The sequence below is a fragment of the Lacinutrix algicola genome, from assembly GCF_001418085.1.
Classification (GTDB): domain Bacteria; phylum Bacteroidota; class Bacteroidia; order Flavobacteriales; family Flavobacteriaceae; genus Lacinutrix; species Lacinutrix algicola.
Genome location: NZ_LIQH01000020.1, coordinates 1 through 115343, shown reverse-complemented (window position 1 = coordinate 115343; position 115343 = coordinate 1). Strand labels below are relative to the sequence as shown.

General features: G+C 31.4%; 129 protein-coding genes, 1 tRNA gene and 1 pseudogene (1 of these 131 running past the window's edge). 43 read left to right on the top strand and 88 right to left on the bottom strand.

Translation table 11 applies throughout. From position 1 onward, the window contains the following. Nucleotides 1–362, top strand: partial view of a hypothetical protein gene (locus ASC41_RS01285; RefSeq protein WP_055434831.1) — the 3' end only. Its footprint begins 856 nt before the window's first position; the window shows 362 of its 1218 coding nt (coding positions 857–1218); its start codon lies off the left edge, out of view; it ends in the stop codon at nt 360–362. Then, nucleotides 356–1870, top strand: coding sequence for a glycoside hydrolase family 2 TIM barrel-domain containing protein (locus ASC41_RS01280; protein ID WP_055434830.1), 1515 nt, complete (start codon nt 356–358; stop codon nt 1868–1870). Before ASC41_RS01285 ends, ASC41_RS01280 begins: the two co-directional genes overlap by 7 nt. Nucleotides 1871–2023: 153 nt before the next feature. Here ASC41_RS01280 and ASC41_RS01275 read toward each other — a convergent pair whose 3' ends face one another. From ASC41_RS01275 to ASC41_RS01265, 3 genes are all read right to left on the bottom strand, one after another. Then, nucleotides 2024–3271, bottom strand: coding sequence for a glycosyltransferase (locus ASC41_RS01275; protein ID WP_055434829.1), 1248 nt, complete (start codon nt 3269–3271; stop codon nt 2024–2026). A 231-nt stretch (nt 3272–3502) separates the two neighbouring features. Next, the gene (locus tag ASC41_RS01270) at nt 3503–4747 is read right to left on the bottom strand and encodes an oligosaccharide flippase family protein (protein WP_055434828.1); all 1245 of its coding nucleotides are present in this window, start codon (nt 4745–4747) and stop codon (nt 3503–3505) included. Between the two features lie 27 nt (nt 4748–4774). Continuing rightward, on the bottom strand, nt 4775–5053 hold the full coding sequence (locus ASC41_RS01265; protein ID WP_152971395.1) for an STAS domain-containing protein: 279 nt from the start codon (nt 5051–5053) through the stop codon (nt 4775–4777). 152 nt (nt 5054–5205) lie between these two features. On the opposite strand from ASC41_RS01265, the gene ASC41_RS01260 reads away from it, so the two are divergent. Further along, nucleotides 5206–7266, top strand: a complete 2061-nt coding sequence (locus ASC41_RS01260) for a tetratricopeptide repeat protein (protein ID WP_055434826.1) — start codon at nt 5206–5208, stop codon at nt 7264–7266. Nucleotides 7267–7351: 85 nt separating this feature from the next. Here the strand turns inward: ASC41_RS01260 and ASC41_RS01255 are convergent, their stop codons facing one another. The 20 genes from ASC41_RS01255 to ASC41_RS01165 form a co-directional block, all read right to left on the bottom strand. Next, nucleotides 7352–8119: a thioredoxin family protein gene (locus ASC41_RS01255; protein ID WP_055434825.1), complete on the bottom strand. Its 768-nt coding sequence runs from the start codon at nt 8117–8119 to the stop codon at nt 7352–7354. A gap of 11 nt (nt 8120–8130) precedes the next feature. Continuing rightward, nucleotides 8131–8685: a TlpA family protein disulfide reductase gene (locus ASC41_RS01250; RefSeq protein WP_083477109.1), complete on the bottom strand. Its 555-nt coding sequence runs from the start codon at nt 8683–8685 to the stop codon at nt 8131–8133. Nucleotides 8686–9019: 334 nt separating this feature from the next. Then, on the bottom strand, nt 9020–11626 hold the full coding sequence (locus ASC41_RS01245; protein WP_055434824.1) for a DUF6923 family protein: 2607 nt from the start codon (nt 11624–11626) through the stop codon (nt 9020–9022). Between the two features lie 123 nt (nt 11627–11749). Beyond that, on the bottom strand, nt 11750–12241 hold the full coding sequence (locus ASC41_RS01240) for a CAP domain-containing protein (protein ID WP_055434823.1): 492 nt from the start codon (nt 12239–12241) through the stop codon (nt 11750–11752). Between the two features lie 364 nt (nt 12242–12605). Next, nucleotides 12606–13319, bottom strand: a complete 714-nt coding sequence (locus tag ASC41_RS01235; protein WP_055434822.1) for a LytR/AlgR family response regulator transcription factor — start codon at nt 13317–13319, stop codon at nt 12606–12608. Nucleotides 13320–13328: 9 nt separating this feature from the next. After that, the gene (locus ASC41_RS01230; RefSeq protein WP_055434821.1) at nt 13329–13646 is read right to left on the bottom strand and encodes an Hpt domain-containing protein; all 318 of its coding nucleotides are present in this window, start codon (nt 13644–13646) and stop codon (nt 13329–13331) included. Then, nucleotides 13633–14697, bottom strand: coding sequence for a sensor histidine kinase (locus ASC41_RS01225; protein WP_055434820.1), 1065 nt, complete (start codon nt 14695–14697; stop codon nt 13633–13635). Before ASC41_RS01225 ends, ASC41_RS01230 begins: the two co-directional genes overlap by 14 nt. Next, nucleotides 14697–15830, bottom strand: coding sequence for an FIST signal transduction protein (locus ASC41_RS01220; protein ID WP_055434819.1), 1134 nt, complete (start codon nt 15828–15830; stop codon nt 14697–14699). The genes ASC41_RS01225 and ASC41_RS01220 overlap by 1 nt, the downstream gene beginning before the upstream one ends. 2 nt (nt 15831–15832) lie before the next feature. After that, entirely contained in the window at nt 15833–17788 is a 1956-nt protein-coding gene (locus ASC41_RS01215; RefSeq protein ID WP_055434818.1) for a PAS domain S-box protein, read from the bottom strand. Further along, complete coding sequence (locus ASC41_RS01210; protein WP_055434817.1) at nt 17788–18327, bottom strand: heme NO-binding domain-containing protein; 540 nt, start codon at nt 18325–18327, stop codon at nt 17788–17790. Before ASC41_RS01210 ends, ASC41_RS01215 begins: the two co-directional genes overlap by 1 nt. A gap of 3 nt (nt 18328–18330) precedes the next feature. After that, nucleotides 18331–18744 (bottom strand): response regulator, encoded by a 414-nt coding sequence (locus tag ASC41_RS01205; RefSeq protein WP_055434816.1) that lies wholly within the window; start codon nt 18742–18744, stop codon nt 18331–18333. Nucleotides 18745–18872: 128 nt separating this feature from the next. Next, nucleotides 18873–19160: a hypothetical protein gene (locus tag ASC41_RS01200; RefSeq protein WP_055434815.1), complete on the bottom strand. Its 288-nt coding sequence runs from the start codon at nt 19158–19160 to the stop codon at nt 18873–18875. Nucleotides 19161–19283: 123 nt separating this feature from the next. Further along, on the bottom strand, nt 19284–19646 hold the full coding sequence (locus ASC41_RS01195) for an MmcQ/YjbR family DNA-binding protein (RefSeq protein ID WP_055434814.1): 363 nt from the start codon (nt 19644–19646) through the stop codon (nt 19284–19286). Nucleotides 19647–19670: 24 nt separating this feature from the next. Next, a complete protein-coding gene (locus ASC41_RS17230; RefSeq protein WP_262494948.1) occupies nt 19671–19799 on the bottom strand; it encodes a hypothetical protein in 129 nt (42 codons plus the stop codon). 136 nt (nt 19800–19935) lie between these two features. After that, nucleotides 19936–20547: a DUF4230 domain-containing protein gene (locus ASC41_RS01190; RefSeq protein ID WP_055434813.1), complete on the bottom strand. Its 612-nt coding sequence runs from the start codon at nt 20545–20547 to the stop codon at nt 19936–19938. After that, nucleotides 20547–21293 (bottom strand): cyclase family protein, encoded by a 747-nt coding sequence (locus ASC41_RS01185; protein ID WP_055434812.1) that lies wholly within the window; start codon nt 21291–21293, stop codon nt 20547–20549. The genes ASC41_RS01190 and ASC41_RS01185 overlap by 1 nt, the downstream gene beginning before the upstream one ends. Continuing rightward, nucleotides 21290–22423 carry a radical SAM family heme chaperone HemW gene (gene hemW / locus ASC41_RS01180; protein ID WP_055434811.1) on the bottom strand — a complete coding sequence of 378 codons (1134 nt, stop codon included), beginning with the start codon at nt 22421–22423 and terminating at the stop codon, nt 21290–21292. Before hemW ends, ASC41_RS01185 begins: the two co-directional genes overlap by 4 nt. Before the next feature lies 1 nt (nt 22424). Next, nucleotides 22425–23261: an alpha/beta hydrolase gene (locus ASC41_RS01175; protein ID WP_055434810.1), complete on the bottom strand. Its 837-nt coding sequence runs from the start codon at nt 23259–23261 to the stop codon at nt 22425–22427. Between the two features lie 45 nt (nt 23262–23306). Further along, nucleotides 23307–23861: a crossover junction endodeoxyribonuclease RuvC gene (gene ruvC, locus ASC41_RS01170; RefSeq protein WP_055434809.1), complete on the bottom strand. Its 555-nt coding sequence runs from the start codon at nt 23859–23861 to the stop codon at nt 23307–23309. Further along, the gene (locus ASC41_RS01165; protein WP_055434808.1) at nt 23862–24488 is read right to left on the bottom strand and encodes an outer membrane beta-barrel protein; all 627 of its coding nucleotides are present in this window, start codon (nt 24486–24488) and stop codon (nt 23862–23864) included. A 44-nt stretch (nt 24489–24532) separates the two neighbouring features. On the opposite strand from ASC41_RS01165, the gene ASC41_RS01160 reads away from it, so the two are divergent. From ASC41_RS01160 to ASC41_RS01150, 3 genes are read left to right on the top strand one after another with little or no spacing between them, the layout of a single operon-like run. Beyond that, nucleotides 24533–25507: a lysylphosphatidylglycerol synthase domain-containing protein gene (locus tag ASC41_RS01160; RefSeq protein WP_055434807.1), complete on the top strand. Its 975-nt coding sequence runs from the start codon at nt 24533–24535 to the stop codon at nt 25505–25507. Further along, entirely contained in the window at nt 25504–26649 is a 1146-nt protein-coding gene (locus tag ASC41_RS01155) for a glycosyltransferase (RefSeq protein ID WP_055434806.1), read from the top strand. The genes ASC41_RS01160 and ASC41_RS01155 overlap by 4 nt, the downstream gene beginning before the upstream one ends. A 55-nt stretch (nt 26650–26704) precedes the next feature. Further along, a complete protein-coding gene (locus tag ASC41_RS01150; RefSeq protein WP_055434805.1) occupies nt 26705–27580 on the top strand; it encodes a hypothetical protein in 876 nt (291 codons plus the stop codon). A gap of 67 nt (nt 27581–27647) precedes the next feature. Here ASC41_RS01150 and ASC41_RS01145 read toward each other — a convergent pair whose 3' ends face one another. The 5 genes from ASC41_RS01145 to ASC41_RS01125 form a co-directional block, all read right to left on the bottom strand. Then, a complete protein-coding gene (locus ASC41_RS01145; protein ID WP_055434879.1) occupies nt 27648–28124 on the bottom strand; it encodes an energy transducer TonB in 477 nt (158 codons plus the stop codon). 170 nt (nt 28125–28294) lie between these two features. After that, nucleotides 28295–28816: a tetratricopeptide repeat protein gene (locus ASC41_RS01140; RefSeq protein WP_152971394.1), complete on the bottom strand. Its 522-nt coding sequence runs from the start codon at nt 28814–28816 to the stop codon at nt 28295–28297. Between the two features lie 332 nt (nt 28817–29148). Next, entirely contained in the window at nt 29149–29445 is a 297-nt protein-coding gene (locus ASC41_RS01135; RefSeq protein ID WP_055434803.1) for a tetratricopeptide repeat protein, read from the bottom strand. After that, a complete protein-coding gene (locus ASC41_RS01130; protein WP_083477108.1) occupies nt 29442–31007 on the bottom strand; it encodes a M56 family metallopeptidase in 1566 nt (521 codons plus the stop codon). Before ASC41_RS01130 ends, ASC41_RS01135 begins: the two co-directional genes overlap by 4 nt. A 4-nt stretch (nt 31008–31011) precedes the next feature. Next, nucleotides 31012–31380, bottom strand: coding sequence for a BlaI/MecI/CopY family transcriptional regulator (locus tag ASC41_RS01125; protein ID WP_055434801.1), 369 nt, complete (start codon nt 31378–31380; stop codon nt 31012–31014). Nucleotides 31381–31525: 145 nt separating this feature from the next. Here ASC41_RS01125 and ASC41_RS01120 point away from each other — a divergent pair, with 145 nt between their 5' ends. Further along, nucleotides 31526–32023, top strand: coding sequence for a DUF456 domain-containing protein (locus tag ASC41_RS01120; RefSeq protein WP_055434800.1), 498 nt, complete (start codon nt 31526–31528; stop codon nt 32021–32023). 268 nt (nt 32024–32291) lie between these two features. Here ASC41_RS01120 and ASC41_RS01115 read toward each other — a convergent pair whose 3' ends face one another. The 16 genes from ASC41_RS01115 to ASC41_RS01040 form a co-directional block, all read right to left on the bottom strand. After that, the gene (locus ASC41_RS01115; RefSeq protein WP_055434799.1) at nt 32292–32972 is read right to left on the bottom strand and encodes a response regulator transcription factor; all 681 of its coding nucleotides are present in this window, start codon (nt 32970–32972) and stop codon (nt 32292–32294) included. A gap of 17 nt (nt 32973–32989) precedes the next feature. Continuing rightward, the gene (locus ASC41_RS01110) at nt 32990–35005 is read right to left on the bottom strand and encodes a tetratricopeptide repeat-containing sensor histidine kinase (protein WP_055434798.1); all 2016 of its coding nucleotides are present in this window, start codon (nt 35003–35005) and stop codon (nt 32990–32992) included. Nucleotides 35006–35096: 91 nt separating this feature from the next. Then, nucleotides 35097–35279 (bottom strand): hypothetical protein, encoded by a 183-nt coding sequence (locus ASC41_RS01105; protein WP_055434794.1) that lies wholly within the window; start codon nt 35277–35279, stop codon nt 35097–35099. A 57-nt stretch (nt 35280–35336) separates the two neighbouring features. Then, nucleotides 35337–35519, bottom strand: coding sequence for a hypothetical protein (locus tag ASC41_RS01100; protein ID WP_055434797.1), 183 nt, complete (start codon nt 35517–35519; stop codon nt 35337–35339). A 57-nt stretch (nt 35520–35576) separates the two neighbouring features. Continuing rightward, nucleotides 35577–35759 (bottom strand): hypothetical protein, encoded by a 183-nt coding sequence (locus ASC41_RS01095; RefSeq protein WP_055434796.1) that lies wholly within the window; start codon nt 35757–35759, stop codon nt 35577–35579. A gap of 56 nt (nt 35760–35815) precedes the next feature. Next, nucleotides 35816–35998, bottom strand: coding sequence for a hypothetical protein (locus tag ASC41_RS01090; protein WP_055434794.1), 183 nt, complete (start codon nt 35996–35998; stop codon nt 35816–35818). 59 nt (nt 35999–36057) lie between these two features. Continuing rightward, nucleotides 36058–36240 carry a hypothetical protein gene (locus ASC41_RS01085; RefSeq protein WP_055434795.1) on the bottom strand — a complete coding sequence of 61 codons (183 nt, stop codon included), beginning with the start codon at nt 36238–36240 and terminating at the stop codon, nt 36058–36060. Between the two features lie 76 nt (nt 36241–36316). Continuing rightward, complete coding sequence (locus ASC41_RS01080; protein ID WP_055434794.1) at nt 36317–36499, bottom strand: hypothetical protein; 183 nt, start codon at nt 36497–36499, stop codon at nt 36317–36319. Between the two features lie 56 nt (nt 36500–36555). Continuing rightward, complete coding sequence (locus ASC41_RS01075; protein WP_055434793.1) at nt 36556–36738, bottom strand: hypothetical protein; 183 nt, start codon at nt 36736–36738, stop codon at nt 36556–36558. Nucleotides 36739–37216: 478 nt separating this feature from the next. Next, nucleotides 37217–37290 (bottom strand) — tRNA-Asp (locus ASC41_RS01070). A gap of 77 nt (nt 37291–37367) precedes the next feature. Then, nucleotides 37368–38297, bottom strand: coding sequence for a DUF58 domain-containing protein (locus tag ASC41_RS01065; protein ID WP_055434792.1), 930 nt, complete (start codon nt 38295–38297; stop codon nt 37368–37370). Between the two features lie 121 nt (nt 38298–38418). Then, nucleotides 38419–38964 carry a ClpP family protease gene (locus ASC41_RS01060; protein ID WP_193786886.1) on the bottom strand — a complete coding sequence of 182 codons (546 nt, stop codon included), beginning with the start codon at nt 38962–38964 and terminating at the stop codon, nt 38419–38421. A 79-nt stretch (nt 38965–39043) separates the two neighbouring features. Continuing rightward, nucleotides 39044–39361, bottom strand: a complete 318-nt coding sequence (gene trxA / locus ASC41_RS01055) for a thioredoxin (RefSeq protein WP_055434790.1) — start codon at nt 39359–39361, stop codon at nt 39044–39046. A gap of 239 nt (nt 39362–39600) precedes the next feature. Next, on the bottom strand, nt 39601–43992 hold the full coding sequence (gene dnaE, locus ASC41_RS01050; RefSeq protein WP_055434789.1) for a DNA polymerase III subunit alpha: 4392 nt from the start codon (nt 43990–43992) through the stop codon (nt 39601–39603). A 337-nt stretch (nt 43993–44329) separates the two neighbouring features. After that, nucleotides 44330–44602, bottom strand: a complete 273-nt coding sequence (locus tag ASC41_RS17270; protein ID WP_338034451.1) for a ferritin-like domain-containing protein — start codon at nt 44600–44602, stop codon at nt 44330–44332. Nucleotides 44603–44807: 205 nt separating this feature from the next. Next, a complete protein-coding gene (locus ASC41_RS01040; RefSeq protein WP_055434788.1) occupies nt 44808–45491 on the bottom strand; it encodes a DUF6252 domain-containing protein in 684 nt (227 codons plus the stop codon). Between the two features lie 143 nt (nt 45492–45634). On the opposite strand from ASC41_RS01040, the gene ASC41_RS01035 reads away from it, so the two are divergent. From ASC41_RS01035 to ASC41_RS01010, 6 genes are all read left to right on the top strand, one after another. Next, a complete protein-coding gene (locus tag ASC41_RS01035; protein WP_055434787.1) occupies nt 45635–46132 on the top strand; it encodes a 30S ribosomal protein S16 in 498 nt (165 codons plus the stop codon). A gap of 173 nt (nt 46133–46305) precedes the next feature. Beyond that, nucleotides 46306–46836 carry a ribosome maturation factor RimM gene (rimM, locus tag ASC41_RS01030; protein ID WP_055434786.1) on the top strand — a complete coding sequence of 177 codons (531 nt, stop codon included), beginning with the start codon at nt 46306–46308 and terminating at the stop codon, nt 46834–46836. 85 nt (nt 46837–46921) lie between these two features. Continuing rightward, nucleotides 46922–47635, top strand: coding sequence for a tRNA1(Val) (adenine(37)-N6)-methyltransferase (locus ASC41_RS01025; RefSeq protein ID WP_055434785.1), 714 nt, complete (start codon nt 46922–46924; stop codon nt 47633–47635). A 111-nt stretch (nt 47636–47746) separates the two neighbouring features. Then, nucleotides 47747–48925, top strand: a complete 1179-nt coding sequence (locus ASC41_RS01020) for an acyl-CoA dehydrogenase family protein (RefSeq protein ID WP_055434784.1) — start codon at nt 47747–47749, stop codon at nt 48923–48925. 74 nt (nt 48926–48999) lie between these two features. Next, a complete protein-coding gene (locus tag ASC41_RS01015) occupies nt 49000–49791 on the top strand; it encodes a DUF3050 domain-containing protein (RefSeq protein ID WP_055434783.1) in 792 nt (263 codons plus the stop codon). Between the two features lie 26 nt (nt 49792–49817). Next, nucleotides 49818–50717: a metallophosphoesterase family protein gene (locus ASC41_RS01010; RefSeq protein WP_055434782.1), complete on the top strand. Its 900-nt coding sequence runs from the start codon at nt 49818–49820 to the stop codon at nt 50715–50717. Here ASC41_RS01010 and ASC41_RS01005 read toward each other — a convergent pair. The 8 genes from ASC41_RS01005 to trmB all read right to left on the bottom strand — a co-directional run bounded on the left by ASC41_RS01005 (nt 50714) and on the right by trmB (nt 56085). Beyond that, complete coding sequence (locus ASC41_RS01005) at nt 50714–51055, bottom strand: hypothetical protein (protein ID WP_055434781.1); 342 nt, start codon at nt 51053–51055, stop codon at nt 50714–50716. The genes ASC41_RS01010 and ASC41_RS01005 overlap by 4 nt on opposite strands. A gap of 74 nt (nt 51056–51129) precedes the next feature. Further along, nucleotides 51130–51462 carry a 2Fe-2S iron-sulfur cluster-binding family protein gene (locus ASC41_RS01000; protein ID WP_055434780.1) on the bottom strand — a complete coding sequence of 111 codons (333 nt, stop codon included), beginning with the start codon at nt 51460–51462 and terminating at the stop codon, nt 51130–51132. A gap of 45 nt (nt 51463–51507) precedes the next feature. Continuing rightward, on the bottom strand, nt 51508–52569 hold the full coding sequence (locus tag ASC41_RS00995) for an NAD(P)/FAD-dependent oxidoreductase (protein WP_055434779.1): 1062 nt from the start codon (nt 52567–52569) through the stop codon (nt 51508–51510). Between the two features lie 204 nt (nt 52570–52773). Then, on the bottom strand, nt 52774–53016 hold the full coding sequence (locus ASC41_RS00990; RefSeq protein ID WP_055434778.1) for a NifU family protein: 243 nt from the start codon (nt 53014–53016) through the stop codon (nt 52774–52776). A gap of 2 nt (nt 53017–53018) precedes the next feature. After that, the gene (locus tag ASC41_RS00985) at nt 53019–54155 is read right to left on the bottom strand and encodes an Mrp/NBP35 family ATP-binding protein (RefSeq protein WP_055434777.1); all 1137 of its coding nucleotides are present in this window, start codon (nt 54153–54155) and stop codon (nt 53019–53021) included. 239 nt (nt 54156–54394) lie between these two features. After that, nucleotides 54395–54727 carry an MGMT family protein gene (locus ASC41_RS00980; RefSeq protein WP_055434776.1) on the bottom strand — a complete coding sequence of 111 codons (333 nt, stop codon included), beginning with the start codon at nt 54725–54727 and terminating at the stop codon, nt 54395–54397. 51 nt (nt 54728–54778) lie between these two features. Beyond that, on the bottom strand, nt 54779–55408 hold the full coding sequence (locus tag ASC41_RS00975) for a LysE family transporter (protein ID WP_055434775.1): 630 nt from the start codon (nt 55406–55408) through the stop codon (nt 54779–54781). Between the two features lie 2 nt (nt 55409–55410). Further along, nucleotides 55411–56085 carry a tRNA (guanosine(46)-N7)-methyltransferase TrmB gene (trmB, locus tag ASC41_RS00970; protein WP_055434774.1) on the bottom strand — a complete coding sequence of 225 codons (675 nt, stop codon included), beginning with the start codon at nt 56083–56085 and terminating at the stop codon, nt 55411–55413. A 179-nt stretch (nt 56086–56264) separates the two neighbouring features. Between trmB and ASC41_RS00965 the strand changes: the two genes are divergently transcribed. Further along, nucleotides 56265–57314: a glycosyltransferase gene (locus ASC41_RS00965; protein ID WP_055434773.1), complete on the top strand. Its 1050-nt coding sequence runs from the start codon at nt 56265–56267 to the stop codon at nt 57312–57314. On the opposite strand, the gene ASC41_RS00960 is transcribed toward ASC41_RS00965, so the two are convergent. Continuing rightward, complete coding sequence (locus tag ASC41_RS00960; RefSeq protein ID WP_055434772.1) at nt 57297–58334, bottom strand: sensor histidine kinase; 1038 nt, start codon at nt 58332–58334, stop codon at nt 57297–57299. The two genes, ASC41_RS00965 and ASC41_RS00960, sit on opposite strands and share 18 nt — an antisense overlap. After that, nucleotides 58335–59018, bottom strand: a complete 684-nt coding sequence (locus ASC41_RS00955) for a response regulator transcription factor (RefSeq protein WP_055434771.1) — start codon at nt 59016–59018, stop codon at nt 58335–58337. It lies immediately after the preceding gene. 236 nt (nt 59019–59254) lie between these two features. On the opposite strand from ASC41_RS00955, the gene ASC41_RS00950 reads away from it, so the two are divergent. From ASC41_RS00950 to ASC41_RS00935, 4 genes are all read left to right on the top strand, one after another. Further along, nucleotides 59255–61591, top strand: coding sequence for a T9SS type A sorting domain-containing protein (locus ASC41_RS00950; RefSeq protein WP_055434770.1), 2337 nt, complete (start codon nt 59255–59257; stop codon nt 61589–61591). Between the two features lie 156 nt (nt 61592–61747). Next, complete coding sequence (locus ASC41_RS00945) at nt 61748–62488, top strand: T9SS type A sorting domain-containing protein (RefSeq protein WP_055434769.1); 741 nt, start codon at nt 61748–61750, stop codon at nt 62486–62488. A 189-nt stretch (nt 62489–62677) separates the two neighbouring features. Beyond that, nucleotides 62678–63658 carry a LuxE/PaaK family acyltransferase gene (locus tag ASC41_RS00940; RefSeq protein WP_055434768.1) on the top strand — a complete coding sequence of 327 codons (981 nt, stop codon included), beginning with the start codon at nt 62678–62680 and terminating at the stop codon, nt 63656–63658. A gap of 62 nt (nt 63659–63720) precedes the next feature. Next, nucleotides 63721–64164 (top strand): YHS domain-containing (seleno)protein, encoded by a 444-nt coding sequence (locus ASC41_RS00935; protein WP_055434767.1) that lies wholly within the window; start codon nt 63721–63723, stop codon nt 64162–64164. A 576-nt stretch (nt 64165–64740) separates the two neighbouring features. On the opposite strand, the gene tyrS is transcribed toward ASC41_RS00935, so the two are convergent. After that, nucleotides 64741–66051: a tyrosine--tRNA ligase gene (gene tyrS, locus ASC41_RS00930; protein ID WP_055434766.1), complete on the bottom strand. Its 1311-nt coding sequence runs from the start codon at nt 66049–66051 to the stop codon at nt 64741–64743. 89 nt (nt 66052–66140) lie between these two features. Here tyrS and ASC41_RS00925 point away from each other — a divergent pair, with 89 nt between their 5' ends. Continuing rightward, nucleotides 66141–67151, top strand: coding sequence for an NAD-dependent epimerase/dehydratase family protein (locus ASC41_RS00925; protein WP_055434765.1), 1011 nt, complete (start codon nt 66141–66143; stop codon nt 67149–67151). Here the strand turns inward: ASC41_RS00925 and ASC41_RS00920 are convergent. The 3 genes from ASC41_RS00920 to ASC41_RS00910 form a co-directional block, all read right to left on the bottom strand. Continuing rightward, a complete protein-coding gene (locus tag ASC41_RS00920) occupies nt 67148–67600 on the bottom strand; it encodes a DUF4296 domain-containing protein (protein WP_055434764.1) in 453 nt (150 codons plus the stop codon). The genes ASC41_RS00925 and ASC41_RS00920 overlap by 4 nt on opposite strands. 113 nt (nt 67601–67713) lie before the next feature. Further along, nucleotides 67714–69060 (bottom strand): dihydroorotase, encoded by a 1347-nt coding sequence (locus ASC41_RS00915; RefSeq protein WP_055434763.1) that lies wholly within the window; start codon nt 69058–69060, stop codon nt 67714–67716. A gap of 4 nt (nt 69061–69064) precedes the next feature. Then, nucleotides 69065–69787, bottom strand: a complete 723-nt coding sequence (locus ASC41_RS00910) for a polyprenol monophosphomannose synthase (RefSeq protein ID WP_055434762.1) — start codon at nt 69785–69787, stop codon at nt 69065–69067. Nucleotides 69788–70058: 271 nt separating this feature from the next. Here ASC41_RS00910 and ASC41_RS00905 point away from each other — a divergent pair, with 271 nt between their 5' ends. Together ASC41_RS00905 and ASC41_RS00900 are read left to right on the top strand one after the other, a co-directional pair. After that, nucleotides 70059–70706, top strand: coding sequence for a DUF4271 domain-containing protein (locus ASC41_RS00905; protein ID WP_055434761.1), 648 nt, complete (start codon nt 70059–70061; stop codon nt 70704–70706). A 22-nt stretch (nt 70707–70728) separates the two neighbouring features. After that, a complete protein-coding gene (locus ASC41_RS00900) occupies nt 70729–71475 on the top strand; it encodes a uroporphyrinogen-III synthase (protein WP_055434760.1) in 747 nt (248 codons plus the stop codon). Between the two features lie 77 nt (nt 71476–71552). Here the strand turns inward: ASC41_RS00900 and pckA are convergent, their stop codons facing one another. Both pckA and ASC41_RS00890 read right to left on the bottom strand, forming a co-directional pair. Continuing rightward, nucleotides 71553–73169, bottom strand: a complete 1617-nt coding sequence (gene pckA / locus ASC41_RS00895; protein ID WP_055434759.1) for a phosphoenolpyruvate carboxykinase (ATP) — start codon at nt 73167–73169, stop codon at nt 71553–71555. Nucleotides 73170–73242: 73 nt separating this feature from the next. Then, entirely contained in the window at nt 73243–73623 is a 381-nt protein-coding gene (locus ASC41_RS00890; protein ID WP_055434758.1) for a DUF423 domain-containing protein, read from the bottom strand. Between the two features lie 83 nt (nt 73624–73706). On the opposite strand from ASC41_RS00890, the gene ASC41_RS00885 reads away from it, so the two are divergent. Together ASC41_RS00885 and ASC41_RS00880 are read left to right on the top strand one after the other, a co-directional pair. Further along, a complete protein-coding gene (locus ASC41_RS00885) occupies nt 73707–75071 on the top strand; it encodes a saccharopine dehydrogenase family protein (protein WP_055434757.1) in 1365 nt (454 codons plus the stop codon). Nucleotides 75072–75336: 265 nt separating this feature from the next. Continuing rightward, nucleotides 75337–75807, top strand: a complete 471-nt coding sequence (locus tag ASC41_RS00880) for an Lrp/AsnC family transcriptional regulator (protein ID WP_055434756.1) — start codon at nt 75337–75339, stop codon at nt 75805–75807. 76 nt (nt 75808–75883) lie between these two features. On the opposite strand, the gene ASC41_RS00875 is transcribed toward ASC41_RS00880, so the two are convergent. Continuing rightward, entirely contained in the window at nt 75884–76636 is a 753-nt protein-coding gene (locus ASC41_RS00875; RefSeq protein ID WP_055434755.1) for a T9SS type A sorting domain-containing protein, read from the bottom strand. A gap of 132 nt (nt 76637–76768) precedes the next feature. Continuing rightward, complete coding sequence (locus ASC41_RS00870; RefSeq protein WP_338034450.1) at nt 76769–77371, bottom strand: phage tail protein; 603 nt, start codon at nt 77369–77371, stop codon at nt 76769–76771. 100 nt (nt 77372–77471) lie between these two features. Here ASC41_RS00870 and ASC41_RS00865 point away from each other — a divergent pair, with 100 nt between their 5' ends. The 3 genes from ASC41_RS00865 to ASC41_RS00850 all read left to right on the top strand — a co-directional run bounded on the left by ASC41_RS00865 (nt 77472) and on the right by ASC41_RS00850 (nt 80020). After that, nucleotides 77472–77915 carry a hypothetical protein gene (locus tag ASC41_RS00865; protein ID WP_055434754.1) on the top strand — a complete coding sequence of 148 codons (444 nt, stop codon included), beginning with the start codon at nt 77472–77474 and terminating at the stop codon, nt 77913–77915. Between the two features lie 631 nt (nt 77916–78546). After that, nucleotides 78547–79350 (top strand): sensor histidine kinase, encoded by an 804-nt coding sequence (locus ASC41_RS00855; RefSeq protein ID WP_241489613.1) that lies wholly within the window; start codon nt 78547–78549, stop codon nt 79348–79350. After that, nucleotides 79343–80020: a response regulator transcription factor gene (locus ASC41_RS00850; protein ID WP_055434752.1), complete on the top strand. Its 678-nt coding sequence runs from the start codon at nt 79343–79345 to the stop codon at nt 80018–80020. The genes ASC41_RS00855 and ASC41_RS00850 overlap by 8 nt, the downstream gene beginning before the upstream one ends. Before the next feature lie 76 nt (nt 80021–80096). Here ASC41_RS00850 and ASC41_RS00845 read toward each other — a convergent pair whose 3' ends face one another. The 4 genes from ASC41_RS00845 to ASC41_RS00830 form a co-directional block, all read right to left on the bottom strand. Continuing rightward, nucleotides 80097–80816 carry a Bax inhibitor-1/YccA family protein gene (locus ASC41_RS00845; RefSeq protein WP_055434751.1) on the bottom strand — a complete coding sequence of 240 codons (720 nt, stop codon included), beginning with the start codon at nt 80814–80816 and terminating at the stop codon, nt 80097–80099. Nucleotides 80817–80842: 26 nt separating this feature from the next. Then, complete coding sequence (locus ASC41_RS00840; RefSeq protein ID WP_083477107.1) at nt 80843–81556, bottom strand: zinc metallopeptidase; 714 nt, start codon at nt 81554–81556, stop codon at nt 80843–80845. 84 nt (nt 81557–81640) lie between these two features. Then, a complete protein-coding gene (locus tag ASC41_RS00835; protein WP_055434750.1) occupies nt 81641–82009 on the bottom strand; it encodes a hypothetical protein in 369 nt (122 codons plus the stop codon). Between the two features lie 198 nt (nt 82010–82207). Further along, nucleotides 82208–85285 carry a leucine--tRNA ligase gene (locus tag ASC41_RS00830; protein ID WP_055434749.1) on the bottom strand — a complete coding sequence of 1026 codons (3078 nt, stop codon included), beginning with the start codon at nt 85283–85285 and terminating at the stop codon, nt 82208–82210. 127 nt (nt 85286–85412) lie between these two features. Between ASC41_RS00830 and ASC41_RS00825 the strand changes: the two genes are divergently transcribed. From ASC41_RS00825 to truB, 6 genes and pseudogenes are all read left to right on the top strand, one after another. Further along, nucleotides 85413–86291, top strand: a complete 879-nt coding sequence (locus tag ASC41_RS00825; RefSeq protein WP_055434748.1) for a cell division protein FtsX — start codon at nt 85413–85415, stop codon at nt 86289–86291. Between the two features lie 151 nt (nt 86292–86442). After that, the gene (locus tag ASC41_RS16900) at nt 86443–86586 is read left to right on the top strand and encodes a hypothetical protein (RefSeq protein ID WP_160318790.1); all 144 of its coding nucleotides are present in this window, start codon (nt 86443–86445) and stop codon (nt 86584–86586) included. Nucleotides 86587–86596: 10 nt separating this feature from the next. Continuing rightward, on the top strand, nt 86597–86806 hold the full coding sequence (locus tag ASC41_RS00820) for a hypothetical protein (RefSeq protein WP_055434747.1): 210 nt from the start codon (nt 86597–86599) through the stop codon (nt 86804–86806). A gap of 145 nt (nt 86807–86951) precedes the next feature. Continuing rightward, a complete protein-coding gene (locus ASC41_RS00815; RefSeq protein ID WP_055434746.1) occupies nt 86952–87227 on the top strand; it encodes a DUF3098 domain-containing protein in 276 nt (91 codons plus the stop codon). Nucleotides 87228–87271: 44 nt separating this feature from the next. Beyond that, nucleotides 87272–88066 carry an undecaprenyl-diphosphate phosphatase gene (locus tag ASC41_RS00810; protein ID WP_055434745.1) on the top strand — a complete coding sequence of 265 codons (795 nt, stop codon included), beginning with the start codon at nt 87272–87274 and terminating at the stop codon, nt 88064–88066. A gap of 4 nt (nt 88067–88070) precedes the next feature. Then, nucleotides 88071–88768: pseudogene (truB, locus tag ASC41_RS00805) on the top strand (tRNA pseudouridine(55) synthase TruB). 3 nt (nt 88769–88771) lie between these two features. On the opposite strand, the gene ASC41_RS00800 reads toward truB, so the two are convergent. Genes ASC41_RS00800 through ASC41_RS00780 form a run of 5 tightly spaced genes read right to left on the bottom strand, consistent with a single transcriptional unit; the run spans nt 88772 to nt 91556 of the window. Further along, the gene (locus tag ASC41_RS00800; RefSeq protein ID WP_055434744.1) at nt 88772–89236 is read right to left on the bottom strand and encodes a pyridoxamine 5'-phosphate oxidase family protein; all 465 of its coding nucleotides are present in this window, start codon (nt 89234–89236) and stop codon (nt 88772–88774) included. A gap of 5 nt (nt 89237–89241) precedes the next feature. Beyond that, nucleotides 89242–90153 carry a mechanosensitive ion channel family protein gene (locus tag ASC41_RS00795; protein ID WP_055434743.1) on the bottom strand — a complete coding sequence of 304 codons (912 nt, stop codon included), beginning with the start codon at nt 90151–90153 and terminating at the stop codon, nt 89242–89244. 3 nt (nt 90154–90156) lie between these two features. After that, a complete protein-coding gene (locus tag ASC41_RS00790) occupies nt 90157–90453 on the bottom strand; it encodes a chaperone modulator CbpM (RefSeq protein WP_055434742.1) in 297 nt (98 codons plus the stop codon). A gap of 2 nt (nt 90454–90455) precedes the next feature. Then, on the bottom strand, nt 90456–91343 hold the full coding sequence (locus ASC41_RS00785; RefSeq protein ID WP_055434741.1) for a DnaJ C-terminal domain-containing protein: 888 nt from the start codon (nt 91341–91343) through the stop codon (nt 90456–90458). Beyond that, the gene (locus tag ASC41_RS00780; protein ID WP_055434740.1) at nt 91344–91556 is read right to left on the bottom strand and encodes a hypothetical protein; all 213 of its coding nucleotides are present in this window, start codon (nt 91554–91556) and stop codon (nt 91344–91346) included. It lies immediately after the preceding gene. Between the two features lie 99 nt (nt 91557–91655). Here ASC41_RS00780 and ASC41_RS00775 point away from each other — a divergent pair, with 99 nt between their 5' ends. Continuing rightward, entirely contained in the window at nt 91656–92384 is a 729-nt protein-coding gene (locus ASC41_RS00775; protein ID WP_152971393.1) for a hypothetical protein, read from the top strand. A 73-nt stretch (nt 92385–92457) separates the two neighbouring features. On the opposite strand, the gene ASC41_RS00770 is transcribed toward ASC41_RS00775, so the two are convergent. Beyond that, nucleotides 92458–93075, bottom strand: coding sequence for a thioredoxin family protein (locus ASC41_RS00770; protein WP_055434739.1), 618 nt, complete (start codon nt 93073–93075; stop codon nt 92458–92460). Between the two features lie 77 nt (nt 93076–93152). On the opposite strand from ASC41_RS00770, the gene ASC41_RS00765 reads away from it, so the two are divergent. Further along, a complete protein-coding gene (locus ASC41_RS00765; RefSeq protein ID WP_055434738.1) occupies nt 93153–93362 on the top strand; it encodes a hypothetical protein in 210 nt (69 codons plus the stop codon). Continuing rightward, nucleotides 93349–93912, top strand: a complete 564-nt coding sequence (locus ASC41_RS00760; RefSeq protein WP_055434737.1) for a DNA-3-methyladenine glycosylase I — start codon at nt 93349–93351, stop codon at nt 93910–93912. Before ASC41_RS00765 ends, ASC41_RS00760 begins: the two co-directional genes overlap by 14 nt. 3 nt (nt 93913–93915) lie before the next feature. Here the strand turns inward: ASC41_RS00760 and aat are convergent, their stop codons facing one another. From aat to ASC41_RS00745, 3 genes are all read right to left on the bottom strand, one after another. Then, nucleotides 93916–94545: a leucyl/phenylalanyl-tRNA--protein transferase gene (aat, locus tag ASC41_RS00755; protein WP_055434736.1), complete on the bottom strand. Its 630-nt coding sequence runs from the start codon at nt 94543–94545 to the stop codon at nt 93916–93918. An 86-nt stretch (nt 94546–94631) separates the two neighbouring features. Then, nucleotides 94632–95006, bottom strand: a complete 375-nt coding sequence (locus tag ASC41_RS00750; protein ID WP_055434735.1) for a DUF3127 domain-containing protein — start codon at nt 95004–95006, stop codon at nt 94632–94634. 45 nt (nt 95007–95051) lie between these two features. Then, entirely contained in the window at nt 95052–95906 is an 855-nt protein-coding gene (locus ASC41_RS00745) for a flavin reductase family protein (protein WP_055434734.1), read from the bottom strand. A 131-nt stretch (nt 95907–96037) separates the two neighbouring features. Here ASC41_RS00745 and ASC41_RS00740 point away from each other — a divergent pair, with 131 nt between their 5' ends. Further along, nucleotides 96038–97216 (top strand): sensor histidine kinase, encoded by a 1179-nt coding sequence (locus ASC41_RS00740; RefSeq protein WP_055434733.1) that lies wholly within the window; start codon nt 96038–96040, stop codon nt 97214–97216. Nucleotides 97217–97218: 2 nt separating this feature from the next. Then, entirely contained in the window at nt 97219–97572 is a 354-nt protein-coding gene (locus tag ASC41_RS00735; RefSeq protein WP_055434732.1) for a hypothetical protein, read from the top strand. On the opposite strand, the gene ASC41_RS00730 is transcribed toward ASC41_RS00735, so the two are convergent. Then, nucleotides 97553–97942, bottom strand: coding sequence for an HIT family protein (locus ASC41_RS00730; protein ID WP_055434874.1), 390 nt, complete (start codon nt 97940–97942; stop codon nt 97553–97555). The genes ASC41_RS00735 and ASC41_RS00730 overlap by 20 nt on opposite strands. A gap of 147 nt (nt 97943–98089) precedes the next feature. Beyond that, nucleotides 98090–98563, bottom strand: coding sequence for a transcription elongation factor GreA (gene greA, locus ASC41_RS00725; protein ID WP_055434731.1), 474 nt, complete (start codon nt 98561–98563; stop codon nt 98090–98092). A gap of 193 nt (nt 98564–98756) precedes the next feature. Here greA and ASC41_RS00720 point away from each other — a divergent pair, with 193 nt between their 5' ends. Then, the gene (locus tag ASC41_RS00720) at nt 98757–99200 is read left to right on the top strand and encodes a hypothetical protein (RefSeq protein WP_055434730.1); all 444 of its coding nucleotides are present in this window, start codon (nt 98757–98759) and stop codon (nt 99198–99200) included. Nucleotides 99201–99345: 145 nt separating this feature from the next. Here the strand turns inward: ASC41_RS00720 and ASC41_RS00715 are convergent, their stop codons facing one another. The 8 genes from ASC41_RS00715 to ASC41_RS00680 all read right to left on the bottom strand — a co-directional run bounded on the left by ASC41_RS00715 (nt 99346) and on the right by ASC41_RS00680 (nt 106473). Continuing rightward, nucleotides 99346–101472, bottom strand: coding sequence for a TonB-dependent receptor (locus ASC41_RS00715; protein ID WP_055434729.1), 2127 nt, complete (start codon nt 101470–101472; stop codon nt 99346–99348). A 281-nt stretch (nt 101473–101753) separates the two neighbouring features. Next, a complete protein-coding gene (arfB, locus tag ASC41_RS00710; protein ID WP_055434728.1) occupies nt 101754–102161 on the bottom strand; it encodes an alternative ribosome rescue aminoacyl-tRNA hydrolase ArfB in 408 nt (135 codons plus the stop codon). Beyond that, a complete protein-coding gene (locus ASC41_RS00705; protein ID WP_055434727.1) occupies nt 102161–103711 on the bottom strand; it encodes a DUF4301 family protein in 1551 nt (516 codons plus the stop codon). Before ASC41_RS00705 ends, arfB begins: the two co-directional genes overlap by 1 nt. Beyond that, nucleotides 103671–104276 (bottom strand): AAA family ATPase, encoded by a 606-nt coding sequence (locus ASC41_RS00700; protein ID WP_055434726.1) that lies wholly within the window; start codon nt 104274–104276, stop codon nt 103671–103673. Before ASC41_RS00700 ends, ASC41_RS00705 begins: the two co-directional genes overlap by 41 nt. After that, nucleotides 104237–104869, bottom strand: coding sequence for a nicotinamide riboside transporter PnuC (gene pnuC, locus ASC41_RS00695; RefSeq protein WP_055434725.1), 633 nt, complete (start codon nt 104867–104869; stop codon nt 104237–104239). Before pnuC ends, ASC41_RS00700 begins: the two co-directional genes overlap by 40 nt. Continuing rightward, nucleotides 104853–105113 (bottom strand): hypothetical protein, encoded by a 261-nt coding sequence (locus tag ASC41_RS00690; RefSeq protein ID WP_055434724.1) that lies wholly within the window; start codon nt 105111–105113, stop codon nt 104853–104855. The genes pnuC and ASC41_RS00690 overlap by 17 nt, the downstream gene beginning before the upstream one ends. Nucleotides 105114–105135: 22 nt before the next feature. Further along, complete coding sequence (locus ASC41_RS00685) at nt 105136–105846, bottom strand: phosphoglycerol geranylgeranyltransferase (protein WP_055434723.1); 711 nt, start codon at nt 105844–105846, stop codon at nt 105136–105138. Next, on the bottom strand, nt 105847–106473 hold the full coding sequence (locus ASC41_RS00680; protein WP_055434722.1) for a 4'-phosphopantetheinyl transferase family protein: 627 nt from the start codon (nt 106471–106473) through the stop codon (nt 105847–105849). Nucleotides 106474–106607: 134 nt separating this feature from the next. Here ASC41_RS00680 and ahcY point away from each other — a divergent pair, with 134 nt between their 5' ends. Both ahcY and ASC41_RS00670 read left to right on the top strand, forming a co-directional pair. Continuing rightward, entirely contained in the window at nt 106608–107924 is a 1317-nt protein-coding gene (gene ahcY, locus ASC41_RS00675; RefSeq protein ID WP_055434721.1) for an adenosylhomocysteinase, read from the top strand. A gap of 309 nt (nt 107925–108233) precedes the next feature. After that, the gene (locus tag ASC41_RS00670) at nt 108234–108698 is read left to right on the top strand and encodes a DUF1569 domain-containing protein (RefSeq protein ID WP_055434720.1); all 465 of its coding nucleotides are present in this window, start codon (nt 108234–108236) and stop codon (nt 108696–108698) included. Between the two features lie 62 nt (nt 108699–108760). Here the strand turns inward: ASC41_RS00670 and rpmA are convergent, their stop codons facing one another. Both rpmA and rplU read right to left on the bottom strand, forming a co-directional pair. After that, nucleotides 108761–109021: a 50S ribosomal protein L27 gene (gene rpmA / locus ASC41_RS00665; protein WP_055434719.1), complete on the bottom strand. Its 261-nt coding sequence runs from the start codon at nt 109019–109021 to the stop codon at nt 108761–108763. Nucleotides 109022–109062: 41 nt separating this feature from the next. Continuing rightward, complete coding sequence (gene rplU, locus ASC41_RS00660) at nt 109063–109713, bottom strand: 50S ribosomal protein L21 (RefSeq protein WP_055434718.1); 651 nt, start codon at nt 109711–109713, stop codon at nt 109063–109065. A gap of 437 nt (nt 109714–110150) precedes the next feature. Between rplU and ASC41_RS00655 the strand changes: the two genes are divergently transcribed. Further along, nucleotides 110151–111473, top strand: a complete 1323-nt coding sequence (locus ASC41_RS00655) for a M16 family metallopeptidase (RefSeq protein WP_055434717.1) — start codon at nt 110151–110153, stop codon at nt 111471–111473. Nucleotides 111474–111585: 112 nt separating this feature from the next. Beyond that, nucleotides 111586–113673: a M16 family metallopeptidase gene (locus ASC41_RS00650; protein ID WP_055434716.1), complete on the top strand. Its 2088-nt coding sequence runs from the start codon at nt 111586–111588 to the stop codon at nt 113671–113673. 83 nt (nt 113674–113756) lie between these two features. Here the strand turns inward: ASC41_RS00650 and ASC41_RS00645 are convergent, their stop codons facing one another. Beyond that, nucleotides 113757–114626 (bottom strand): DMT family transporter, encoded by an 870-nt coding sequence (locus ASC41_RS00645; RefSeq protein WP_055434715.1) that lies wholly within the window; start codon nt 114624–114626, stop codon nt 113757–113759. 185 nt (nt 114627–114811) lie between these two features. Between ASC41_RS00645 and ASC41_RS00640 the strand changes: the two genes are divergently transcribed. Further along, a complete protein-coding gene (locus ASC41_RS00640) occupies nt 114812–115330 on the top strand; it encodes a cation transporter (protein WP_055434714.1) in 519 nt (172 codons plus the stop codon). Nucleotides 115331–115343: the final 13 nt, after the last annotated feature.

The following is a 115343-nucleotide window of genomic DNA, read 5'->3' as shown; positions in this document are numbered from 1 at the left end:
ATCCTGATTTTAAAGACAACTGGAGCATTAAAGCCTATGTTGATGGTATGGCAGAAAGTGATACAATTATACTAAGTTATCAAAGTGTTATTGAAGATTTTGACGTTGCTTTTGCTAATAAAAATCGTAAAATCTTAGTTGGTCCTTTACAAAGTTTTATGGAGCAAATGATTCCGGATGGCTTGCACGTCAAACTTTTAATTTACAAAGACAACACGCTTATTGACACCATTATTAAGACCTCTTTTAATGGCTACGTTACTTTTAATTTAAAGCCTGCTGTTTATCAAAACGACACGTATAGTTTTAGTGTTGAAACCGCTGGAATAAACAAAACATTTAATAACAAAAAACTATGGTAGGTCTTAACAAAAACATACTACGTACCATATTAATAATCTCATATATTATGATTGTAGCCTTGATTATATCTGGTATAAGTGCGCTTTTTAGCTACTTAAATACGGGAGCGGACAGAAGCACAATGCTACATACCGAAATACAAAAAGTAGAACAATATGCGCCAAAATTAATTTGGGAACCTTTAAATAACGAAGGCAGACCAATGGATAACGAAAACCTAAACGCACTTCAAAACAACTATTTAGACGCTTGGTACGTTAAACAAATAGCATATCAAACCAATAAAACTGCTGGTATAAAAGATTATTACACAGACAGTGCTAGAGAAAACTTATATGCCTTTATTGAATTAAACAAAGCTGAAAACACAACCATTGAAGCCACAACATTAAACCACAAACCAACTTTAGAGTTTTTTAGCGAAGACGGACAATTGGCGGTTATTACTGATAGAAATGTTGTAGAATATAAACGGGTTTTTAAAGATGAAAAACTAGTACTAGAAACCACAGAAACCTCAACTTATAAAATGGTGTTTTTATTAGAAGATGGCTTTTGGCGTATTAGGCATTTAGTTAAAGAAAGCACTAAACCGTACTTACCAGAAATAGCAAAAATTGAAACTGATAGTTTAGTTATTAAAGGGATTAATTATTATCCAAAAGCGACACCTTGGAACATGTTTGGTGACGCTTTCGCGAAAGACACCATTATTAGTGACTTTAAGGTTATTAAAAATGCAGGCTTAAATTCGGTTAGGATTTTTGTGCAATATGATGACTTTGGAAAAGCTGATGTCGATCCTAAAAAGTTAGAAAAACTAAAACAAACTTTAGATGCTGCAGAAGAGCAAAACCTAAAAGTAGTAGTAACATTATTTGATTTTTATGGCGATTATTCTGTGATGAATTGGACCTTAAACCAACGTCACGCAGAAACTATCGTGTCTACCTTTAAAGACCACAGCGCTATTATTGCATGGGATATTAAAAACGAGCCAAACCTTGATTTTGAATCTAGAGGAAAAGATATGGTTATTGCTTGGTTAGACAATATGATAGATTTAGTAAAATCTATAGATAATGTGCATCCTGTAACTATTGGTTGGTCCAACACACAAAGCGCACCCATTTTAAAAGACAAAGTAGATATTGTATCGTTTCATTATTATGAAGGCTTAAGCGAATTGGATGCTGCTATTAAAACAATGCAAATAGAAATACCAAACAAACCGTTAGTATTGCAAGAATTTGGAATGTCATCCTATAGTGGGTTTTGGAAACCATTTGGAAGCTCTGAAGAAGATCAAGCTAATTACCACAAAAAAATCCAAGAGATTATTGCTTCTAATAAGTTGCAATTTATGTCTTGGACTTTATATGATTTTGTTGACGTACCAACTGCTGTAGTTGGACGCAGACCTTGGAGACGTAATACCCAGAAAAAGTTTGGATTTATTAACAAAAACGGTGTAAAAAAGGCATCGTTTAAATATATTACACACTAGTAATTGTCTGTTTTACAACTATTTTTTTAGTCTTATAAAAACGAAAAATCTCAAATTAAGTAGATTAATTTTGAGATTGTTCGATAATAATGTCAATAAAATGACACTTGATATATTATTTGCTTGGGACAAAAAAGGTATCGTTTACTTATATTAATCTAATGTTGTTGGCTCTAAAACCATTGCTTTTTCTTTTATTTTTATAGCTGTTTTACTTGGAGATTTTTTTGAAATTATAGCATCAAATTTATTTAAATACATATCTGCAATTTTCTCCATTGGATATGCTGTTGCAGCTTCGTAATTTGCTTTACCTAATGCTACTCTATGTGCTTCATTTGTAACTATTTCTTCAATTGCAGTTGCTAAACTTTCTACAGATGTAGGCTCAAAAAATTCACCTTTATAACCTTCATCTTTTACTAATAATGCAAGGTCACCTAAATCTGGCATCACTACAGCTTTACCATAACTTCCTGCTTGGTGTAAAACACCTGAACTTCCCGTTGTTGATGTGTATGGAAATACAACTACGGCACTTTCTTTAAATAAGGTTGGCACTTCATATTCTTCTACATAACCTGTAAAACGGACTTGCGATACATGCATATATTTTGCGCGTACATCTGCTAAATATCCAGGAACATTTGGGTTGTCTGTTCCTGCAATAACAACTTCCAAATCTAATCCTGTAGTGGCTCTTACTTTCTCCACCGCTTCAATCATCCCTTCTACTTTTTTGTAGGTTCCAAATTTACCAAAAGTCATAACTTGTAAAGGACCTTGTGGTAAATCGTATTCTGGTGTTTCTTCAGAAATTTCAAAAGTTCCGTGCGGAATTAAAGTCACATTTTTGGCATTATATTTTTTCTCTAAAATGTCAACATATTTTTGCATGGTTACCGCAACCGTATCTGCTTGTAAAATCAACCTTGTCAAACTTGTTCCTATAAAACCATATACTTTTTGCATGATTTTGCTACTTGTAAATCCTGCAGATCCTAAATCTACTTCTTCTAATATGTTATGCAATAACACGATATTAGGAATCTTTTTCAGCTTACAAACCAACGGTAACATTAACCCTAAAGCTGCTGCTATTTTTTTATCTCCAAACTTCATGAATTGTAAGTTGAATAACACCGCATCTGGCTTAGTCTTATTAATCGCTTTTGTTACATTTAAAATGTTTGTGTAGCTATTAAAAGCCCAACACTCTTTAACTGTAATCTTACAACCATCTTCTGTAAAAGCAATGTCCTTAGCTCCTTCTGTTTTATCCGTTAATAAAACAATTTCAGTCACATTATCTTTTTGTCTAAAGTGCTTTACTAAATGGTAAGCATACTCATTTAAGGTTACTTTACTTGGTGGATATGCTGTTACGATTGCTAGTTTCATTTTATATATTTTAATATGTTATTTCCTAATTACACTACAAATTTGCAACATAAAACACAGTAAAACAGTCGAGTATCGGTGGTTTGCATTTTGCTATCGACGAATGGAAAGTAAGTGTCGTTTTACTTTTTATCGATGGTTGTGTTTGGATACTAAAACAAAAAAGACTGCAGTATACAACTACAGTCTTTTTATATATTTAGACTAATAAAATATAATTACATTTAGTTCTTATTTATCATTCTTCATATTAAAAATAAAGAACGACAATTGCATTACTAACAATAACACCATTGCTATAATCTGCATGTGTACTACCTGCTCTAAACTGTCATGAAAAAAGATAACTAATACCATTTGAAGCATTCCGAAGGTTCCTGAAATTACTACAGGAATAAATTTATCTAACGATAAATAGTAGTATGCAAAGATGTTTGATATGGCAAACAAACCTGTTGCTAATGCGTACTTCCATAATAAAGGCGCCATTTCTAAATAACTATCTCCAAATAATAAGGTAATTGCTGTTTCTGGAAACAAAGCGCAACCAATAACTATTGCTATTGCAATTGCTGCGATATAACCAACATATTTAAATAAAATTGGTGTTGTTGGTTTACCTTCTTTTTTAAGCTGAACTACGGTTGGCAATAATAACATAACAAACATCCAAGCTACGAAGTATACAATACGACCTATTAAGGCTAATGATGCATATAATCCCGCATCGTAAGCGTCAAAGTAATGTTTTACTAATAAGATATCACTATTGTTAATTATAATCTGTGTCAGCTCATAAAACGCTGTAATTATAAAAAAGCTTTTAACCTGTTTAGATTGACTAGCTTCAATAGCAATTGATTTTTTAAAGTTTAAGTTTTTAAATTTGAAAGGCACTAAACCAAATCCAAAAGAGATTAAAATTCCGATAGCAATCACAACCGAAGATTGTATATCAAACAAGAAGATTAATGCTAACGTGATTATCAATCTGCTTAACATTTCGGCTTGATAGGTAATTGATAAAGACTTGAATTCTTTCTTACCCTGAAACACACCTCTGTTTACACTCATTAGAAAGTATAAAGGCACTCCAATTCCAAAAATGGTAAACATACTAGAAGACGACGTATTAAAAACCGCTTGCAATTGATTTGCAAACACAATAATTAACGTTCCTAACCCTAAGCCTACAATTGTTGCGTTTTTATAAATTTTTGAGATAAAATTCTTGAATGTCTCATTTTCAAAAACTACCGAGAATTTTGCAGTTACTAATTGAAATGTCATCGCTACAAAAGACAAGACTAATAAAAAGGTAATTAATACAGCTGCATCTGCAAATTGTGCTGGACCTAACACACGACCTAAAATAAGATTATACAAATAGTTCCCTCCATTTACTGCCAATACGCTTAGCATAAACAATTGTTCTTGAGATATTTTTTTTGGTATTGAAAGAGATAGAGCTTGCATCTTATTGAGTGTGTTTGATATTATTTATTAGGCTATATTAGAGAACTGATAATCTTCGTAGATTTCTTCGCTTCTAAATCCTGTAACAAAAAACGGATTGCTTTTTAACGCTTCATTTTTATACATTTCTTTTAATGTGAATAATGCAGATTCATCCATTTCAGTAACCTTATCAAAGTCTATTGTTAAGTTTCTAAAAGGATTTTGAATTAATCCAAAATGCATTTTAAAGTTTCTTACCGTTGTTGCGTTTAATTTACCTTCTAAAGTAATTGTATTGTCTTGTTGTGAAATTGTTAATGCCATAATTGTTATTTTTAAATTGTTTGTGTTTGATTTCTGATACAAAGATGCGACGTAAACCTCTCAAAGACTTTTGAATTTCGATGAGTGAACCATTGGTGTAGACGAATGATTGAATATGAATGCTTAACTTGCAAATGATTTAAAACCAGAACATGAAACTCAAATCTATACTTCTACTTACATTATTATTAACTGCTATTTTTGGCTATTCTCAAGACATGCAAGAAGGCTTTACCTATCTAGAAACCGGTAAATATGCTCAAGCTGAAACGTTTTTTAAAACCGTACTAAAAGAACATCCAGATAACAAAACTGCTAGACTATGTTATGGTCGTGCCATTGGATTAAACGGAAAACCAGAACAAGCAAACACTCTTTTCACTAATCTATTAGCAGATTATCCAACAGATTTTGAAGTGAAACTAAATTATGGAGAGTCGTTATTATGGAATAGCAATTTCCCAAAAGCAAAAACTTATTTTAAAAGTTTAATAGATGAAGACCCTAAAAGTTTTCCGGCATTATTAAGTTATGCTAACACCTTATCCAATTTAAAAGAATATGAAGATGCTTTAAAATATGTTGATAAAGCATTGGAGGTATTACCAGGAAATCCAAACGCATTAACCTCTAAAAAGTATATGTATTTAGGATACGCTTACCAAAAACAACAAGCACAACAATACGATGAAGCAGAAGTCTTATTAAAACAAAATCTTACATTGTTTAATAATGACAAAGACACCTTATTAAACTTAGCTAACCTATATTTAATAGCAAACAGGTTAGAAGATGCTAAAGCAACGTATGCTATTTTAGCCGAAAACCCTGAAAATAAAATTACGTCGTTAAATGGTTTAGCATTAGTATCTCACTTAAACGGAAAAGAAAAAGATGCTCTACAATTAAGCCAGCAAGCTTATAATAGTTTAAATGACACAACAGATGCAACGCTTACACAACAAACAACAGAGCGTTATGCACAGGCTTTAATTTGGAATAAAAAATATAAAACAGCAGACACGCTTATAGCTAAATTAATAGAAACTAAACCCAACGACAATTGGGTACTTGCCTTACGCGCCACACTTAATATTTATAAAAGTGATTTTAAAAAGAGTGTAAAAGATTACGATAAAATTTTGGTTAATGACAGTACATCTTTTGATGGCAATCTTGGAAACGCAAATGCCTTAAAAGCATTAGGTAAATATGATGACGCTTATACTTCTGCCGAAAACACACTAAAATTTTACAAGAACCAGAAAGATGCTACTAACTTTATAAAAAATCTTAACACTACATTTACACCTTCTTACGAAGGAAAAACATCGTATACTTTTGATAATGGAGATAACGAAGCATTTGCTTTTAACAATAGTGTTGAGTTCCCTTTTTCTACAAAATTTAAAATTTTAGGAAGTTATAATTACAGAAGTACAACTAATGCTGTTACTAATAACGATGCTACCTCTAATGACTTTAGTGCAGGTATATCTTATCAATTATTACCAAACTTAACCTTTAAAGGTACTGCAGGATTAACATCGGCAAAAGCAACCACCAATGATTACACACAACTATTAACAGATGTCTCTTTTAATATTAAACCTTTTAAATTACAAGACTTAACCGTTGGTTACAAACGTGAATTACAAAGCTTTAATGCAGAGTTATTAGATCGTGAAATTGTACAAAATAACTTTTATGCAAACTATAGTTTAAACACTAATTTTAATTTAGGTTGGTTTACACAATACTTTTACACCAGTCAAAGCGATAGTAATGCTAGAAATTTATTATTTACATCTTTATACTATAATATATTACCAAAACCTTCGCTTAAAGCTGGTTTAAACTACCAATACATTACGTTTAAAAATCAAGTACCAACAATCTATTTCTCTCCAGAAACATTTAATGCTGTAGAGGTATTTGCTAATATTATTAAAGACGAAAACATCGCAAAACCTAAAGAATGGTATTATGAGTTAACTGCGGCAACAGGATTACAATACATTGAAGACGACGAACAGCAAAGCACCTATAGAATACAAGGTAAATTGGGTTATAAATTCTCAGAGCGTTGTATGGCAAACCTATTTGGTACACGAAGTAATATTGCCTCTGCAACTGCTGCAGGATTTACCTTTAATGAGATTGGTGTAAGATTTAAATGGCTACTATTTGAAAAGCCCGTATTTAGAGACTAAAATAAATAACATTTAAAATAAGACATAAAAAAAACACAAGCCTTACGCTTGTGTTTTTTTTAAATAAAATATAATCTGCTATTAATTATCCTCTACTAGCTTTTACAGGACAACCTATTGATTTGGTTAAAGTAACCTCTGGCTTTTTACCTGCTTGTAAAGCTTTTATTGCATCTTCAACATACTTAACTTTTACATCTTCGGGAGATTTAGAATTATCATCTATTGCACCTATATATTGAACTTTACGATCTTTATCTAATAAAAATACATGTGGCGTTCTTACCGCTCCATATTGTGGATAAATTTCCTGGCCTTCATCTACTAAGTAAGCAAACGGAAATTCTTTTTCTTTGGCTCTTGCTTGCATTGCAGCATAACCTTCTTTTTCGTTTTCCGGACTGTTAGGGTTTATAGTAATTACCGAATAACCTTGTGGTGCATACGTATTATGCAACTCGATTAAACGGTCTTCATATAATTTTGAAAAAGGACATTCGTTACAAGTAAATGTTACAATATAACCTTTAGCATTATCAATACTAGCTAGAGAAACCATTGAACCATCAACATTTTTAAGGCTAAAATCTGTAGCTACATCTCCTATATTATAACCTCCAATTTCTTCTAAAGTTTTTGTTTGTTCTGGACTTCCTCCTTTTGGTGGTCCTTTTCTATCTCCTCCATGTGGTGGTCCTTTTCGGTCTCCATGTTTATGATCACCTTCTGGTCCATGACCTCTACCATCATGCTCTAAAGCAGTTTCATTTTTATTACTCTCCTTATCTTTACAAGACATTAATACTCCTACAGATAAAGCAAGCATTACCAATACTAAACGTATTCTATTCATTTTAAAACTATTTAATTATTAATTGTTTTATTTATTTCTGTTTCCAAATCTTCTACACTTTCAAACGAGCGCTCGAAAAAAGCACGTTTATTATTGTTAAAAATAATTGTAAATGGTATTGCTCCAGACCAGTTTGAATCTATTTTATCTATCCAAGTATTCGAATCTGGATCATCTAAAATAACCACTTTATTAGTTATATTTTTTATCTTTAAAAACGGTTTAAGCTTAGTTTCAATATCTTTTGGAAAATCCATACTCACCAACAACACCTCAACATCAGGATGTTTATCTGCATAGGCTTCGATATATGGTAATTCTTTAACGCAAGGTGAGCACCACATGGCCCAGAAATTAACAATGTAGGTTTTATTAGTATCCGTATATAATAAAGGTTCTATTTCTTCAAAATTATAAACAGGAATACTATCGTTAATAGTAGTAAATATTTTGTTTGTTGTTACTGTTTCTTTTTTAATGTTGTTACAACTTACACTAAAACACACCAATAATAGTATGTAAAATAATTGCTTTGTAGCTTGTTTTGAAATTATGGTATTTAGCAAAATCTACGTTTAGTTACTTAGACTTTGAAAAATAGAAAAGGTTTAATTAAAAAAAAATATTAATTGTCTTCTGCTGTTCTTTTCAAGTACATATTTTATCAATCTTAAAAAAAACATAAAAAAATAATAGAGCATTTTCTAAGCTACATCTAAACAATACAATATCTTCATTAGAAAATCTATCTACAATTATTTCATTCATTAATAATTCAAACTAAAATAAAAAAATGGACAAAAGATTACTCTTTTGCCCATTAGTAGAAACCAAATTTAAAGTGCTATTTAAACCCTAAGATTTCTACGCTATCAATAATAAAAAACTAAATGTTAGTTGTTACTTAACGAGTAACTTCAAGGGATTGTAAAGTGTTTGTGTTCCAGATAATTTACAGATGTATAATCCTGAACTTATGTTTTGTTTACTTATTGCTATTTGGTTTTTTCCAGGCTCTGCTTTTACTGCTCTTTGGTAAACTATTGCTCCTAATTGGTTGTAAATTACTAGTTGTACTGTTTCTGTTTTATTAGATGTAAACTGTATGTTTGATGCATTTACCATTGGATTTGGATATGCAGCAAGTGTATTAGTTGTTATATTGGTTTCAAAATCATTAACCGATAATGTATTTCCTCTAGAGAAACGCACATTTTGTAAGTTCATTTCTTTTGTTGTAGTTGTACCATCTTCGCTTACCATTGTAAATACAATTGTTACAATATCGCTAGCATCAAACGCTGCCAAAGGCGATGTGAAATCTGAGAATAAAAGTGCATAGCTCTGTAACTCGTTTGTTAATGCAATAGTTGTTTTGTACTGCTCATCCCAATTAGTAATACTTTGCTTTACTAAAGTAATTTCTAAATTACCTGTTCCTTTTGCTCTTAATTTTAAGCTACTAAAATCTGTTAAGTCTACAGCTTTAAAACGTGGAGTAATTGCTCTATAAGCTGCAAAATAAGTGCTTGTAGTTGCTGTAATATTTAAATTTCTTTCTATTGGAAAATCCTGAGTATCAAAATCGTTAGTATTTGGTGAGATAACATAATCACTTACCGTTGTGCTAGCTTGAGAATCATCAACTCCCCAAGGTCCATCAGACATAAATAAATCGTCTGGCGTGTTTACACCATCTCCAATTCTAAAACCGACATCAAATAAATGTCCTGTTGGCACTTGAATATCTGTAATGTAGTTTTCGTTTAAGTTTATGTTAGACGATGTGTAATTAAAATCGCTAGTTTCTGTAACTCTAAATCCTGAATCGAAAGTTACATCTTCAGTTGCATTTGTATTTATTATTTGAAGATCTAAAGCACCATTGTTATATTTTCCTTTTCTAACAAAAACTGTTGGAGGTGTAGATAACTGGTAACCTGAAATTGTTTTTTCTGTATTTAAAAGATTCAATACTTCCTCCGCTAAAAGATATAAATCGTCTATTGAGTCTGACCAGATTTGAAAGTTGTAAAAAGTTACATTCTCTTCATATAAATCTAAATTCCAATGACTTTCTATTGCAAAATTAGCATCGTTATTTTCTACTTTGGCAGATAAGCTTAAAACGTATTCAAAACTACCATCTGCATTTTTAATAATAGACTTGATAAAAGCTTGATCGTTAATATCTATTGTTGAAACCGAAATTAGTTCTGCTCCTAATAATCTATCACATATATACTTTGTGTGTTCGTATACTCCATTCTCAGTTTTTAAAGCTAATATTGAAGCTATAGAAGCATCGTTTTGCATGTAATCCACAGAATATACTTCGGTAGCATTAGTAATATTTAATAAATCTTGTGGTGTAGAATCTATAGCGTAATCTTCGTTAATTGTTGTTAATGGCACAAAATCTTGTAATTGAAAACCTGTGAATGATGTTTTATTAGCATTTTTGCTAGAATCTCTAGTTACACGTTTTGCTGTTTTTTGGTTAAACTTATAACTGTTTTTAGCACGATTATAGTTACGCTTATTAATAGCATCAGATAATCTTCCGTTACTTTCTAGACCACCATCATTAGCAGTTGTTGGAGGAGCAATAACTTCGCAATTACCAAAACCAGAACAAGAAGGATCTTCACAATCAATTAAACCATCTCCATCATCATCAATTCCATTATCGCAAATCTCTTGTGCAACAGGAGCTGTAGGACAACGCGCACCATCGTTACTAGAACTTGAAGGTCCAAATGCAAATAAGTTAGATTCTATAACATTTATTCCATCTAAACCTTGAACACTTTGTATTGCATAAACAGTTCCTGTTTCGTTTGCCGATACATAAAAACGACCATCTGCATCAAAATAAACTGCGCCGTAAGTGTAGCTTAATCCAGATAAAATTGGAATAATACCTAAAGGTGTTACAACACTAGTAGTTGGATTAATTCTATATAAAATATTAGTATTCTTTTCTACAGCATATAAATAACCATCTACAGCATTAAAAGCCCAATCATGAATGCTAATGTTTTGCGATAAATTCTCTGTAGATAAATATTGTGTGTATGTAGGAGAACTTGGATTTAGATCTATTTTGAAATAACTTGTTCCTCCAGATTTAAAGTAATAAATCCCATCTGGACTAATATCACCAACATATTTATTACCATTTGTTAATTCTGGTATTGTAAAAGATGTAGTTTGAAAATCTTTACCAATTCTAACAATAGTTTTAGAAGGTGAACTTAAATATCCCCAAATAAAACCATCTGCAGGATTATAAGCCGTTGCATTAATACTACCAGGTGTTATGTCTGTTGCAGCAAGGTAAGAGTTTCCAGAAGCTAGGTCTATTGCGTACACATCATTACGTTGAAATAAATAAGCACTATAATCGCAATTAAAAGGTATATTTTGAGCTTGAGTTGTTAAGCTTAACAATACTACTAAAAGTAATACTGTTTGTTTTTTTAATATGTATAGTCTTGTTATCATGGTTTATTTATTTCTTAATTATAGTACAAATTTACTTTTATAACTTGCCGTAAATGTTGTTTTTCGCTTAGTGTAATTTAAGTATAGACGAATGGTAATTCTCTGTAGATAAACACTTTTACTTTATAACTTTACAAAGATGTTAGTAAAGTAATTTTCACCTTCTTCGTCTTGTTGTGTTGAAATACCAAAGTCTGTAAAATTAGGGTTTTCAATATTTTGCCTATGCCCTTCACTATTTAACCAAGCATTTACTAACGATTGTGCATTAGTAAAGCCAAAGCCTACATTTTCTGAAACGTTTTCGGCATTTACAGCATCAATTATATTTTGAGATCTTAAATGAAAATAATCATGACTTAATTCTCCTTGATTAACCATATACTGACTATGACTAATAGCCTCTCTAGATACTTCGTTTACTATATTTAAAGCATTAAGACCTTGAGAAATTCTATAAGCATTAATAAGCTCTGTAATTTCATAATCTAGCTGCGTGTATGTTACATTTATGTTTTGTGAATTATATTCATTAGGTATGTTTGCTTCTTCTTCAACTGAGCAAGACATTAAAAACGTACTAAATAAAACAGCTATTAAAATTATATTTTTCATCGTGGTTGGTTTAATTTGATGACAAAACTAATTTGAAACACTCCTTAATTTTATATTTTTCGACAAGTGTAGTTTTATGTGTAGACGAATGGTAGAATACTAAAGTTGAACCTTTTAAAATACTATTAATCTATTATTACAATACTAAACACAAAACAATACACATAAAAATGAAATAATCAGGGAAGTTTATTGCATAAAAAAAGACAGAAATTAAAATTTCTGTCTTTTTAAATTGGTAATCAATCAATCCCTTAAATGATAACACTGTAAAAGTAATATGTTAAGAGGTGATTGTTATTTTTTAAATTTGTTTGAAAAACTACTTAAGACAAAGCACTAGAATAACCGACAAAATACATGATTATAGTAGGTTTAGACGTTTCATTAATTCTGGTCTATTAGATCTACTTACCGGAATAACATCTTTTTTAATTAAAACACTGTTGTCCTCAATATCAATAATTTTTTTGATGTTAATAATGTAAGACCTGTGTACTTTTAAAAACAAACTGTCTGGTAGTTTTTCTTCAATTTTTTTAAGTGTAGAATGCACTGTATAGTTTTTATCCTCCGTTTTAACCTGTATATAATCACCTTTAGCCTCAACCAAATAAATACTTGGTATATCTATTTTAATTAAACGTCTGTCTATATTTACATATAAATCATTACCAGAAGTAGTTTCTACATTTTGAGATTTAGACTCTGGTTTTATTGCCGTTTCTTGCTTCGCTTCAGCTTTATCTATTGCTTTCAAAAAACGTTCTTGTGTAATTGGCTTTACTAAATAATCTACAATACAATCGTACTCGAAAGCTTGAATTGCAAAGTTAGGATCTGATGTTGTAAGTATTATTTTTGGTGGATTTTTAAGTGTTTCAATAAAATCGAAACCTGTAAAATCTGGCATGTGTATATCTAAGAAAATTAAATCTACTTTGTTTTGATTTAAATATTTTATGGCCTGCATTGCATTAGGAAACTCCTCTAAAACATTAAGACTTGGTGCATGCGTGCATAATTGAGTAATAATCATTCTTGCTGTAGCTTCATCATCAATAATAATACAATTCATAAATAATATTTAAAGAGTCTTTAAGTAGTTAGTAATGCTGTCTAATATTGCTTCAAATTGTTCTTTTTGGTCTATACTACCATCTATTAAATTATTCTCGTAAGCAACAGCAACTTCATAACCTTTTTCGAGCCCTAAAATACTAATTTTATGCTTAAGTTTATGCACATTATCTGCTGCTAACTTATAATTTTGGGCATTATAGTTATTAAAGTAGACTTCTTTTTCTTCTGGATACTCGCTTTTAATAACATCTATAAGTTTTTGCTTAAAAGCTTCGTCTCCTCCAGATAAACTATTAATATAAGATTGATTAGGTTGTTCCATTTGGGATTTTTTTTAAGGTGAAATAAAAAGTGGTACCAATATTAACTTGAGATTCTAGCCATATTTTACCACCATATAATTCTACAATTTTCTTTACTATAGACAAACCTATCCCCGAAGACTCTGGGTTGTTTTCTAGTTTTTCGAAAGTTTTAAATATTTTATCAAAGTAAATTTCTTCAATACCTTTTCCGTTATCTTTTATATAAAACTGCCAATAATCACCTTGATCTTCAAAACCAATATCTATAGTTCCTTCAGCTTTATCATTATACTTTACCGCATTACCAATTAAATTTTGAAACAACTGCTGTAGCCTATATTTATCTCCTTTGGTTATTGGTAAATTAGATTTTGTTATACTAATATGACTTGGAATTTGAATGCTTTTTAATATATCTTCAATAAGATTATTTATATCTACATCGTAAACTTCTATTCTATTTTTACCAATGGTTGAATACTCTAGAATACCACTAATTAAGGTATCCATTTTTTCAACATTAGTTCTTATTAGTTTTAGTGTGTTTTTCCCATTATCATCGAAGATTTCTTCATAATCTTGAGCTAACCAAGTTGTTAATGCATCTATACTACGTAATGGTGATTTTAAGTCGTGAGATACCATGTGTGCATAATCACTAAGTTCTTGATTTTGATGAGCAAGCTCGTTTAACATCGATTGTTTTTGCTTGTTAACCTGAACTATTTCTTTGGTTTGATTATCTATAAAATCTACCAAATTAGCCCCTGTTAACTCTACATCGTCTGCTTTTTCGTCTTCTTTTAAATTATAAAACTTTAATGTATCGATAACGCTTTTAAGCTTATCAATAACTTCTTTTTGCTCGTCTGCTTCCTTTTGTAATTTTCTATTAGCAATATATAATTCATCCGAACTAATAGCCATTGCTCTTTGAATCATGACGGATTGCTCATCAAAATTATTATAAGATAAGTCTACAGCATCAATAAACTCTGCTATGTCTTTATTGTTTTTAAATTCGTCGCTTAAAAATTTACGAATTTGCCTTTTTAATAATGAATTCATTATTCGCTTATTAGCGTTATGGTCATGGTTTGATTGTGTAATTGACAACTAGTTTCTCCATGAAAAGGAGCAATTTCTCCATAAGAATAAAAGCCACTTGTTACCGCATCCTTACCTATAACTTCTATAACCTCTTCTATTTCTTCTTCAACGCGCTGATCCAGCACTAGCTTTCTACCAATACAACTTACTAATATTGCTAATTCCGGTTTATTTTTTCTGTACTCTAAAGCCTGTTTTGCTGCGCGTTCTGATGCGTTTGCAATGTTATCCACATTCGTCATCATTAGCTGTACTTTGGAATCTTCTTTAATATCTCCTGCTAATATTACAGCATTCTCCTCTTCATTTATATTTAAAATAGACCTAACAATAGATTGTTTTTCATCTGTAGAAGTTACATTTAAAGGATACAACAAAGCTGCTCCTGGTAAATCTTTAGCTTTATCTCCTAAATATTTTTTATACAAATCTAAAGCAGGTTGACCATCTAACTCATATAAAATATTGCCTTTAGATTTTGTTACAATACGCTCTGGCCCAAAAGGAGTCCAACCTCCATGTATTGAAAAAGAAATTTCTAAGCTATCTCCATAAAAACCAATAGCCACTAATTCTCCTTCTTTTGGGTTTTCGTTGTAAGATGCTAATGTCTTTTCAAAACGTGCATCGTCACCACACAAACCTCCTGTTATTACTAAATTGTCGTTTGTTGAAGCGCTCATACCTTTGGTAAGTTGACTACCATTAATAAAACTGCCTTCAGAAACCACAAATACGTATTTTAAACCTTCTTGTGGCAATTGCTCAATAAGTTCTTTTCCTGTTTTATAACTATCTAAATCTGCATTTAAAACATTACTTGTTTTAATTACAAACTTGCTTTTTTCAAACTCGATAGCTGTTATAGTAATACTATCTTGGTTTACTGTGTCTGATGATATTTCGGCACACGAAGATGCAAAAACAATATGTCCATCTGGAAACAATTGTTTAATATCTGTATAAACAGCATCGTCTTCTAACATATATCTGTTACCAAAAACCAATACTAAAGGTTCTTTTAGATTTTGTTTTTCTATAACATATTCCCAATCTTTATTTTTATGTTTAACTAACTGTACTGTTTTCATTTTTATTTTTTTAATGTGAAATAAAAGGTGGTACCAACATTTGGCTCACTATCCAACCATATTTCACCTTCATGTAAATTGATGATTTTTTTAACAATAGATAATCCTATTCCCGAAGAGTCTTTACTTTTCTTTAAGGAATGAAATATCTTAAATATTTTGTTGTGATATTTCTTTTCAATACCAATTCCATTATCTTTTATTGAAAATTTGTAGTGACTTTTAAAATCTTCTACATCAATAATTATGCTACCACACTCTTTATCTATAAACTTAACAGAGTTACTAATTAAATTCTGAAATACTTGCTGCAGCTTCGTTCTATCTCCTTTTATATTTGGTAATATATTAAGACTTTTTATTTCAATATGATCGGGTATATATAACATACTAACCAACTCGTTAACCATACTATTTAAATCTACATCTACTTTTACAGAATTATCTGCACCAACACTAGAATAATTTAAAACATCTGTTATTAACTGCTCCATCTTTTCTAAAGTAGACTCGATAAGTGCAAAATTTTGAAGACTTGTAGCATCTAAACTCCCTTGATTATCTTCTTTTAACCAGCTAACCAAAGCATTAATACTACGTAAAGGCGATTTTAAATCGTGCGATACAATGTGTGCATATTCTTGAAGTTCGTCGTTACTTTTTTCTAACTTTTCTAAAAGTTTCTCTTTTTGAAGTTCTAAGCTTTTAGTATCAGTAACATCTAAATGTATTCCTATAGACCCAATAACTTCTCCATCTATATTGTAATTTGGTGCGCCACTAACTAACCAATGTCTTGTTTTTCCTTTTTTACAAATGGCTTTAAACTCATAAGAGTTTGATATACCTTCTTTTCGTTTTTCGCGTTCTTTTTTTAATATATCTGCATCTTCAGCAGCAAAAAGCGTCCTTGCATTTTTGCCTATAACTTCTGCTTCTGTATAACCAGACATTTTCTCAAAGCTTTGATTTACCATTAGGATTTCGTCGTTATTATTCAACTCCACCATCCCTAGGTTCATATTCGCTATAATATTGTAATATTTTTGCTTTTGTGCTTCTAAACTTTTTCTGTAGGTACGTTTTAAGGTAACATCAGTAAAGGTCCATAAATATCCTTTAGACTTTTCTCCAATTACTATTGGTGTATAGTTACGTTCTAAAATTTTACCATTCAACATCTCTAATTCGTCACCAAGTACTATTTTTTTATCAGTATCTATAGCTCGCATTCTTTCTATAAAAGCATCAGGATTTTTAAATAAAACTTTGTTTTGTTCTGAAGCTGCTTTACAATCCATGCCTACTAAATCTTCAGGGCTTGCATTTATTCCAAAAAGCTCACAAAACTTATTATTGGTAAGTACTATATTTCTGTTTTCATCTTCTAAAACAATACCACTATCTAGATTTACAACAAGTGATGCTAATCTATTTTCAGACTCTATTAATTTTTCTTCAGATGCTTTTTGGTGAGATATATCCCTAACAATACCTTGAGCTGCAATAGGTTTTCTGTTTTTATCGAAAATTACACTAGCATTTATATGCACCCATTTAACTTCTTTAGATTTAGTGTAGACTCTAGCTTCGTAATTTTTAAAATAGCCTTTGGTTTGTAATTCTAGAAAAGAAGACATTGCGTATTGGTAGTCGTCATTATAAATAAGATTTACAACGTTTACCTTATCCCTACTTATATCGTAACCAAATAATTTGGTTGCTGCTTCATTAAATTTTATAAAATTTCCTTGTAAATCCATAACAACATATGCATCTACAATGTTTTCGAATACACCTTGAAGTTGTGAAGATTTTTGATTTAGAAGTTCTTCTAGTTTTTGGGAAGTTGAGTAAAGATCTCTTGATTTTTCTTCAAGAATTTTTTCAGCAGCTTTTCTTGCCGCTTTTTCTCTTTTTAAAGCACGTTGTAATATTTCAAGTTGTTCTTGACCCATTAGTTTTTGTGAATAATGAATCTAACTTCAGTTCCGTCTTCTTTAATTTTTTCTAATTCAATTTTTGCAGTTGAATTAAAATGCTCAAAAGTTTTATTCATTAATCCTAGACCAAAATGATGCATTGCTCTACTTGATGTATATATCATTACTAATGAATTTTCTGTTTTTTCGACGACTTCAAAAGTTGGTAATTCGGCGTCTGGATATATTTTTCTTACCTCAACATGAATATGGTTTTCTATAGACGAAATCATTTCAATTGGATCTTTATATGTTGCCAAAAGACCAGGATAACTTTTTTCTATAACACTAAAAAAGTGCTCCGCATAAACCAATAATAAATTATCTATTGATATTCCTGTATTCTCACTTAAATGCTGTAATAATTGAAGCATTTCTGAAAAGCTATAAGTTCCTACTGCTGTATAAATACCTTCAGATTCTAATTTAGAATTTGTTATAATGTTGTCTACCATTTCTAGACCAAACTTATCCTCTACTAACTCTAAAAACTCCGTAAAAACTATTCCTTTCATTTATTACACTACTATTAATTCGTTTATACTCCAATATGCTAATAATTTTTCAATTTTACTAACATAATCCTCATATTTTAAGGGTTTTAAAACATAACCAGCAACTCCTGTTTTGTAACATTCTAACAAATCTTTTTGATTATTTGAAGTCGTTAAGATTATTGTTGGTATGTATTTTAATACATCATCCTTTTTTAAAATATTTAAAAACTCAATACCATTTATTTTTGGCATGTTTAAATCTAATAAAATAATATCAGGTAAATTATCTTTTTGTTCTAAAATACCTAAAGCATCTTCACCATTATTAGCTTCTATAATTTTATGGTCTAATTTTAAGGTAGAAATTGTTCTATTCAATTTCATTATTTCAATCATGTCATCTTCAATTAGAAGAATTTTAAGGTTTTTAGTCATTGTGAGGGTATTGTTTTAAATATCTCCAAAACTACGTTTATTAAAAAAATTAAAATTTAAATTTCGTTTAGAATTATTTAAGTGTCGGCCAATAACCTTTAAGTGTCGACGAATGGAAATGAACTATTTTAACCTTTACAGTAATTTATAGATCGTAAAGTATTTAACTCTGCATGATGCTTGATTTTACTTAACTCTAAAAGAAAGTTTAAAGAATAATTATCTTCCTTTTTATTATCTAACGTCATTTCTAAACAAGATATGAACTCTAATTGCTTTAAGCAATTATCTAAATTTTTACAATCTTTTGATTTAAAGCTCTCCTTTACTTGTTTTTTATTGTTAATCTTTATTACAAAACAATCTCTATTAACTCTAAATATTTTAGAAAGAATACTATTATTAAAAAGTTTCATATTTGAGGAGGTTATTAATTAATTATAATTCAAAATTAATAGTATATGCTCCTTAAATATTTTTTATTCTTTAGACTATAGGTTTTGTGTCGGTAAAAAGCAATAAAGCTTAGATGGGTTGTTTTAACCAAGTTGTTCACGCATTTTTTTTGTCATCCCTTTTATTACCATATTATAAGAATGATCTATTAATTCCATAATAAATTTAGGTTGTAATTCGCCTTTATAAATGTAAATAGAATTCCAGTGCTTTTTGTTCATGTGCCAACCTGGCTCGATGCTTTCGTATTCTACTCTTAGTTCTTGAGAATAATCTGGGTTTGCTTTTAAGTTTAAAGAAGCCAAACCTTGTTCCCATTTATCTAATGGAATTAATGCAAACATTTTACCAGCCACTTTAAACACGAGCGTGTTTTGGTCGAATGGAAAAGTTTCTTCTGTATAAGGCTTACCAAGACAATACTCTCGGACTTGTTCAATATTCATGTAATAAATTTACAAGAAAAAAACTTATTTCTCTTCTAAATAATTGTCTTTTGAATATCTTTTTGCAGATGATTTAATGTTCTTAACATTTGTAGTTGTAAGAATATCTAAACTTTCTAAAACCTCGTTAATGTAAAGTAAAAATTTGTTCATTTGATATAGTGCTTATAATTAGTAGTAAAGCTATATCAATAACAACTAACTATAAGATTATCATACTCTTATATGATAAAAATCGATAAAATACAAATATTGACGACGAGTAACACATTCACTGTCTTTCTACCTACTATTTTTTTAATTCTGGAGTAACTTCGTTTTTAATTTCTAATGCCGAATAATCCAACTTCCATCCTATAGTTTGCACTAAACCTTCAATAATTAATATAGAATCTAAAGCTTCCTTTTGCGCTATTTGAAACAAACCACTTTGTGGTACTTTATCTCTAATATGAAGTTTAGCTTCGTTGTGTAAATCTGTTAAGTCACTAGCTTGAAACTTATTAAACATACCATCTTGCTTATCGTAATACTTTAAATTAGTTTCTATAGAAAGTATTTCCGCTTGCGGAAAATGTTTTAACGTTACCATTTTTGCTTCTGGATTAGCATCCATAACTATTTTAGATAAATCGAAGCCTACATGGGCTTTAGCATCTATAATTACTAGTGCTTTCTTTCTACTTGATACTAGTTTTAAGAACCGCTCTTTGACATCTTCGTAATGATAGATCTCTGCAAAATCGCCTTCTACACTAATAATTTTACACACTTTTTTAATCTTATCTAAAAGAACAACAGATTGTGTTTGTGCTAGTTTTTTACCCTGAATATGTTTTACATAAGTTGAAACACCCAAAGCTGACAATACGCCAAATATGATTGCAAAAAATATTTCCATTACTCTATCTTGTATAAAACAGGTTTACTTGGTGTGGCATCGTTCTCGAAAGGTGCTATTTGAAGATTTAGCATATAACTCCCGTCTTCAACTTTATTAGGCACATAAATAAACTCTGTAATTGTAGCTTCTTTTCTTATTTTTCCATTAAAATCCCAAAAGGCTTTGTGTGCTAACAACTGTCCTTCATCTTTTTCTTTATCTACACTTGGTAAATCTATTAACAAATGTAAAACACCTTTTTCTCTAATGTAATGAGCCGCTTCTTCTGTAAGATATGGCCAATTGGTATGCGAATATTGCCTAGATTTTTTATCTTTTGTGTTTGGCATTGTACGTATTACAAGCGCTTCTGGCAGTTTTCTTTTTAATAAATATTGAATTTGAGCTTTGGATATTACTTTATCCTCACCAATTACTTCGGGAGCTAGTGTAATAACCTCTGCTGTAAACATAAAACGTTTTAAACATTTATTAATACTATGTGGTTTCTCTGTTATATGCCCAACACTTTCTGTATGTGTGCCGTGTGCATGCGGATTAAAAGAGATATTATTAAAATTAATATCTGCTCCTTCTTTTACACTAGCAACCCATTCGTCTATTTTTACTGGTTCAATTTTTGGGCCATCTATATACCATGCATTTGCATTTTTTGCAGTAGCTCGTAATGGCATAGAAATATCCAACGGTTTAGATAAATCTATTTTTATTTTTTTCGATTTTATTTGTATTGTTGTTATCAATCTACATTTATTTTAAATAAGTCACTTGCAATTCCATCGCTTAAAAATTTGCCTTTTTTAGTCACTTTTAGTTTATTATCCTCAATATACAACAAATCTTCAGCAATATGCTTCTGTGCTTGTTGCAACATATAGGTTTCAAAAGTAATGCCAAAATCTGTTTTAATTTTTTTAATTGAAACACCCCAAACAGTTCTTAAACCCGTCATAATATACTCGTTATATTGATCGGTTTTTGTAAGTATTTCAGTTTCAATTGGCAACTCATTATTTTGAATGGCTTTTATGTATTTTGTATTATTTCTTACGTTCCATCCTCGTTCTTTTCCATTAAAAGAATGCGCCGAAGGCCCAATACCAATATACTTTTTACCTTGCCAGTATGCCGAATTATTTCTACTAAAAAAACCAGGCTTACCAAAATTAGATAATTCGTAATGCACAAAATTTTGAGTTCCTAATTTATCTACTAAAATATGAAATTGTTCTTGTGCCAAAGCATCGTCTACATTTTCTATCACACCTTTTTCTATAAAAGAAGCCAATGCTGTTTTTGGCTCGACAGTAAGTGCGTAACTTGAAATATGATTTACACCAAAACCTAAAGCAATGTCTATATTTTCTTCCCACTCTTTATTTGTAGTATTTGGAATACCATAAATTAAATCGAGTGAGATGTTATTAAAATGCTTAGTCGCTTCTTCTAAACATTGTATGGCTTCTTTTGTATTATGCGCACGATTCATGAGTTTTAAATCTTTTTCATGAAAGGATTGAATACCTATTGATAATCGATTGACAAGACTCTTAGATAATTCGATTATTCGTTCGTTGTTTAAATCGTCCGGATTGGCTTCCAGCGTAATTTCGGGTTCATCTGAAACTTTATAATTTTTGTAAACCGAATCTATTATTCTTTTTATTTCTTCTGAAGTTAACAACGACGGTGTTCCTCCTCCAAAATAAATGGTTTCTACAGTTGTGTTATTAAACTCGCTTTTTCTTAATTCAATTTCATGAATTAATGCATCTATTAGCTCATCTTTCTTTTTCATTGAAGTAGAAAAATGAAAGTCACAGTAATGGCAAGCTTGCTTGCAAAATGGTATGTGTATGTATATTCCGGACATTTTAGTTTTTTAAGACCTGAATCAAAGTTTCTCTAAATTTCTTTTCCCATATTTTTCCATCATGACCACCATCATAAACTTCTATATCTACAAATGAGCTTGAAACTTTATAATTTTCTTTAATATTTTCATGGATATAATCTAAAAAAGACTCTTCTTCTCCATACTTTAAATATAGATTTGGGTATTCAACATTTTTATTCCATTTTTCATCAGAAGAATTAAATCCCATAGTCGAAAAACAAATATAAGTTCCAATTAAATTTGGGTGTCTATTTAACAAACTGACGCCAAAACCAGCACCATTAGAGAAGCCATAAAAAATTCTTGAATTTTCATTATTTTTTAGACCAAGTTCTTTCTCAACGATTGGAATAAATTCTTCTTCAAAATATAACATATGATTATTAAACCTATCTTTAAGTTTAATATCAGCACCCTCGTTATATTGATCCTCTACGTACTCAAAATTTCTATAATTTAATTTTACTTTTTCACCATCTCCAGTTGTCATGGAAGTGCTATCTGCTATTTTTTTATTATAAAAACTTTCAACATATAAAATCGGGGGAATAATATTATTATCAATTAAAGAATCTAACATTTTCTTTCGAAAACTATTTTCATAGATTTTGCTTCCATCAGTGGCAAAAACAATTTTATAGTTTTTATTTTTATCAAAGTTTTTTGGTAAATAAATATTATGAAGCCTAAGCTCTTTTAAATAAACACTATTTATTGTATCTGTGTAGTAAATTGATTTATTAGTTGATTCGGATTTTTTTCTATTACAACTAACAGAGAGTATGACTACAAATACTAAAATAAAATATTTCATATATAAATTTAAAAATGGATTCCTGCCTTCGCAGGAATGACAAAGCTATTTCTTAACTCTCTTCTCATTCTGTTTTACAAAAGCACTCCAACCAGAATAACTCTTACCAATCTCAACACGACCTTGATTATAAAAATGACAAACTGCAGCAGCCAAACCATCCATAGAATCTAAGTTTTTAGGTATGGTTTTAAGTCCAAGCATACTTTGCAGCATTTTTGCTACTTGCTCTTTACTAGCATTACCATTTCCTGTAATTGCCATTTTAATTTTCTTTGGAGCATACTCTGTAATTGAAACCTCACGAGACAAACCTGCAGCCATAGCAACACCTTGCGCCCGACCTAACTTCAACATACTCTGTACGTTTTTACCAAAAAATGGTGCTTCAATGGCTATTTCGTCTGGATGATGCGTATCGATGAGCTCGATAGTACGCTCGAAAATAAGTTTAAGCTTGAGGTAATGGTCGTCGTACTTTTTTAAATCGAGTTCATTAAGCTGCAAAAAATGCATCTTTTTATTCACCACTTTTATAAGTCCAAAACCCATAATTGTTGTTCCAGGGTCGATACCTAAAATTATTTTTTCTTCAGCCATTTAATTACAAGTTCTACAACCACTTAAAGAAATTGAAACGCCAACGGTTACTGTTAACATATTTCCATTAAAACTTCCTACGCCTTCTATTACCGGATCAAAATCTTTTGCAAAACCCAAAATATATGAACCGTCTACAAATAAAGAAACGGCCCTAGAAATACCATAATGCAATTCTACACCTGCCATTGCATTTAAATAAGAGTTTTTATTTTCTCTATAAATATCTAATGGTTTTATCATGGTATAACCTGGTCCAGCATGAAATACCAAACTCATTTCTTCGGGTAGAAAAAAGAAAACCTTAGAAGTATCGTAAACAAACTGAGCATTTATTCTTGTGTAATTAATTTTAAAATCTGGTGAATTACCCGCATTAGAAAAACGATTGTAACCAAAATCGACTTTAACACCCATTTGTGGTTTAAACATGTGCTGAACACCTAAATTAATAGTTGGAAAATTGACACCTTTTGCTTCAAATGGTTCTAATAAACCCGATTGCGATGGGCTATTTACACCAAAGGCAATTAAAGCTTTCCACTTGCTTTCTTCTTGTTGAGAAAAGCCGAAAGCACTCACTAAAAATAAGACTAAAAGACAATAGTAATTAAATTTGGACTCCATTCTGTAATATTTGGTTTAATTTGCATTCACTATTCTATAACGCTTTGCACAACGCTTTATCATACAAAACTAAACAATTCTTTTTTGTGCTTATTAAATTAAGCATTGTTGCGGGTGCTTTTTATTTTATTTACAACAAATTAGCAAATAATAGTGCTTTACATTTTTATGAATTTATTGATACTTTGAAAGAAAATAACATTTTTTCATTAAAAAATATCGTTTTTCTATTATTTCTAAGCATTTTAAATTGGTTTTTAGAAATATTAAAATGGCAGAAACTAACGTCTTTTATTAAAAACATCACTTTTTATCATGCTCTAAAACAAAGTTTAAGTTCACTTACTGCATCTCTTTTAACACCCAATCGCATTGGTGAATACGGTGCAAAAGCCGTCTATTTTACCAAGCAATACAGAAAACGTATTTTACTTTTAAACTTAATTGGTAATATAATGCAAATGGCTGTTACTATGCTTTTTGGAGCTATTGGTTTCTTTTTATTTACACAGTATTATCCTATTAAAATTAATGCATATAAAGTATCTCAACTTTTAATTATTATTTTAATTGTTTTAAGTTTATCCTTATTTGTAATAAAACAGAAAAGGTATACAATAAAAGGATTTTCGGTTGAAAAATTAAAACAATTTATAAAAGCATTACCATTAAAAATTAGTGTGTTTACTTTTATAATATCAATGTTACGTTACTTCGTTTTTTCATTTCAGTTTTACTTTTTATTACAACTTTTTGCAGTAGAATTAAATTACATCGATACAATGGTAATTATAACATCTATGTATTTATTAGCCTCTGTTATACCATCTATTTTTATACTGGATGTTGTTGTAAAAGGCAGTGTTGCCGTCTATTTATTTTCTTTTGCCGAAGTAAACGAGGTTATTATTTTATGTATTATTACTATAATGTGGTTATTTAATTTTGTGTTACCAAGTCTTTTAGGAAGCTATTATGTGCTAAATTTCAACTTTGAAAAACAAAATAAGACATTATGATTTTACTATTAATAATTATAACGGTTTTGTACTTATTGCTAATATTAGCACTTGCTTTGGGTTTTGATAAAGTTGAAGATTTTAAAGTTGAAGACATAAAAGTAAAAACAAAATTTTCGATAATTATTCCGTTTAGAAATGAAGCTGAAAATTTACCAGAATTACTAGCTTCAATTCGTGAGTTTAACTATCTAAAATCGCATTACGAATTTATATTTGTTGATGATGATTCTAATGATGATTCTGTGGATATTGTTTCTAAAGTTCTCGATTCAATTCCGATAAATATCGATATTACTAAAACTGACATAAAGATTATTAAAAACGTTAGAACATCTAATTCTCCTAAAAAAGACGCGATTTCTTCAGCTATAAAAATAGCAAAATACGATTGGATTGTTACCACAGATGCAGATTGTGTATTACCAAAATTCTGGTTAGACGCTTTAGATTGTTTCATTCAGAAAAAACAACCTAAAATGATTGTTGCTCCTGTTACTTACCACCATATAAATTCATTTTTAAAACGTTTTCAATTACTTGATTTTTTAAGTTTAATTGGTGCTACAATTGGTGGTTTTGGAATAGGAAAACCGTTTTTATGTAATGGAGCAAACTTGGCTTACAAAAAAGAGTTATTTCTAGAGTTAAATGGTTTTGATGGTAATAATGAAATTGCAAGTGGAGACGACATTTTTCTGTTACAAAAAGCAATTAAAAATAATAAAAGTAATGTTCAGTTTTTAAAATCTAAATCTGTTATTGTAAAAACAAAAGCGCAACCCAATATATATGCTTTAATTTCACAACGTAAACGCTGGGCAGCAAAAACATCGAGTTATAATTCTACTTTTGGAAAACTAATTGGTTTAATTGTTTTATTAATGAATGCTGCTTTAGTTTGTGGTTTCACACTTGCTTTGCTAGGATTACTTCAATTTAAAACAATTTTCTATATTTTTATTATTAAGAATCTTGTAGATTTTCTGTTACTTTTTAAAACAGCTCGCTTTTTTGAACAAGAAAAGCAATTATCCATTTTTCTGTTTTCGGGTATTATGTATCCTTTCTTTTGCGTTTACATTGCCTTTATTTCATTATTTACAGAATACAAATGGAAAGGTAGAAGTTTTAAGAAGTAATAAATAAGTCGCTTAAAATATTTACTTTTACATAGTAATCCAATCTACTTATATTATGAAAAAAATAGTCTTACTACTATGCCTACTTACTTTTAGCAGTTTCACATTTGCTCAACAAACTTATACTATTGGAAATGAATCTCTAGAACTTAAAACCGAAACAGAAGGTGCCTTAGATTTACTTTGGAATACAATAAACGAACAATATCGCTATTTTATAAAAACTGAGGACGGTAACATTACAGAGCTTAAAAACACTAAAAATACAGATAACAAATATCAAGAAGAATACAAGAAAGTGTTAGCAGACTTGACCTCTATGAATGTTTCTAAAGTAAACTTAACAACTTATAGTCTTAAATCTTTTATTGATAAATACAATAGTTCTACAGATTCCAATTATGTTTCAAGCAACCCGAAATCTAAAGTAAAATTACGATTAGGTATTTTTGGAGGTATAACTAATAGTCCATTTAACAAAAACCCAAACAACAAAAGCACAGCTCTTTTTGGAACAGAACTTGAAGCGCTTTCAGACAATACAGACTCTAGACATGCAGCATTTTTAAATATACGACACACTACAGAAAGTGATGATTTCCAATATTCGGCAACTCAAATTGCTTTAGGATATCGTTATCGTTTTATTAGTAAAGCGAAATTTAATATATATGCACAAACTAAGTTTGCAACATTTACAAGCTCTAAAGTATCATCTACAATTGTAGATCCTAGTGACTCGACTGCTTTTATAACATTAGAAGATAGCTCTACAGCATTCGATGCACCATTTATATTTGGCTTAGGTGCTGATATTAAATTAGGCAATGGTTATTTGACTGTTGTTTACGACTCTGTTCTCGCTGCTTTTTTAGATACCCAAGACAACTTTCCAGTTGATTTTGCTATTGGATATAAATTTAATTTATAAGCCGTAATTAACCTTATGTATTTGATTGTAAACTAAGATTGGAAACTAATAAAATAGTTTTTCCAACTTAATTTACAGTAATAAGAATAGGTAATTTAAACTCTGTTTTTACTGGTTGGTTACGTTTAATTGCTGGAAAAACCTGAGGCAAAGTATTTAGACTACTTGCTATCATGCTTTCAATTTCAGGTATTTCTAACGCTGTAACTGCGTTTAAATTAATATGCTTAATTGTAATTTCTCCTAGTTCGGAAATTTGAAATTCTAAAATAACAGTATCATCAATATCTTGAGAAACTATAATTATTTCATTTTGCAAGCTTGAAGTTATGTGTTGTGATAATGTGTTTTCAAAACACATTTTCTTTTCGTTTTTTGTTTCAAAAGTATCACAGATAGAAAATGTAGGATAGGTATCTACAGCATTCCAATTAACCATTTTTAATTCTTCATTATAAATAGTTTCCGATGTTATTTTTTTTGCATTAAAATACTCGCAAGAAGTTGCGCATATAATTAATAAAAAAACAAATAGTTTTTGCATGGCTTTAATTAACACCAATTTAGATTGATATAAAACCGAAAAGTACAATATATTATCTTAAAAATAAAAAAACCGAAAACTTATGCCTTCGGTTTACAAATACTTAGGTTAACTAACATTTATCTGCCACAAAAAACATTTAAAATACAGTATATCAATTAGCAAGAATACTAGTTCTTATCTTTATGCTCTTCAACTTTTAAAAATGCTTCTTGCTTTAGTTTTAATCTTTCTCTTTTTGCATATTCCACAAACATACTTTCTGGATTGTTTTTAATATAAACATTAAACAACTCAATCTTACTTTGCATGTCCTTATAGTAACTTGCTTTTGTAGTTACAAGGTAAAATTTAGCGAACTCATCATCTGGATTCTCTTTAAGCGCCTTTTTAAAATATTTAACTGCTATTTGTGGTTTTTCTAAACGGTTATAAATTGTTGCTAATTTTCTATATTCATTATCTAAAGGCACATCTCGAATTTCAAGTGACAATTTAATATACTTTTCTGCATTTTTATAATCTTTAACCAACTGGTACAAACCTCCTAATCGGTATAAATTTTCAGCGTCTTTAGAATCGAAAAGCAAAGCTTGCTCCATATTTTCTATTGCCTTTTTGTACTCTAAGTCTTTACGATATGCGAAGCTTAATTTCTCGAAAACAAACTGACTTCTATCCCCTAATTTCAATAGTTTTTCGAACCAAACAATCGATTTTGTATAATCCTGCAGTAAATACAGGCTTTGCGCTTTTAAACTTGTTAAAGCAGCATTTTTTGGATAACTCTTTAAGCCCACCGTAATTAAAGTATCTAATCTTTCGAAATCTTTACTTTTAAGACTGTGCTTTGCTAATTTATATATTGCTTTTTGGTGTGTTTTATCTAACTTATAAGTCGCTTCAAAATTATCTTGAGCTTCTTTTGTTTTTTTTAAACGCTCTAATACTACACCTAATTCGTAATGGTAATTTGGATTTGTACTATCTGTTGCTTTTAGATTATTAAATATAGTAACAGCCGTTATATTTTTTTTACTTTACTTAATAGTTTTCCATATTCGTATTGTAATAAAATGTTCTCTGGAGTGCTTTCTATCGCTTTTTTAAAACTTAGAATAGATTTGTCGTAATTACCAATAGCATTGTATGCTCTTGCTAATCTGTACGCGGAGTTTTCGGTGCCACTATTTTCAAGTAATGCTATAGCTTTAGAGAAGTTTCCATTTGCCATTAAACTATCTGAAACATTTAAAACCGAAGTTTGAGCTTCGGTTTTAAAAGATATTAGCATTATTGCTATTATAAATACTCTAATCATTCTTGAATATTAAATACTATTGGTAATGTAAAGCCCACACTAACTGCTTTACCGTCTATTTTTCCTGGTTCTAACTTAGGAATAAGATTTACGACTCTTTTACCTTCAATTTCTAATTCTGGATGTTCAGCTTTAGCTTTTACATCTACAATATCTCCTTGTTTATTAATTGTAAAATCAACAAATATTTTTTGCTTCCCTACTAAACCAAGAGACTTACCTAGATCTAAATTAAAATCACTAAACACTAATTCTCTTAGTTTATCACTAAAACATACTCTTTGATCTTTGTTCGATAATGAAGTATCACAACCAGGATAAACAGGCACTTGGTCGATATTAGCAAAACTAAGTGACTCATCATCTAAAAATGCTGTTTCAGTATATTCTTCTTTTTCTGTTTTTAAACCATCAAAATTAAAATATGATAAATAACTACCACCATCTGTAGAATTAACTGTTGTTTCATGCATACCTATTGGTCTTTTTTCAGCCTTAGCATGAACACTATAGGAAACTAACCCTGCTTTCTTATCAATTATCGACCAACTTACATAGTCTTTATTTTCTTTCAAAAAAGACTCATACTTTTGATGTATAATCTTTACATCATCAGACATCTCTTCATTTAGTTTTAATGAATAGGAGTACTGTTCTAAACTACTAATTTCACTTCCATTTTCTGTTTTATCTGAACAAGACGTATAAAACAGCATGCCTATTACCATTGGAAACAATAGTAAATACTTTGTTAAATGAATTTGTTTTGATTTTGATTTGCTTAACATAATGATTCGTTTTTTGATTAATGATTGTTTAAAAAATGGATTGATGAATGATACCTTTTGGGTATCGAAAACTTGAGATAATAAATTTTGATAGTAGCTAACTTTACAACTGAACTTTACTGCTTTAGAATCTGCTATAAACTCATGTAAATTTGCAGTTCTCTTTTGATACATATAGATTAATGGATTAAACCAAAAAAAGATTTTTAGAACTTCGAAAAACAATAAATCTAAACTGTGCTTCTCTTTAACGTGATGTAACTCGTGTGTTAAAATGGTTTGTTTGTCTTCCTTATTAATATTTTTTCCTAAAAAAATATAATTAAAAAATGAAAAAGCATGTTTACTATTAGCCAACTCGATTAAAAAAGCGGTTTCAAACTTAACTTTTGGGTTTCTATAAGTCATTGCTATTAACTTGTAAAACTTAATAGTAAATAATACTAAGGCAAATGCACTACCCAAATACAAAACATAAATCCAACTAAAAGTAAAACTATTAACAGTACTTGCATCTATTAACAACTCTTTACCAGTAATTACAGTTGTACTACTTTTTCCTAAAATAACTTCTGGCAAAGTATAAATGAATCTTTCTGGGATTACAGTTTTAAAACTATCTACTTTTACAAAAGGTAACACTATTGATAAAAAAGCTGAAGCTAATAAGTAAAACCTGTTCCAATTAAAGAAGGTTTCTTTCCTTAAAAACACATCGTAAACCATTAAAAACAGTAACTGAAACACGATAGTTTGTAGAATATAATGCAACATAATTTTATTTTTTAGTTGTGTCTTTATCTATTTCATTTAAAACCGATTCTAAGTCGTTTAAATTGATGTCATTTTTTTTCATAAAAAACGAAACCATACTTTTAAAAGAACCTTGAAAATAATTATCTACCAGTTTATTAATGGACTGGTTACTGTAGTCTTGCTTTTCTAGTAGAGGAAAATAAATATGCCCTTTTCCTTTCTTTTCATAATCTACAAAACCTTTGCTCTCTAAAATTCTAACAATAGTAGACACCGTATTATAGGCAGGTTTTGGCTCTGGTAACTCTTCTATTATTTGCTTTACGTTGGCTTTTTTTAATTGCCATAGTACTTGCATGATATCTTCTTCTGCTTTTGTAAGTTGTTTCATCTTTGTTTGATGTATTTTAAATTAGAGCTTAGTATTTTAAACTAAGTTCTTAGTTCAAATATAACTATTATTTTAGTTTAAACTAATTTTTTAGTTAAAAATGTAACTTTTATTCATTTTCATCGTCTTATAACAAAACACTACTATGGATATTTTTTTAACCATTCTTGGTTTACTTTTTATGATTTTTGGCCTTATAGGTAGCTTTCTTCCCATATTACCTGGACCTCCTTTAAGTTGGGTTGGATTACTATTACTTTATCTTACAGATGCCATACCTAATAATTGGACTTTTTTAGGCATAACATTAGCCATTGCATTACTCGTTTTTGCTTTAGATTACGTTATTCCTGCAATAGGCGCAAAAAGGTTTGGAGGTACAAGAGCAGGAATGATAGGCACCACCATTGGACTTATTGTAGGTGTTTTAGCTCCAATTCCTGGAGGCATAATTATTGGTCCATTTGTAGGAGCGCTTTTAGGTGAGTTATCTAACAAAGCAGATTCTAAAACAGCATTAAAAGCTGCTTTTGGTTCTTTTTTAGGTTTTATAACAGGAACATTTATTAAGTTTATTGTTGCTATAATATATTTTGGCTTATTTATTAAGATCTTTTGGGACTATAAAACCATCATTTTTTAAAAAGAATAAACCTTGCTATTTCATATAGAAAAAGCAAGGTTTTGTGTAAATGTGCTATTACCAACTAAATTCTAATTGAATTATGAATTCAGTCATGTATGATTGTTGATTAAATAAATTTAAGTAAAATAAAATTATACGATTACGGCTTTTACCGTAATCAAAAAATTGAATCCTCTCAAAACATCAATAAAAACAGTGATTTATATGTTATTTAAATAATCTTGATTTTTAAAAAAATTAACAATATCGTAGGAAAAAACTGTGTTTAATCTATAAAACCATAACCTCTAGCTTTCTCAATCAGCGATTTTTCGTCACCTTCTTCAATACTAAAAATTTCTTTTAATTGTTTCTTTTTCTTCTCTATACTACTTAAAGAAAGATTCATTTCCTTCGCAATATCCTTATTTTTAATTCCTCTAGAAATTAGATATAAAATACGATGATTTACTTCGCTTACGTCTAAATTACTAAATCTTGTTTTTTTAATTATTTGGTTTACTGTACCACTATAAAAAGGCGGATTATTTAATACCGCTTGAAAAGCACTAGCAAGCTCCCTTGAGGTTAAATCACTTTTAATTAAAAAACCTTCTGGGTTAATATTGTTTATAATACTATGTATACGATAAGATTCATTAAACATAGTAAGCATAACTACTTTAGATTTTGGTGATTTTTCTCTAACATACATTGCTAAATCTTCTCCAGACTTATACCTACCATCACTAGAAGGAGGTATACTAATATCAAAAAAATAAACAGTATAAAGCTCTCCAATAGCAATCGATTTATTTATTAAATCTATGGATTCGTCACTATTTGTAGCAAAATCGATAGTTAAATTTTGAGATTCTTTTTTTGTAGCTAACAAAGTATTACGGTAACCTTCAATAATCATAGGATGATCATCGGTCATTAATATTTTAATATTTTTTTCCGGCATTTTAAATGTGTTCTATCTTAAATTGGGATTTCTATATTTACTATTGTGCCTTTATTAATTTGAGAATTTATTTTTTGTTTTCCTCCAATAGCACTCACTCTCGATTTGATATTTTTTAAACCTATACCTTCTTTTTGTTTAGATATGTCGTAACCAATACCATCGTCTATTATTGATAAAGATATTAAATTATCTTCTTGTTTCACTATTATATTTATAAGTTTTGCCTTTGCATGTTTGTAAATGTTTTGAAGCGATTCTTGTATAATTCTGTAAATATGTATTTTAGTTTTATTGGTTAAATTATCCCATTTTATTTCATGTTCTATTTTAATTTTATAATCTAAATCATAGGCTGTACATTGCGTTTCTACAAGTGTATTAATCATGTCTGAGAAACTAGCATGCGAAATAAAATCGGTATTTAAATCATGAGAAACTTTACGAATGTCTTTCTCTATATCCATTAGGTCTTTAATGTAGTTTTCCCTACTAATAATAGCTTCCTTAGTATTAACCATATTAAGACTATCTAAACTAAGTCTTGTACCAAATAATCTGCCCAAAATTCCATCGTGTATTTCTTGCGAAATTCTCTTTTTTTCGACAGCTCTAGCTTCATCCATTTTGTCTTGTTGAGACAACATAAGATTATATATCTCTTCATTAGCCTCTTGTTGCTGCTGTGCAAGTTCAAGCTCTTTGTTTTTTTCTCGTTGTGTTTTAATAATATACAAAAGTAATATAGAAAGTAAGAGTACTATTGAAGTAATTACTAACCAAAGGTTCTGTTTTGAGATAGCTTCTTTCTCCTGTATTATTATATCTGTCTCATAATCTATTCTTGCAAATTTGTTTCTAATAGAGCGTTCTGCAGTTATCAAACTATCGTTTAATTTTATGTACTCGGTTAAAAAAACATTAGATGAGTCTTTTTCAATTTCAGATTTTGTAATTAATGTTTTAAAAACAAAACTATTCGTTTTTGTGTTTTTAGCAATCTTATATGCCAGATCAACATACTTTTTAGCCGAATCTACCTCATCAATTTTATTTAAAAATTCAGCATAATAAGAACTCGTTCCCATAACACCCATTTCATCTTCCATGATGCTGGATATTTTAAATGCTTCGCTAAACATCTCACTTATTTCTTCTGAAACAAAATCATTATTTAAAAAATTAGAATAGGCTAAGTTTGCTTTTATATTAGCATAAGACTCAGGATCGTTAGCATATAAGCTTTCATCTTCAAGAAGAGTATTAAAAATTTTAATAGCACTTGGGTAGTCTCCTTTTCTTCTATAAATTGATCCTATATTATTTTTAGAATATAAAATATAATAATAAGCATTAGGGTCATCCTCTAAAACACTTATAGAAAGATTATAATACTCTAGCGCTTTGTCAAAGTTCTTAAGCTCACCAGAAATGATACCCAATAAATTATATTTATCCCATTTATCGTAATTATTTTCTTCATTACTAGGTAGCTTTTCTAAAGTCTTTAGAGCTCTTACCAAATTAATTTCTGCTCCAATATAATCTCTCTCAGACTGCTGAATATAACTCATATTAGACAATACATTAATATAGTCTTTAGTATCACCCAAAGCTTCGTATTGCTTTACTGCTCTTGAATAATAAAAATATGCGCTATCTTGCTTAGATTCTTCATCATAAGCATAACCCAAAATAAAATTTGCATTTGCTAAAGCCGCAGAATCTTTGATTTTGCTAGCTGTTTTTATAATTTCAAAATTTACCGATTTAAGTTTTTCGGTATTTAATTGATTCAAATAGATTGAAGACAAAGCCTTTTGGCTTTTAATTATAGTTGAATCTTCTCCATAGTTTTTAGAGCGTTCTATGGCTTTTTTAGCATATAAAATACGCTTGTTAAATGATAGATCTGTATTTTTAGAATATTCTCTATAAGTATATATAGAGTCTAACTCAATATTCGATTTTCCTTTTTGAGCAAAAGAAAAATAGAATGAAAAAACACAAATTAAAATAAAGAATTGTTTCAAGGTTTAGTCTTTGATTTTATCAAATTTAAACTAAAAAATATAAAAACTTGTTTTAAACACACTTCGATATTCAAAGCGCGAAATATAGATTCTAGCCTTGAGACGGAACTTTTCTTTTTCCTCTTATCTCGATAAATGCTGTTAAATCAATACTCGGCTTAGATAATTCATGATTTACTGTTTCTGTAACAACATCTGTATCGTTAGATGGCAATACTGCTGTTAATAATCCTATTGAAAAAAGTGCGATTAATGTTAGTTTAAGGGTTTTCATGTTTTGTAATGTTATGTTGCTATTAATGTTTTTTTGAAATCTAAATTATAGTGAAGTTTAGCCTTGAGACGGAACTTTTCTTTTTCCTCTTATCTCGATAAATGCTGTTAAATCGATACTCGGCTTAGATAATTCGTGATTTACTGTTTCTCTAACAACATCTGTATCGTTAGATGGTAATACTGCTGTTAATAATCCTATTGAAAAAAGTGCAATTAATGTTAGTTTAAGGGTTTTCATGTTTTGTAATGTTATGTCGCTATTAATGTTTTTTTGAAATCTAAATTATAGTGAAGTTTAGCCTTGAGACGGCACCTTTCTTTTTCCTCTTATCTCGATAAATGCTGTTAAATCAATACTTGGCTTAGATAATTCGTGATTTACTGTTTCTGTAGCTGGCTCTGTTTCGCTAGTTGGTAAAACTGCTGTTAATAATCCTATTGAAAAAAGTGCAATTAATGTTAGTTTAAGGGTTTTCATGTTTTGTAATGTTAAGTTGCTATTAATGTTTTTTGAAATCTAAATTATAGTGAAGTTTAGCCTTGAGACGGCACCTTTCTTTTTCCTCTTATCTCGATAAATGCTGTTAAATCGATACTCGGCTTAGATAATTCGTGATTTACTGTTTCTGTAACAACATCTGTATCGTTAGATGGTAATACTGCTGTTAATAATCCTATTGAAAAAAGTGCGATTAATGTTAGTTTAAGGGTTTTCATGTTTTGTAATGTTATGTTGCTATTAATGTTTTTTTGGGAAATCTAAATTATAGTGAAGTTTAGCCTTGAGACGGCACTTTTCTTTTTCCTCTTATCTCGATAAATGCTGTTAAATCGATACTTGGCTTAGATAATTCGTGATTTACTGTTTCTGTAACAACATTTGTATCGTTAGATGGTAATACTGCTGTTAATAATCCTATTGAAAAAAGCGCAATTAATGTTAGTTTAAGGGTTTTCATGTTTTGTAATGTTATGTAATGTTATGTAATGCTATGTTGCTATTAATGTTTTTTGAAATCTAAATTATAGTGAAGTTTAGCCTTGAGACGGCACCTTTCTTTTTCCTCTTATCTCGATAAATGCTGTTAAATCGATACTCGGCTTAGATAATTCGTGATTTACTGTTTCTGTAACAACATCTGTATCGTTAGATGGTAATACTGCTGTTAATAATCCTATTGAAAAAAGTGCAATTAATGTTAGTTTAAGGGTTTTCATGTTTTGTAATGTTATGTTGCTATTAATGTTTTTTGAAATCTAAATTATAGTGAGGTTTAGCCTTGAGACGGTACCTTTCTTTTTCCTCTTATCTCGATAAATGCTGTTAAATCAATACTTGGCTTAGATAATTCGTGATTTACTGTTTCTGTAGCTGGCTCTGATTCGCTAGTTGGTAAAACTGCTGTTAATAATGTAACTGAAAAAAGTGCTAATAAGGTTGGTTTAAGGAATTTCATAATTATTTATTTTATGTTGCTATTAATTTTTAACTTAATAAATGACAGTAAATTACCACTATCGTAGCACTACAAAACAAGCAATTAGTAAAGCAGACAAACAGTCTACACAATGGATTTCTTAATGAAGCGAATTGTAGCTGAGGGATTCAATAAGAATTTAATGACGAATATAGTGTTAAAGATATTAAAAAAATAAATATTTTCGATAAACAGCTCTTAATCAGTGATTAAAACGTGTAAAAACACGATTAAAACGCAATAAAAGCGTTAAGAAGTAACAAAAGTTCTATAAAACAAAAAAGCATCCCGATTTTCTTTTCCGTAAAACGGAAGAAAAAAGGAAAGCTTCTCATTGGTTAAAACCATTTAAATGGCTCTCTACCAGTTTGATGGACTACTACACCCATCAAAACAACACAACTAAATTTTTCGCCAAAAAAAGCTTCAAATTTCTTTGAAGCTTTATAGCAATTTGCGGTCTGGACGGGACTCGAACCCGCGACCTTCGCCGTGACAGGGCGACATTCTAACCAACTGAACTACCAGACCGTTGCGTATTGCGAGTGCAAATATAAGACGCTTTATCAATACTACAAACATTTTTTTGACTTTTTTTTCAAAAAAAATTAAATTAATTTATTACGTGCTAACATATAACTAGTTAGGATAGAATTAAAATTTTTATTTATATCGGCCTCAACGTACTTAATTCTATTTTGACCACATTTTACTCTTAAATCATTAAAATAATCACTTACTAAAGCTTCATAATTGTCTTTTACTTGCTCACTATATAGATTTACATGCTCACCAGTCTCAACATCAATAAAACGTTTAGGCTTATTATCGAAATCGAAAGTAACCTCCTTACTCTTATCAAACACATGAAAAAGCACTACCTCGTGCTTATTATGTTTTAAATGTCTTAACGCTTCAAATAACTTATCCTCATCGGTAGCTGTTTGAAACATATCTGTAAAAACAAAAATTAAAGAGCGCCTGTGTATCTTCTCTGCTATTTGGTGTAAGTATTGGTAGGTTTTCGTTTGCTTATTCTTAGGCTTACTTAAAGCCATTTGGCTTAGTTGTGCTAAAAGCATTTGGTGATGGCGTTCGCTACCTTTCTCGCTAGAGTAAAAATCGTAAGCATCACTATAAATACTTAAACCTACAGCATCGCGTTGCTTTTTAAGAATATGCATTAACGATGCAGATGCTAAAGCAGAAAAGGCAATCTTATTTAAGTTGTCTATCGAGAAGTTGTTCATCTCTGGATAATGCATAGAACTACTATTATCTATAATAATATGACAACGCAAGTTTGTTTCGTCGTCGTAGCGTTTAGTATACAACTTATCTGTTTTTGCAAAAAGCTTCCAATCTATATGGCGCGTACTTTCGCCAGGATTATAAATTTTATGCTCGGCAAACTCTGCCGAAAAACCATGAAACGGACTTTTATGCATTCCAGAAATAAAACCCTCAACAACTTGTTTTGCCAAGTGTTCAAGATTTTTAAATCCGCCAGCTTTATTTAATTCGTCTTGTAAATTCATCTTTTTCTATAAAAACTAAACCGTTTCACATTTATAGTAACAAAAAAAAGATAAGAGATAAACGCTAAACTTACACGCTACAATCTCTTATCTTTCTCAAATATCTTAGTTATTATTTTTCTTATTCTATAATACCATCTACAATACCATAAGCTAAAGACTCCTCTGCTCCCATCCAATGGTCACGGTTAAAATCTTTCATTACTTCTTCAAAAGATTTTCCACAATTATCTGCTAAAATCTTAGCACTTAATTCTTTTGTTTTTACAATCTCTTTAGCAGTAATTTCAATATCACTTGCTTGTCCTCTTGCTCCACCACTTGGCTGGTGAATCATCACTCTTGCATGAGGTTGGATAAAACGTTTTCCTTTAGTACCAACCGATAATAAAATCGATCCCATAGATGCAGCCAAACCAGTACATACTGTAGACACATCACTCTTTAGAGATTTAATAGTATCGTACATTGCAAATCCAGACGTTACGTAACCTCCAGGACTATTAATATATAATGTAATGTCTTTAGTCTCTAAACTATCTAAGTACATTAACCTATCGATAACATGCTTTGCACTCTTATCGTCTACCATTCCCCAAAGAAATACTTTTCTTTCGCCTAGTAATTTGCTATCTATTGCGTCTTGCGCTTTTGTTATTTTGCTCATTATAATTTACTTTTTTACTAAAATAAAAAAAGGTTTGCTATTACAGCAAACCTTTTTCAATTCTTTATGAAATATATTTCTACAATAAAGCGTCGATAGCTTCAGCATATGCAGTTTTAGGTGCAACACCAACTTGTCTTCCAACAACTTCTCCGTTTTGGAATACTAATACTGTAGGTATGTTTCTTACACCGTATTTGGCTGCAAACTCTTGATTTGCATCTACGTCTAACTTACCAACAACAGCTTTACCTTCGTACTCATCGCTAATTTGATCAATAATTGGCCCAACCATTCTACAAGGTCCACACCAAGCTGCCCAAAAGTCAACTACTACAGGCTTATCGCTCTTTAATACTGTTTCTTCAAAATTTGCATCTGTGATTTCTAATGCCATAATATTTATAATTTAATTGTGTATGTATTCACTGTTAATATACAAACTTAGTCAAAAATTTTACTAAAACTTACAACCTTCCAATTTGTTTCCTTTATAACAGTATCAATTTGGCTTATTTTATTTGGGCGCATAAACCAGGCTTTCACTACTCGCTCTCTGCGAGGAGCTCAAACATGTCGTTCAATCCTTTGCGCGAGCACTTACAACCGCTACAGTGTTTAAACCAACCATCCTAATTAAGAATTCAACTTATAAAGTACTTGGTCTTCTTCCAAAGCATTCAATAACTCTTGAGATACTTTTACTTTTTGTTTTCTACTTGGCATTTCTAATTTAATCTGTTCTCTATTATCATAAATCACAAAATCAAGCAAATGACTTCCTGGATGCATTGAAATTAAATCTTTTAAATTTCTAATCTTATCAGAATCTAATTCTTTAATATTAAGTTGTATTGACAGCTTTCGCACATACTTATCCATTACATCATGAAGTAATTGAAAACTATTAAACTGCAATCTAGGATCACTCTTTTTACCCGTATCTCTATTCACCCAGCCATCTCGCACAAAGCTCTTAACATGCACGAAGGTATTTTGTAATAAAAACGGACGATGCTTTAAATAGTCTTCTCCAAAAATTCTAAACTCGTAACTATCTGTATAATCTTCAATAGTAAATAATGCCCAACCTTTTCCTTGTTTACTTACACGATGCTGCACATCTGTAACCACACCACCAAACGTTATGTCTTTATTTACATGCGCCGCTAAGTCGTAGAAATAACTAATAGTACCTGTACAGAAGTTTTTCATTTCTGTTCTAAAATCATCTAACGGATGTCCAGAAATATAAACACCAACAACCTCACGCTCTTGGGCTAACTTCTCCATAGTCCCCCAAGTTTCACATGGCGGAACCAATGGCTCCTCAATTTGCACGTCGCTAGCTCCACCAAACAAACTTACTTGTGCAGAATTTTCATTTTCTTGATGCTTGGCACCATATTTAATTGCCTTTTCTAAAAAGGTTAAATCGCTACCTTCTTTTTGAAAATATTGCGCACGATGTACATCTTCAAAACAATCGAAACCACCTGCCAAAGCAAGGTTTTCGAATGCTTTTTTATTTGCCGCTCTTAAATCTATTCGTTTAGAAATATCAAAAATAGATTTGTATGGCCCGTCATCTTTTCGGTTGTCAACAATTGTCATTACTGCTCCGTGTCCAACACCTTTTATAGCTCCCATTCCAAAACGAACGGCATTATCTTTATTTACCGAGAACTTATAGTAACTCTCATTTACATCAGGACCAAGTACTGGTAACTTCATACGTTTACACTCTTCCATAAAGAATGTTACCTGCTTAATATCGTTCATATTATTAGACAATACGGCAGCCATATATTCGGCTGGGTAATGTGCTTTTAAATATGCTGTTTGGTATGCAATCCAAGCATAACATGTAGAGTGAGATTTGTTAAAGGCATAACTTGCAAAGGCTTCCCAATCCTTCCAAATTTTCTCAAGTTTTTTGGCATCGTGTCCTTTGGCACTTGCTTGCTCGATAAATTTTGGTTTCATTTTATCAAGTACAGCAATCTGCTTTTTACCCATAGCCTTACGCAAGACATCGGCTTCACCTTTTGTGAAATCTGCTAGTTTTTGCGACAGTAGCATTACTTGCTCTTGATAAACCGTAATACCATAGGTTTCCTTTAAATACTCTTCCATTGCTGGTAAATCGTACTCAATATCTTCGTCTCCGTGTTTTCTACGAACGAAACTTGGGATATATTCCATTGGTCCCGGACGATACAATGCATTCATGGCAATTAAATCATCAAAAACAGAAGGTTTTAAATCTTTAAGGTGTTTCTGCATTCCTGGAGATTCATACTGGAATACTCCAACAGTCTCTCCTCTTTGAAATAAGGCATAAGTTTCTTCATCATCAAGCGGAAAACTATCTGGATCTAATAAAATATCGTGTTTTGCTTTTACAAGTTTTACGGTATCTTTAATTAGAGTTAGTGTTTTTAATCCCAAGAAATCCATCTTTAATAAACCTGCGTCTTCTACAACAGAGTTATCAAATTGAGTAACATATAAATCGGAATCTTTTGCCAATGCCACTGGCACGAACTTAGTAATATCATCTGGCGTAATAATTACACCACAGGCATGAATTCCCGTATTTCTAACCGAACCTTCAAGCGATCTTGCAAGGTTTACAGTTTCGGCAGATAAATCGTGTCCTTCTGAAATACTTATAAGCTCGTTTATTTTTTCTAAATCTTCAGCTCTAAATTTTGCTCCTAGTTCCTTTTCAGATAAACCAAAAATCTTACCCAACTTAGACATCGTTGGAATTAGCTTAGCAATCCTATCAGCATCAAACAATGGTAAATCTAATACACGAGCGGTATCTCGAATAGAAGACTTAGCAGCCATTGTACCATAGGTAATAATTTGGGCCACCTGATTACTTCCGTATTTATCGATTACATAATCCATAACACGAGATCGACCTTCATCATCAAAATCAATATCAATATCGGGCATACTTACACGATCCGGATTCAGGAAACGCTCGAAAAGTAAGTTATACTTCATTGGATCGATATTAGTAATCCAAAGACAGTATGCTACAACAGATCCAGCTGCAGATCCACGACCTGGGCCTACCGAAACATCCATTTTTCTAGCTTCTCGAATAAAATCTTCTACAATTAAAAAATAACCTGGATATCCAGTTTTTTCAATAACGCTTAACTCGAAATCTAGTCGCTCAATAACGTCCTCAGAAAGTTCTTCGCCATAACGTTTCTTTGCTCCTACGTATGTTAGGTGCTTTAAAAAAGCATTCTCTCCACGTTTTCCTCCATCTGCAGTATCCTCAATATGTACAAATTGCTCTGGAATATCGAAAGCAGGTAATAATACATCTCTGGCTAATTGATAACCTTCAATTTTATCGACTACTTCCTGAATATTACTAATCGATTCTGGCACATCTTTAAAGATGTTTTTCATGGCTTCACCAGACTTGAAATAGTATTCTTGATTTGGTAAACCATATCGATAACCACGACCACGACCTATTGGTGTCGCCTGTTTTTCACCTTCTTTTACACACAATAAAATATCGTGAGCATTAGCATCGCTTTGCTTTGCATAATAGGTATTGTTTGATGCAACAAGCTTTACTTCATGTTTTCTAGCTAACTTAATTAATGTTGGATTTACACGATTTTCATCTTCCTGATCATGGCGCATTAGCTCAACATACAAATCGTCGCCAAATGCTTCTTTCCACCAAATTAAGGCTTCTTCTGCTTGATTTTCACCTACATTTAAAACTTTACTTGGCACCTCACCATACAAGTTTCCTGTTAAGCAGATTAAATCTTCTTTATATTCTTCTATTAATTTCTTATCGATTCTTGGCAAATAGTAAAAACCATTTACAAAGGCATGAGAAGATAATTTTGCTAGATTGTGGTAACCATTTTTGTTTTTTGCAATTAATACAATTTGGTAACCATTATCTTTTCTGCTTTTATCTAAGTGGTTTTCACACACAAAAAACTCACAGCCAATAATTGGCTTTATTTTTTTTGCCGACGTTGTTCTACCTAGTAATTCAGCTTCCTTTATTTTTGCTTCAACAGCTTTATTATGCTTGTTTGCCGCATTAACAAAGTGAAAAGCACCCATCATATTTGCATGATCGGTTAAAGCCACTGCTGGCATATTATGCTGTGCAGCAACATTTACCAAGTCCACAACACTCATTGTAGATTGTAATACCGAAAACTGAGAATGATTATGTAAATGCACAAAATCTATCTCTTGTAAGTCGGCAATATTTTCTTTTATTTCTTCTGAAGAAATTTCTACCGCTTGCGCTTTTAAAAGCCTTTCATTAATTTTAGCACTTTCCTTTTTAAGGTTAATATGCTTTAAACCAATTAATTTTATTGGCTGCGGATTTGCTTCAGAGAAATTCTTGAAGTATTCTTGATCAACATCAAGTTGCTCCTTTGTGTATTGCTGTCTTCTAATTAACTCTAAAAAACAACGTGTTGTTGCCTCAACATCAGCTGTTGCGTTGTGCGCTTCACCAAATGGTTGGTTAAATAAATATTGATGTAATTCTGTTAATGTTGGTAATTTAAACTTACCATATCTACCACCAGGAAGCTCACATAACTTTGCTGTATGCTCTGTACAGGTATCTAAAACTGGTAATTCTTGTAATTGGTTTTCAACATTTCCTCTCACAAATTCGGCTCCCATAATATTGAGATCGAATTTTACATTTTGTCCAACTACAAATTTGGTTTTACCCAATGCAATATTAAACTTCTCTAAAACTTCGCTTAAAGCAACACCTTGCTCTTCGGCTAATCCTGTAGAAATACCATGTATTTTCTCGGCATCATAAGGAATATTAAAACCTTCTGGTTTAACCAAATAATCTTGGCTTTCAACACAGTTTCCCATCTCATCATGCAATTGCCATGCAATCTGTATACACCTAGGCCAATTATCTGTATCTGTAATTGGTGCATCCCAGCGTTTGGGTAAACCTGTTGTTTCTGTATCAAAAATTAAATACATAAATAGCTGTTATTGAGTTGTTTTAATGATAAACCTGTGAGGAAATATTGGCCTATAAAAGTACAAAAAAATATAAGTCTTAAAAGTTAAAATCGAAATTAGTTATACACGAAAAAAGCAGTCCAAATTGGACTGCTTTTTCTATACTATAAAATAGTTTGTTCTACGAAACTAATTCTAATTTTGCTTTTTCTGTATTAATAGCAGATTGAATTGCTATTTTGTGTTTTGCAATTAACCCATCGATTGTAGGAGGTAAATTCCTTTCGGCAATTAAATTATTATACTCTTCTAAACTCGCTTCTTCTCCTCGTATTGCTTCCTCTAAAACAGCTTCTTAGTTGGATGCAAAAGTTGATTTTAAATTCATCCAATTTCTATGTAAAGCGCCTTTAAAGGAACCCGAATTTGTTGGAATCTCTCCGTATTGCAGTATTTCTGTTCTTAACTCTTTAGCAAACTCACTTCGCTCTGTTGCTCTTCGTTTAAAAAACATTTTTAAATTATTACTTTCTACATTTTTTGTAGCGTCTATGTAACCTTTTTCAGCATCATAGTTTTTCTCTAATAATTCGTTTAACTTGTTTGAAATTTCTTCTGTGTACTTCATAATATCTTTTATCATTTAAATTTCAATACCTTCTTTTAAGATGTGTATTGTTTCGCATCTACAGTATCAATATAATGGAAACAGGAAGTGATGTCAAGTGATTTAACAGAGTTTATGAGTATTTAAAGTTAGTTTAAGAATTTTTAACAAAAAAAAAGCGCAGACTAAAATTTAGTCTGCGCTTTATATTATTTTATAAAATATATTATAAACAAGTTAGACCATTAATAATTGTCTGTATAGAACCATCATCGTCTCCACAAGTTGCTTTTTCATTTATTAATGCAGTTTTGTATGCATTACACACATCTACAAAATTAGCATCACCAGGAGCAACAGCATTATAATTAATTAGTGTAGCTGCAGCTACAGCTGATGCTGAGGAGCAAGCCGCACTAACAGATCCAGAAATAACCGAACTAACGATTAAAGGAACTTTATGAAAAAAGCCTTTATTAACATTTATAGATGTTAATCCAGAACTATTAAATGCATTAAAATAAAACTCTCCAGACACATAACCTTCTTCAAGGTTTACATCTTTTAAGTCTATCATGCCCGCAGCAGGATATAATTGCACACTTGGATCTGGCGAATTATTTGAAGAGTAAAAAATACCATCAATATCTTCTAAAGCACCAGTAGATGTTGTTTCTACTATGTCATGAATACCAATTGAAGGTGAGTCTACCTCTAATGTTATTGTTTCAAAATTGTCTGAAGCTACAATAGTTAACACTCCTAAAGCATTAATATTAGCTCTAAAGCTTGCAGCTTCCCATAAATTGCCATCTTTCTCTCCTTGAAATGATGGTGTTTTAAATTCTAAATCTTCTCCGCAACCGAAAAAAGTAATAGTTACTAAAATTAAAGCAATAATTTTTTTCATAGTTTTTATGTTTCAAGGACTCAAAAATAAAATAAAAAATCACAATGAGATGCAATTACATAAAAAACTTGGTATATAAATAAATATTGTATATTTGCAAACTTATTAATAATAGAGGTCGCGAACCTCACAAATTAATTTTTATGCCTGTAAAAATAAGATTACAAAGACACGGTAAGAAAGGAAAACCTTATTACTGGATCGTAGCAGCAGATGCTCGCGCGAAAAGAGATGGTAAATACCTAGAGAAATTAGGTGCTTATAATCCAAACACTAATCCTGCAACTATCGAATTAGATGTTGACGGAGCAGTAAAATGGTTACAAGATGGTGCACAACCAACTGATACAGCCAAAGCATTACTATCTTACAAAGGAGCTTTATTGAAAAATCACCTTGCTGGTGGTGTTCGTAAAGGTGCTTTAACTGAAGAGCAAGCTGAGAAGAAATTCGCTACTTGGTTAGAAGAAAAAGGTGGTAAAGTAGATGCTAAAAAAGATGGTTTATCTAAAGCGGAAGCAGACGTTAAAGCAAAAGCATTTGCAGCTGAAAAAGTAGCTAACGAAGCAAGAATTGCAGCTAACGCTCCAGTTGTTGAAGAGGAAGCTCCAGCTGAAGCAGCAAGCGAAGAAGAAGAATAGAAAATTATTTTTTTTATACTTATTAAACTCCGATAATTTTTTTATCGGAGTTTTTTTATGTGAAATAGTATTCTGAAATTGCAGAACATACCATTACACATATCCTGTTAAAAAATAGGATCTATATATTAATAAGATTTCCGTCTAAGCGGAAACAATAAATAAATTTTTAGATGACTAAAGAAGAGTGTTTCTTTTTAGGTAAAATTGTTAAAAAGTATAGTTTTAAAGGCGAACTGCTAATAAAATTAGATACAGACGAGCCTAATTTATACGATGATCTAGATGCTATATTTATAGATTTACGTGGTAATTTAATTCCGTTTTTTATAGAACGCTCTCAATTACATAAAAGCGAATTGCTTCGTGTAAAATTTGAAGACGTCGATGCAGAAGCAGATGCTGATGCTTTAATGAAATGCGAATGCTATTTACCTTTAACCTTTTTACCAGAGTTAGAAGATAATAAGTTTTACTTTCATGAAATAATAGGTTACAAAGTAGAAGATAAAAATTTTGGAGATGTTGGCGTTATTAAGGGCGTAAACGACTCTACTTCTCAGTCCCTTTTTGAAATAGATAGAGATGGTATTGAAATTTTAATACCTATGAATGATGAGTTTATAGAGAAAGTAGATAAAGTGAATAAAATTATTTTTGTTGACACTCCCGAAGGACTTATAGATTTATACTTGGAAGAATAAAATTTATTATTCCTGTTAAGGCAGGAATCTACAATTAAAACACCTAACTTAAAATGGATTCCTGTCTTCACAGGAATGACAAAACATGAGCAAACCTTTTAAATTTAAACAATTCGCAGTCAACCAAGACCAATGCGCCATGAAAATTGGTACAGATGGTGTTTTACTTGGTGCTTGGGCTTCTATTGAAAAACAACCTTTTGCAACCCTAGACATTGGAGCTGGAACTGGTATTCTATCTTTAATGCTAGCACAACGTTGCGACGCTGAAGTTATGGATGCTCTAGAAATAGACGAACAAGCTTACGAGCAATGTGTGGAAAATTTTGAAGGCTCACCTTGGAGCGACCGCTTGTTTTGCTATCATGCAGATTTAGCAGAATTTACAGAAGAAATTGAAGACCAATACGATCTTATTATTTGCAATCCTCCTTTCTATTCTGAAGACTATAAAACCGAAAGTGAACAAAGAGATTTGGCACGTTTTCAAGACGCTATGCCATTTGAACATTTGGTAGCTAGTGTTTCGAAGTTACTAATAGAAGATGGTACCTTTTGTACTATTATTCCGTTTAAAGAAGAAGAGAAATTTATTGCATTAGCATCTGCTGTAAACTTAAAAGCAAACAAAATCACTCGTGTTCGCGGTACAAATACTTCTGACATAAAAAGATCTTTAATCGCGATGTCTTTCCGCGAAAGCGATATTAAAATTAACGAATTAGTTATTGAAAATGCACGACACGACTACACTGAAGACTATATAAATTTGACCAAAGATTTTTATCTTAAAATGTGATATTTATATTGGGCAATGGAAAGGATTTCATTATTTTTGTTAAACTTATAAAATAACGACTTCTATTTTGATGAATTCTCAAAATTAGAAGCCTTAAATAACGAAATTAGAATGAAACCAGATTTATTCGAAGCTCCAGATTATTATAATCTTGACGAACTTTTAACAGAAGAACATAAATTAGTACGTGATGCTGCCAGAGAATGGGTAAAGCGTGACGTCTCTCCTATTATTGAAGAAGCGGCTCAAAAAGCTGAATTTCCAAAATCTATTATTAGCGGACTTGCAGAAATTGGTGCTTTTGGACCATACATTCCTGAAGAATATGGTGGTGCTGGATTAGACCAAATTTCTTATGGTTTAATTATGCAAGAGATTGAGCGTGGAGATAGTGGTGTTAGAAGTACTGCCTCTGTACAATCTTCTTTAGTTATGTACCCAATCTGGAAATACGGAAACGAAGAACAACGTAATAAATACTTACCAAAATTAGCTAGCGGAGAATGGATTGGTAGTTTTGGTTTAACAGAACCAGACCACGGTAGTAATCCTGCTGGAATGGTAACAAACTTTAAAGATATGGGTGACCATTACCTTTTAAATGGTGCGAAAATGTGGATTTCTAATTCACCATTTTGTAATGTAGCTGTGGTTTGGGCTAAAAATGAAGAAGGAAGAATTCACGGTTTAATTGTAGAGCGTGGTATGGAAGGTTTTACTACTCCAGAAACGCATAACAAATGGTCGCTAAGAGCTAGTGCAACTGGTGAGCTTATTTTTGACAATGTAAAAGTTCCTAAAGAAAACTTATTACCAAACAAATCTGGATTAGGAGCGCCATTAGGTTGCCTTGATTCTGCTCGTTTTGGTATTGCTTGGGGAGCAATTGGTGCTGCTATGGATTGTTATGATACTGCTTTACGTTATAGTAAAGAACGTTTACAATTTGGTAAGCCAATTGGACAGTTTCAATTACAACAAAAGAAACTAGCTGAAATGATTACTGAAATTACAAAAGCTCAGCTTTTAGCATGGAGACTTGGTGTTATGCGTGAAAACGGAACAGCAACTTCTGCTCAAATCTCAATGGCAAAACGTAATAATGTTGATATGGCTTTAACTATTGCTCGTGATGCGAGACAAATGTTAGGTGGTATGGGAATTAGTGGTGAGTACTCTATTATGAGACACATGATGAATCTTGAAAGTGTTGTTACTTACGAAGGTACACACGATATCCATTTACTTATTACAGGATTAGATGTTACTGGATTAAACGCCTTTAAATAATAAAAATCTATTACTTAATTATTATAAAAATGCACTTCTAAATTAGAGGTGCATTTTATTTTTCAAAAAACAACATGAGAATTAGGATCGTAAAAACGGAACTTTCAAATTTAAGAGAGCAATTAATAAACCATAGTTTATACGGTAAAATAGAAAGCACCGAGGATTTATCGGTATTTTTAAAACTACATGTTTTTGCTGTTTGGGACTTTATGTCTTTACTAAAAGCATTACAACAACAACTAACCTGTACTACAACACCTTGGATACCTATTGGCAATCCAGAAACACGTTATTTAATTAACGAAATTGTATTAGCCGAAGAAACAGATGTAAACTTAAAAGGAGCGCGTAAAAGTCATTTTGAAATGTATTTAGACGCCATGAAAGAGTGCGAGACTAATACTACGCTAATCGATAATTTTTTAAACGATTTAAGTCGCACTAAAAATATTAATACCACAATTGAGAATAGCACTTTAGACGAAGCTCTAAAAGCCTTTTTAAGATTTACTTTTAAGACTATAGAAACGGGTAAACCTCATGAAATAGCTGCTGCTTTTACTTTTGGTAGAGAAGAGTTAATACCAAATATGTTTACTGAAATTCTTACCAAACTACAGCATAACTTTCCTGACACAAACCTTAATCAACTCATCTATTATTTCGAAAGGCATATTGAACTAGATGAAGATGAACACGGACCAATGGCCATGAAAATGATTGAAGAACTCTGCCAAGACGATGATGCAAAATGGGAGGAAGTAACAACTATTTCTAAAGAAGCTCTAAAAGTTAGAATAGATTTATGGAATGCTATTGAAAGACAACTGCAACCAAAAGCGAGTCCTATTTTAAATAATTAAGTGGTTTTTTTTAGGTAAATTCGTTTATGTTATCATCTAAAAAAAGATTAGACCGCGCTTACAAAGAAGCTAAAATTATCGAATTCGATAATGATAGTAAAATTATACTATTTAGCGATTGCCATAGAGGTGACAATAGTTTCGCAGACGATTTTGCTAATAACCGAAATATTTATTTTCATGCTTTAAAGCATTATTTTGCTGAAGGTTATAGCTACTGTGAAATTGGTGATGGAGATGAGCTTTGGGAGAACCTTTCTTTCGATTCTATTTTAAACGCACACAAAAATGTTTATATGCTTATGAAACTCTTTCATAAGGATAATAGGTTGCATATGATTTGGGGAAACCACGATATGGTTTATAGAGATCCTGAATACGTAAAAAAGAATTTATCTACTTTTTTCGATCCTAAAACTGGTGAGAATGTCGAGTTGTTTAAAGATATTAAATACCATGAAGGTATTATTTTAAAACACTGCCTAACAGATCAAGAAGTGTTTTTAACACATGGACATCAAGCAGATTGGTGGAATTACACCTTTTGGAAATGGAGTAGGTTTTTAGTGAGAGTACTATGGAAACCTTTAAACGTTATGGGTATTGCAGACCCAACAACTCCTGCTAAAAACTACAAAGAACTTATTAAAGTAGAACGCAGAACAAAAAAATGGATTACAGAAAACAATAATTTAATTACAGTTGTTGGTCATACACATAGACCACGTTTTCCAAACCCAGGAGATATTGCTTTTTTTAACGATGGTAGTTGTGTACACCCAAGAAGTATTACTGGTATTGAAATTGAAAACGGAGCCATTTCACTTATTAAATGGCAAATAGCTACTACAGATGATGGTACTTTGCAAATTGTAAGAGTTTTACTAGAAGGACCAACGCCTCTTACAGATTACAAAACCAATTAGATTAATATATGTCGCTTACTCACAAACTCAGCTTTAGCCATACTTGATTTAATTGACATTAGTTTTTCTTCTAAAATAGATTTTTCTATATAAGTTTTACTTCTACCTAACACGGTATTAGTATTTGGATTTTTAAGAAAGAAACACCAGCTACCACAACTTAGTTGTCTCATTTCGAAAGCAGTATTTTTAATACTGTTACGTCTAATAGAAGCAATTAATCTTAGGCATAAGTTTTTATATTCGCAGGCAATACTTGTAAATTCTATTGCGTCTGTACTGTTATACAATACTCTATAATCTGTGGGTTTAAATGATATGATTTCGAATGAGGCCATAATGTCTATTTATACTTCATTTACGAAGAAAATAGCATTAGGGTTTTAGAAAATTAAATATTAAAAAAAGGAAATTAACTCTCAGGAGCCAACTCTACAACCAAGCCTTCCATTTCTGGAGTCATTTGTATTTGGCAACCTAAACGCGAATTATCTTTAACATTAAAAGCTTCAAAGAGCATCGCCTCTTCGTCATCTTGCATTTCTGGAAGTTTAGTATCACTAGTAACATAACACTGACAAGAAGCACACATTGCCATGCCTCCACAAATACCAATAGTGCCTTCTGGAGCAAGTTCGTAAGAGCGAACAACTTCCATTAAATTCATAGCTATATCTGTTGGCGCTAACACTTTATGCGCTACACCATCTCTATCTGTAATTGTAATGTTTATGTCTTGTTCCATTATTTTAGTAACTAATATTTAGCAACATGCAGTTAGTACTTACTATTATTCAATTTTCTTAACTACTGCCTTTGGTGATTCTTTTCTTGTTCCATCGAAACCATCAATACCAGCAACGGTTGTATATTTTAATACGTAACGTTTTCCTGGATTAATAATTTTGTAAGCAGATTGACACATTAATGTAGCTTCGTGGAAACCACATAGAATTAATTTTAACTTACCTGGATATATATTTACATCTCCTATTGCAAATATGCCTGGAATATTTGTTTGGTAGTCTAAACTATTATCCACTTTAATCGCATTTTTCTCAATCTCTAATCCCCAATTAGCAATAGGTCCTAATTTTGGAGATAAACCAAATAATGGAATAAAGTGATCACACTCAATTTCAAATTCTTTTTCTATATGCGCAGATTGCTTTACAACAACACCTTTAACTTTATCTGTACCTAAAATCCCTGTTATTTCGGCAGGAGTAACAAGGTTAATTTTTCCTGCATTTTTTAGTTCTTGTACTTTATCTACAGAATCTAAATGTCCACGGAATTCGTTTCTTCTATGTATTAAAGTTACCTCTTTAGCAACATCGCTTAAAAAAATACTCCAATCTAAAGCCGAATCTCCACCACCTGCAATGACTACTTTTTTATCTCTATAGACTTCAGGATCTTTAATCATGTATTCCACACCTTTGTCTTCAAAATCTGCAATGTTGTGAATTAAAGGTTTTCTTGGCTCAAAACTTCCTAATCCTCCAGCTATAGCTACAACTGGAGCTTGATGTTTTGTGCCTTTATTTGTGGTTACAATAAAGCTACCATCTTCTTGCTTATCTATAGTTTCGGCACGCTCACCTAATGTAAAACCAGGTTCAAACTGCTTACACTGCTCTAATAACTTATAGGTTAAATCTCCTGCAAGAATTTCTGGATAAGCAGGAATATCGTAAATAGGTTTTTTAGGATATAATTCTGAACATTGCCCACCAGCTTGAGGTAAAGCATCTATTAAATGGCATTTTAATTTTAATAAGCCAGCTTCGAAAACGGTAAATAAACCTGTAGGTCCAGCACCAATAATTAGAATATCTGTTTTAATCATATTTTACTGCGAAGGCAGGAAACTAATAATTTCTGCCTATTATTTTAAACCTGAAAACAGGTGTTTTAACTTAATTGTAGAGTACAAATTTCTAAAAAAAATCTGGTACAGATTATGACAATTGTCACTATTTTAAAAACTAATAATCCTCCTTAGAAAAATAAAACTTAAAGCCATTTTGTAAAAATATTGTCTTTACAAAAATTATGCTTCTATATTAATTACTTGCTCTATTTGCGGCGCGTATTTTTTAATAGTCATTTCTACGCCAGATTTTAATGTCATTTGGTTTACACTACAACCAACGCAAGCGCCTTGTAATTGTACTTTTACCAATGTACCATCTTCTATAGATAATAACGAAATATCTCCGCCATCACTTTGTAAAAACGGGCGAATTTCGTCGAGTGCTTTCTCTACATTTAATCTTAAATCTTCTTCGCTCATATTTACTTTTTTACAGCTGAACAACCAGCCATTGTTGTAATTTTTATTGCTTCAGTTTCTGGTAAATTCTCATTTCTATTTACCACTTCCTGCACTACATTTTGAGTAATCGTTTCGAAAGCTTTTTCTAATGGTGTTCCTGTTTGCATTGCTGCTGGTCTACCAAAATCTCCTGCTTCACGTATACTCTGTACTAAAGGTATTTCTCCTAAAAGTGGTACACTTAAATCTTCGGCTAAATGCTTAGCACCTTCTTTTCCGAAGATATAATATTTATTATTTGGCAATTCTTCAGGTGTAAAGTATGCCATGTTTTCTATAATTCCTAAAACGGGTACATTAATGCTTTCTTGCTGAAACATTGCAACTCCTTTTTTAGCATCGGCTAAAGCTACATTTTGTGGTGTACTAACAACAACGGCTCCAGTAATTGGAAGCGATTGCATAATACTTAAATGTATGTCTCCAGTTCCTGGAGGAAGATCTAATAGTAAGAAATCTAATTCTCCCCAAGCTGCATCAAAAATCATTTGATTTAATGCTTTTGCTGCCATTGGTCCTCTCCAAACGACCGCTTGATCTGGTTTTGTAAAGAAACCTATTGATAATATTTTTACACCGTAGTTTTCTACAGGCTTCATTTTAGATTTACCATCTACTGTTACAGATAATGGTTTCTCTAATTCTACATCGAACATAATTGGCATTGATGGCCCATAAATATCGGCATCTAAAACACCTACTTTAAAGCCCATTTTTGCTAATGTTACTGCTAAATTTGCTGTCACAGTAGATTTCCCTACTCCTCCTTTTCCAGAAGCAATAGCAACAATGTTTTTAATACCAGGAATAGTCTTTCCTTTTATTTCGTTAGTAGCCGCTTTTTCTGGAGCTTCTACTTTTATGTTAATTTTTATTTGTGCTTTTGGATGCACTTTTTCGTGAATAACCTTAAGTATTTCTACCTCTGTTTTTTTACGTGCTTGTAAAGCTGGATTTTTTATTGTGATGTCTACAATTACCTCATCGGCAAAAGTAACTACATTTTTAACTGCTCCACTATCTACCATATTCTGTCCTTCGCCAGGAACTGTTATCGTTTTTAGTGCGTTTAATACCTCTTGTTTTGTAATTTTCATATTATATCTAGAAAAAGAGATTTGAGAAGAGAAAATAGATAAAAACTAAATGCTCTAAAGCCTGCTCTTAATTATAATTTAATTCAGAATGATTCTAAAAGCAAAGATACTATTTAAAGGCTGAAGAATAAAGTGGTTGTTTGAAGATTTTTAAATGGCACAATAATCAAAACCAATTGCTAAAACTGCTCATTATTTGTAAGGTTTGAAGACTTTGTAGTACAGCAAGATATTGTGTATTATAGCAACTCTTTTGTTGGATCCCAATACACCGATTTTAAATCTTGGATTTGGTTTTCTACTACAACAATTCCTTCATTTTCTAACAGTTGTTGCATTAAGTTTGTACCCTCAAAATGATGCTTTCCTGTAAGTAATCCTTTTCTATTTACTACACGATGTGCTGGAACATCTTTAGCATGAGATCCATTCATAGCATACCCAACCATTCTTGCACTTCTTGGCGCACCAAGATAATTACCAATAGCACCATAACTGGTTACTCTTCCGTAAGGAATTAGCTTTGCTACTTCGTAAACTTTCTCGAAGAAATTAAGCGTTTCTGGTTTCATTTGTGGGTTTGCTATAGTTTTAGTAATTAATCATTTATAAAAATGATTTAACTACATATCTTTAATAATATTTACCAATGTTATTATCGAAATTACTCCTGTAATAACTCCAATAGTAAAGTTCATTCCTTTTTGACTTTTTATTTTTTTACTACTTATTTTTTCGAAAAAGAAAACATAAATATAAAGCATAACAAAAGTTCCCGTAGCAGCACCTGCAACATAAGTTGTTATACCTACTGGATTTAATTTAATCCATTTAAAAGACACAAAAGTAATAGCCATATAGGCTTGGTATGGGATTGGAAATACATTTAAAGCCGATAATAAAACACCTTGAAAAAAGCGACTTTTTTTACTTTTAACGTTAGACTCCACATTAGGCTTATCTGTTTTTTTTGCAACTACTAAAAAATAAATAGTTAAAAGCACAAACAACACAAAAGCAACACGTTGCATAATATCTACAACATCTGGATGGCTAGTTAAATATCTTGCAAAAACAAGTGCTATTAACGTTTGTAAAATAACAATTACACAAACACCAACAGAAAACACTAAACCTCTAGTATGCCCTTCTTTTATACTAACCTTAGCAGCAGTCATGTTTAATAATCCCGGCGGAATTACGCCAACAAACGCAACAAGTAAAGCAATACAAAAAGTTAAAGTTATCTCCAAATTTATTTAATTTTGAATCTAATATACGTAATTGGTTTGTTTTGCTCTAAATAGATGCTTTCGTAATGCGTTTGAATACTAGTAACTTCTTCTGGACTTCCTTCTTGTTTGTACACATTATGGTTTGCATACAATACTTCGTGTCCTGCACCATGTAATAACCCAAGTGTATAACCGTGCATAAATTCGCTATCGGTTTTTAGGTTCATTACACCATCTGCTTTTAAAATCTTTTTATAGCGTTCTAAAAACACAGCATTCGTCATTCTATGTTTTGTACGCTTATATTTTATTTGCGGATCTGGAAAAGTAATCCAGATTTCATCGACTTCATTTTCAGCAAAAGCATGATCGATAAGTTCAATTTGTGTTCTTAAAAAAGCAACATTAGGAATGTTTTCTTCAATTCCTGTTTTTGCACCTCTCCAAAAACGCGCACCTTTAATATCTACTCCAATAAAGTTTTTGTTTGGATATTTTTTGGCAAGATTTACAGAGTACTCTCCTTTTCCACAGCCTAATTCTAAAATTAACGGATTATTATTTTTAAAATGTTTCTCGTTCCAATGGCCTTTCATTTCGTAATCTGTACCAACTAAATCTTCTCGTTTTGGTTGATATACGTTAGAGAACGTTTCGTTTTCGTTAAATCGCCTAAGCTTATTTTTACTTCCCACTGCTGTAAATTAATTTTTGGCAAAAATAAAGAATTTTTTATAACCAACTATCCTCAAGACAGCGCAATAAAGGTATTCCTTAGTTTCACGTTTGCGCAAACATAAAACCGATAGACCTTTTTCACTTTTAAAAACCTAATTATAAGAAAGCTTGATAATGATTATCTTTGTTATTTATTATGATGAAAAAAATTCTAATCGCACCACTTAATTGGGGAATTGGCCATGCCACACGCTGTATCCCAATAATTAATTGGCTTTTAAACAGCAACTTTACGCCAATAATTGCGAGCGATGGAGACGCCTTATTATTACTACAAAAAGAGTTTCCAAATCTGGAATCTATAGCATTACCTGCTTTAAATATTACCTATCAAAAAAAAGGAAAACACCTAGATTTTAAACTATTTACGCAGTTACCTCATATTTTAAAAACACTAAAAGCCGAGAAAAAAGCTATTAAACATATTATTAATACGCATGAAATAGATGGCATAATCTCCGATTGTCGTTTTGGTGTTTACAGTAAAAACATTCCGTCGGTAATTATTACGCATCAATTAAATGTATTAAGTGGCAATGCAACTTATTTTAGTTCGAGGTTAAATCAGCTTCAGCTTAAAAAATTTAACGAAGTTTGGATTCCCGACTTTAAAAACAATCCTAATTTAAGCGGAAGGCTTGGACATTTTACAAAAAAATCGAAGTTAAAAATCAAGTTTTTAGGTCCGTTAAGTAGACTAAACAAAACCGAAACCGAAACCAAATACGATCTTATGGTTTTATTATCTGGTCCAGAACCTCAGCGCTCGTTACTAGAAAATAAATTAGTAAAAGAGTTACACTATTTTAAAGGTTCGGTTTTATTTGTAAAAGGAATAATAGAACCAGAACAAACCAAAACTACAAATGGAGCGTTTACTGTTTATAATTTTATGACTTCTGAAGCATTAGAAAAAGCAATAAACAGCAGTAAAACTATTATCTGTCGTTCTGGCTACACTACCGTTATGGATTTAGCAAAAATAGGAAAGAGTGCTTTTTTTATACCTACTCCCGGACAATATGAGCAAGAGTATTTAGCACAACGTTTTACAGCATTAAAATTAGTGCCTTCTTGTGCGCAAAAAGAATTTAACTTAAATAAATTAAAAGATATTAAAACTTTTAAAGGCTTAAATATGGAATATAACGCGCCAGATTTAAAGGTGTTATTCGGCCTTTTCTAGTGTAAAAGAAAACTCACTACCTACACCAAAATCACTTTCAATATAGATTTTCTCATCGTGAGCCTCTATAATATGCTTTACAATAGCCAAACCTAAACCAGAACCACCTTCTTTTCTAGAACCACTTTTATCGACTCTAAAAAAGCGCTCGAATAATCTTGGAATATTCTCTTTTATTACACCTTCTCCATTATCTGTAACACGAATAATAACTTTGTTTTTAATAAGGTTTTCTACACTAATTTCTGTAGTTCCTTTTTCTTTACCGTATTTAAGAGAATTTACTACCAAATTACTAAGCACTTGCTGTATTTTTTCTTTGTCGGCAATTACCATAATTGGCTTTACATAATCTCTATCGAAAGTAAGTGTTATATTCTTTTTAGATGCTTTCATCTCGAACAAATCGAACACATCTTCTATAAGTTCTATAATATTAAAAGTCTGTACTTGTATGCGAACATCGCCAGCCTCTAACTTAGTAATCATGTCTAAATCTTTTACAATATAAACCAGTCTTTCTACACCTTTACTTGCACGATCTAAATACTTATCTCTTATATTTTTATCTTCGGCAGCACCATCTATTAATGTTTCTAGATAACCTTGCACTGTAAATAATGGTGTTCTTAATTCGTGCGAAACGTTACCTAAAAATTCTTTTCGGTATTCTTCACGAATTTTTAATGTTTCAATCTCTAGTTTTTTATCTCTGGCAAACCTATCTATTTCGGCAGTAAGTGTTGCCATATCTGTAGTAACAGGTCTTTTTCTAAAAGTAGTAGACTCTAAAAGAGTAAGATCTTCGTATATTTTATTAATACGTTTATAAATAAAGTTTTGAGCGCGGTGTTGTATTACAGAAAAAGATAACCCGTAACAAACACAAACAAACAAAAAGAGATAAAACCAATTTATAGTATAAAACGCATACAAAAACACGCACATAGCTAACGATAGTACAACTGTAATGTGTAAAGATGTTTTTAACGCAAATTTATAGGTCTTTTTAATTTTCATTTATTCCACAAACTTATAACCAACGCCTTTTACGGTTTTAAAAGAAGCATCACCTATTTTCTCACGTAGTTTTCTAATGTGCACATCTATTGTTCTGCCACCAACAACAACATCGTTTCCCCAAACCTTATCAAGAATCTCTTCTCTTTTGTAAACTTTTCCAGGTTTAGAAGCTAATAAAGACAATAACTCAAACTCTTTTCTTGGCAATACAATTTCTTTACCTTTAATAGATATTTTGTATTCTTCTCTATTAATAATAATGTCTCCAATTTTTATTACAGGAATACTAGCATCCTCAGTTTTTACACGTCTTAATAAAGCTTTCACTTTACTAACTAACACTTTTGGTTTAATAGGTTTGGTAATATAATCATCGGCACCAGCATCAAAACCTGCTACTTGAGAGTAATCTTCGCCTCTAGCAGTTAAAAATGTAATCACCGTATTTTTTAACTCAGGTACTTTTCTAATAAGTTCGCAAGCCTCGATACCATCCATTTCAGGCATCATAACATCTAAAACAATAAGTTGTGGTTTTTCGGCTTTAGCCAAAGCAACACCTTCTATACCATTACTTGCAGTAAATACTTGGTACCCTTCTTGTGTTAAATTATAACCAACAATTTCTAGAATATCTGGCTCATCGTCTACTAGTAGTATTTTAATGTCTTTTTTATTCATTAGAAATCTTTATTTAAGTATTATTATTTGCGCCAAAGATAAAAATATTAAAATACTTCTATAAAAATTACAAATTAGTAACATTATAATAACATAGAAAATCTTTAACCTTACAACTCAACAAGTTATCTTATCTATATATTATTTAATCGTTAATTTAGAACTATAACTACCTAAATGTTAGCACAAAGCAATAAATTATTTTTATATTTGTAACTTAATATAAATATATAATTATGAAAAAAATTTACTTTTTATTATTAACTCTTTTAATCTCATCTGTTTCTTTCGGGCAAGGTTTAGAAGATTTCACGAACTCACTAGCTACAGGAAGTTATGCAGACGATAGTTTTGTAGGAAACGATGGTGTAACTTGGAGTTATATCCATTCTAGAGATGCCAATGGAGACAACAACGGCTCTGGAATAAACTTACCAGCTTTAATGCTAAGAAGAGTTGCAGAAGGAAGTAAAATTACTTCTAGCACAATATCTGGAGGTATTGCAGATTTTTCTGTAAAACTTTACAAAGGATTTACAAGTGGTGGAGATAGACAAGTAGAATTGTTTATTAACGGTACTTCTTATGGATTATCTACAGCTTTTGATGATAATACTGAACAAACATTTAATGTTACTGGAATTAATATTCCTGGAAATGTTGTTATAGAAATTGTAAACCCAACAACTAAGCAAATAATTATTGATGATATTTCTTGGACAGGCTTTTCTACTGCTTGTGGTGTTTTATTTAGTACAGAAAGCTATACTTGTAATGCCAACACTGTTGGAGATAATAACGATTCTGTAACTATTAATATTCCTTACACAGGTTCTGATGCAGCTATTACTGCTGTAACAACAACTTCTGGCGGTACAATAGGAGGAGACAATCCTGCTACTGTAGCAAATGGAACTATTACAATTACAGGCCTTATGGAAGGTGCTGCTTGGGATGTTGCTTTAGTTGGTGGAGATTGTGGTGCTATTAGCGCCTCTGGAACTGTACCTGCTGCAGAATGCGACCCAATACCTAATACTTGTTTCGATTTAAGTACAGGTTCTGAGTTATTTGAATTAGTAGCAATCACTCCAAATAGTGGCTCTAACAATAATGGAACTTGGGAAGAAAATGCTGGTTCTTACAGTGCAAATGGATATTGTGGTGGCGGATGCGCTGAAGCTACAGAAAGCTGGTTAGTATTTGGACCATTAGATATGACAGGTGTTACAAACCTAACTTTAGATTTTAATGCTGCAGAGCAATTTGGAACAACAGATTTAGTTGTTGCCTATACAGCTGCTTATTCTGGATGTCCTTCTGGATCTACTTGGACAACTGCACAAACAATTACAGATGCAGGTGCTGCTAGTGTAGATGTTTCTGCTGCTGCTGGAACCGAAGTTTTTATTGGTATTCAATATTTAGATGACGGTACAGATAGTTACTCTAACTGGACATTATCTAACGTAGCATTAAATGCTTTTGGAACTTGCCCAACTTTAGGAGCAAGACCAACTTCTAACTGTATTGTTTGCGATGTAACTTTACAAACAGAAACTTATACTTGTCTTGCAAATACTGCTGGATCTAATAACGATGGTGTTACTGTAGAGATTGCTTATACTGGAGTAGAAAGTAACATTACATCTATAACTACAACATCTACAGGAACTATAGCTGGAGACGACCCAACTACTATTGCAGATGGTACTATTACAATTACAGGACTTACTGAAGGTGATGCATGGGATTTAACAATTAATGGTGGTGATTGTGACGGAACAACAATTTCTGGTACAGTAGCTGCTGGAGAATGTGATCCTGAAATTATTGTTATTAACGAAATTAATGCAGATCCAAGTAATGCTGCAGGTGAAGTTGGTGATGCTAACGGTGATGGTACTGCAGATTTTAGTGAAGATGAATTTATTGAGTTCAACAACACAGGTTTAACACCTATTGTTATGGACAACTATACAATAGAAGTAAATGGTACTTTACGCCACACTTTTACAGCTTACACTATACAACCAGGTAGTTTTGTTACTGTTTTTGGAGGAGGAACACCTACAGGTATTCCTGGTGAAGTACAAGTATCTAACGAAGGTACTAGTGGATTATCTTTAACTAACGGTGGAGCAACTATTGTATTAAAAGATAATGTTGGTGCAGAATTAGTTTCTTACACATACTCTGGAGCTGGAAACAACCAATCTATTGCTCGCGAACCAGATTTTACTGGTGCTTTTGTACAACATACAGCGATTATATCTAATCCTGTTTTATTTTCACCTGGTATTAATAACGATGGTAGTACATTATCTATAGTAGATTTTACTACAACTAATTTCTCTGTATACCCAAACCCAACAAACACAGGTTTTGTAAACATTACAACAACTGCTAACGAAGCAATTAATGTAACTGTTTTTAGTATATTAGGAAAGCAAGTTTTAACTGAAACAATAAACAACAATACTTTAAATGTTTCTACTTTAAACGCTGGTGTTTATATAATGACATTAAACCAAAATGGTGCTACAACTACTAAGAAATTAGTGATTAAATAACCCATATTAAGTAATTGTTAAAAAGGCTGATAATTTTTTATCAGCCTTTTTTTTATACATATATTTGGCCTAATTAATCTAACTAAACACAACAACAACAACAACAACAACAACAACAACAACAACAACAACAACAACAACAACAACAACAACAACATGAAAAAAATTTACTCTTTATTATTAACTGTTTTAATTACTTCTGCCGCTTTTGGGCAAAACGAATTTACTAATGGAAGTTTTGAAACTTTTACAGGAGGTGTGCCAACTGATTGGCACGGTGATAGATCTAGCATCTCTACATCTTCAGTAAATCAATCTACAGAAGCTCAAGACGGATCTTCTTCTGTTGCATTAGTTGCTGGTGGAAGTAGCCATAAACGTTTTACAAATGGAGCAATAACTGCAACTAACGAGGAATACAAATTAAGTTACTACTACAAAGGAAATGGAGATTTAAGAAATGCTTTTCATGATGGAGGTTATTCATCTTACACTTCTTACACAAGTGTAAACACTACAGTTTGGACTTTAATGGAGTATACTTTCACTCCAGATGCAGGAAACTTAGAAGTTATCTTTTCTGTTAGAAATACAAGTGGTGATGGAGTTTTAATTGACAATGCTACTTTAGTTCCTACTGCAACTCTTTCAACTCAAGAAGTTGAAAAAGCAACTTTTTCTATGTACCCAAACCCAACAAGTAATGGTTTTGTAAACATTAAAACAAGTAACAATGCAGCAACACAAGTTGCCGTTTACGATATTTTAGGAAAACAAGTTATTAATACTACATTAAATGGAGAGCGTTTAAACGTTTCTAAATTGAATGCTGGTGTTTATGCAGTAAGATTATCTCAAGGTAACACTGTAACTACTAAAAAATTAATGGTTAAATAATCACTATTTTTTTATACTTTTTAAAAAGAGTGTTGCCATTGGTAACGCTCTTTTTCTTTTTATACACTGTCCCTTATTATTAATGAAAATTTGTAAAATAGAGTCCGTTTTTTTTACAAGCTGTTCTTTAACTTTTACAAGCATTATTTACTACTTTTGTGTATTAGTAAACGACTATAGTATTTAAAAATGATAGACCCAAACCAAATTTTTAACATTAAAACCGAAGCCGAGTTTAATACTGCGGCCTTGCAAGTGTTTAAATTTCAGTTTGACAACAATCCTGTCTATCGTTCGTTTTGCGATTTACTTTACAAAAACCCAAGCGATATAAAAACAGTAGAAGCCATTCCGTTTTTACCTATACAGTTTTTTAAGTCGCACCACATATTAAGTTCTAGAGACCACATTGTAAAAACATTTTCTAGTAGCGGTACCACAGGTGGCGTAACTAGCAAGCATTATATTACAGATGTTAAAGTCTACGAAGACAGCTTTAACTACGGTTTTAATGCCTTTTACGGCGATATTAAGGATTATGTAGTATTGGCATTGTTACCAAGTTATTTAGAGCGCGAAGGCTCGTCTCTTATCTATATGGTAGATAGTTTGATTAAAGACTCTAATCACCCAGAAAGTGGCTTTTACCTGGATAATCTTTCCGCTTTAAGCGAAACCTTAAAACGTTTAGATAGCGAAGGAAAAAAGGTGTTACTTATTGGTGTATCGTTTGCATTGCTAGATTTAGTAGAAGCTTATACTTTTAACCTCAACAATACCATTATTATGGAAACTGGAGGCATGAAAGGCAGACGTAAAGAATTAATTAGAGAAGAGCTCCACCGTGTTTTAAAAACTGGTTTTGGCGTAGATGCAATACATAGCGAATACGGCATGACCGAGCTTTTAAGCCAAGGCTACTCTAAAGGTAATGGTGTTTTTAATTGTCCAAACTGGATGCGTATTATTACACGCGATACCGAAGATGCTTTAACCATACAAGATCGTGGTAAAACTGGCGGTATTAATGTTATCGATTTGGCAAACATTAACTCTTGTTCTTTTATTGCTACACAAGATTTAGGTCGTGTAAATAACGATGGTTCTTTTGAGGTTATTGGACGTTTTGATACTAGCGATATTAGAGGCTGCAACCTTATGGTTTTATAATTACTACAAAAAAAACAAAACCGCCTTTGTAAATTCTTCGTATGTATTTCGACACATGAGATATGAAATATATACTATACTTTTTTTTCTTCGGAATAATAACAAGCCAAGCGCAAACAGATTACAATACAAAAAAAGGTTTTATAGCCGAAGGTTACGATGTAGTTTCCTATTTCGATAATAAAGCCATAGAAGGACATAAAGATTTTACCACCACTTACGATGGTGCAAAATATAAATTTATATCTCAAACACATTTAGATACATTTACAGCAAACCCAAATAAGTACGTGCCACAATATGGTGGTTATTGCGCTTATGCAGTTGCCGAAAACGGAAAGAAAGTTTCCATAGACCCAGAAACGTTTGAAGTTAGAGACAATAAGCTCTATTTATTCTATAATTCTTGGGGAAATAACACTTTAAAATCGTGGTTAAAAAAAGATGTGAAAGGTTTAATAAAAAAAGCCGACCAAGGTTGGAAGACTATAGGTACAGAAGATTAATTTAATGAAGTGTTAATTGAATCTTTAATAGTTATGAAAAAGAAAAATTAGTTTTTAGTTGGTTAACTAATTTTTTATAAAAAGTCCGATTACAGCTTTGCATTCGGGCTTTTTTTTATTTGTAAGGTTTAATAAAAGAAGCCGACCAAGGTTGGAAGACTATTAGTAAAGAAGATTAATTTATTGATTTGTTAATTGAATCTTTAATAGTTATGAAAAAGAAAAATTAGTTTTTAGTTGGTTAGCTAATTTTTTATAAAAAGTCCGATTGCAGCTTTGCATTCGGGCTTTTTTTTATTTGTTAAACTTTACAAATTTAAGATTAGGAAGCTAGTAGAATAAATCGCAAATTTATTTTGAGATTTTACAGTTTTGTCGTTATCGTGAAGGTTTAAGATCTTAAAGTTTCGTTATTCCTACAAAGATTTTGAGGTATTACTATTCTGTCATTCCTGCGAAGGCAGGAATCCACTTTCATAATATAGATTCCTGCCTTCGCAGGAATGACAGAAAACAAAAAAAGCCTCACATGTTTAAAAAACGTGTGAGGCATATAGACTTAAAAAGAATATTGTTTTATACTACTTTTAAAATATAAGTATTCTTTTTCCCTTTGTTTAATACTACGTATTTATCGTGTATTAAATCTTGAGTTGTTATTTTATAATCTTCTTTTACCTTGTCTTTATTTACGGCAACAGCGTTTTCTTTTAGTGCTCTTCTAGCTTCGCTATTACTCTTTAAAAAATTAGTTTTATCTGCAAGAGCAGCAATCATATCTAATCCTTCTTCTAAATCTGCTTTAGTAACTTCGGCTTGTGGTACACCTTCAAAAACATCTAAAAATAAACTTTCGTTTAATGTTCTAATGTCTTCGTTAAAAGTTTTACTAAATAAAATTCCAGAGGCTTTTTCAGCATTTAAAAAATCGTCTTCAGAATGTACAAACGTAGTTACTTCTTTTGCCAAACGCTTTTGTAATAAACGTAAATGTGGTGTTTCAGTATGTTCTGCAATTAACGCTTCTATAGTCGCTTTATCTAAAAACGTAAATATTTTAATATACTTTGCAGCATCATCATCGGTAGTATTTAACCAAAATTGGTAAAACTTGTAAACCGAAGTTTTGTCTGTATCTAACCATACATTACCACCTTCACTTTTACCAAATTTAGAGCCGTCTGCTTTTGTAATTAATGGACACGTCATGGCATACGCTTTTGCCTGGTCTTCACCATCGTGCATACGTCTTACTAGCTCTGTTCCTGTAGTTATGTTTCCCCACTGGTCGCTTCCTCCCATTTGCAATTTACAACCCATTGTTTTGTATAGGTGGTGAAAATCGTAACCTTGAATTAATTGGTATGTAAATTCTGTAAAACTCATACCAACGTTTCCTTCGTCTCCAGATAAACGTTTTTTAACTGAGTCTTTAGCCATCATGTAATTTACTGTAATACGTTTTCCAACGTCGCGAGCAAAGTCGATAAAGCTAAAATTCTTCATCCAATCGTAGTTATTTACTAAAACTGGAGCATTTTTATTAGTAGAATTAAAATCTAAAAATCGAGATAAAACACTTTTAATACCGGCTACATTGTGAGCTAGGGCAACCTCGTCTAATAAATTACGCTCGTCGCTTTTTCCCGAAGGATCACCTATCATTCCGGTAGCACCACCAACTAAAGCAACAGGCTTATGTCCTGCTTTTTCAAGGTGTACTAATAAAATAATCGGGACTAAACTACCAATATGTAACGAATCGCTAGTAGGATCGAAGCCTATATAAGCTGTCGTCATCTCCTTATTCAATTGCTCTTCTGTTCCTGGCATGATGTCGTGTAACATACCTCTCCAACGTAATTCTTCTACAAATGTATTAGCCATTTTATGCTTGATTTTGTGTATTGATTCGCAAAGATAAAAATAGCTATATAATTTAAGATGCTATATTGAATATTTATTACCTTCGACTTATGATTTTAGTTACAGGAGGAACCGGATTTGTAGGCGCACATTTGCTTTTTAAATTATTAGAAGAGAAGCAAACTGTTCGTGCTATTTATAGAAATGAAAAAAAGTTTAATACTATAAAACGTATTTTCTCTTATTATTCTAATACCGCCGAAGCTCTTTTTAACTCTATCGATTGGGTTGAAGCCGATTTAAACGATATTCCTGCTTTAACCGAAGCTTTTAAAGATGTAACACACGTTTACCATTGTGCAGCATTTGTATCTTTCGAGCCCGATAAATTCGACTTATTACTAAAAACAAATGTAGAAGGTACCGCAAACATTGTTAATCTTTCTATTGCCTTTAATGTTACAAAATTGTGTTATATAAGTTCTATTGCTGCTATTGGAGAACCAAAACCAGGAGAAATAACTACAGAAGACACCGAATGGAATCCTGAAACAGATAATAGTGTGTATGCTATTACAAAGTATGGTGCAGAACTAGAAGTTTGGCGTGGTACACAAGAAGGCTTAGATGCCGTAATTGTAAATCCTGGGGTTATTATTGGACCTGGAATATGGAAATATGGTAGCGGTTCTATTATAAAAACAGTAGCTAATGGTTTAAAATATTATACTAAAGGCAGTGTGGGCTATGTTGCAGTAAACGATGTTGTGAATGCCCTTTTTACACTTATGCAAAGCGATGTTAAAAACGAACGTTTTATTTTAGTATCTAAAAATTGGACTTATAAAAAATTCTTAGCTATTTGTGCAGAGGCTTTAAGTGTAAACACACCTAAAAAAGAAGCTAAAAATTGGTTATTGCAAATAGGTTGGAGACTAGATTGGTTAAAACATAAAGTTACCGGTAAAAGAAGAATACTAACAAAGCAACTTGCAGACTCTTTAGTATCGGAATCTCAATTTAATGGCGATAAAATTAAAGCACACGTAGATTTTGAATATTCAGATTTAGAAACAGAAATAAAGGAGACTTGTAAATTCTATTTAAAAGACAAGAACTAGTCTTTTTTATCTACACGTTTTAAAAGCTTGCCTTTACTCGATTTTAAAGTATCGTTTTTACGTTCTTTTTCTTTTTCTTCAGCTTCTTTTGCTTTTTCTTTTTCCTCGATAGCTTTATACTTATCTCTTGTAACGCTTAAACTATCTTTTACACGTTTGTAAATTGCGTCGTATGTTTTTATATCAAAAGCATAATATGCATTGCTTTCAGCAAAAGTAATACTATCTATATTGTTTCTCTTGTAAATATATTCGGCTGGTACAATACCATTATCTTCTAACTTCTTTTTATTAACACCTTTAGAAGCGGACATTATAGCCATATCTACTAAGACACTAACCATTTTATCTTCAGAAATAAGATTTTCTGGTTTCTCTGGTTTACTAAAAGTATAACACGAGCTTAATGTTAAAAACAATACTAAAAATGAAAGGTGTGTAATTTTCATGTGCTTATATTTAATGCCTTTAATGGTATAGTTACTTCACTAACCATTAAAGGCTATACTTTTTATTAATTATTCCTTTTCGGAATAACAAAACCATCTACTATTCCAGATTTCTATCTATCGAACGTTAATTGCTTTGCATATTTAGTATCATAAAACTTAAAGTTTTTATATGCTAAACCTCCATTTACAAAGGTATGCGTAATACGCGATTTAAATGTTGTACCCTCAAAAGGAGACCAACCACATTTATATAAAATGTTATCTTTTTTAACGGTCCATGGATTATTTAAATCTACAACAACTAAATCTGCATAATAACCTTCTTTAACGTAACCACGTTTTTCTACATTAAATAATATAGCAGGATTATGTGCTGTTTTCTCAACAATTTTCTCAATAGATATTTGTCCGCGATGGTGCATCTCTAATAAAGCTGGTAAAGCGTGTTGTACTAATGGTCCTCCAGAAGGCGCTTTAGTGTACACGTTATTTTTCTCTTCTATTGTATGTGGTGCATGATCTGTTGCAATAACATCTATTCTATCGTCAAGCAATGCTTTTAATAATTGTTCTCTATCTTTTTCTGTCTTTACTGCTGGATTCCACTTAATTAAAGTGCCTTTCTCGTCGTAATCCTTATCGCTAAACCACAAGTGGTGTATACAAACCTCTGCTGTGATTTTTTTATCTTTTAGCGGTATTTTATTACTAAACAACTCTGTTTCTTTACCTGTAGACACATGGAATACATGTAATCTTGCTCCAGTTTTCTTTGCTAATTCGATAGCTTTAGAAGACGATAAATAACACGCTTCTTCACTTCTAATTATAGGATGCAAGTTTAAAGGAATATCATCTCCATAACGCTCCATATAAACTGCAGTATTTGCTTTAATTGTTGCTTCATCTTCACAATGAACAGAAATTAGCAAATCTGTACTTTTAAATATTTTTTCTAAAACCTCTGGATTATCAACCAGCATATTTCCTGTAGAAGAACCTAAAAATAATTTTAGTCCAGCAACTTGTTTTGGATCAACTTTTAAAATTTCCTCAAGGTTATCATTAGTCCCACCAAACATAAAAGAATAATTAGCATAAGCTGTTTCTTTTGCTATAGCGAACTTATCGTTCAACTTTTCTATAGTTGTAGTTTGTGGGTTTGTATTTGGCATTTCTATAAACGAAGTAATACCACCAGCAATTGCTGCGCGCGACTCGGTTTCTATATTTGCCTTATGTGTTAAACCAGGTTCTCTAAAGTGAACTTGATCGTCTATCATTCCAGGAATAACATACTTTCCTTCGGCGTCAAATACATTAACGTTTGCAGATTTTGCACTTATAGACGTATCTATTTTGGTAATAAATTCACCTTCAATTAATATGTCTCCATTAAAAATTGTGCCTTCATTTACAATCTTGGCATTTTTAATAAGTGTTATTTTATCGCTCATTATCTTATTTATTGAATATACTTTTAAATTTCATTGAGACTACTCCAAATATTGCTTCAGAAATAATGCCTGTGCTTAATTTAGATTGTCCTTTTGTTCTGTCTGTAAAAATCACTGGAACTTCCACAATTTTAAAATGTTTTAAATAGGCTTTAAATTTCATCTCTATTTGAAAAGCGTAACCTATAAATTTTATATCATCAAAATTAATACTTTCTAATACACTTCTATGGTAGCAAATAAAACCTGCTGTACTATCGTTAATGCGCATTCCTGTAATTAAACGCACATAAATAGAGGCTCCATAAGATAATATAATTCGGCTTAAAGGCCAATTAACAACATTTATGCCTTTTACATAACGTGATCCAATACTTAATGCTGCACCTTTTTCGTGGCATGCATTATAAAGCCTTACTAGGTCTTTAGGGTTATGAGAGAAATCGGCATCCATTTCAAAAACATACTCATACGTTCTTTCCAAACACCATTTAAAACCATGAATGTAAGCAGTCCCTAAACCCGATTTTTCTTTTCTAACTTCTAAAAATAAAGCATCAGGATATTTACTTTGTAACTCCCTTACTTTATCTGCAGTCCCATCTGGAGAATTATCGTCTACCACCAAAACATGAAACGCTTTTTCTTGACTAAAAACAGCCTCGATAATAGCATCGATGTTTTCAATTTCGTTAAAAGTGGGTATAATTACAACAGCGTCTTGCATTAAAAGTCTTTAATTAAACGAACTCATTCCTTTTTATTGTTTGATAAAAATGCCAATATTCAACCACTCTTTGGTTCTTTTCTGTTTATAGCTTAGACTACAAAACATAAAAAAACACTTTAAGTAGTTCTCTTTTAGCACTAATTTTAGCTACAATAGAAAAAGCTTAAATAAGTTCTTGGCAAATGTACATAATTTGACAATTGCTTTTTTATAAAAATTTCTTAATAAATGATGCATCGCCTTGAGAATTTTATAATAATTTTACGGCATGCTAAGAGAAGTCCTTTCAACCGAACTATATACCATATTACTTGTAATTTGTCTTGTTCTTGTTGCAATCACTAAACTTTTATTCCCAAAACGTTTTAGAGACTTTCAAGTATTATTAATAAACTTTAGATATTTAAAAGTTTATTCTAGAGAACAGAAGTTTTTTGACCTGTTTGAAGGCTTACTTTTTTTAAATCTCATTATTAGCTTAACCGTTTTTACATTACTATGCTTTAATTTAAGTGTAAACCTTCCAAAAACTGAATACATAACGCCACCAAAACTAGCCTTTGGTATTAGTATTTTATTTCTTATTAAAATACTATTAGAACGTTTAGTAAGTAGCATTCTTAATATGGATGCTATTATTGATAACTACATTTTTTTAAAAGTGAGTTATAAAAACTTCTTAGGTCTATTACTAATACCGATTAATGCTATCCTAATGTATTCTTGGTATCCAACACATACAAACACCTCTATTTTTGTAGTATTGTTGGCCTTAATTAACGTTTATGGCATCCTATTATTTATAAAAAATAATCTTAAAACTATAAAAAAGAATTGGCTCTATTTTATTTTGTATCTTTGCGCACTTGAAATTTCACCTTATCTAGTTTTGTATAAGTTATATACACTACAATAAGGTCTTAAAAAGCTATTAGAATATGAAAGTAAAAACCATTTTAGTATCGCAACCGGAACCTAAAATAGAAAACTCACCATATTTCGACTTGTCAGAAAGACAGAAAGTTAAAATAGATTTTCGTCCTTTTATTCATGTAGAAGGTGTCCCTTCTAAAGAAATTAGACAACAAAAAATCGATCTTGGTAAATTTACAGCCATTATACTAACCAGTAGAAACGCAGTCGATCACTTTTTTAGAGTAGCCGACGAAATGCGTTTTAAAGTGCCAGACAGCATGAAATATTTTTGCCAGTCTGAGGCCGTAGCCTACTACCTTCAAAAATACGTAGTATACAGAAAACGTAAAATTTATGTTGGTAAACGTACATTTTCAGAACTTTCTCCTTTAATTAAAAAATATAAAGACGAAACATTTTTATTACCTGCAGCTGATAAACTTAAAGCAGAAGTGCCAGAAGTTTTAAATGGTTTAGGTGTAAACTGGAAAGAAGCTGTTTTTTATAAAACTGTAATTAGTGATTTATCTGATTTAGAAAATGTTACTTATGATATATTAGTATTCTTTAGCCCAAGTGGTATTGATTCTTTATTTCATAATTTTCCAGATTTCGAACAAAAAGATACGAGAATTGCAGTGTTTGGAAACACAACAATAAAAGCTGTAGAAGCAAAAGGTTTAAGAGTCGATATTGCTGCTCCAACACCAGAAACACCTTCTATGACAATGGCTTTAAAAAAATACATTACGCTTGTAAATAAAAAATAATAACACTTATTATTTTATATCTCATAAAAAAAGGCTTCTCTATCGAGAAGCCTTTTTTAGTTATAGTTTAGTTATACTTAGTAAGCATAACGTTGTGGTCCACCACGTCTTATTTCTTCGCTTGCATTATCTTCAAACTGTTCAAAGTTTTTTCTAAATGCGTTTGCTAATTTAAAGGCAGTATCATAATATGCTTTATCATCTTTCCAAGTTGCTCTAGGACTCAACACTTCTGTTGGTACTCCAGGACATGATCTTGGTTGCGCAACTCCAAATACAGAGTGAATATGGTAATCATCGTAATTATACAATCCTAAATCACCATTTAACACTGCACTAATCATAGCACGTGTATATTTTAATTTCATACGTTTACCAACACCGTAAGATCCACCAGACCATCCTGTATTAACTAACCATACATTAACGTTAGCATCTAACATCTTCTTACTTAGCATCTCTGCATACTTTGTTGGATGCAATGGCATAAAAGGCGCTCCAAAACAAGCTGAAAATGATGGCTGTGGTTCTTTAACTCCTGCTTCTGTTCCTGCAACCTTAGCTGTATAACCAGAAATAAAGTGGTATGCTGCTTGAGCTGGAGTTAATTTAGAAATTGGAGGCAATACACCAAAAGCATCTGCTGTTAAAAAGAATATATTTTTAGGATTCTTTCCTATAGATGGCTTCTTAATATTTTCAATATGATAAATTGGGTAACTTACACGTGTGTTTTGCGTAATAGAAGTATCTTCAAAATCTACTTCTCCTTTATCATTCATTTTTACATTCTCCAGAATTGCACCTTCTTTTATAGCTGCAAATATTTCTGGTTCTTGTTCTTGAGACAAGTTAATTACTTTAGCATAACAACCACCTTCAAAATTAAAGACAGTGTTTTCTGCAGTCCAACCATGCTCATCGTCACCAATTAAACTTCTGTCTGGATCTGTAGATAAAGTTGTTTTTCCAGTTCCTGATAGTCCAAAGAAAATAGCGGTATCATCATTTTTACCAACATTAGCACTACAGTGCATTGGTAAAGTATTTTTAAACACCGGAAGTATAAAGTTTAATGCAGAGAAAATACCTTTTTTAATTTCACCAGTATAACCAGTTCCACCTATAAGAGCTATTTTCTTTTCAAAATTTAAGATAGCAAAGTTATGTTGGCGTGTACCATCTTCTTCTGGATTTGCCATAAAATCTGGTGCATTTACGATAGTCCATTCTGGAGAGAAATCTTTTAACTCCTCTTCAGTTGGGCGTAAAAACATATTATATGCAAACATGTTACTCCAAGGAAACTCATTGATTACACGAATATTTAATTTATAATCTTCGTCTGCACAAGCATAACTATCTCTTACAAATACTTCTTTTTCAGATAAATAATCGACAACTTTATTATAAAGTTTATCAAATTTATCAGAATCGAAAGGAATGTTTATGTCTCCCCACCAAACGCGGTCTTTTGTAATATCGTCTTTTACAATAAAACGATCCATTGGAGAACGCCCAGTAAACTCACCTGTATTAACAGCTAAAGCTCCGGAAGACGCTTTCACGCCTTGTCCTTTCTCGATTGTTATATCTTGTAATTCTTGAGGAGATAATTGGTATTGAACATTAGCGTTCTTAATACCGTATTGTTCTAACGAAATCGATTTCGCAGATTGTGTATGGTTTACCATAATTTAGATTATTGTTTAGAGTGTAAAATTACACATAAATATGAGATACTGATAAAAATACAAGTTATTTATCTTATTTTTTTACAAATTCCACAAATAAGACTACCCAAGACAAAATAAGTAATAATCCTCCAATTGGAGTAATAAAACCAATTACGCTAAAATCGAAACCAGTTAAACTATTGGTAGCCAAACTATATATTGAACCCGAAAAAAACAAGATGCCAACACCTATTAAATAAAACACTATTTTTTTTGCTTTGGCAGATATGCCGTCCATATTACCAACAAACAATAGTAATAGTGCGTGATACATTTGATAACGCACACCTGTCTCAAAAGATTGCATTGCAGAGGCAGAAATTTTAGGTTTTAATCCATGAGCAGCAAAAGCTCCAATTACTACTGCAAAAAAGCCAAAAACAGTGGCTAGAATTAATATTCTTTTATTCATATAAATGTATTATTTGAGTTTAAATAACGTTAGCATTTATTACATTCGTATTTTAAATACAAAATTACATAACAATTCTTAATATGAGAAACATTTTGGTTATAGGATCAGGAAAATCTGCATCCTATTTAATAAAGTATCTTTTAGACAAATCTGAAACAGAAAATCTACAAATAACTGTTGGTGATTTAGATATAGCAAACGCATCAAAACTTACAAATAATCATAAAAACGCAAACGCAATAACTTTAGATGTTTTTAACAAAAAATCTAGAATTGAGGCTGTAAAATCTGCAGACATAGTAATTTCTATGCTTCCTGCACGTTTTCATATAGAAGTTGCAAAAGACTGCATTACCTATAATAAAAACATGGTAACAGCATCTTATGTTAGTGACGAAATGCAAGCACTAGACGCACAGGCCAAAGAAAAAGGCTTAGTTTTTATGAATGAAATAGGTGTGGATCCAGGAATCGACCACATGAGTGCTATGCACGTAATAGATAGAATAAAAGCTCAAGGTGGAAAACTTATTTTATTCGAATCTTTTACCGGTGGTTTAGTTGCTCCAGAAAGCGACAATAACTTATGGAACTACAAATTTACTTGGAACCCAAGAAATGTAGTTTTAGCAGGACAAGGCAGTGCTGCTAAATTTTTACAAGAAGGTACATATAAATACATACCGTACAACCGTTTATTTAGACGAACAGAGTTTTTAGAAGTTGATGGTTTTGGTCGTTTTGAAGCCTACGCTAACAGAGATTCTTTAAAATACCAAAGCATTTATGGCATAGACGATGTTAAAACATTATATCGCGGAACTATAAGACGAGTTGGTTTTAGTCGTGCTTGGAATGTTTTTGCTGCGTTAGGCATGACAGACGATAGCTACACAATAGACGATAGCAAAAACATGAGCTATCGCGATTTTGTAAACTCATTTTTACCATACAGTCCTACAGACTCTGTAGAAATTAAATTTAGACACGCATTAAAAATAGACCAAGATGATGTTGTTTGGGATAAATTTGAAGAGCTAGATATCTTTAGCCCTACAAAAATGGTAACTCTAGATAAAGCAACTCCAGCACAAATATTACAAAAAATATTAATGGATAGCTGGACACTAGACCCTACAGATAAAGACATGATTGTAATGTATCATAAATTTGGCTACCAATTAAATGGTAAAAAATACCAAATAGATGCTACAATGGTAACTTTAGGAGAAGATCAAACCTATACCGCAATGGCTAAAACCGTTGGTTTACCTGTAGCAATGGCTGCAATGGCAATACTTAACAAAAAAATCACCACTCCTGGTGTTTTAAGACCAATAAACAAAGAAGTTTACGAACCAATTCTAGAAGAACTAGAAGATTATGGCATTATCTTTAAAGAGAAAAAAGTACCTTATTTAGGCTACAATCCTTTACACGTATAATATTTGGGCGTTACCAAGACATGCCTAAGGGCATTGTCTTGGTCAGGCTCTACGTTATATCTTTTTTTGCCATATATGGCAGCAAAAAAAGGATGCCACTTCTATCCTTAACGCACTTACCTCAGTTCTGTAATAGCATTAAAGTTTTAGTTTTATACTATTTTAGTACATTTATGTTTTAAATTAGAGTTTTATTGTACTTAAAAAGCAATAAACTCTAACAGTAATAGATTTTCCGCTGTAGCGGTACTAAAAAAACATTTAAATGAAGGTTATAAACCAAAACATACATATAGATGGTATCGATAAAAAGATACTTCGTGCTTTAATGGAAGATGCAAGAACGCCGGTTTTAGAGATTGCCCGACAAGTAGGTATCTCTGGAGCAGCAATACACCAGCGTTTAAAAAAACTAGAAAAATCTGGATTAATAGCAGGTTCTAAATTTATTATAAACCCAAAAGTATTAGGCTACACTACCATGGCGTATATTGGTGTTTATTTAGACAAAGCTATGAGTAATCCTGAAGCTGTAAAGCAACTAAAAAAAATACCCGAAGTTTTAGAATGTCATTACACCACAGGAAATTGGAGTATTTTTATTAAAATTCTTTGCAAAGATAACGAGCACCTTATGCATGTTTTAAACAAAGACATTCAGTCTATAGAAGGTGTATCGAGAACAGAAACTTTTATTTCTCTAAACCAGCAAATTGATAGACAGATTAAGATATAAAATGTATCAAATCAAACTAACAAAAAAAACTCTTAAATCACTTTAAGAGTTTTTTTCCTACAATAAATTAAATTATTTATTTAATAATTAACTTTTTAGTAATTGTACCTTTTTCAGATACAATTGAAACAAAATATAACCCTGAAAATAATTTAGAACTTAAATTTAAGTTTTTATTGGTTGTTATTCCATTTAAATTGATAGTCTCAATTGTTCGACCGTTAATATCTGTAACGACAGCTGTATATAAAGTTACACCAGAACTTTTAATCGTTATGTCTCCATTAGATGGATTTGGAAAAATAACAACTTGACTATCTAAAGATATAGACGCTTCCGTACTTAATGTATCAAGAACATCTACCTCTATATTGTGAAATGCAAAATCTGTATTATCACTCACATCTGGCTGAAGAATCTTAAATGCTGTAATATCTACAGCATTACTTGGATTATTTATAGGTATAGCACCAGCACCTACTACATATTCTTGCTCTATTGAAATGACTTCATCATCTTGGTTTACAAGAGAAATACTCCCTGTTTCTAAAGTGTCATAATCCATTCCGTTTAATTTAAAATTTATAGGATTACCATTTTTAGTAAGTGTTAAAGTAAAGGTGTTTATAGCTGCTCCACTTCCAAAATAGAAGACTAAATCGGCACCAGATAAAGGTACTACAGTTTCAGCTCCTGAACCAGGAACGTCAATTAGCAATACATAAGTATCAGATCCTGTAGTAAGTGTCTCGGTAACACTTACTCCATCATCTACTGCCGTATCAATAGTAAAATTTAATACTTGTGCATTTACGCTATAACTTAACATGATTAAGCAACAAAAAAAATGCTATCTAATGTTGCCTTTTTTAAAGTGTAGTTTTTTTTCATAATAATAAGTTTTAGAAGTTAAAACCAAAGGCAAAAATCACATTTGATTTACCTTTGATTAAATTTTTAATTAGCTTCTTGATGGAAATATACCATCTAAAGCAATTATATAATTTACAACTTGATAAGGCTGCATGTTATCGTGTGCTTGATTACCTCCTGTTTGCCCAACAGACACACTATCTGCTGCCATTTTTGTGTTTTTACCCATTGCATATGCTCCTCCTAAAGCATTATACGCTCCGGTTGGGTTTGTTACGGCATTCTCTCCTCTTGGAAGCGGATTAACAGCCTCTATAGCAGCGCTATGAGCATGTGCTGGAATTTGATTAATATCAAGTATTACCGTTGCCGCTCCTCCTTTTTGCCCTAATTTTGCAGGAGGTAATCCCGGACCATTGCCAGCATGTACTGGCACTCTGCCTCTTAAATCTGGCAAACCAAATGTGGTTCTACCATCACCACCATAATTAGTTCCCAAAAGTGAAAATAACGCCTGATGTTGAGAGATTCCCAATAATTGACCGTTACAAAACGCCCAATTTCGTGGTGCAAAATTTCCACCGAACATCATAATTTGTCCAATAAACTGTTCCATAATTTTTGTTTTTAGTTGATTAATACTGTAAATGTATTCTAGATAACTCTCTTTTTTTAGCGCATTTTTACTCATATTAAAAAACAGGGGTTTACACCTGTTTTTAATCTACTATGTTATTCAATAACAATATTTTAGTACTTTTAGATAATAACCAACTCAAACAAATATTATTATGAAAGCAAAACAAATAGACCTTGAAGACGCAATTATTTATGCACGTAAATGGCAGGAAGAAAACCCAACACATGCTAAAGCTTTTCTAATCCCTTCAAACGATTTAATTGCATGTTTAGAAGAAATGAATGTGCTTGTAAAACAAGATGATGGTCACTATGCAATAGAGAATGTTACAGACTCTGGAGTGCGTGCTTATATGGCTATTAAGAAATCTAAAAACGATCCGCCAAGCGCTAAAACAGAAAAACTACTAATTGTAGGTACAGTAAAAGATTGTAATGGGATATACCGAGATATTATTGAAGACGAAAAATCTTCAGGGTGTCCTGATGAAGAAACAGAAAAAGCAGTAGCTGCTCTAGAAGGGAGTGGCGTATTCGACTTTACCTCACCTTGTCCTAGCACATGTGACCCAAACAGCCCTTTATATAATCCTTAGAAAATGGAATGAAAGAAATTGATGATCTATTAAAACAGCTTGGCTTAATAATACTTTTTATAAACGCAACATTATATATTTATAGCTACTTAAAAGGGAACAAAAGCAAAGCTGTTAGGTATTTTGTTTTTTATTTAGTTCTTAGTTTATGTATTTCAATTGGCAGTGATCAAATAGTGAAAATTCAGAGGTTATATAATTTAAAATTAAACAACTTATACCTATCACATTTTTATTTTATTTTTCAATTTATTTTCTTGTCTTTATTTTACAATCAACTATTTAATACAAATCAGAAAAAATATGTAAAAATAATAAGTGCTTTGATTTTTTCAATTTTAATAATTCAATACTCTTTAAATCCCGGTTTATTTTCTAAGTTTAATTTGTTAGAAATATTTATCACTTCATTTCCTTTGATATTATATTCTATATTTCACTTATATAACTTGCTAAGCAAACCAGGGAAATTTATGTATATAAACGCTGGAGTATTAATATATCTATCTACAAGTACTCTTATTTTTATTTTAGGAAACCTACTTAATACTGTAGACAGGTTGCTATCCTTTAATATCTGGTTTTTAAATAGATTGTTCTATTTAGGTTTTTTAATACTAATTTTAATAGAATGGAAAAAGAGTTTATGGAAAACGAAAAATTAATAATTCAGGCTTTAGTTTACGGCATCATCTTTTTGGTTTTAGTAACTACTGGGTTAATTCTGTTTTTTCATTATTCTAGACAAAAAATAGTTCAAAAGGAACTTGAGAAATCAGCTTTAAAATTAGAAAATCAACAAAAAATATTACAAACCTCTATAGCTATTCAAGAAGCCGAACGCACCCGTATAGCACAAGATCTACACGACGCTATTAGCTCTAAATTAAATATAATTAGCCTAAGTACAAATGTACTTTTGTGTGATAAAACTATTAATATAAAACAACGCGAATCTTTAAATCAAATATTAGAGATTACCACTGGCACACTACAAAGTTCCAGAAGAATTGCTCACGATTTAATGCCTCCTATTCTAGATCAATTTGGACTTAAAGTTGCCTTAGAAGAATTGTTTGATGATATTTCTACAAATACGGCTATAGACATTGAACATAATATTGAAGAGCTACATATGCTTAATGATAACAATCAACTACATGTATTCAGGATTATTCAAGAACTAATAAACAACTCAATTAAACATGGAAAAGCAAAAGAACTTGCCGTATTTATGGAGCAAGATGCTAACGGTTTTGTAATACATTATCAAGACAATGGTATTGGATTTAATGTTTTAGAACTGCACAAAAAAACCGGAATTGGATTACAGAATATTAAAAGTCGAGTTAAAATTTTAAATGGAAAACTTAAAATTGATAGCACTCAAAATAATGGAAGTCATTTTATTATAAATTGCAAATACAATGAATAAAATAAGAATAGTATTAGCAGACGACGAGTTACTTTTTAGACAAGGTTTACTAGCTATTTTAGGTAACCAAGAAAATATTGACATCCTTTTTCATGCCGAAGATGGTGATGATTTAATTAACAAATTACGTAGTGCAAACACGCATCCAGAAATTGTTGTTACCGATTTAAAAATGCCTGGATTAAATGGTATAGAGGTAACAAAAATTATTAGAAAAGAATTTCCTAATATTAAGGTTATTGCATTAACCAGCTACTTTAGCAAGCCTTTTATTTTAAATATGATTTCTATTGGAGCTGTTGCTTACTTAGCAAAAAACAGCACACCTGCATTAATGATTAAAACCATAGAACAAGTTGCCGAAAAAGGTTTTCATTACGATGAGCAAGTATTACAGTATGTCCATGAAAGCTTAGTAAACCCTAAGGACAAAAAAACAAAATCTACTTTTGATGCTAATTATTTCACAAAAAGAGAAATAGAAGTTTTAGAGCTTATTTGTAAACAAATGACCACAAGCGATATCGCCAAAAAACTTTTTATAAGCCCAAGAACTGTAGAAGGACATCGTAATAATTTACTATTAAAAACCGAAGCCAAAAACGTTGCAGGATTAGTAATATATGCACTAAAAAACAAACTTGTTTCTTTAGACAGCAATTCATTTTAACCTAAAAACTAAATATTATATAAACAAAAAGCTCCTCTAATTAGAGGAGCTTTTTAATTTATAATTTTATAGGAGATTAATCTCTAGACATAAATATTCTTAATACATACCAGAATAATAACATTAACGACGCAAACAATCCTAAAGCTGCAGGAATATAATCGTCTATTGTATATTTTTTAACAAGGTTAGAAGTTTGATATAAAATAGAACCTCCAGCAAGTAAACACATACCTACAGAAAACCATAATCCCATATTAAACCCAAAAAGTGTTCCTGCTACAATTAAACCTAATGCAATAAAGAAACCTATTGTTAAACCTGTTTTTAAGAAAGAAAAATCTTTTTTAGTAACAAACACTACCGCTGTTAATCCAGAAAACAAAGCCAAAGTAACTATTCCTGCTTGCTGTATCATTTCCGATCCTTGTGGCAGATACGTTAAAGCAATATAAATCATTGGAATAAAAATAAAGGCTTCAGCTAAAATGTATAATCCAAAAGCTAAGTACTGCTTGTTTTTATCCGGCGTTTTTAGTGCCATATTTTCTGCATAGTTGGTAATAAACATAAAACCACCTAACATTAATAACCATTTAAAACCTTCGGTCATTGATAACGCAAAATTTACTACAGCTTCACTTTGTAAAAAAAGGTATTCAAAAAATATAAATACTAATACACCTACAGCAACATGCGCATAAGTTTTTTTATAAAATGCTACGCGTTCTTCTTGTGCTACAGCACTAAGCGCCATACGTTGTTGTGGCATTGGGTTTTCGAAAGAGTTTTCCATATAGTTGTTTGTCTTATTTTTAGTTTTTAATCTTTAGATCCAAATATTCTTAAAGCAAAGTACAACAAAGAAGCAATTGCTCCAAGAGCAGCCACTAAATATGTTCTTGCAGCCCATTTAAGTGCATCTTCCGAACCTTTGTATTCTTCTGGTGTTACTATGTTTTTATTTTTTAACCATGCTAATGCACGGTTACTAGCATCGTATTCTACAGGTAAAGTTACCACACTAAATAGTGTCGCAAAACCCATCATTATTAAACCAGCAATAGCCACATATTTACCAGCAGCACCCATAGCCTCACTTGCCATTAATGCTATACCTCCAAAAATAACCCATTGAGAAATATTAGATGTTACTTGAACAACCGGTACTAATTTAGAACGCATGGTTAAGTACTTGTAAGCCGTAGCATGTTGTACCGCATGACCACATTCGTGTGCAGCAACAGCCGCTGCCGAAGCGTTACGTTCGCCATAAACCACCTCACTTAAGTTAACCGTTTTATTTGCAGGATTGTAATGATCTGTTAATTGTCCAGGAGTAGAAATAACCTCAACATCTCTAATACCGTGATCGGCTAACATTTTTCTAGCAATCTCTGCACCGCTCATTCCATTTCTTAAATGCACCTTAGAGTATTTAGCAAATTTCTTTTTTAATTGACTGCTAACCAACCAGCTTACTACAGATATTATTCCAATAATAACATAGTAACCCATATAACCTGTTCCCATCATAATTTTAAATATTAATTCTAGTTATAAATATAACAAAAAGTAAGCCAATGTATTTAATAGAAAAAATGTCAGCTAATAAACGGATTATTTTAATTTCTCTTTAGAATGAATCACCTCTGTAGCCAAATCAGATTCAAAAACAACAGTTAACCTCTCTCGTTTTTCTTCAAAAAAAGTAGGTTTTATACCTAAACGGTATTCCATGTGTTCTTTTCCGTTAACATTGTAAACCTCTCCTTCTCCTAATAAAACAATAACATCTGCTTTTCTTTTGCCAACAATTAATTTATTGTCTAAAAGGTCTTCTACAATTTTATACCGCATTCCTGGACTCGATTTCCATTGCTTCGAATTAAATCGTTCCTCGAAAAACCATATTAAAGATGTGCCTATTACAAATGCTGCAAAGAAAAACATTCCTATTTGGTCGTTCCGTTTTATTTTAAAACCCATCTCCTTTTTTACTGTTATTGTAATTACTTAAATCATTTTAATAAAAACAATTTGTATTGCGCTTTCGCGGAAAAACCAAAGCGTAGCCCTAAAAATAAATAGAAAAATTTGAATAACCCTATTTAAATATCAAGTATAAAAAAATGGATTCTCTCTTATAAAAGAATCCATTCTATTATTTAGTAAGCCAACTTTTTTCTAGCCTACAATATTTACAATTTTACCAGGAACTACAATTACTTTTTTAGGCGTACGACCTTCTAATTGTGCTATGGTTTTTTCGTGAGCCATAACTGCTTTTTCTATTTCGTCTTTACTTAAATCCATTGGCAATTCTAACGTAAAACGCATTTTACCATTAAACGAAATTGGGTAATTTTTGCTACTTTCTACTAAATGGCTTGCCTCAAATTCTGGAAAATCAGCAGTAGAAATAGATGCACTATTTCCTAACTTGCTAAACAACTCTTCAGCAATATGTGGTGCGTAAGGTGATACTAAAACCAATAAAGGTTCAAGTATTTCTTTACTTGTACATTTTTGAGCGCCAAGTTCGTTTACAGCAATCATAAAAGTAGACACCGAAGTATTAAAAGAGAAATTCTCGATATCTTCCTGTACCTTCTTTATGGTTTTATGTAATGTTTTTAAGTTGTCTTTTGTTGGTTCTGCGTCGTTTACTTTTAAACCATTGTCGTCTACATACAATTTCCATAGTTTCTTTAAGAAATTATGAACTCCTGTAATACCTGCAGTATTCCATGGCTTGTACTGTTCTAATGGACCTAAGAACATTTCGTATAAACGAAGACTATCTGCTCCGTAATCGATGCAAATTTGATCAGGACTTACTACGTTATATTTAGATTTAGACATTTTCTCAACATCTCTACCTACTTTATAAACACCATCCTCTAAAACAAATTCAGCGTCTCTATATTCTGCTCCAAATTCAGCATCATTTTTTAAACTTTCAATATCTAATTCATCTGAAGCATTGACGTATTGTACTTTTACGTGAGTTTTATAAAAATTCAGTAATGAAGTATCCACAGAGACTTTACCTTTTAAATTAAGCTTATTTATTTCATATTCAATTACAGGATAAAAGTTATCCAAAATTTCTTTTCTTTTCTCATTATGCTCTCTCTCTTTATCACCATAACTCTCATTATCAGAATTATACCCTTTCTTTAAATACTTTATTAAGTCATCAGATATATAAATTTCTTTAATAAGACTAAGTCTTTCTTGAAGACTTTTATAATTATCCTTATCTTCTTTGCTTCCTTTTAAAATCTCTAAATTTAAATCCGCAACTCTAAAACCTATTCTTTTCACAAAAGCACTAGTTCCCAAAATCATACCTTGGTTTATCAACTTCTTAAAAGGTTCTTCAACATTTACAAAACCGCGATCTTTTAATAATTTCACCCAAAAACGAGAATACAATAAGTGACCAGTAGCATGCTCTGCTCCACCAATGTATAAATCTACATTTTCCCAATAGTTCAACGCATCTTCACTTGCAAAAACACCTCCTCTATTGGCTGCTTCTTCCATATAACGGAAAAAATACCAAGAACTTCCTGCCCAACCTGGCATTGTGTTTAGTTCTAATGAAAACACAGTTTCATTATCAATAGCATCGTTAGAAACGACTTTGTTATTTTTAGTATCCCAAGCCCAAACATCGGCACGACCTAAAGGCGGCTCTCCTTCTTCGGTTGGTAAATACTTTTCTACTTCTGGTAATTGTATTGGTAGATGTTGTGCATCTATCATTTGTGGCATTCCATTTACATAATATACTGGAAATGGTTCTCCCCAATAACGCTGTCTAGAAAATACAGCATCACGTAATCTATAGTTTGTTTTACCTTCACCTTGACCTAGTTGCTCTAAATCGTAAATAGCACGTTTACTTGCTTTTTTGTAGTTCATTCCGTTTAGGAAATCGCTATTAGCAATCTTTACATTGTCTTTTCCTGTAAAAGCCTCTTCACTAATATCTACACCTTCAAAAATGTTTGGAATTTCAATATTAAAATGTTTTGCAAAATCGTAATCACGCTGATCTCCACAAGGCACAGCCATAACTGCTCCTGTTCCATAACTTGCTAATACGTAATCGCCAATCCAAATTTGTACTAGCTCTTTAGTAAAAGGATGTTCTGCATAAGCACCTGTAAATACACCAGAAATGGTTTTTACATCTGCCATACGATCACGTTCACTACGTTTTGCGGTTTTTTCAATATAGGCTTCAACAGCTTCTTTTTGGTCTGCTGTTGTTAATTTAGATACTAATTCGTGTTCTGGTGCTAAAGTCATGAAACTTACTCCAAAAATAGTATCTGGTCTTGTGGTGAAGACTTCTATTTTCTCGTCATGATCTTTTACATTAAAAGATACTGTTGCTCCAACCGATTTTCCAATCCAGTTACGCTGTGTTTCTTTTAAAGAATCCGTCCAATCTACATCTTCCAGTCCTTGTAAAAGTCTTTCTGCATAAGCAGAAATACGCATACTCCACTGTGTCATCTTTTTACGTACAACTGGATGTCCACCACGTTCTGAAACACCGTTTACAATTTCGTCGTTTGCCAAAACAGTTCCTAAAACTGGACACCAATTTACTTCGGTTTCAGCTAAGTATGTTAATCTGTATTTTAATAGTATTTCTTGTTGCTTTTCAGTTGAAAAACTATTCCAAGCTTCAGCTGAAAACGCTTCAATATCATCATCACAAGCCACGTTAACATTGGCATTTCCTTCCGAAGAAAAAATTGAAGTTAATTCTTTTATATCTTTAGCCTTATTGTCATTATTGCAATAATACGATTCGAATAACTGAATAAATATCCATTGTGTCCATTTGTAATATTCTGGATTTGAAGTGCGTACTTCTCTACTCCAATCGAAAGAAAAACCAATTTGATCTAATTGTCTTCTATACGTTTTTATGTTAGTTTCCGTAGTAATTGCAGGATGCTGTCCTGTTTGTATTGCGTACTGCTCTGCAGGCAAACCAAAACTATCGTAACCTTGAGGATGCAATACATTAAAACCTTTATGGCGTTTGTAACGTGCATAAATGTCGCTGGCAATATAGCCTAAAGGATGCCCAACGTGCAAACCTGCTCCAGATGGATAAGGAAACATATCGAGTACGTAATATTTAGGTTTATCGCTATTATTTGAGGCTTTAAACGTTTGGTTTTCTGCCCAATATTTTTGCCACTTGGCTTCAATGTCGTTAAAATCGTATTGCATGGTGTTGTTTTTCCGCTTATAAAGCTTCAAATTTAAAGGTATTACAACAGAATTAAAAGTTTAAACGTTGTAAAGTAGTATTGTTTGAATTCTTTATTATTTTTACAACATAAACCAAGTCCTTTTTATGAGCTCATCTTTTGATAAATACCAAAAACGTCGTTTAATTTCTTCATACTTTTCTGTAGTGTTAAGTATTGGTCTCGTTTTATTTTTATTAGGCCTGTTAGGCCTTTTGGTATTGAATGCAAAAAAAGTAGCAGATCATTTTAAAGAGCAAGTTACCGTTACTATTTTCTTAAAAGACACTGCTAAGGATGTTGAAATTAAACAACTTGAAAAAAGTTTAGCAATGGCAGATTACGTGAAATCGACAACTTTTGTCTCTAAAGAGCAGGCTGCCGAATTTATGAAAGCCGAAAGTGGTGAGGATTTTATGGACTTTTTAGGGAGTAACCCATTAAAGAATTCGATTGATGTAAACTTAAAAGCAGATTTTGTAACCTCAGAAAAATTACAAATTATTGCCGATGAAGCTTTAACCAAAACCTTTGTAGAAGAGGTTAGTTACGATAACGACCTTGTAAACTTAATGAACGATAATGTTAAGAAAATTAGTTTTTGGGTTTTACTAATAACTGGACTATTTACATTAATCGCCGTTTTATTAATTAACAGCTCGATTAGATTAGCAGTATATTCTAAACGTTTTACCATTAAAACCATGCAAATGGTTGGTGCAACAAAGCGTTTTATTAGAAGACCTTTTGTATGGAGAAGTGTTAAATTAGGAATATTTGGTGCTATTCTAGCACTAATTGGGATGGCTGTTGTGCTTTATTATATAGACAAAACATTCCCTGAATTAGAGTTATTAGGTACACCTATTCTTATTATTGCGCTCTTTACAATAGTGTTTTTTCTTGGTATATTTATTACCTGGATTTCTACATTTTTCGCTACTCAACGTTTTTTAAACCTTAACACAGATAAGCTTTACTACTAAAAGCGCTTCGATTTTTTCTTCTTATTAAGTTTAACATTCTTTAACTTTAGCCTTAACAATATTTAGGAAAGTTAGAGGTTATATTTACATAACAAAAAACCAGATATATTGACTATACCATTACATTTATAAATCTCTTAATTTAAAAATTATGAAACGAATAACATTTGTATTTATAGGTATTGTAGCGATAACAAGTTTTGTATTGTTATCTCCAAACAATATAGAAGATAAATCGACAAAAGTAGTTAAGGTAGATACTAGTAAACACTACGTTAAAGGACTTTTAGATTAACATTTTGAGTTTGTCAGGAAAAACAAAAAATGGGATTGTTGTAATTAGTGCTTTTATTATAATCTCTTGGGTTATTTTTTTAATTTATCAGTTGTTTTTGTCTATTAAATTTGACAAAAAGACTTCTGAAAGCAGAAAATTTAAGACAGAAGAGGTTACAAGAATAACAGAAGGCACACCTTTAAACAGCGCATATAGTATTATGTTTAATGATTATTAAAAAAATTATAGTCATGAGCATGGGTTAAATTTAGATTCATTAGAAGTAAAAGTTTTAAATAAAACCGTTACTTTGCACTTACCAAGAATATTGGGTAGTAAAATTACTAGTGAACATATTACACAAATTATAAAATCTACATAAAGTGGGAGAGCAAAAACGTAAAGAAATCGGTTCGGAAAATAAAGGTGAATTTATCTTTGGTAAACGCAACTATAAATTTATGTTTATTGGTTTAGCCTTTATTGTAGTAGGTTTTATTTTAATGTCTGGTGGTGGTAACGATGACCCAACTGTTTTTAATGAAGATATTTTTCATTGGAGACGTATTAGACTAGCTCCAGCATTAATTCTTATAGGTTTTGGCATGCAGATTTATGCGATTTTAACGCGTAAAGAAGATTCCGATTCTAAAAATTAACTACAAACGACCTATTGGTCATTCAATTTTGATATTTTTGCCGAATGAACATTATCGACTCAATCATTTTAGGCATTATTCAAGGACTAACGGAATTTCTTCCTGTATCTTCTAGTGGACATTTAGAACTAGGAAAAGCCATTCTTGGAGACAATTCGGTGCCTCAAGAAAGCTTACTATTTACTGTAATTCTTCACTTTGCAACAGCTTTAAGTACCATTGTAATTTTTAGAAAAGATATTATCGATATTATTAAAGGTTTATTTAAACCTGGCATTAACGAAGACCAACGCTTTGCCGGAAAAATTATAATTTCTATGATTCCTGCAGTTATAGTCGGTCTATTTTTTGAAGAACAACTCGAGCAACTTTTTGGAGGTAACATTATGTTAGTGGGTTGCATGCTTTTAGTAACTGCTGCTCTTTTATTTTTAGCAGACAAAGCTAAAAACACTCAAAAGAAAGTCGGTTTTAAAGACGCCCTTATTATTGGTATCTCTCAAGCTATTGCTATGCTTCCAGGAATTTCTAGAAGTGGAGCTACAATATCAACCTCTGTATTATTAGGTAACGATAAAACGAAAGCTGCACGCTTTTCTTTTTTAATGGTTGTGCCTTTAATTATAGGTAAAATTGCAAAAGACCTTTTGGGCGGAGATTTATCTTTCGAGAGTCAGAACATAACAGCTTTAGGCGCTGGATTTGTAGCAGCTTTTGTATCTGGCTTATTTGCGTGTACTTGGATGATTGCATTAGTTAAGAAAAGTAAATTATCTTATTTTGCTATTTACTGTGTAATTGTGGGATTACTTGCAATTGGTTTTTCACTTTTAAATTAATTTTATGACTCTTGAAGATTACCAAGCCGGACAAGTTTTACTTATAGACAAGCCTTTAAACTGGACGTCTTTTCAAGTGGTTAACAAACTACGTTGGGAAATACGCCAAGCGTTTAACATAAAAAAATAAAAGTAGGTCATGCAGGAACTTTAGATCCTTTAGCAACGGGCTTATTAATTATTTGTACTGGTAAAATGACCAAGCAAATTGACACCTTTCAAGGACAGATTAAAGAATATACAGGTACTATTGTTTTAGGAGGCACAACGCCTTCTTTCGATTTAGAATCTGAAATAAACGAAACATTCCCAACAGATCATATTACCGAAGAATTAATACACGAAACAACAAAACAGTTTATTGGCGAAATAGACCAATTTCCTCCTGTGTTTTCTGCATTAAAAAAAGACGGAAAGCGCTTGTATGAATATGCAAGAGCAGGCGAAGCCGTTGAGATAAAATCACGTAAAATTACCATAAACGAGTTCGAAATCACTAAAATTGATGGTAATTCGGTCGATTTTAGAGTAATTTGTAGCAAAGGCACTTATATTCGTTCACTAGCCAACGACTTTGGAAAAGCATTAAATTCTGGCGGACACCTTTCTGCTTTAAGACGTACAAAAATTGGAGATTTCCATGTTGATAATGCTTTATCAATGGAAGATTTTATAAGCGCTTTACCTCAAAAAGCAGAGTAATATTTACGTTCTAAAATCTAAACGCTTTTTTCCTGTTATTTCTTCAATTTTTATAATAAAGACTGCTGGCACATCATCTTTATAAATTTTACTAGAAAAGTCGCTAATAAAACTAGCTTTACTTTGTTCTTTCTCTAAAATAATATCTTTGATACCTAAGGAAAACTTATGCAAATAGGCTTTTGCATCACTACCAAAATGTTGTTCGAAAACACCATGCACTAAAACAGATTTCCAATGGGTTACATTTTCAATATTTGAAACCAATAAAGAAACTTTTGGGTTTTTACGCATTGCATTCATTTTGTGTCCATCTCCAGAATAACATATTATTGCATTGCTTTCTGCATCAAAAAAATAAGTAATAGGCACAACAAAAGGCAAATTGTTGAAAATATAACCTAATTGACCTATATAATTATTTTCTAAAATATATTCGATTTCTTTATCTTCTAAATTTTTAAACATAGCTTTTAGTGTTTTGTAGTGTTAGAATTATCAATTTTAATTTCAGGTATTTTTATTAACTCTATAGTTGTAGATGCTAAAACAACTTTACCATTTGTAGCTTCAATTTCTTTTCTAATAGCATCGTGCAACAAGTGTTTTGTAAATCGTCTTTTTTTATAATCTACAATGTATCTTAAATTAAATTTTACCCAATTATCTGTGAGAGTTATTGCTAAGGTAGGCTCTACCATTGCATCTTCTATATAATATTTAGAAACTACTTCTGTCCATCGTTCTCTAGAAGCTTGTGTATATTCTGATAGAATATTAGTTGCTATCTCAATAATTATTGACTTCGCTAATTCAATATCTGAGCCATATCGTATTGGTAAATTAAATTCATCCCAAATAAATGGGAAGTCTTTAGAGTAATTATAAACTGGTCCTTTAAAGACAAAAGCATTACTTAGTTTTACAATTCTACCAGTATAATTATCACTTTCAACCCATTGCCCAATCTCCATCATTGTTGTATAAATACTGTCAACATCTATTACATCTCCCTTTATACCATTAATTTCTATTCTATCTCCTGGAGCATATACTTTTACAATAAATATGTATACAGATCCAGCAATACTTAAAATTAACTCTTGTAATGTAAAAGCTAATCCTGCTGACAGCAAACCTAACGTTAAAGTGAAATCCTTAATACTTCCTGTAAAGTATAAAATAGTTACAAATGCTAATACAAAATAGCCCAGAACCTCTATTCCTTTCTGCGATTTATATCTTATAGAAACGTTCTCTATCTTTCGTTTTAAAAAACGTCTAATAAATTGAATACAGAATAATACAAATACTACAATTGCTAAGTATTTAATAATACTTTGCAAAAGCGGATAATCTTGAAACCATTGCTGTATTCTTTCCATTACCTATAAATCTTCATACAATCTCAACTTATTATTAAGTGTTATGATTTCGTTTTGCATGCTTTCTACACGCTCCAATAAATTATAGACAGCGTCTAAACCTTCTAAATTTATATTTAGGTCGAAATGCAATCTCATCATTTTTTCAACCTCATTAATTTGGGTTATTTTTATATAATTTATATCGTCTGAAACTACAATTTCTATAAGTTCATAATCTTGTAAATCGTCTATAAACGTCGCTGGCACATTATAATGAGAGCAAAAAGTTGTTATAGAAATTAAATCTCCTATTTCCATAATTATCTTAGTTTTTGAAGTTGTGTAAATAATTCTCTTTCCTTATCTGTAAGTTTAGTAGGCGTTTTAAGTTGGTAGGTTATATATAAATCTCCAAATTGTCCTTCCTTTTTATACTTCGGAAATCCTTTTCCTTTTAACTTAACTTTTGTACCATTTTGTGTTTCTGGTTTAATAGTTAATTTAACCTTACCATTAAATGTGTCCACCATTAAATCACCACCAAGCATTGCGGTGTATAAGTCTAAATCTACAGTTGTATATAAATTATCTTTATCTCTTTTAAATTTTGAATGGTTGTTAATTAAAAACTGAATGTATAAATCTCCATTCGGACCTTTATTAACACCTTTACCTCCGTGTCCTTTTATTTTTATAGTTTGTCCGTTTTCTACACCAGCAGGAATTGTAATACGTATGTTTTTATTATTAACCGTAAGTGTGCGTTTGTGTGCCTTAAAAACATCTTCAAGTTCTAGTTGAAGTTCTGCATTAAAATCTTGACCTCTAAACCTTGAATTCGCTTGACTTCTCCTTGAAGATTGACCTCCAAACATATTGCCAAAAATATCTTCGAAATCTTTTTCACTATAGCTTCCAGATTGTCCTTGATAAGCGTTCTGATTTTGATTCTGCTGCTGTTTTGCTTGCTCATAAGCCTCAGAGTTTTTCCAATGCTCTCCATACTCATCGTATTTCTTTCTATTCTCAACATTGCTTAATACTTCATTCGCTTCATTAATTTCTTTAAATTTTGTTTCCGCATCTTTATCGTTCGGATTTAAATCTGGATGATATTTACGAGCTAATTTTCGATAAGCTTTTTTTATATCACTCTCTGTCGCTGTTTTAGAAATTCCCAACGTTTTATAATAATCTATAAATGCCATTTATTTCGCTTTATGAGTTTTAATATGATGATGTAATTCTTCCTTTAATGTTTGTAAATAATCTTGCAAAACAGTAAGATTTATTTCTGGATGTTGTGTCGATGGTATAGTTATTGGTTCTTCTAACAAAAAAGAATACAACTCGGGATAATTAGTTTCTATATTGGACGTTAACTGAGTAATCTGCGTAAGTAACTCTTGTGTTTTTTTCATAGATCAACTATTTTGATGACTATAAATTTACTTATAACATTAATTTTGTAAAATGATAAATATCAGTTTTAAACAGTAAACTTTACTTATTTAATAATTTTGAAATTAAACAACTCACATAAGGCGTTAGCCATCTCTTTATTAATTGCAGGCTGTGTGGTGCTTTCTCTTTTTAATTACTCTCTTATTAAACAGAATAACACAGTAACAGAAACCTTAGTAGATATAACACCTCCAGATTTATTTGAGGACGTTATTCAGGAAAAAAATGAGTTAGAAAATAATGTACTAAAAACAAACAAAGCCTACAACGACACTAAAGAATACAAACATTTTGCGCAAGCCTTTAAGCCCATTGCGCCACCAAAAGATTATGATGATCCTAGGTTAAGAGATAGAACCGAAAATACTTTAGAAAACAAGGAGATTTCAAAAAGTGAAACTAATTCTAATGTAAATAATGAAGAACTTACTTCTTTTGAAAACGTAAGTGCTATTTTAAATAAAAGTAGAAAAGCCTCTCAACAATCAAACAATGAAGTTTCTGTAAATAAAAATAGTAGTATTATATACTCATTAAAAGGAAGAACAGACACTGCTTTACCTATTCCTATTTACTTATGCGAAGCTAATGGTAAAATTGTAGTAAATATTACTGTTAATGGTTTTGGTGAAGTTGTTTCGACTGCCATAAATTCTTCTTCAACATCTAATAATGCCTGCCTAAAAAAGCATGCTTTACAATATGCAAAAGAAGCACATTTTGATACATCAAAAAAAGCTTCCCAAATTGGCACTATTACTTTTAATTTTGAAGGGAAGAATTAGTTTTATTTTTTTGCAAAAGCAGGAATCTAAAATTAAACTAAAAATAGATTCCCGCCTACGCAGGAATAACAACCTAAGACATTAAACCAACCAAATCATTAATAGCATTTTGGCCTTTATTTTTATTATACCAACCTTGTAAATCTTCTTTAAACTCTGGCGTTAATGCGCCATGTTCTGCTTTATAATCGTTCACTAATTTAGTAGCTTCTGTAGGTCTTGGACCAAAAGTATTAACCACTTCGTTTGTGTTATTATCAATCATAATTAACTTAGGAATTGCTTGTCCTCCATTAGTTAAAAACTGATTCATTAAAGCTTCGTTTTCATCTCTAAGCACAACTTTAAAATTGATATTATCGTTTAACTCAGCAACCTTATTCATTACTGGCATTAAATGCGCAGCATCTCCGCACCAGCTTTCAGTTAGCACTAACCAAGTTTGGTTAATCTCTATATTAGAGACTTGTTCTTTTACTGCTTCTGCAACTTTCACCGTTTTATCCCAACGTTTCATTCTTCTATCGTTAAGCATAGTATAGTTTGCTAAAGCTTCGTTTTGCTCGGTTCCAGTGCTAGATTCTTTTGCAACCAAATCCTTTACTAAAATTCTATAATCTTGATAAGTAATAGCTTTTTCTAAACTATCATTTATTATATTTTTTAAATCTGTGTTTTGTAGTGTTTCCATAATATAAAAATACTGATACTTTGTTTATTTTTAAGTAACAGTTGTTACATTAGTAGTATAAATTTAAAATCCTTACAATGAAACTTAAAAGACATTCTTTTATTATCATACAACTTGTTTGTATAATTGGATGGTTTACTTTTCTAGCTATTGAAAAACTTAATTATTTTGAAGGTTATCCAACTACCAGTTCAGAGATATTTAGTGACTTAAAAGGTGTTTTTGTGATAGTTTCATTTATAACAACATTGATTAACTATATAACAAAAGAGAATGAAAAAACATAAATGCGGATGGTGTGTTGGCGATGAGTTATACGAAGATTACCATGATAATGAATGGGGAGTCCCGGTTCATGACGACCACCAATTATTCGAATTTTTAATTCTTGAAACCTTTCAAGCTGGTTTAAGTTGGATTACTATTTTACGTAAACGTGAAAATTTTCGTGAAGCTTTCGATTTTTTCGATTATAAAAAGATAGCCAATTATAATGAAGACAAAAAGGAAGAGCTACTTCAAAACGCTGGTATTATTAGAAACAAATTAAAGGTAAAATCGGCAATTACGAATGCACAAGCCTTTATGGAAATTCAGAAAGAGTTTGGCAGTTTCAGTAAATATGTTTGGGCTTTTGTAGATAATAAAACAATTAAGAATAAGGTGAAAATCTACAAAGATGCACCTGCAAATACTCCCATAAGCGATGCTTTGAGTAAAGATTTAAAAAAACGTGGTTTTAAATTTGTTGGCAGTACAGTTATGTATGCCTTTATGCAAGCAACAGGAATGGTTAATGACCATGAAACAGAATGCTATAGATATAATGACGTTTAAAGTCTAAGCTTTTAGGTATTCCATAAACTCATCTCTAGAAATATCTCCTGCACCTAGGCTTGCTAAGTGATTTGTGTATACTTGGCAATCAATTACCTTATAGTCTGTATTTTGAATAAAAGTAATAAAAGCAGCTTTGCTTGCGTTACTTTCTTTTGCAAACATGCTTTCTCCGCAAAACACACCGTTATTTAAATCTACTCCGTAAAAACCACCTACAAGATTGTTATTTCTCCATACCTCAACAGATTTAGCATAGCCTTGTTCGTGTAGTTTGCAATACGCCTCAATCATGTTATTTGTAATCCAAGTTCCTGCTTGACCGTCTCGTTTTGCTTTTGCACATTCTGTAATTACAGATTTAAAGTCTTTGTTTATAGTAATTTCGAAATCACAATTTCTAAGAAATTGCCTCATACTTTTAGAAACCTTTAAATCTTCGGGATACAATACAAACCTAGGATCTGGTGACCACCATAAAACAACCTCATCCTCATTAAACCAAGGAAAAATACCGCTTTTGTAAGCTAATAGTAAACGTTCTACAGATAAATCGCCACCAACTGCAAGTAAACCTTCGTCATCGGCTTCTTGTACATTTGGAAATACTATATTTTGGTTAAGTATGTGCATAATTTTATTTTACTAAAATAAAAAACCTCAATGACATTTAGCATTGAGGTTATATTTATATGATTCCTGCTTGTGCAGAAATAGATTTAGAAAGGTAAATCGTCGTGATCTTCTTCTTTTAAATCTGCTGCTGGTTCGAAAGCTGCTGCTGGTGGAACTTCTGGCATTCCAGCAGGAGCTCCTGCTTGTGCTCCTTCAATTCTCCAACCTTGAATAGAGTTAAAGTATTTTGTTTCTCCTTGAGGATTTACCCACTCTCTACCACGTAAATTGATGTTTACTTTAACATCTTGACCTGGTTTATAATTGTTTAATAAATCGCATTTATCTTGAACAAACTCCACTAATATGTGTTGAGGATACTGCTCATCAGTTGTTACAACTAATTCTCTCTTTCTAAAACCGTTACTTCCAAACGTTTGTGTTTCTCCTACTAATTTTACTTTACCTTGTACTTCCATTATCTATATAATTATTAAATATTCGTCTTATTTATTATTGTTATTTTACGATAACAATACTTTCCATGCACTCTCTACATCACCAAAACTAAGCAAATTTTGTGCCTTCTTATGCTTTTCCTCCTCAGTTAATGTAATATTGTCATGTTTTTCCGCGAAAGCGTTAATAGCTTCTTTGGTTGGTAAAGCTTCTACATTACCCAGTAAACCTAAATCGTTTCCTGTTAAAACAGTACTTTTTCTAATACTCTCTGGTAATGTATCTACACCAATACCTAAAGTTGATAGAGGTTTTGGTATTTCGAAAAAACCAGTTTTTGCTCTACTATAGTAACTTCCACCAGCACGAGCTACTAAATCTAGCTTTTCTTGGTCTATGCTACCGCTTTCATTTAAAACAGCATCGTTAATATGAAGCTTTACAACTTCACAAATAATTAAATTACCTGCTCCACCTTCTGTACCTAACTTTACAATCTCATTTACTTTGCACTCGAACTGTACTGGAGATTCTGCTACACGAAACGGCTTTACAATATCGCTTTTAAGCATTGTTAAACCAGCTTTATCAAACTCGTTTACACCTTGTGCATATTCTGTACTACTTAATGACATTTGCTGTACAATATCATAATTTACAACATTTATCACGACCTCTTTTATACTTTCTGCATTTTCCAATGTATGTTTTGTAGTATTATCTCTAACACGACGTGCTGGAGAAAATATTAAAATTGGAGGATTAGCACTAAAAACATTAAAGAAGCTAAATGGTGACAAATTCGCGTTTCCATTCTCGTCCATAGTACTTGCAAACGCTATTGGTCTTGGTGCAACTGCACTTAACAAATAGCCATGTAATTTTGCTGTTGGTATGTCTTTAGGTTCGAAAGATGTCATTAGCTCTATAATTTTCAACAAATGTACTTAAATAACGCCCGAACTAAAAGAAGATTATTCTACGTTTGCACAATATTATTAACAATAGCTCATTATATAGTTTTTAATTATCTTAACACAAAAATCACTTCATGTTTTTCACTAAAAACAGACAACTTGTTCGCTGGATTATAATAATCGCTTCTTTTGCAATCATTTCTTTGATTCTTTGGAACACATATACTTTCTTTCAAAAGTTTAAAGACGAGGAACGTGCTAAAATGGAAATATGGTCTAACGCCCAAAAAATATTTTCTAGTGATGAAAACAATCCAAATTTTAATTTTCTTGTTACAATTTTAAATAGCAATAACACTACTCCCATCTTAGTTATTAATGTAGATGGCACTATTAGTAACTTTAACAATATCGATTTTAATGGTAAAGATTCTACTAAATATGTAACACAAAATAAAGACAAACTTATTAGACAGTTTGAATCTGAAAATGTGCCAATTGAAATTTCATATATAGATTCTAAAACACAAGAAAGAATTCTAGCAAGCAAACTATACTATGGTAATGCTCCATTATTAAACAAGCTAAAGTACTATCCATTAGCACTATTATTAATAATATTCTTATTTGCCTTTGTTGTTTACTTCTTTTACCGTAGCTCTAAAATTGCAACACAAAACAAATTATGGTCTGGAATGGCAAAGGAAACGGCACATCAAATAGGCACGCCTTTATCGTCTTTAATTGGCTGGGCTGAAATTTTAAAAACCGAAAATGTAAATCCGGAATATATTTTAGAGATAGAAAAGGACATTGACAGATTACAAACCATTACAGAGCGTTTTAGTAAAATTGGCTCTCTTCCTAAGCTAGAAAAAACAGATATTGTAAAAGAAACTCAAAATACTTACGATTACTTAAAAACAAGATCCTCGAAGCTAATTAACTTTAATTTAAAGCTACCAGAACAACCTGTTTATGTAAATTTGAATCCGCAATTATACAGTTGGACTATCGAAAATTTAGTAAAAAATGCAATCGATGCCATGAAAGGTAAAGGCGATCTTACAATAGTAATAACACAATTAGAAAACAGCGTGAAAATTAACATTATCGATACAGGAAAAGGCTTAACTAAAAGCCAATTTAAAAGTGTTTTCGAGCCTGGCTACACCACAAAAAAACGTGGTTGGGGATTAGGCCTATCTCTTGCAAGACGTATTGTAGAAGATTTTCATGGTGGAAAAATTAAAGTTGCTCAATCTCAAATAGACAAAGGAACAATAATGCAAATTGCATTAAAAACAGTTTAATTATGAGCGAAAAACTAATTACTGTAAAGGAAGTGTCCTTGAACAATAACTGCCCAGAATGTTTTAGTAAAGAAGGTTTAGAACTAACTTTTAAGCAAAAATTTATTGAAACAAAATTCTCTAAATCTATAACTCAAGAAATTGCAACCGAAATGTTTTGTAATGTCTGCAATACACCAATTTACCCTGTAAATTGGACAGAAGATATTGAACGTGTTTACGACTATCAAATGAAGGCTTTTACACCTAAAAAAGCATCTAAGAAGTATAAATCTAATTTCTGGATTATTATTGGTATTGTAGCAGTCGTAATAATTGCAACTATTGTTTTAGCGGCTACAAATTTGCCTGTATAGCTTTAGCTAATGCTTCAAATTCAGCCTTATCAAGCGACACCTTATCTACAAATCGAGCATCTTCCATCGAATTTAAAGGTATTAAGTGCACATGAACATGTGGCACTTCTAAACCAATAACAGACAAACCTACACGTTTACAAGGCACTGTTTTTTCTAAAGCAATTGCAACGACTCTAGAAAACTCCATTAAACGAGAGTACTCTTCTTTGTCTAAATCGAAAATTTTGTTAGTTTCCTTTTTAGGAATACACAATGTGTGACCTTTAGCATTTGGATTAACATCTAAAAAAGCTAAAAACTCTTCAGTTTCTGCTACTTTATAACATGGAATTTCTCCGTTTACAATTTTTGTGAATATAGATGCCATAATTTTAATTTTAAAGTACATTTATAGACCTTTCGGTCTTTTCGGAATTCAATATAAAAAAAGATTCCTGCAAAACTGAAAATTATTTCAGAATAAACAGGAATATTAATTATAATAATGTTTTTCCGCGAAAGCGAAAGACTAAAACTATCTCGAAATCTCAACAATATCAAACTTAATAACACCGCTTGGCACTGTTATTTCTGCAACATCACCTACAGTTTTACCTAGTAAACCTTGACCAATTGGAGAGTTTACAGATATTTTACCTGCAGCTAAATCTGCCTCACCATCTGCAACCAAAGTATAATTAAGTTCCATACCATTGGTTTGGTTTTTTATTTTCACTTTAGACAATACTAATATTTTAGAAGTATCCATCTGGCTTTCGTCTATTACACGAGCTCCAGCTAATTGGTCTTCTAATTTACTAATACGCATCTCTAACATACCTTGAGCTTCTTTGGCAGCATCGTACTCAGCATTTTCACTTAAATCACCTTTATCACGTGCTTCACCAATGGCTCTACTAGCCTTTACACGCTCCACATCTTTTAATTGCGCTAGCTCTGCTCTTAACTTTTTTAATCCCTCGGCTGTATAATATGATACTTTACTCATGATTTTTTCGTTTTAGTACTAATTCTAAGTCAATTTATGCCTCTATCTTTGTTTAATTTAAAAGAAGAGATGCTAAAATTAATTTAGCATAAAAAAATCCCGCATACACGAGATCGTATTACAAATATACAAAATATTTAATTCGTAATTTACTTTTGTTGTAAATTGCAGTGCTAAAAAAGATTAAAGAAAAATGAATTTAAAACACACAATATCTATATTACTAATTACTTTTTTACTAACCTCTTGTAGTAAAAACGACGATAACAACCAAAATAACAACCCAAACATTCCCAACGTCTCTTTTGACACCCAAACATTAATTAACACCAATTTACCGCAATATAACCAAATGCAATTTCCCGGAAACTATATTCTTTTAAACAGCAATTATGGTATTAAAGGTGTAGTACTTTATTATTCTGGAAGCGATTATAGTGCTTTCGAACTTAGCGACCCAAACCACCCAATTAGCAGCTGCTCTAAATTAACTGTTAATGGTATTATTGCAACTTGCGGTTGTGCAGACGAGAATGCCTACGAAATTTTAAATGGCACCAAACAAGATGGCGGACAATACACAATGACGCGCTACAATGTAGAAGTAAACGGAAGCATTATTCGCGTATACAATTAGGGCAAATTTTTAATGCTATTAAAAGCATTAAAAACCAGGCTCTCACTACTCGCTCTCTTCGAGGAGCTCAAACATACCGTTCCATCCTTTTCGCAATAAAAAAAGCGGCATCGAGCCGCTTTTTAGTATTCAAGTAGTTTTTAACTTAAAATTTAAGTGTTGCACCAACAAGAAAGTTTCTAGTTGCTTGTGGATAGTATCCTTGTATTTCTTGCGTTTCTCCAGGCGTAGACCATGTATCTAAATAAATATAACCTCTATCTACATATTCTTTATCAAAAATATTGTTTACTAAAGCAGTAAGTACAATAGATTTAAAAACGCTTTCCATTTTAAACTCATACATTACGTTTAAATCGCTAGTAAAATAACTGTCTAATTTTGAAACCTCTGTATCTGTATTACTTAGATATTGTTCTCCTACAAATTTCGACAAAAAGGCAACCTGAAATCTTTCCGATGGATGATACACCAACGCATTACCAGCAACAGTATTTGGTGAATTTGCAATATTAGTGTTCCCTAATTCTTGTATAGCATCGTCTCTATTTGTAACATAATCAACATTTTCGTTCTTACTAATAGAAATGTTTGGTCTTACAGAGAAATTATTACTTAAACGGATATCTGCATCAATCTCTAAACCTAATCTATAACTATTACCACTAGTACCACGTAAAGCATCTCCTGTATCATCAATCTCTCCTGTAAGTACTAATTGGTTTTGATAATCCATAAGATAAATATTAGTACTTAATTTAAAATTTTCTTGCATTAAACGCCATCCCAACTCATAATCGTTTAAACTTTCGTGAGTATTTACACCAGCTTTAAAATCATCTCTATTAGGCTCTCTATTTGCTCTTGCAAACGATGTGTAAAAACTATTTTCATTGTTTAACCTATAAGTTAACCCTAACTTAGGATTAAAGAAACTAAAATTTTCATCAACATTTAATGGCACTCTTTTAGATGTTAATCCGTTTGTTTTATAGTTTACAAATCTACCTTGTATATCTACAAAAGCTTTTAATTTTTCGGTAAGACCAAACGATACTTTAGAGAAAACATTAAGATCGCTTTTAGTAGATTTCCCATCGTAATAATGATCTCTTATATTTGTATCGTCTGCTAGTTCACTTCCCCAAATAAGCTCACCATAATGGTCGTTTTCGTAATCACTGTAAGACACACCTGAAATAATTTCTAATCTATCTTTTCTATAAGTAGCGTTAAAATTACCAACATAGAAATGATTATCTAACCAACGACGGACAATAACATCGCTACCATCTTCTATTAAGTTATTATAATCCTCTGCATCTCTATCGTCTTTAAACTGCTCAAAATACCCTTTACCTCTAGTATAATTTAAACCAACATTAGTTGACCAATTATTGTTCAATTTCTCGTTCCAATGTAACTGGTAATGATCTTGTTGATAGTTGTCTACTTCATTATCGTAAGTTAATGGATTTTGTCTTCTATTTTCTTCCAATTGCTCTGCCGAAATTCCATCCCAAGCTTGGTATGTTTCCTCTTTTCCTCCAAAAGCTAAAGCTTTAATTAAGGTGTTTTCATCAGTATAACTTCCTTGTAAAAAATATGATTTTAAATCGGTAGACGCTCTATCAATATAACCATCTGAATGAATATTAGACAAGCGACCAGCAAATTCGAAATGTTCATTTACTTTTCCTGTAGTAAACTTTACATTGTGTTTTCTTGTACCGTAAGAACCAAAAGAATTAGAAATCTCTCCTCCAGATTCTTCAGAAACAGCATCAGTTAAAATATTTAAACTAGCACCAAAAGCACCAGAACCGTTTGTAGATGTACCAACACCACGTTGTAATTGTAGACTCTCTGTAGACGAAGCAAAATCTCCCATATTTACCCAAAAAGTGCCTTGACTCTCTGCATCGTTATAAGGGATTCCGTTTACAGTAACATTAACTCTTGAAGCATCTGATCCACGGACACTCATATATGTATAACCAATACCTGCACCAGCATCAGAGGATGACACTACGTTTGGTAAATAATTTAATAGAATAGGGATGTCTTGTCCTAAATTACGCTTTGCAATTTGATTTTTTGTTAAATTAGAATGCGTTACGGGCGCATCTGCTTTTACTCTAACCGCAGAAACTAAAACTTCATCTAAAGTTTCAATTTTTGTTGAGTCTTGTTTAATTTCTTGTGCAAAACTATTTAAAGCTAAGACAGTAAATGCTAAAAATAAAGTTGTTTTTTTAACTATAGATTTCATTCGAAATACATTTAAATCACGAATAAAAAGAGGTAATTATTCAATTATAATAATTATTTTTTTTTCAAAATACAATCAATACATTATGTAGTCTTTTTTTGATTCTTATCTTTAAATAAGATGACTAACATTATTAATTGTATTTCTACAAATTCCTAAACAGCATTACCTGTTCTAGGTTCAATGGGTATGATCTCAGCCTAATTTATGGCACCCCTTTTTTGAGAACAGCGCAAAGGTATGATAGATTTTTGAGTTACGTTTTACGTTTTAATCTTTTTTTAATCTAAATTAGGCTTACGCCTGTTTGCTTTTCTTTCTTTATTAGCGCGCTTACTTTTAAGTCTTCTAATAATTACTGTCCTTGGAATTTTTGTTGGAATGCGTTTTTTCTCTACAAACAAAGTAGATTTAAGAAGTTGTATAGCTCTTACTATAGCAATGTTTTTATTTCTATGTTGACTTCGGCTTTCACCACATTGAAGTATTAGTAAACCATCTTTAGTAATTCTATTAGACAACTTATATGCTATAGCTTCTTTTTGTTTTTTACTTAGAACAAAGGACTCTTGAATATTAAAGGATAATTCTATTTTAGAAGATACTTTATTTACATGCTGCCCTCCAGCTCCAGAACTCCTGATGCCTTTAAAATTAAATTCTTTAATAAGAGCTTCTTCGTTAAACATTATAATTGATGTGTTGCCTTTAATAAATCTGTAACCGTTTTTACAGGATTAAAAGTTACTATAGGTGTCTCTACAAAAATAGTATTCCAATTTGCCATTCCTCCATTCCAAAGTCCTGGAGATTCTAATGCTTTAATGTCTTTTCCTGTTTTAGTTTTCATTGTGATGAAAGCTGTTTTATAATCTACATATTTTGAGAGATCGAACTTATCTCCTTTATAATTTTTAATCCCACAAACTAAATCTACAGGATTAAAATGCGTTGCATTTTTTAAAATACTTTTTTGATGCTTATTCTTTTTATCTACTTGTGCAGATTCTACTATTTGCAAAGACACGTTACCACTTTCGTCTTTAACCCAAAATGGTCCACCTCCAGGCTCTCCTTCGTTTCTAACCATTCCGCAAACTCGAATTGGTCTATTTAATTTATTTTTTAGATATTCTATTTGATATTTACACGAGTATTTTTCGAATTCGTGAGAAATAATAACATTCATTTTTTTTCTTAAAAAACGTGCTATTTCAATTAACTCATCTTCACCAACCTTGTCTGCTTCTAACTCTTTTAAATATTTAAAAGCTTTATTTTGATTTTTAAGTAAAATTCCTGCTAGTACTTTTTTATGTTTTGCAACTTCATTTTCGTATTTATAAACAACTACATTATCTATATTTTTGATAAATATAATATCGGCATCAAAATCGTTTAAATTAGCTAACAATGCACCATGTCCAGAAGGTCTGAAATGTAAAGACCCATCTACATCTTTTATAGGTTCATTTTTTGCAGAAACTGCAATAGTATCTGTTTCTTCTTTTTGATAAGAATAAGATATACTAAATTTTGTGTTCGTTTTTTGTTCTACTATGCTTTGAATTCTCTTAAACTCTTCATCAAAAATATCTTTGTAAATTTCTGATATTGTAAAATGAATCGCAGCTATATTATTGGATGTTGCATACAGTGCAGCTTCAAATAAATGCTCTTCGAAAGCAGTAGCTATATGATCTTTGTATTTATGAAAAGGTAGTAATCCTTTTGGTGAAAAACTATAATTTAAACGATCTTCATTTAACATGGTTTTTACAAACTCTACAACTTTTAAATCTGCAGATAATGAGTCGAAATTTGGAACATGTTTTTTACACTCTTTAATTACATCATTATAAAAAGGAAATTTTTCAAGACCTACACCAAACACTAACAAATCGTTAGCTTTATGTTTGTTAATATAACCATTAACCGTTTCTTTTTCATGGTCATACATATCTAAAAACTCGAACAAAAACTTAAACATTCTAGTTGCAGCACCAGAAGCTGGAACAAACTTTAAAACATCTAACTCTTCCTTTTGCTTATCATAAAACTCTGAATACTCTTTATTTTCATCTTTTGAAACACTCAATATTCCATGCTCTAAAATCGCAGCAGATTCTAAATTGATTAAAGGTAATCCCGATTTAAAAGTTTCAATTTGTTTTAAAACTTTATCTACAGTTAACCCTTTATTTTCTATTTGTTTTATTTGTGCTTTGGTGAAGTTCACTTTTTCTTGTTATTAATTTATCTATATGTTTAACTGCTGTTTCGAGACGTTTTTTTTCATCTCCTTTTAGTAAAACATAAGGTCGATTGTGTTTTTTTAAAGCCGCTTCAAACACTTTAAACATAGCTTCTCTTTCCTCAGGCTTATCTCTTAAATCATCGGCTTCCCAAGGCGTATCAATATACGTTAAAAAGTACAAATCATAACTGTTTTCTAATGCATATTTTTCTAATTCAGGATTGCACATTCCAGAATAATAGACTTCGGAATAGACTTTAGTTTCCAACAAATCGGTATCACAAATAAGAACAGTATCTGTTTTTTTTGCTAATTCGTTTTCTAAAAGCATTTGTCCTTCAGCAATTGGCAATAAATCTTTTGGCTCACAAATTTCACGCTCATTATCCCATTTTTCTTGAAGATATTCTCGAGCAAACTCGTGTACCCAAACCGAATTATAATAAGCTGCCAATTGTTTTGCTAATGTTGTTTTTCCAGTAGATTCTGGACCAAACAACACAACTTTTATACAATTTGCTTCTTGTTGTCTATACTTTTCTTCCATTGTTTATAACCTTGTATAGCTAAAATGGTAAATATTAAATATTGTAATGATAAAATCCCTAAACCTCTATAAGCGTATAGTGGTATAGTTATTAAATCGGCAATTATCCATAAAGTCCAATTCGCTAATTTCTTGGTCGCCATATACCACATTGCAGTAAAGAAAATACCTGAAGTGAAAATATCTATATAATTAGGGATTTCTAACTTATAATTGTAGACACTATAAACTAAATAGGTTACAAACATTGTAATAAAGAACAAGGCTATACCTATTAATTTCTCTTGAATATTCGTTCTAGAAAGAGGAAGAATATATTCGTTTTCTTTTTTCCTTGCCCAATTCCACCAGCCATAAAGACTCATAACAGAATAGTAGAAATTCATCATCATATCTCCAAAATACTCAGCTTTATAAAGTAGATAAACAGTTATAACAGTTGCTACTAATCCTGTTGGATATACTAGAATATTTTCTCTCTTTGCATAGATTACGCTTGCAATACCAAAAACAAAGACAATAATCTCTAATACAATATCTGTGGCTGATGCATTCTTATAAGCATCTAGAAAAAAATCAAAAATTTGGTTCATAGTCGCTCCTATCGGTTTTTACCACTTTCATTGTAAGCACGCAAATGTCTTGATTCTCGAAAGAATTTTTAATAGCTTCAGTTAAAAAAGGCATCAGACTATTAAAATCACCATATATTTGAGTGCTTAATGGGTTTTCTAAAACTGTAAACTCAGAATCTCGGAGCACCTTTATAAAATCTATAACGTGTTTTTCGTAATCGTCTTGTAATGGTGATAATGTTAAATCTATAGATATATTCATGACCTTAGGTTCTTTGCTTATTTTATTTTCTTATCTCTTCAAAAAAGGATTCATCATCTTCAAATGCTGTACCAATAACAACTAAATCTGCTCCAGCTTTAAACGCTTTATCTATTGCAAATTTACTTCTTATTCCTCCACCAACTATTAAAGGTATATTAATTTCTGATTTAACAGCAGAAATTACAGCACCACTAACCTCTTGTTTTGCACCACTTCCAGCCTCTAAATAGACTAACTGCATCCCTAAAAACTCAGCAGCTTTTGCGGTATCTACAATCTCTTGCAATTTATTTAAAGGCTTTGTTTTAGTCACTTTTTGAGTTGCAGTCTCCTTTTTTCCATCAACTAAAATATAACCTGTCGGGATAATTTCTAAACTACTATTTCTCAATTTCGAAACAGCTTTTACCTGCTGACCAATTAAATACTCAGGATTTCTACCAGAAACTAAAGACAGAAATAAAATAGCATCAGCTTTTTCTGAAACTTGAATAACATCTCCTGGAAATAAAACAATTGGTAAGTTTGTTAATGGTTTTATTGCTAAAAGTAATGCTTCGGTTACATCCTTTTCAACTATACTTCCTCCAACAAATACATGCGTAGCTATAGATTTATTTACTTTATCTATAAATTGCGATGCCTTTTTTAAATCAAACTTATCAGGATCTATTAAAACAGCAAGGTTTTCTTTTTCTGAGGTTTTAAGGTATTTTAGAATAGACTTCATTTATCCTAATACGTAAGCACAAGTGAAACCTTCAAATTCTAAGAAATAAGAATTATATCTATATTTTTTCATTTTATAATCTATCCAACACACGGTTTCTTTATCCTCCATCATAAAAGGAATCACCAAAAAGTGTTCTCTAAACAACATGCCTGGAGTAGCAAATAATTTATAAAGGGATTCTTTAATTCCCCAAATTACAGTTAACCTATTTATGTAATCGGTATCTACTTCGTTTAAATACTCAAATTCATAATCCACAAATTTCTTTGCTATAACGGCTATTTTATCACGCTGTTTCTCTATATCTATTCCAACTTCTTTATCACTAATAATAACACCCGAAAATGTAAAACTATGCGTTATAGAAATATGTTTTCCGTCTTTTAAATGTGGTTTTCCATTATCATCATAAAATAAATCTTGGTCGGTATAACCAAATGCTCGTAAAAGATGCCTAACACTTAAAAAGCCACGCTGATGCAATTGGCTTTTCATTCCATTGACACGGTTTAAGCTTTTTTCTTTTAAATTTAAAGGAGTAATTAACTCTGTATAAGACTCTTCAATCTTCCAGATTTTAACAGTAGTTTGTGAATTTACACTAATGGATTTGTAAAGAGGCATTTAATATTCTAAATTCTATTGATTATCTTTGCATCGCTTAAGGCGACTTAGGTACTTTTAATGGCTAATTTAACTATTTTAAGTACTAAATCCCAAAGGCGTTTCATTTTATAAAAAAATTAAGACAAAGAAATATGAGTAATAAAACAGTTGCTTACGTACCTAATAAGGTAAAAGATATGTCGCTTGCGGCTTGGGGAAGAAAAGAAATTAATTTAGCTGAAGCTGAAATGCCGGGCTTAATGAGTTTACGTGAAGAATACAAAAACGAGCAACCATTAAAAGGTGCACGTATTGCAGGATGTTTACACATGACTATTCAAACTGCCGTTTTAATTGAAACTTTACAAGCTTTAGGAGCAGAAGTTACATGGAGTTCTTGTAACATTTTCTCTACACAAGATCAAGCTGCTGCTGCAATTGCAGATGCTGGAACCGCTGTGTACGCATGGAAAGACATGACAGAAGAAGAATTTGATTGGTGTATAGAACAAACTTTATTTTTTGGTGAAGACAGAAAGCCATTAAACATGATTCTTGATGATGGTGGAGATTTAACTAACATGGTTTTAGATAAATACCCAGAATTATCAGCAGGAATTAAAGGATTATCTGAAGAAACTACAACAGGTGTTCACAGATTATACGAACGTGTTAAAAACGGAACATTAACAATGCCTGCTATTAACGTTAACGATTCGGTTACTAAATCTAAATTCGATAACAAATATGGTTGTAAAGAATCTGCAGTAGATGCTATACGTCGTGCAACAGATATTATGTTAGCCGGAAAACGTGTAACTGTTTGTGGTTACGGTGATGTTGGTAAAGGTACAGCTGCCTCTTTTAAAGGAGCAGGAAGTATTGTAACCGTGACAGAAATTGATCCTATTTGTGCTTTACAAGCTGCAATGGACGGTTTTGAAGTAAAGAAATTAGAAACTGTTGTTGGTAATAGTGATATAATCATTACTACTACAGGAAATAAAGATATCGTTCGTGCTGAGCACTTTGAAGCGATGAAAGACAAAGTAATTGTTGCTAACATTGGTCACTTTGATAACGAAATCCAAGTAGGATGGTTAAACGAGAAACATGGTCATACTAAAGACACTATCAAACCTCAAGTAGACAAATACGTTATTGACGGAAAAGATATTATTTTACTTGCCGAAGGACGTTTAGTAAACTTAGGTTGTGCAACAGGTCACCCTAGTTTTGTAATGAGTAACTCATTTACTAACCAAACTTTAGCACAAATAGAACTTTGGAAAAACAGCGCAAATTATAAGAACGATGTGTATATGTTACCAAAGTATTTAGATGAGAAAGTAGCAAAATTACACTTAGCTAAAATTGGAGTAGAGCTTACAGAATTAGCACCTTACCAAGCAGAATACATTGGTGTAACAGTAGAAGGTCCATACAAACCAGAACACTACAGATACTAAAAATAAATTCCTTTATAAAAAGGAATCATATTAAAATAGAAAATCCCAAGCATTCGTGTTTGGGATTTTTTTATTTTAGGCAATTTGCTTTTGACAAAAAAAACCAAAACCAACCGCGCTTTCCGCTATATCTTTTTTTCGCACCTCAAAAAAGGATGCCGCATCAATCGCTATTGCGGGCTAATAATCTAAAATCTTTACTAAGAGAAATTAGAGACAATCTTTTTAGTTTTATTATCAGTTACTAAAATGCACTTCCTTTATTTTAGCTTTTAAATAATTACCTTCACCTTAACAAATAACAACTTCATGTCTTTAGATAAAATCAATTCTGTAATTAATACATTAGAATCTCATATAAAAAACCACAACCTTTCAAACCCTAAAGTATCTAAAAGTGATATTGCTTGGCACATAGACCATAGTCTTAAGGTAGTTAATAATGTAATTATTGCTCTTCAAAATTCAGATCCCGATACCTTTAAAAACAACTTTAGTTTATTAGGAAAAGTATTCTTTACACTAGGCTTCTTTCCTAGAGGAAAAGCAAAAGCTCCAAAACACGTAAAACCGCCAGAAGTTATTTTAAAAGAAGACCTCAACAAACAAATACATCAAGCTAAAACTAATATAGGTAGTATAAATAATTTAAACAAGAATGCTTATTTTAAGCATCCACTATTCGGGCACATTAACAAGAAGAGAGTGCCTCATTTTTTAGTTTTACATACAAATCATCACTTAAAGATTATTGATGATATTCTAAAAAAGTAGTAAAACAAAAAAACGCCATTCTAAAAAGAAAGGCGTTTTTTATATTTTAGGATTTAAAACTACTAAGCTTCGAAAGGCTCAATAGATACATAAGATCTATTGTTTCTTTTCTTTGTAAATTTTACTAAACCATCTACTCTAGCATGTAAAGTATGATCTTTTCCTTGGTATACGTTCTCAGCTGGGTGATGCGTATTACCTCTTTGTCTTAATATGATATTTCCAGCAATAGCAGCTTGTCCACCAAATATCTTAACGCCTAAACGTTTTGATTCTGATTCTCTACCATTCTTCGAACTACCAACTCCTTTTTTATGAGCCATTGTCTTAAGGTTTTATTTTGTTAATATTAAGTAGTTAGCGATTAAGCTTTACCACCATCTAATTCGTCTTGCCATACTTTCAACTCATCCCACTTACCATCAGCAGCCATTTGAGCTTGTGCTGGCCAAGTATCAGTTACGTGGTTACCACGAACACCTGCGATGATTTCAGAAATTTTAGCCGCATCTGTTTTTGCTAATTCAGCAAAAGTTGAGATTCCTGCTTCAGCTAATGTCGAAGCAATTTTTGGACCAATACCTTCAACTTTCTTTAAATCATCAGCTTTTCCTGTTGATTTTGAAGCCTTAGGAGCAGCAGCTTTCGCTTCTACTTTCTTAGTTTCTTTTTTTGGAGCAGCCTTTTTTGCTGGCTTAGCTCCTGAAGCTACAATGCTCTCAATAACGATTTCAGTTAAGGCTTGTCTGTGACCGTTTTTAACACGGTAACCTTTTCTTCTTTTCTTCTTGAAAACAATAACTTTATCACCTTGAAGGTGCTTTAAGACTTTCACACTTACTTGTGCTCCATCTATAGCTGGGGCGCCTAAAGTAACATTGTCACCATCTGCAATTAAAAGAACATTATCGAAAGACATAGTCTCTCCTTCTTCTGATGCTAAACGGTTAACAAAAACTTTTTGGTCTTTTTCAACTTTAAATTGATGCCCTGCTATCTCTACAATTGCGTACATAGCGTAACGTTTTTATTAATTTGTTATTAAAAATATCTACTTTCCTCTCAGAAAGCGGATGCAAATATACTTCTAAAAAATTAATTTGCAAACGTTTTCACCTATGATTACTAATATTTTAAGTATTAAAAGTCAACATTTTACAAAGAAGCTTTAAAATTTAAAAAAAATCAAACAAAAACACACATTAAAGAACTATCAATAAAGCAATAATTTAAATATGCTTTTAACACCAAAATGCATCTATAACACTAATAATAAATAGTATTTCCTATTAAATTTATAAAAAAGATCCAAAAAAATGATTATTCAGTGTTAATTTTTTTAACATATATTAAACATTCCGTTCATCAATTAGTAAATTTGTTGTGAATTTGTAACAAATCATATAAGTTATAGACTTATACCTCAATTAACACTAATTAACTCACAACACAATGAAAAAAAATTTATTCTCATTAGCAGCTTTGCTCTTGGCTGGATTTGCAGCTAATGCACAAGAAGTTAAGTTTGAAGAGTATGATTTAAGTAACGGCATGCACGTTATTTTACATCAAGACAACACTGCTCCAGTAGTAACAACCTCTGTAATGTATCATGTAGGTGCTAAAGACGAACAACCAGATCGTACAGGTATGGCTCACTTTTTTGAACATCTTTTATTTGAAGGTACAGAAAACATTGAGCGTGGTGAATGGTTTAAAATTGTAACCTCTAATGGAGGAAGTAATAACGCCAACACTACAGACGACAGAACGTATTACTACGAAGTATTCCCATCTAACAGTCTTGAATTAGGTTTATGGATGGAATCTGAACGTTTAATGCACCCAATTATTAATCAAATTGGTGTAGACACACAAAACGAAGTTGTAAAAGAAGAGAAACGTTTACGTGTTGATAATGCGCCTTATGGTAAATTTATTGAAGAAATTAAACTTAATATCTTTAAAAAACATCCATATAAAGGAACAACAATTGGTAAAATGGCACACTTAGACGCTGCTTCTTTAGAAGAGTTTCAAGCTTTTAACAAAAAGTTCTATGTACCAAACAATGCTGTTTTAGTTGTTGCTGGAGATATAGATGTTCCTGCAACTAAAAAAATGATTGAAGATTATTTTGGACCTATTCCAAGAGGTGAAGATATTGTTAGAAACTTCCCAAAAGAAGATCCAATTACAGAAACTATTAAAGCTAAAGCTTACGATTCTAATATCCAGATTCCTGCAATTATGGCTGCATATAGAACTCCTGCAATGACAGAGAGAGATGCTTATGTTTTAGATATGTTATCTAGCTATTTAAGTTCAGGTAAAACTTCAAAATTATACAAAAAACTTGTTGACGATAAGAAAATGGCACTTCAAGTTGGTGCTTTTAACCAAAGTCAAGAAGATTACGGAACGTACATTTTATACGGTTTACCTTTAGGAGATAATTCTTTAGAAAGCTTATTAGCTGAAATAGACGAAGAATTAGTAAAAGTGCAAAACGAATTAATGTCTGAAAGAGATTATCAAAAACTTCAAAACCAATTTGAAAATGATTTTGTTAGCTCTAATTCTAGCGTTTCTGGTATTGCAAATTCTTTAGCACGTTATTACATGTTATTTGATGATGTTAATTTAATTAATAACGAAATTAATATCTACAGATCTATTACTAGAGAAGAAATACAAGCGGTTGCTAAAAAATATTTAAATCCAAATCAACGTGTGGTTTTAGAATATTTACCAGTAGCTAAAGAAGAAGAATAATATCTTAGAAAATAACAAGACAAATGATTGTTCTCAATTTAAAATACTGTTTAATAAGAATTTTAAAAACTAAAAACACCATTTGACAAATTATAAAAAACAAATAAGACAAATGAAAACAAAAATAACAGCAATTATAGCACTGTTTTTACTATCCTTTTCGGCTACTGCTCAAATAGATAGATCTGTGCAACCAAAACCAGGTCCAGCTCCAACAATTACATTGGAAGTTCCGGGAGAATTTGAACTTAAAAACGGACTTAAAGTATTAGTAGTAGAAAACCACAAATTACCAAGAGTATCTTATTCTTTAAGAATAGATAACCAACCAAAAGTTGAAGGTGAAATAGCAGGTGTTTCTGGTATACTTGGATCTATGCTAGGTAACGGAACAACTTCTATTACAAAAGATCAATTTAATGAAGAGATAGATTTTCTTGGAGCAAGTTTAAGCTTTGGATCTAGTAGTGCATTTGGTAGCTCATTAACAAAATATTCTGAAAGAATATTAGAATTAATGACAGATGCTACAATGAATCCTTTATTAACTGAAGAAGAGTTTCAAAAAGAAAAAGAAAAAGCTATCGAAGGCTTAAAATCTAGTGCAAAAAGTGTAGATGCAGTAGCTTCTCGTGTAGGTGATGCTCTATCTTTTGGTAAAAAACATCCTTATGGTGAGTTTATTACAGAAGAGTCTTTAAACAATATCACATTAGATAATGTTCGTGCTTTCTATCAAGAAAACTTCAACCCTAACAACGCATATTTAGTAATTGTTGGTGATGTAGATTTTAGAACAGTAGAAAAGCAGGTTAAAAAATTCTTCAAAAAATGGGATAAAGGTATCGATGTTACTAAAAACATTCCACAACCATACATTAATGTAAACGCTACAGAAATTAACTTTGTAGACATGCCAAATGCTGTACAGTCTAACATATCTATAACTAGTAATGTGAAATTAGAAATGGGTGATCCTGATTATCATGCTGTTTTAATTGCAAACAAAATTTTAGGTGGTGGTTTTAACTCTTACTTAAACATGAACTTACGTGAAGTACATGGTTATACTTATGGTGCACGTTCTAGTGTTGGAACAGACCGTTATGGAGCTGCCCGTTTTACAGCTGGAGCACAAGTTAGAAATGCAGTTACAGATAGTGCTGTTGTAGAATCTTTAAAAGAAATTAAAAGAATTAAAACTGAAAAAGTTTCTGCTGAAGATTTAAGAAATGCTAAAGCAAAATATGTTGGTGATTTTGTATTGGCTTTAGAGCAGCCTTCTACAATTGCGAGATATGCTTTAAACATTAAGTTAAATAATTTACCTAGTGATTTTTACAAAACGTACTTAACAAAAATCAATGCGGTAACAGCAGATGATGTACAACGTGTTGCAAACAAATACTTTACTGAGCAAAATGCAAGAGTAATAGTAGTAGGGAAAGGTAGTGAAGTAGTTTCTAATTTAGAAAAAACAGGAATTCCTGTTAAATATTTTGATGCTTTTGCAAACTCTGTATCAAAGCCAGTCTTCTCTAAGCCTATTCCTGCAGGAATAACAGCTCAAACTGTAGTAGACGGTTATATAAAAGCTATTGGCGGTGAAACTACATTACAAAATGTAACTACTTTAGTTCAAGAAATGAGTGCTTCTTTTCAAGGACAAAATATGGCAATGACTCTTAAGCAAAAAAGTCCAAACCTTATGTCTACAGATGTTAGTATTATAGGAATGGGATCTGTTTTTAAACAAGCTTTTAATGGTGAAACTGGTTACATGGCACAAATGGGTAACAAACAACCTATGCCTGCTGACGCTATCGCTAAATCTAAAGCTAAAACAGCATTATTTGACGAATTAGGTTTAATGACTAATTCTTCATTAAAAGTATCTTTAGATTCAATTGAAACTGTAGATGGTAACGATGCTTATGTTTTAGTAATTGAAGATAAAGATGGAGAATCTACTAAAAATTATTACGATGTAACTTCTGGTTTAAAAATAAAAAGTGTTTCTAAAGGAAAAGGTCCAGGAGGACAAGAAATTACTCAAGAAAGAACTTTTGGTGATTATAAAGAAGTAAGTGGTATTAAATTTCCACACGTAACTTCTGTACCAATGGGAGGACAAAATGTAGAGCTTAAAGTAACAGCAATTAAGGTAAACGAGCCTTTAACAACTGCTGACTTTGAATAAGCAAAAAGCTATTTAATATATTTACTAAAATCTGAAGTCGAAAGGCTTCAGATTTTTTTTGCTTAATATTTCGATTTAATTTATTACTTCTTTTTATTTGCTAAATACACACCAATTAAAACTATAGCAGAAGCTATAATTTGCAAAGTGCTAAAAGATTCTCCATCTAGTAATCCCCAAGTTAAAGCTACAATTGGCATTATATAAGTTACTGAAGATGCAAATACAGGCGTAGACATTTGAACAAGTTTAAAAAATAACACCTTAGCAATAGCGGTGCCAAATAAAGACAAAATAGAAACGTATACTATAGACATTTTAAATTCCGGTTTACTAAACTCCTCAGTAGAAAAGAATCCTGTAAAAAACAAAACTACAAGTCCAGGAATTACAATAGGCACATAATTTCCAACAGCAATGGTTAATGGCTTTACATCTTGTAAATAACGTTTTATAATATTTACGTTAGCTGCATACATTAATGTAGAAGCAATTATAAATCCTGCAAACAAATAATTTTGATGTGGATTTAATTCGGCACCTTTTAATATTAACAAAGCCGTACCAATAAAACCAATTATAACGCCCAATACCTGTCGTTTTGTAGAGGTAATTTTAAAAACAGCCATTCCCATTAAAATAGTATTTAATGGTACTAAAGAATTTAATACGGAAACAACAGCGCTATCTATTTCGGTTTCGGCAATTGCAAAAAAGAAAGCAGGAATAAAAGAACCTAAGAAACCCGAAATTACTATCCATTTCCAGTCTGCTTTTTTTATGGTCTTTATGGTTTTAAAACCTACAATAAATAAAAACAAACCTGTTAAAACTGTTCTTAAAGCTCCTAATTGATAAGGATCTAAACCTATTAACGCTTTTTTTATAAGAATAAAACTTGTTCCCCAAATAACAGACAATGTAACAAGGTAAGTCCATTTCGATAGTTTCATATAAATAAGGCGTTGATTAACTATGCAAAAATCTAATTTTTAACGCAATAAACAGATATAATTGTTAATTTTGTAATTGATAACAGAATAACAAAAATCGATACTCATGAAACGAGCTGTTAAAATTCTATTCTTAAAGGAATTATTAATAGTGAATAACATGTAAAAATTAAAAAAACAAACTCATGAAAAAATTAAAAAACATATTAGCAATTGCTATTATTACAGTTGCAGCATTTAGTTGTAAAAACGAAGCTCAACCAGAAGTTAAAACAGTTGAAACTGCCGAAACAGAAGTTAAAGTAGTAAAGGCTGAATTAGATCCAAATGCTACTTATGCTAAAGCAGAATTTAAAATTGAAGGTATGACTTGCGCAATGGGATGTGCAAAAACTATCGAGAAAAAGATGGCCAAAATGGAAGGTGTAAAATCTGCAACTGTAGATTTTGAAAGAGAGTTAGCTATGGTAGAATACGACGAAGCTAAAGTAACTCCTGTAAGCTTAGAAAATACAGTTACTAGCGTATCTGACACTTACAAGGTAAAAGACATGAATACTGTTGAATCTTTTTCTAAAGAAGAGAAAAAAGCATGTACTGCAGACTGCAAAAAAGACTGCTGTAAAAACAAAACAGAAGACGAAAAAGCAGCCTGTGCTAAAGATTGTAAAAAAGCTTGTTGTACTAAGGAAACTAAAGCATAGTTTCCAAAACATA

What these genes read in the sequence shown, in the direction of transcription:
- ASC41_RS01220 (WP_055434819.1), bottom strand. Translation starts at nt 15,830, where the DNA reads ATGAAAACAGTACAGTTAGTTAAACATAAAAATAAAGATTGGGAATAT.
- ASC41_RS01040 (WP_055434788.1), bottom strand. Translation starts at nt 45,491, where the DNA reads ATGAAAAAAATTATTGCTTTAATTTTAGTAACTATTACTTTTTTCGGT.
- ASC41_RS00795 (WP_055434743.1), bottom strand. Translation starts at nt 90,153, where the DNA reads ATGGAAAGAATACAGCAATGGTTTCAAGATTATCCGCTTTTGCAAAGT.
- ASC41_RS00850 (WP_055434752.1), top strand. Translation starts at nt 79,343, where the DNA reads ATGAATAAAATAAGAATAGTATTAGCAGACGACGAGTTACTTTTTAGA.
- greA (WP_055434731.1), bottom strand. Translation starts at nt 98,563, where the DNA reads ATGAGTAAAGTATCATATTATACAGCCGAGGGATTAAAAAAGTTAAGA.
- ASC41_RS00785 (WP_055434741.1), bottom strand. Translation starts at nt 91,343, where the DNA reads ATGGCATTTATAGATTATTATAAAACGTTGGGAATTTCTAAAACAGCG.
- ASC41_RS00640 (WP_055434714.1), top strand. Translation starts at nt 114,812, where the DNA reads ATGAAAAAATTAAAAAACATATTAGCAATTGCTATTATTACAGTTGCA.
- ASC41_RS00685 (WP_055434723.1), bottom strand. Translation starts at nt 105,846, where the DNA reads ATGAAGTCTATTCTAAAATACCTTAAAACCTCAGAAAAAGAAAACCTT.
- ASC41_RS00840 (WP_083477107.1), bottom strand. Translation starts at nt 81,556, where the DNA reads ATGATGGGAACAGGTTATATGGGTTACTATGTTATTATTGGAATAATA.
- ASC41_RS00875 (WP_055434755.1), bottom strand. Translation starts at nt 76,636, where the DNA reads ATGTTAAGTTATAGCGTAAATGCACAAGTATTAAATTTTACTATTGAT.
- pnuC (WP_055434725.1), bottom strand. Translation starts at nt 104,869, where the DNA reads ATGAACCAAATTTTTGATTTTTTTCTAGATGCTTATAAGAATGCATCA.
- ASC41_RS00670 (WP_055434720.1), top strand. Translation starts at nt 108,234, where the DNA reads ATGTCTTTAGATAAAATCAATTCTGTAATTAATACATTAGAATCTCAT.
- ASC41_RS00715 (WP_055434729.1), bottom strand. Translation starts at nt 101,472, where the DNA reads ATGAAATCTATAGTTAAAAAAACAACTTTATTTTTAGCATTTACTGTC.
- ASC41_RS00955 (WP_055434771.1), bottom strand. Translation starts at nt 59,018, where the DNA reads ATGAATAAAAAAGACATTAAAATACTACTAGTAGACGATGAGCCAGAT.
- ASC41_RS00800 (WP_055434744.1), bottom strand. Translation starts at nt 89,236, where the DNA reads ATGTTTAAAAATTTAGAAGATAAAGAAATCGAATATATTTTAGAAAAT.
- ASC41_RS00880 (WP_055434756.1), top strand. Translation starts at nt 75,337, where the DNA reads ATGAAGGTTATAAACCAAAACATACATATAGATGGTATCGATAAAAAG.
- ASC41_RS01085 (WP_055434795.1), bottom strand. Translation starts at nt 36,240, where the DNA reads ATGAAAACCCTTAAACTAACATTAATTGCGCTTTTTTCAATAGGATTA.
- ASC41_RS00960 (WP_055434772.1), bottom strand. Translation starts at nt 58,334, where the DNA reads ATGAAAATTAAAAAGACCTATAAATTTGCGTTAAAAACATCTTTACAC.
- ASC41_RS00995 (WP_055434779.1), bottom strand. Translation starts at nt 52,569, where the DNA reads ATGATTAAAACAGATATTCTAATTATTGGTGCTGGACCTACAGGTTTA.
- rplU (WP_055434718.1), bottom strand. Translation starts at nt 109,713, where the DNA reads ATGTACGCAATTGTAGAGATAGCAGGGCATCAATTTAAAGTTGAAAAA.
- ASC41_RS00945 (WP_055434769.1), top strand. Translation starts at nt 61,748, where the DNA reads ATGAAAAAAATTTACTCTTTATTATTAACTGTTTTAATTACTTCTGCC.
- ASC41_RS01020 (WP_055434784.1), top strand. Translation starts at nt 47,747, where the DNA reads ATGAAACCAGATTTATTCGAAGCTCCAGATTATTATAATCTTGACGAA.
- ASC41_RS00825 (WP_055434748.1), top strand. Translation starts at nt 85,413, where the DNA reads ATGAGCTCATCTTTTGATAAATACCAAAAACGTCGTTTAATTTCTTCA.
- ASC41_RS01215 (WP_055434818.1), bottom strand. Translation starts at nt 17,788, where the DNA reads ATGGGTCAAGAACAACTTGAAATATTACAACGTGCTTTAAAAAGAGAA.
- ASC41_RS00965 (WP_055434773.1), top strand. Translation starts at nt 56,265, where the DNA reads ATGATGAAAAAAATTCTAATCGCACCACTTAATTGGGGAATTGGCCAT.
- ASC41_RS01150 (WP_055434805.1), top strand. Translation starts at nt 26,705, where the DNA reads ATGAAAAAAATAGTCTTACTACTATGCCTACTTACTTTTAGCAGTTTC.
- ASC41_RS01060 (WP_193786886.1), bottom strand. Translation starts at nt 38,964, where the DNA reads ATGAGCAAAATAACAAAAGCGCAAGACGCAATAGATAGCAAATTACTA.
- ASC41_RS00690 (WP_055434724.1), bottom strand. Translation starts at nt 105,113, where the DNA reads ATGAATATATCTATAGATTTAACATTATCACCATTACAAGACGATTAC.
- rpmA (WP_055434719.1), bottom strand. Translation starts at nt 109,021, where the DNA reads ATGGCTCATAAAAAAGGAGTTGGTAGTTCGAAGAATGGTAGAGAATCA.
- ASC41_RS01065 (WP_055434792.1), bottom strand. Translation starts at nt 38,297, where the DNA reads ATGAATTTACAAGACGAATTAAATAAAGCTGGCGGATTTAAAAATCTT.
- ASC41_RS00890 (WP_055434758.1), bottom strand. Translation starts at nt 73,623, where the DNA reads ATGAATAAAAGAATATTAATTCTAGCCACTGTTTTTGGCTTTTTTGCA.
- ASC41_RS00790 (WP_055434742.1), bottom strand. Translation starts at nt 90,453, where the DNA reads ATGGAAATAGGAGATTTAATTTCTATAACAACTTTTTGCTCTCATTAT.
- ASC41_RS00650 (WP_055434716.1), top strand. Translation starts at nt 111,586, where the DNA reads ATGAAAACAAAAATAACAGCAATTATAGCACTGTTTTTACTATCCTTT.
- ASC41_RS01255 (WP_055434825.1), bottom strand. Translation starts at nt 8,119, where the DNA reads ATGAATAGAATACGTTTAGTATTGGTAATGCTTGCTTTATCTGTAGGA.
- ASC41_RS00940 (WP_055434768.1), top strand. Translation starts at nt 62,678, where the DNA reads ATGATAGACCCAAACCAAATTTTTAACATTAAAACCGAAGCCGAGTTT.
- ASC41_RS01200 (WP_055434815.1), bottom strand. Translation starts at nt 19,160, where the DNA reads ATGAAACTTTTTAATAATAGTATTCTTTCTAAAATATTTAGAGTTAAT.
- ASC41_RS00845 (WP_055434751.1), bottom strand. Translation starts at nt 80,816, where the DNA reads ATGGAAAACTCTTTCGAAAACCCAATGCCACAACAACGTATGGCGCTT.
- dnaE (WP_055434789.1), bottom strand. Translation starts at nt 43,992, where the DNA reads ATGTATTTAATTTTTGATACAGAAACAACAGGTTTACCCAAACGCTGG.
- ASC41_RS01115 (WP_055434799.1), bottom strand. Translation starts at nt 32,972, where the DNA reads ATGCCGGAAAAAAATATTAAAATATTAATGACCGATGATCATCCTATG.
- ASC41_RS00760 (WP_055434737.1), top strand. Translation starts at nt 93,349, where the DNA reads ATGAAAAAACATAAATGCGGATGGTGTGTTGGCGATGAGTTATACGAA.
- ASC41_RS17270 (WP_338034451.1), bottom strand. Translation starts at nt 44,602, where the DNA reads ATGAAGTACACAGAAGAAATTTCAAACAAGTTAAACGAATTATTAGAG.
- ASC41_RS00655 (WP_055434717.1), top strand. Translation starts at nt 110,151, where the DNA reads ATGAAAAAAAATTTATTCTCATTAGCAGCTTTGCTCTTGGCTGGATTT.
- ASC41_RS01195 (WP_055434814.1), bottom strand. Translation starts at nt 19,646, where the DNA reads ATGAATATTGAACAAGTCCGAGAGTATTGTCTTGGTAAGCCTTATACA.
- ASC41_RS00980 (WP_055434776.1), bottom strand. Translation starts at nt 54,727, where the DNA reads ATGAAACCAGAAACGCTTAATTTCTTCGAGAAAGTTTACGAAGTAGCA.
- ASC41_RS00835 (WP_055434750.1), bottom strand. Translation starts at nt 82,009, where the DNA reads ATGGGTTTTAAAATAAAACGGAACGACCAAATAGGAATGTTTTTCTTT.
- ASC41_RS00645 (WP_055434715.1), bottom strand. Translation starts at nt 114,626, where the DNA reads ATGAAACTATCGAAATGGACTTACCTTGTTACATTGTCTGTTATTTGG.
- ASC41_RS01130 (WP_083477108.1), bottom strand. Translation starts at nt 31,007, where the DNA reads ATGTTGCATTATATTCTACAAACTATCGTGTTTCAGTTACTGTTTTTA.
- ASC41_RS01105 (WP_055434794.1), bottom strand. Translation starts at nt 35,279, where the DNA reads ATGAAAACCCTTAAACTAACATTAATCGCACTTTTTTCAATAGGATTA.
- ASC41_RS00870 (WP_338034450.1), bottom strand. Translation starts at nt 77,371, where the DNA reads ATGAGTAAAAATGCGCTAAAAAAAGAGAGTTATCTAGAATACATTTAC.
- ASC41_RS00855 (WP_241489613.1), top strand. Translation starts at nt 78,547, where the DNA reads ATGGAAAAAGAGTTTATGGAAAACGAAAAATTAATAATTCAGGCTTTA.
- ASC41_RS01015 (WP_055434783.1), top strand. Translation starts at nt 49,000, where the DNA reads ATGAGAATTAGGATCGTAAAAACGGAACTTTCAAATTTAAGAGAGCAA.
- ASC41_RS00720 (WP_055434730.1), top strand. Translation starts at nt 98,757, where the DNA reads ATGAATTTAAAACACACAATATCTATATTACTAATTACTTTTTTACTA.
- ASC41_RS01245 (WP_055434824.1), bottom strand. Translation starts at nt 11,626, where the DNA reads ATGATAACAAGACTATACATATTAAAAAAACAAACAGTATTACTTTTA.
- ASC41_RS01280 (WP_055434830.1), top strand. Translation starts at nt 356, where the DNA reads ATGGTAGGTCTTAACAAAAACATACTACGTACCATATTAATAATCTCA.
- ASC41_RS01240 (WP_055434823.1), bottom strand. Translation starts at nt 12,241, where the DNA reads ATGAAAAATATAATTTTAATAGCTGTTTTATTTAGTACGTTTTTAATG.
- ASC41_RS01000 (WP_055434780.1), bottom strand. Translation starts at nt 51,462, where the DNA reads ATGGAACAAGACATAAACATTACAATTACAGATAGAGATGGTGTAGCG.
- ASC41_RS00765 (WP_055434738.1), top strand. Translation starts at nt 93,153, where the DNA reads ATGAAACTTAAAAGACATTCTTTTATTATCATACAACTTGTTTGTATA.
- ASC41_RS01005 (WP_055434781.1), bottom strand. Translation starts at nt 51,055, where the DNA reads ATGGCCTCATTCGAAATCATATCATTTAAACCCACAGATTATAGAGTA.
- ASC41_RS01225 (WP_055434820.1), bottom strand. Translation starts at nt 14,697, where the DNA reads ATGAATTCATTATTAAAAAGGCAAATTCGTAAATTTTTAAGCGACGAA.
- ASC41_RS00865 (WP_055434754.1), top strand. Translation starts at nt 77,472, where the DNA reads ATGAAAGCAAAACAAATAGACCTTGAAGACGCAATTATTTATGCACGT.
- ASC41_RS01265 (WP_152971395.1), bottom strand. Translation starts at nt 5,053, where the DNA reads ATGGCATTAACAATTTCACAACAAGACAATACAATTACTTTAGAAGGT.
- ASC41_RS01190 (WP_055434813.1), bottom strand. Translation starts at nt 20,547, where the DNA reads ATGGAAATATTTTTTGCAATCATATTTGGCGTATTGTCAGCTTTGGGT.
- ASC41_RS01205 (WP_055434816.1), bottom strand. Translation starts at nt 18,744, where the DNA reads ATGACTAAAAACCTTAAAATTCTTCTAATTGAAGATGACATGATTGAA.
- ASC41_RS01260 (WP_055434826.1), top strand. Translation starts at nt 5,206, where the DNA reads ATGAAACTCAAATCTATACTTCTACTTACATTATTATTAACTGCTATT.
- ASC41_RS00920 (WP_055434764.1), bottom strand. Translation starts at nt 67,600, where the DNA reads ATGAAAATTACACACCTTTCATTTTTAGTATTGTTTTTAACATTAAGC.
- hemW (WP_055434811.1), bottom strand. Translation starts at nt 22,423, where the DNA reads ATGTCCGGAATATACATACACATACCATTTTGCAAGCAAGCTTGCCAT.
- ASC41_RS01010 (WP_055434782.1), top strand. Translation starts at nt 49,818, where the DNA reads ATGTTATCATCTAAAAAAAGATTAGACCGCGCTTACAAAGAAGCTAAA.
- ASC41_RS00985 (WP_055434777.1), bottom strand. Translation starts at nt 54,155, where the DNA reads ATGAAAATTACAAAACAAGAGGTATTAAACGCACTAAAAACGATAACA.
- ASC41_RS00900 (WP_055434760.1), top strand. Translation starts at nt 70,729, where the DNA reads ATGAAAGTAAAAACCATTTTAGTATCGCAACCGGAACCTAAAATAGAA.
- ahcY (WP_055434721.1), top strand. Translation starts at nt 106,608, where the DNA reads ATGAGTAATAAAACAGTTGCTTACGTACCTAATAAGGTAAAAGATATG.
- ASC41_RS00830 (WP_055434749.1), bottom strand. Translation starts at nt 85,285, where the DNA reads ATGCAATACGATTTTAACGACATTGAAGCCAAGTGGCAAAAATATTGG.
- aat (WP_055434736.1), bottom strand. Translation starts at nt 94,545, where the DNA reads ATGCACATACTTAACCAAAATATAGTATTTCCAAATGTACAAGAAGCC.
- ASC41_RS01270 (WP_055434828.1), bottom strand. Translation starts at nt 4,747, where the DNA reads ATGCAAGCTCTATCTCTTTCAATACCAAAAAAAATATCTCAAGAACAA.
- ASC41_RS00745 (WP_055434734.1), bottom strand. Translation starts at nt 95,906, where the DNA reads ATGACATCTTTCGAACCTAAAGACATACCAACAGCAAAATTACATGGC.
- ASC41_RS00925 (WP_055434765.1), top strand. Translation starts at nt 66,141, where the DNA reads ATGATTTTAGTTACAGGAGGAACCGGATTTGTAGGCGCACATTTGCTT.
- ASC41_RS01275 (WP_055434829.1), bottom strand. Translation starts at nt 3,271, where the DNA reads ATGAAACTAGCAATCGTAACAGCATATCCACCAAGTAAAGTAACCTTA.
- ASC41_RS00950 (WP_055434770.1), top strand. Translation starts at nt 59,255, where the DNA reads ATGAAAAAAATTTACTTTTTATTATTAACTCTTTTAATCTCATCTGTT.
- ASC41_RS00700 (WP_055434726.1), bottom strand. Translation starts at nt 104,276, where the DNA reads ATGGAAGAAAAGTATAGACAACAAGAAGCAAATTGTATAAAAGTTGTG.
- ASC41_RS00740 (WP_055434733.1), top strand. Translation starts at nt 96,038, where the DNA reads ATGTTTTTCACTAAAAACAGACAACTTGTTCGCTGGATTATAATAATC.
- ASC41_RS01075 (WP_055434793.1), bottom strand. Translation starts at nt 36,738, where the DNA reads ATGAAATTCCTTAAACCAACCTTATTAGCACTTTTTTCAGTTACATTA.
- ASC41_RS01035 (WP_055434787.1), top strand. Translation starts at nt 45,635, where the DNA reads ATGCCTGTAAAAATAAGATTACAAAGACACGGTAAGAAAGGAAAACCT.
- ASC41_RS01100 (WP_055434797.1), bottom strand. Translation starts at nt 35,519, where the DNA reads ATGAAAACCCTTAAACTAACATTAATTGCACTTTTTTCAATAGGATTA.
- ASC41_RS01025 (WP_055434785.1), top strand. Translation starts at nt 46,922, where the DNA reads ATGAGCAAACCTTTTAAATTTAAACAATTCGCAGTCAACCAAGACCAA.
- ASC41_RS00730 (WP_055434874.1), bottom strand. Translation starts at nt 97,942, where the DNA reads ATGGCATCTATATTCACAAAAATTGTAAACGGAGAAATTCCATGTTAT.
- ASC41_RS01230 (WP_055434821.1), bottom strand. Translation starts at nt 13,646, where the DNA reads ATGGAACAACCTAATCAATCTTATATTAATAGTTTATCTGGAGGAGAC.
- trxA (WP_055434790.1), bottom strand. Translation starts at nt 39,361, where the DNA reads ATGGCATTAGAAATCACAGATGCAAATTTTGAAGAAACAGTATTAAAG.
- tyrS (WP_055434766.1), bottom strand. Translation starts at nt 66,051, where the DNA reads ATGGCTAATACATTTGTAGAAGAATTACGTTGGAGAGGTATGTTACAC.
- ASC41_RS00680 (WP_055434722.1), bottom strand. Translation starts at nt 106,473, where the DNA reads ATGCCTCTTTACAAATCCATTAGTGTAAATTCACAAACTACTGTTAAA.
- ASC41_RS00735 (WP_055434732.1), top strand. Translation starts at nt 97,219, where the DNA reads ATGAGCGAAAAACTAATTACTGTAAAGGAAGTGTCCTTGAACAATAAC.
- ASC41_RS01210 (WP_055434817.1), bottom strand. Translation starts at nt 18,327, where the DNA reads ATGAAAGGAATAGTTTTTACGGAGTTTTTAGAGTTAGTAGAGGATAAG.
- ASC41_RS01235 (WP_055434822.1), bottom strand. Translation starts at nt 13,319, where the DNA reads ATGAATTGTATTATTATTGATGATGAAGCTACAGCAAGAATGATTATT.
- ASC41_RS00810 (WP_055434745.1), top strand. Translation starts at nt 87,272, where the DNA reads ATGAACATTATCGACTCAATCATTTTAGGCATTATTCAAGGACTAACG.
- ASC41_RS01095 (WP_055434796.1), bottom strand. Translation starts at nt 35,759, where the DNA reads ATGAAAACCCTTAAACTAACATTAATTGCACTTTTTTCAATAGGATTA.
- ASC41_RS01175 (WP_055434810.1), bottom strand. Translation starts at nt 23,261, where the DNA reads ATGAAATATTTTATTTTAGTATTTGTAGTCATACTCTCTGTTAGTTGT.
- pckA (WP_055434759.1), bottom strand. Translation starts at nt 73,169, where the DNA reads ATGGTAAACCATACACAATCTGCGAAATCGATTTCGTTAGAACAATAC.
- ASC41_RS00910 (WP_055434762.1), bottom strand. Translation starts at nt 69,787, where the DNA reads ATGCAAGACGCTGTTGTAATTATACCCACTTTTAACGAAATTGAAAAC.
- ASC41_RS16900 (WP_160318790.1), top strand. Translation starts at nt 86,443, where the DNA reads ATGAAACGAATAACATTTGTATTTATAGGTATTGTAGCGATAACAAGT.
- ASC41_RS01125 (WP_055434801.1), bottom strand. Translation starts at nt 31,380, where the DNA reads ATGAAACAACTTACAAAAGCAGAAGAAGATATCATGCAAGTACTATGG.
- ASC41_RS00935 (WP_055434767.1), top strand. Translation starts at nt 63,721, where the DNA reads ATGAAATATATACTATACTTTTTTTTCTTCGGAATAATAACAAGCCAA.
- ASC41_RS00770 (WP_055434739.1), bottom strand. Translation starts at nt 93,075, where the DNA reads ATGGAAACACTACAAAACACAGATTTAAAAAATATAATAAATGATAGT.
- ASC41_RS00990 (WP_055434778.1), bottom strand. Translation starts at nt 53,016, where the DNA reads ATGAGCGAAGAAGATTTAAGATTAAATGTAGAGAAAGCACTCGACGAA.
- ASC41_RS01145 (WP_055434879.1), bottom strand. Translation starts at nt 28,124, where the DNA reads ATGCAAAAACTATTTGTTTTTTTATTAATTATATGCGCAACTTCTTGC.
- ASC41_RS17230 (WP_262494948.1), bottom strand. Translation starts at nt 19,799, where the DNA reads ATGAACAAATTTTTACTTTACATTAACGAGGTTTTAGAAAGTTTAGAT.
- rimM (WP_055434786.1), top strand. Translation starts at nt 46,306, where the DNA reads ATGACTAAAGAAGAGTGTTTCTTTTTAGGTAAAATTGTTAAAAAGTAT.
- ASC41_RS01165 (WP_055434808.1), bottom strand. Translation starts at nt 24,488, where the DNA reads ATGGAGTCCAAATTTAATTACTATTGTCTTTTAGTCTTATTTTTAGTG.
- ASC41_RS00885 (WP_055434757.1), top strand. Translation starts at nt 73,707, where the DNA reads ATGAGAAACATTTTGGTTATAGGATCAGGAAAATCTGCATCCTATTTA.
- ASC41_RS00915 (WP_055434763.1), bottom strand. Translation starts at nt 69,060, where the DNA reads ATGAGCGATAAAATAACACTTATTAAAAATGCCAAGATTGTAAATGAA.
- ASC41_RS00905 (WP_055434761.1), top strand. Translation starts at nt 70,059, where the DNA reads ATGCTAAGAGAAGTCCTTTCAACCGAACTATATACCATATTACTTGTA.
- ASC41_RS01090 (WP_055434794.1), bottom strand. Translation starts at nt 35,998, where the DNA reads ATGAAAACCCTTAAACTAACATTAATCGCACTTTTTTCAATAGGATTA.
- ASC41_RS01080 (WP_055434794.1), bottom strand. Translation starts at nt 36,499, where the DNA reads ATGAAAACCCTTAAACTAACATTAATTGCACTTTTTTCAATAGGATTA.
- arfB (WP_055434728.1), bottom strand. Translation starts at nt 102,161, where the DNA reads ATGTTTAACGAAGAAGCTCTTATTAAAGAATTTAATTTTAAAGGCATC.
- ASC41_RS00780 (WP_055434740.1), bottom strand. Translation starts at nt 91,556, where the DNA reads ATGAAAAAAACACAAGAGTTACTTACGCAGATTACTCAGTTAACGTCC.
- ASC41_RS00750 (WP_055434735.1), bottom strand. Translation starts at nt 95,006, where the DNA reads ATGGAAGTACAAGGTAAAGTAAAATTAGTAGGAGAAACACAAACGTTT.
- ruvC (WP_055434809.1), bottom strand. Translation starts at nt 23,861, where the DNA reads ATGGCTGAAGAAAAAATAATTTTAGGTATCGACCCTGGAACAACAATT.
- ASC41_RS01120 (WP_055434800.1), top strand. Translation starts at nt 31,526, where the DNA reads ATGGATATTTTTTTAACCATTCTTGGTTTACTTTTTATGATTTTTGGC.
- ASC41_RS01135 (WP_055434803.1), bottom strand. Translation starts at nt 29,445, where the DNA reads ATGATTAGAGTATTTATAATAGCAATAATGCTAATATCTTTTAAAACC.
- ASC41_RS01155 (WP_055434806.1), top strand. Translation starts at nt 25,504, where the DNA reads ATGATTTTACTATTAATAATTATAACGGTTTTGTACTTATTGCTAATA.